Genomic DNA, 115,343 nt, shown 5'->3' with positions numbered 1-115,343 from the left:
CCGACCGGGAGGTCCGACCCGCGCCCCCGCCCCTCCGGCGAGAAGCCGGGAAAGCCCGGTCAGCCGGATCCGGGCCCCAACGGGCTGACCCCGCTCCACCTGCGCGGCGACCAGAACCTCGGCAGCCCGCAGACCCCATCGGGCACGGTCCCCCTGTCCTCCCCCGAGGGCGCCAACTACGACGGGACACCGCACGAACAGCTCACCTTCGTCGCCAACGGCATCAACGGCTCGTACGACGGGGGCTCGACCCAGTTCGACCTGTTCGTGGACGCGGACGAGTACATCGCCAACGGACCGCAGATGCGCATCTCCTACGACCTGACCGGGAACGGCACGTGGGACCGGGTGGAGACCTACCGCTACTACGAGACCGACGACGCCCCCGGGTTCGAGCACTACACCGACATCCGCGGGCTGAAGTCCTCGTCCGGGTCGCTCGGCGACATGGTGCAGGGGAAGATCAAGGTCGAGGTCTGGAGCGCGATCGGCCCGGGGCCCAACACCCTCGGGGTGGGCGACACGTCCCTCATCTGGATCCCGTTCGACTGACGTGCCGTGCCGTCCTGCGGCAGGGCCGCCGGTCCGCCGCCCTGACGCGAACACCCCCGCGGGTGCGCCCTTTCAGCGCGCCCGCGGGGGTTTGTCGTACGGAGTTCCCTACGGACTTCCGCCCGCGGCCGCCTCGTTCACCATCCGTCCCGCGAGGGAAGGCGGGACCAAAGGTAAAGTATTGGCAAAGTAGCGGGATGCGTTTCACGGAAAGCGGTCCTCCCTGTGTCCGTCCGTACTTCACGACACACACCCGGGGGACCGATGACCCGAAGTGTCCACGCGCACCGCCTCATCCAGCGCATTGCCGATGAGGAGTTCGAATTCCAAGGGAACGGTTGTGCGACACAATTTCCCGCCGCGCCCGTAAGCGGCGGGCCCGCCTCTCTCCGCATTTCCGGCGTACTCCCCCGCCCCCGACGCCGGGCCCCGATACGCCGCAGGCGCGACCACACCTGTCCCCCGGGCTCGCACCAGGCCTGAGGGAAAGGTCCCCCGATGCACCTGTCGCCGGGCCCACGCCCCGAACACCGGCCGCTGTCCGACGCCGCGCTCACCAGCGCGGTACGGGAAGGCCGCGTCGAGCTGTTCCGCTACCTCTACCGCCGCCACTACGCGGCCGTGCAGGCGTACTCCTCCCAGTGCATGACGGGCCCCGTACAGGCGCACGAGGTCACGTCGTTCGTCTTCGCCCAGCTCCTGCAGCGCATCCTCTCCGGGGAGTCCTTCGCCGACGGACGCCACCCGGGCTGTCTGCGGCGCCAACTGCTGGACGCCGTCCGCACGACGGCGATCACGCACTCGCAGCGCGAGGAGGAGGCGCTGTCGCAGGACTTCCGGGCCTGGGTCGCGGCCGGAAGCGTGTGGCCGTGGGGCGAGGACGGCCAACTGGGCCTCGCCTTCCAGCGCCTCGCACCGACCACCCAATGCCTGCTGTGGCACTCGTTGGTGGACCGCGACGACGCGTCGCTCACGGCGCGCGTCACCGGGCTGGCCCCCGGCTCCGTGCAGGCGCGGAGCGAGGAGGCGCGCAGCGTTCTGCAGGACGCGCGTACACACCTCTATCTGGAGCGCATGGGGCCCCGCCATTGCGCCGACGCCATCCGGCAGGTGGCGTCGGACGGTGGCCGGGCGTCCGGAAGCGGCCGCGGCGGCGCCCACCGCCCGCACCACTCCCGCGCCTGCCGCCGCTGCCACAGCGCTCTCACCGACCTGGCGCGGCTCGACGCGCAGCTCGACGTGCAGCTGCCCGTACGGCTGCTGGGCTGGTGGCCGGGCGAGGGCTATCTGCGGGCGAAGGCGGCCATCCCGGTACCGCTGAGCGATCCCCCGTTCCTGGCCCGGCTGTTGCGGCACACCGAGTCGCCGGCAGCGGGCGGACGTACCGCGCGACGGGCCACGGCGAGAGCGGTGTCCGCCCGCCGGGGGCAGCGCGAGCCGGTCGAGCCGGCGGCCTCCCGCCCGGCCTCGCACCGGACACCGCACCGGACGTCGCAGGGGATCCTCCCCCGCGCGGTGGCCGGATCGGTCGAGGGGGCTCACCGCTCCCCCACCACCGTCGCGGTCGTGGGCTTCCTGGCCGGGATCGCGGTGGGGATCGCCGCCCTGGCCGCCTGCGGACACCAGGAGAGGCCGCACCAGCTGTTACCCGACGGCACCGGAGACGCCTCGTCAGTCTCCGAGCCGCCGGGGACGGGCGCGGCCGGGCCCGGTACGGAGGCGTCCGGCCCCGATGCGGCGACACCCGGCGGCTACGCGCTCCGGTCCGGGCCGTACGACGCGGGCACCGGACCGTACGACGCGGGCACCGGACCGTACGCACGGCCGCTCGGCGGGAACGCGGTGGAACCCGACGGGCACGAACGGCAGCTCTCCGGGGGCAACGACGCGGCGCCCCACGGCGACATGACGCCCCTGGCCGACCTGCCCTCCGCCCCTGGCACCGCCGCCACCGTCCCCCGGCCCGCCCGCCACCGGCCCGTCCGGCGCGGTCGCGGTGACGGCTCGTACCTGCCGCGCCCGGACGACGCGCCAGGTTTGAGTGCCGATGACTCAAGCACGGAGCGCCCGGAGGGCGCAGGGTGGGGGACGCGGGCGCGGTATCCCTCCCCGTACGTGCAGAGCTCCGCGCCGTCCCCCTTGCCGAAGCGCAGCGGTATCCCGGATGTGATCGCCATGTACGCCAGCACCGTCGACAACCTCACGTTCCGGGAGCCCGGGGCGGCCCGGGACCGCCGCGACACCGCATCCCTCATACCCGCCGGCCCGGGGTACCCCGTGGACGACAGGACCTGGACCCTGGCGCACGAGCCGCAGTCCGTCGGGGCCGCGCGCCGTCTCACCCGCTCGGTGCTGGACATCTGGCGGGTGGGCGGCGACGACGCCGAGACGGTGGTGCTGGTGGTCTCCGAGCTGGTGACCAATGCCGTCGAGCACGCCCATCCGCCCGTCGTCCTCCATCTCCACCGCGACGCGGGCAGCCGGCTGTGGGTGGGCATAACGGACGGCGGGCCGGCGGCCGACCAGGGCCCCTGGACGTCGAGTTGCGCACCGGACGAGCACGGGCGCGGCATGGGCATCGTCGACTCCGTCGCCGCGGCGCACGGCTTCGCGATCCACCGCGACGGGGGCGTGACGCACTGGGCGCGCCTCCCCAGGCCGACCTGACGCTCACCCGCCCCCTGGCACGGCCACCCCCACGGTCACGCACGTGCCGGGGGGGGCCTCCGTGCGGCAAGCCCCGGGCCGCCCACGTCCGTACGCACCCTTGGCGCCACCGCGGGCGGTCCTCGCACCCGCCCCCGTCGAACGCCACCGCCCGGCCCGCACGGGGCGGTGGCGTTCTCCTTGCCCCCTGGCCGGCACCTGTTCGCGTCTTGACCGCCCACACGTTCCGCCACGGTCCCGCCGCCCTGTCCGTCGCGTTGCCGCCACGGTCCCGCCGCCCTGTCGTCGCGCTGCCGTCGGGTTCCAGCCGTCAGCTACGCGCGTCCGGCACGGCCGATTCGCTTCCCGCACGCACGCATGAGGAAATCCCCGAGCGGTTCCGGCACTTGGCCGCGCGACAATGGCCGCGCCCCTGGGCGCCCGGAAAAGCGAGAATCTTCAACCAATGCATGCGGCACCGTTACCGCGTCAACTCCGCCGACCGCGGTCGCGCACTTCCGCGCAATAGCCGAACTCCCTGAATGCGGAAGCAGATATTCGCGCTTACCCGTGTCGATGCGACTTCATGATGAGTAGGGTAAGGCCCGCCGCGGGTCGATCTCCGGAGGGATGCGGCGGCATTCGGCGTACGGGAATCCGAGGGTGGTCGTGCCCGAGGTACGGGAGGGCATCGTGACTGCTGGCACGTTCGAGGGACAGTACGTGTGGCACCCGGCGGCCGACGATCGCCGGCTCGCCCGTGCCTGCATGGACGTACGGGCCGGGCGCTACTTCAGCGCGCACGAGATCCTGAAGGAGAGCCGCGCGGATTACGAGGTACGGGCCCACCGTTCACTGGTCCTGGCATCCGAAGCGGCCGACTCCGACCTCGCGGAGCGCTGGCTGGCCGAGGAACCGGGCCCCGAGGCGGCCCTGTTGTGGGCCCGCGTGGCGATGCTCCGGGCGTTACGGATGGCCGCCGCGGGCGATCCGCGGGAAGGCACGCTGGTGCGCATGGCGCAGGTGGCGTGCGAACGGGCCGCCGAGCAGCTGCCCGACGACCCCACTCCGTGGGTGGCCCTCCTGGCCCTGGCCCGCGTCCTGGACTACCGCGATCCCGCGCCGGAGGGACTGCTGACCTCGCCGCCCGGACCGTGGCGCCTGCTGGCACACATCCTGCGTCTGGCCCCCTGGCACCGAGAGGCCCACCACCGGTTCCTGGCGTACTTCTTCACCCGCAACGGCGGTTCGGTGAGCGCCCGTTGGGATGTCGCCACGTTCCTCAGCCAGCGCGCCCCCACCTCCTCGCCGCTGCGCCTTCTGCCGCTGGTGGCCCTGGTCGAGGACTACGACCCGTCGGCACTGCTCGCGGACCGCACGTGGGAGCAGCCGCAGTGGCGCTCCACGGCCCTGGGCATCTCGCGCAACTGGCTGCCGTCCGTGGACGGTTACCGCTTCACCCCGGTGCTCGACCTGGCCTATCTGGCGCACGCCCTCTTCATGGCGAAGTGCGAACTCGAGGCGCGGGAAGCCTTCACGGCCATGGGGCCGTTCGCCTCGCGGATGCCCTGGAGCGTCTTCGGCGAGCCCGAACAGCAGCTGACCCGGGCAAGGCGCATGTGCGGGCTTCCGATCCCCAGCGGTTGAGCGGCGCGACGGCCCTCTGCGCCGGGGCCGTGGCATGCCGACCGACCCGGCAGGTACTCCCGGGACCGCCGCCTCCCGCGGGGGTCCCGGAACCGCGGCCTCCCGCGGGGCCGCCCGGCCCCCTCGCGCCCACCGAGGACCGGACCCGTTCCCACCCACCCCCACAGAAAGGTCGCCGTTGTGCCGGAGCGCACGTCCGAAAGGCACCCGCAATCCGGGCGCCATGCGTCGCCCATCACTCTCGACGATGACGCGACGCTTCACGCGATGGGTTATCCGCGGAAACTCACCCGCCGATTCCGTGCGTTCGACAATTTCGCCATCTCGTTCACCATCATCAACATCATCTCCGGGATCTTCTCCTCCTTCGGCTTCGGAATGGGAGCGGGCGGTCCGCTCATTCTCGTCTTCGGGTGGATCTTCGTCTCGATCATGGTGCTGTTCGTCGGCGCCTCGATGGCGGAAATCGCGTCCGCCTATCCCACCAGCGGGGCCCTGTACTTCTCCGCGGGAAAACTCGCCAAGCGTCACCGCGGCGCCTGGTCCTGGTACACGGGCTGGCTGAACTTCGTCGGACAGGTGGGCGGTACGGCGGCCACGGGCTACGCGGCCGCCACCTTCATCCAGGCGTACGTCTCGCTGCAGTGGCCCTCGTACGAGGCGACGGGACAGCGGACGGTCCTCATCACGGCCGCCATCCTGCTGCTCCAGGCTCTGGCCAACACCTACACCGTGCACCTGGTCGCGGTGCTCAACCGGATTTCGGTGTGGTGGCTCCTGATCGGCCTGGTGATCATCGTGATGAGCCTGGTCGCGATTCCCACGCACCATCAACCGGCCTCGTTCGCCACGCATTTCGTCAACAACACCGGTTTCACGAACAACTTCTACGCGGCGATGCTCGGCCTGCTGGTCACGAGCTGGACCTTCACAGGATTCGACGGAAGTTTCCATATGTCCGAGGAAACGGTGCGCGCGACCGTCAACGCCCCCAAAGGCATCATGCGGGCCATCGGCTACTCGGCCCTCGCCGGACTGGTCCTCATGCTGGCGCTCGTCTACGCGATCCGCGACTACGACAAGGCGGCGGGCGCGTCCGCACCACCGGTCCAGGTCCTCATCGAGGCACTCGGCACCGGAACCGCGAAACTGCTGCTGCTGATCGTCATCGGCGCCATGCTCTTCTGCGGACTGGCGAACATGACCAGCAACACCCGCCAGATCTTCGCCTTCTCCCGCGACGGCGCCATGCCCGGATCCCGCTGGTGGCATTCGGTGTCCCCCCGCACGCGCACGCCCGTCAACGCCGTGTGGCTCGCCGCCGCCTGCCCCCTGCTGCTGGTCCTTCCCGGCTGGTGGTCGCACACCGCGTTCACCGCCGTCGTCAGCGTCAACGTCGTCGGGCTCTTCCTCGCCTACGGCGTGCCCATCCTCCTGCGCCTGGGCCTGGACGACTTCCAGCCCGGCCCCTGGAACCTCGGCCGCCACGGCAAGCTCGTCGCGGGCATCGCCGTCACCTGGATCGTCATCAGCAACGTGCTGTTCATGCTGCCCCAGGCCTCTCCCGTCACCGCGACCTCGTTCAACTACGCGCCGATCGCGCTCGGGGTGGTCCTGCTGATCGCCACGGTGTGGTGGTTCGCCACCGCCCGACGGCGCTTCCAGGGTCCGGTGAGCTACGGGCGCCCCGACGAAGTCGCCGCGATGGACCTGATCTGACGGCACGCGCCTGATCGGACGGGCGCATCGCGCCACCATGGACCGACCGGGGCGCAGCCGGCCGCACCGGCTGCGCCCGCTCCACCCCAGAAGGGACCGACCGCACGTATGAACCCCCTCGGCGACGCCCCGCTCACGAGCCCGACCGTGCAGGACCCCACCGGCAGTGCCGCCGCGCCCGGCGGTGAACTTCTCGTCACCGCCGCCACGTCGGCGGACTGGCACCACATCGCCGAGTGGGCCGCCGCCGAGGGCTGGAACCCGGGCGACGGGGACGTGGACTGCTTCCACCCCACCGATCCCGGCGGCTTCTTCATCGGCCGCCTCGACGGCCGGCCGGTCTCGGCGGTCTCGGTCGTCACCTACTCCGAGGAGTACGCGTTCCTCGGCTACTACCTGGTGCACCCGGAACTGCGCCGCCAGGGGCTGGGCCTGGCCACCTGGCGCGCCGCCGTCCCGCACGCCGGGAGGCGCACGATCGGGCTGGACGCGGTGCCCGCGCAGCAGGCCACGTACGAGCGCTCCGGGTTCACCCCCGCGTACGAGACGGCCCGTTACGCGGGCCGGCCGACGCGTCCCGGGCGGTCCGGGGAGGCGGGTGCGGACGGTGTCGTGCCCGTCTCCGCGGCTCATCTGGACGCCCTCGCCGCCTACGACCGCGCGTGCTTCCCCGCCGACCGCCGGGCCTTCGTCACCCGCTGGCTGACCGCGCCGGGCCGCACCGCGCTGGCCTGTGTGCGCGACGGCGAGATCGCCGGCTACGGCGTGATCCGCCCGGCGCGCAACGGCCGCCGCATCGGCCCGCTCTTCGCCGACGGACCGGAGGTGGCCGAGGCGCTCTTCGATGCGCTCACCGCCGGTCTGGGGCCGCGGGAGGAGGTCGGGATCGACGTGCCGGAGACACAGAAGGCGGCCCAGGACCTCGCGGCGGCGCGTGGCCTGACGCCACAGTTCCGGACCGTGCGGATGTACACGGGCCCGGTTCCCGCGTACCGGGCGGAGCGCACGTACGGGGTCACCAGTCTGGAACTCGGCTAGAAACCTCCCGGTGCCTGCCGGATCCCGCGGCCTCCCCGTGAACCGTACGAGACCGCGTCTTGGGCAACTCTTGGGCAACCGGGAGTGCGTCCACGCGATCTCCCCTCTCGCGTCGCACACGAGAGGGGAGAAGGCCATGAGTGCACCCGTACGCGGTGCGGGCCGGGCGTGGCATCGGCGGGCGGCCGCGGCCCGACGGGCGCCTGTCGGGCTGCTCCTGCTCGCCGCCGTCGCCGCGGGCGTCCCCGGCACGCCTCACGGCGGGAGCGCGGTTCCGGCGGGGAGCCCCGGAGGGGCCGGGACCGGTGACCCCCTCTTCCCCTCGCTCGGCAACGGCGGCTACGACGTGACGCATTACGGTCTGGCGCTGCACTACGTCCCCGACAGCAATCACCTCAAGGGCACGGCAAGGGTCACCGCACGGGCCACGCAGCATCTGAGCCGCTTCAACCTGGACCTGACCGGACTGACCGTACGGTCGGCCATGGTCGACGGCTCGCGCGCCGGATTCACCCGCAGGAAGGACGAGTTGACGGTGACGCCTGCGCGCACGATCGAGAAGGGCGCCACGTTCACGGTCTCCGTCCGTTACGACGGCACGCCCCGGGAGATCCGTGCCGGCGGAGATGTGGAGGGCTGGGTCGAGACCGACGACGGCTCCACCGCCCTGGGTCAGCCGACCGGTTCCACGGCGTGGTTCCCCGGCAACCACCATCCCTCGGACAAGGCGGCCTACGACATCTCGGTCACCGTGCCCAAGGACGACGAAGGCGATCCCTACGACGCCCTCGCCAACGGGGAGTTGGTGGAGGTGAGGGACCAGGATGACCGCGTCACCAGCCACTGGCGCGTGAAGCAACCCATGGCCGGCTACCTCGCGAACGTCTCCGTCGGATACTTCGAGATCACCAGGGACCGCACCGCCGCCGGCGTTCCGGTCCTCGTCGCCGTCGATCCGGACCAGTCGGCGAAGGCGGAGCGTGTGAAGGACCTGGTGCCCCGGATCACCGAGTGGGCGTCCCGGCGCTTCGGCCCGTACCCGTTCGCCTCCACGGGCGCCGTGGTCGACCACGTCCCCCGTCTCGACTACGCACTGGAGACCCAGACCAGGCCCTACTTCGACGAGGCACCCGGTGAACAGCTGCTGGTGCACGAACTGGCCCACCAGTGGTTCGGCAACTCCGTCACCCCCCGCCGCTGGAAGGACATGTGGCTGAACGAGGGCTTCGCCACGTACGCCGAATGGCTGTGGGAGGAGGAGCACGGCGGGAGGACGGCCCAGGAGATCTTCGCGTCGTTCTACGACGGCACTCATGAAGACAGCGGCGGCATCTGGGACTTCGCGCCGGCCGACCCGCCCAGCGCCGCCCGCGTCTCCGACGCTCCCGTCTACGGCCGCGGCGCCATGGTGGTGCACAAGCTGCGCGAGGCCGTCGGCGACGCCACGTTCTTCCACATCCTGCGGGCGTGGACCCGCGAGCACCGGTACGGCAACGCCAGTACCCGGCAGCTCATCGCGCTGTCCGAGGAGACATCGGGGAAGGACCTCTCCGCCCTCTTCGACACCTGGCTCTTCGCGGAGAAGAAGCCCTCGACGGCCTGACGCGGGGGTGCCGGCGCAGCACCGCACGGGCCGTCTCCTCACCGCACCACCGCTGAGTACTCAGTCACTACTCAGTTGTCCAGCACCCGTCAACTCGGGTCCATGGCCGCTGAGTCCTGTCTCTCCGGTGGGCCGAGCGTGGCCCGGCATGAGCGGCCGTTCCGCGACGGCGGCGACGCCGTCCACACACGCGCCCGCCGCACACGACCGTTGCCGATTCACGGAGAGTTCCAGTGACCGCACAACGCCCCCCACACTCCCGCTCGTTCATGAGGCGGGCCGCACGCGTCGGGCCGCTGGCGGCAGCCGCCCTCGTGCTCACGACGGGTCTGACCGCCTGCGAGGACCCCGCCGACGATGCGTCCGGCGGAGGCAAGAAGGGCGGCAAGGAGAAGACCGTCACGGCGTCCGCGACGTTCACCGAGCAGAAGCTGAGCTGGAAGGACTGCCCGGCCGCCACCCCGATGCAGGGCACGGCGCCCAAGCCCAAGCCCTTGTCCGACGGCACCCGTTTCGAGTGCGCCGACATGAAGGCGCCTCTGGACTGGTCGAAGCAGGACGGGAAGACGATCGACATCGCGCTCATCCGCGCCAAGGCCAAGGACTCCAAGCGCCGTTTGGGGTCTCTCGTCTACAACTTCGGCGGCCCCGGCGCGTCCGGTGTGGCCATGCTGCCCAACCATGCCCCGCAGAGCTACATGAAGCTGCACAGCCGCTACGACCTGGTCAGTTTCGACCCGCGTGGCATCGGTGAGAGCGACGGGGTGCGCTGTCTGGACGACAAGGCCGTGGATGCGAGCGGCGATGTCGACGCCACCCCGGAGACCCCCGCCGAGGAGAAGCGGGCCACGGCGCTCATGCACGAGACGACCGAGGCGTGCCGCAAGAACTCCGGGGACGTCCTGCCCCATGTGGACACCCGGAGCACCGCACGGGACATGGATCTGATGCGGCAGGTCCTCGGGGACAAGAAGCTCAACTACTTCGGCATCTCGTACGGCACGCAGCTCGGCGGTGTCTACGCGCACCTGTACCCGAAGAACGTCGGCAAGGCCGTCTTCGACGCCGTCGTCGACCCGACCATGGGCATGGAGCAGGATGCCAAGGCCCAGGCCGCCGGCTTCCATCTCGCCCTGAGCAACTTCCTCAAGGCCTGTGCCGATGTCGGTGAGGAGTGCCCGACCGGCACCGATCCGAAGCAGGGCATGAAGAAGGTCGAGGCGCTGCTGAAGAAGCTGGACCGGAAGCCGCTGCCCACGCAGGACGGCCGCAAGCTCAACGAGACCCGCGCCACCAACGGCATCGTCTCGGCGCTGTACTCGGAAGCGAGCTGGGGCGAACTCGTGGCGGGGCTCCAGGAAGCCCTGTCCGGGACCTCCGGGGACACACTGCTGATGCTCGGAGACCGGATGGCCGGCCGTGACGACAAGGGCCGCTACGCCAACACGAACAACGCGAACGCCGCGGTGAACTGCGCCGACCAGAAGCAGCGATTCACCCGCGACGACGTCCACGCGAAGCTCCCGGAGATGCGCAAGGCATCGCCGATCTTCGGTCCCTTCACCGCCTGGGGCCTGCTCGGGTGCAGTGAGTGGCCCGTGGACGGCGCGTCCGACGAGACCGAGGTCTCGGCGCCCGGCGCCGCGCCCATCCTCGTGATCGGGACGACCGGTGACCCGGCCACCCCCTTCGAGGGCGCCAAGCGGATGGCCCAGGGCCTGGGCAAGGGCGTGGGCATCCACATCACCAACCAGGGCGAGGGCCACGGCGCGTACGGGGCCGGCAAGTGCGCGACCAAGGCGGTCGACGGCTACCTGCTCGGCGACAAGGTCCCCTCCGACGGCCTGGTCTGCAAGTCCTGACCCACCGTCCCCCACGCACGAACGAGGGCCTTCCGTGCTCCGGTGGTCGCCAGTGCGCCACCGGGCCGGAAGGCCCTCCGTCCGTCCTCACATGTGCGCGGCGCGCGTCAGCCCCCGCCGTTCGCCGCTCACCCGGGGTTCTCCGTGGCGAGCAGCTCCTGCAGTTCGGCCACGGCCTCCCGGAGCTTGTCCGCGAAGAGGTGCATCTCCCGGGCCACCGGGCGCGGAGTGCTCAGGTAGAGGTTGAAGCGGTCCGGCAGCAGGACGTACGCGACACCGATGCACCGGCTGCTGGTGGAACCGAAGCCGAAGTACTGGATGTTGACGGACGGGGCGGAGCTGGTGCTCAGGTAGTCGTCCCGCATCTTCAGCCAGCCCGGTGTGTCGTACAGGCCGAGGTGCTCGGTCACCCCCAGCTCGGCGCCGTGCCGCTTCTGGACGAGCTGCAGCTCCCACAGGTGCTGCTCGGGCGCCTGCCCGGCCTGGCACTCCTTCGCGCGCCGCACGTGCGCGTCGGCCGCCGCCCGCAGCGCGGCGAGGCGCGCGTCGGTGCCGGCCTGCGGGTCCTCCATCGCGGCCACGAACCGCTGCACCTCGGGGGTGACGACGCGCATGGCTTCCGTGCGGCCGTTCTTGTACTGCCGGGTGGCGATGGCCTCGTAGGTGGCTCCGACGTGGCCCTTGGCGCGCTGGTGGGCGAGCTGGTACGCCATCTGCACGAAGGCGTCCGGCGAGATGCGGAGCTGCTTGGCCCGCCCGGTGCCGAAGTCCCCGAAGGACACGGTGGTGGTGGCGGTGGCCGCCGCGTACTCGGTGAACGCGTCGGCCGCCGCGATCACCTTGCCCTTCAGCTCGGCGCTGGTGACGAAATCGACGGTCTCGATGGGCGGCAGGCCCTGCGGGCGGGCGCCCGACGCGTGGGACTGCTCGTCGGCCGGCGCACCGAGGACGGCGTCGACGAAGCTGAGGATCGTGGTCCCGTCCAGGCCGCAGTGCTCGACGTTGATGCCGGCGGTGCCGTCCTCGAAGACGATGAACGACACGGCCTTGTCGAACCAGCGGTTGGTGCTGTCACCATGCAGCATCTGGTCGCCCGCCGCCAGGTTGTCGTCGGGCGCGAAGTCCTCCAGGCACACGCAGAACAGCGCGGTCTCGACGGCGTCGAGCATGGCCGCGTTGCCGGGGTGACAGGCCAGCAGGGCCTCACGGTCGGCGGCCCATTCCGCACGGGCCTTGGTGGTCAGCGGCCCGACGGACGTACCCGGCGCGGCCTCCTGCGCCCCGGCCTTCTTGACGGCGCACAGCCCCGAGGTGAGGTCGTCCAGCGTGTACGGACGGCCGTCGGCACCAGCTACGTCCATGCGGAACATGTTGCCGCGGTGGAAGACCACGATGTGCCGCGCCTGCGACGGACCGGGCTCGTCAGGGGAGTACGGGGTGCGGACGGTGTCCTGCGGATCACCCGGGATACGGGTCGAGGAGAAGAGGAACTTGTTCTGCTCCATCGACTGCGGCACCCCGCGCGTGACGATGGGCGGAACGGTCTCCGTGTCCAGCTTCGCCTTGTAGTTCAGGGCCCCGGCGATGAGCCCCGCCGCCCGGTCGACCTGCCGCGCGCCCGGGTCGTCCTGGAAGAGGAAGAAGAAGTTGGCGTTCAGGGCGATGCGGTCGCGACGGCCCAGGTAGCGGGAGGGCCAGAAGTCGTCGAGCCAGCTCCGTACGCCCTCGGTGGCGTCGTACCGCTCCAGCGCCGCGTGGAGCGCGCGGCCGGGCCCGTCCGGCCGCAGGAACGCGGTGACCTCCGCCTCCGTCGCCGCCAGTTCCTCCGCCGTCAGCAGCGGTGAGCACCAGGCGATGAACCTCTCGCAGGTCTCCTCCAGCGTGGGCAGGGGGACGCGCGGCAGGCGGTCCTCGTTGCCGAACGTGGAGGTGGCGGATGGTTCCTGACTACTGTTCAATTCGGGCCTCGATCCGGGCGGTTGTGGGGTGGTTCCGATCGTGCTGGGTCGTGCTCGTCGGTGCTGCGTGCCGCGGTTCCGTCTACTCACCGGTCCTGCCGTGCGGCGGCTTCCGTGACCGGGTGGTCCGTGGCGCCCCGCGGCCGGGAGATGAACAGGCGGGCGTAGAGCCAGCCGTCGCTCTCCAGGCCGTGCGGATCCACTCCGGCCGAGGACAGCGTGTCGAGGACGAGTGTCTGCTCCTCGGCGGAGGCGAACCGCCGCTGCTTGAATACTCCCGCGACCTCGGCCGTCTCGTAGCCCGACGCGGCCAGGGTCTCCGTGATGGGATCGAAGGGAAACATTCTCAGCACGAAATGGGCCATCCACGGCTTGCGTTCACCGGCGGCGCCGACGATGCGTGCGATGGTCTTCTCGGTGACGTAGCCGAGGCAGCCCGTCGAGAAGACGAGATCGGTCCGCGCGAACAGGGCCCGCTGTTCCTCGGTCGGGTCGTTGTGCTCCAGGTCGGCGTGGACCGCGCGGTCGAGCAGTCCGGCCGAGAGGGCGTAGGACAGGGCTTCCTCTGAGGCGTCCAGCCCCACGACCCGGATGCCGTCCGGGCGGGTGCGGGAGCGGACGAACGTGACGTCGCGGTCCAGCAGCGCCTCGCGCGTCAGGCCGGCGGCGTCCTCGTCGCCGTAGCGCTCGTACAGCTCGTCCATGGTGGCGTCGCACTTGAGCAGGGCCGCGTTGATGCCGTACGAGCAGCCGATGTCGAGGACGGTCGGGGCGGGGACGGCCTGTGTCGCGGTGTACTCCCGGATCAGCTTGGCGAAGTAGGGCTTGGCGAGCTGGGGGATGAGGTAGTCGAGCCGGCGCAGGGTGGTGAAGTAGGCGCGGGGGTCGGGCTGCGTGTAGATGTGATCCAGTGAAACCTTGCCAGTCGTGTCGAAACGCACGTCGGCGTACTCCTCGGTGGATTGGCGGAAGGTCGGGCGATGTGCCCGTGGGCGGATCCGGTTCGCTCGGCGGACCGACATCTCTAGTCGAGCAGCTGGTCGACCCGTACGGCGCATCCCTCTGCGGCGAGGTGCTGGGGCAGGACACGCCCGAAGAGCTGCTTCGTCCGGGCCACACTGCCGATGACCCCGGGGCGCTCGCTGTAGGCGAAGATCGCCGAATGGCGTGCGGTCTCCCCTTCGACGGGGCTCACGCGGTGCAGCGAGTAGCGGCCCTTGAACAGCTGCAGATCACCCGGGCGGAGCGTGAGGCGCCGGACCAGGCGCTCACCGCGGCCCCGCACCACGTCCCGGACGTCGTCGAAGTTCTCCGCCTGCGCGGACCGGATGTTCGGGCAGTACTCGAAGACGCCGCCCGCGTCCGCCTCCTGGGTCAGCAGGCTCACGGTGAACTCGTTGGTGTCGAAGTGCCAGGGGTGCTCCATGCCGGGGTTGACGACGTTCAGCACCAGCCCTGACAGGGGGTCACCGAGCGGATGGAGGCGGGGCAGTTCGAAGCAGCTGGCGACGAAGTGCTGGAACAGCTCGCTGACGTACAACTGGTGGATCAGGAAGTCCTCGGGGATGCGGTCGCGCGCCACGAACGCGTTCCCCCGCTGAATGGGGATGCGGCCCGGGTGGTCCTCGGGCAGTGACGCGTCGACGGCGATGTTGTACGCGTTGACCGTCTCGACGTCGTAGTGCGCCTCGGGGGCGATCGTCGCGCATTCCCGGCGCAGCGTCTCGCACAGGGACGGCCGGAGGAAGTCCGGCAGGACGCTGCAGCCGTCGGTGTCCAGCTCCTTCCGGGTGCGGGTGACGACCTCCTTCCACTCCGGGCCCTCCGGATCCGGCAGGGGATAGCGTCCGGTGTCGACCACCCGTGCCACGAGCTGCGCTTCCGATGTGCTCACGAAGATCCTCTCCACGTCTCAGCTCACCGTCCCGGGCCCGGGGCATCAGGCCGTGCCGGCAGCGGCAGCCGCCGGTACGCGCGCAGGACCGGCAGCGCGCCCGGCGCGCGCTGTCACGCAACTGGCCCCCCGCGGACGGTCCCGTCCGCGGCATCCCGCCCCATCTCGCCCTCCCCCAAGGGGGTTTAGCACATTCACTGCCCCCCGCTCGCCGGGACGAAGCGCGCTGTGACACGCAACACTGAGGCGGGCCCGCATGATCCGCCCGGAACCGGTGCCGGGGACGCCGAACCTCTCCCGTGGTTCGGCGTCCGGCCTCCTCGCGAGTGGAGCCCTGCACCGCGGCCCTGGTCCAAGTACCAGTTCCAGAAGGGGACTTGAGCCGGGGGGACTCGAACGTCTGCGCGCTCTCAGCTACGATTCCACTACCCCGAGCCACCGGCGGGAGCAGTCGGCGACGCTCGTCGGGCTGCCCGGTCCGGCAGCCGCTCGCGCTCGTGCGCTGCCCCCGGATTCCCCCGGGTTCGACGGGAACTCCCGTACGGATTCGCCCGACCTCTGTACGGACGCGCCTGCCATCAGCGCATCCGGACGGAGGAAGGAAGAAACAGTCATGCCACGGAGTACGGGGAGGGCCCCTCAGGACCGGTGGAGCCTGGTCGCGGTCGCCGGGCTGCTCTCCTTCGTCGCGATGCTCGACATGAGCATCGTGAATGTGGCGCTGGCGGACATCGGGACGGACCTCGGGGCCCCGCCCCGCGCCGCCCAGTGGGCCGTCCTCGGCTACCAGCTCCCGGTGGTCGCCCTGCTGCTGCCGGTGGGGCGGTGGCTGGACCGTACGGCGATCCGGCCCGTCCTGCTGTCCGCGCTCGCCGGATTCGCCGTCTGCAGCGCCGCCGCCGCGCTGGCACCGGGGATGGTGTGGCTGGTCGCCGCGCGCCTGGCCCAAGGGGCTTTCGGCGCCGCGCTGTTCGTTCTCATGCCGGTCCTCGCGACCCGGGCCGTACGTCCCGAGGTCCGCGGCCGCGCCATGAGCGTCCCGGCGACCCTCGGCCCGCTCGGCGCGGTCAGCGGTCCCGCGCTGGGCGGGCTGCTCACCGACCAGTTCGGCTGGCGGGCCGTGCTGCTGGTCAAGCTGCCCCTCTGCCTGGTGGCCTGGCTGGTCGCCCGCGCCGCGCTCCCCCGCGAGGGAGCGGTGCGCGCGCCCGGCCGGCGTGAGGCGGCCGACACGGCGCTGGTCGCGGTCGCCGTCGCCGTGGTGCTGCTCGCCCTGACCCTGGCGCCCGGCTCCCCGTGGTGGGCGGCGGCCGCGCTGCTCGCCGTCGTACCGGCCGTGCTGTGGGCCCGCGGGCCGGGCGGCCGGCCCGTCGTCGCCGTCCTGCGCGGCGCCGGGACAACACCCGTGCACGGGGCGGTCCTTGCCGTGGGTGCGGCGTTCGCCGCCATGCACTATGTGACGGCGCTTCACCTCCAGCGGGACAGCGGACTCAGCGCCTCGGCCACCGGCCTCACCCTGCTCGCCTTTCCCGCGGGGATGGCGCTGGCCGGTCCGCTGGGCGGGCGCCTCGCGGACCGGTTCGGCCCGCGCCCCGTCGCGGTCACCGGCAGCGCCTTGGTCGCGGCCGGCTTCGTCCTGCTCGCCGCGGGGTCCGACGGGGCGCCGCCGGACCTGGCGTGGCGGCTCGCCCTGGCGGGGACCGGCATGGGCCTCTACGGCGGACCGTCCCAGTTCCTCGTCATGAAGGCCGTCGCTCCGGAGCACCTGGCGACGGCCGGGTCCACCGTTCAGCTCGCCCGGTCGCTCGGGTTCACCCTCGGGCCCGCGCTGGCGACGGCGGCCTGGGGCGTCGCCGGATCCGCCGACACCGGCGCGCGGGCGGCCCTCGTGGTCGCGGCCGTCGCCGCCTGCTCCGCCGTGCCCCTGCTGGCGTACCGGCCCGGCCGCAAGGCCCCGGAGCCCGTCGCGGAACAGCAGCACTGACCTGGCGTCAGCGGGCTCCGCAGCCCTCGTACGACGCCGACGACTGGAAGGATTCGCCATGTGCGGCATCACGGGCTGGGTCTCGTTCCGCGACACCCCCCGCCACCACCCCGAGGTCATCGAGCGGATGACCTCCACGCTCGCCCGGCGCGGCCCTGACGCGTACGGCGTCTGGACCGGGACGCACGCCGCCATCGGGCACCGGCGGCTCGCCGTGATCGACCTCGACGGCGGGGTCCAGCCGATGACCGCGGGTCCGGCGGAGCGCGAGACCGTCCTCAGTTACAGCGGCGAGATCTACAACCACCACGCCCTCCGCGCCGAACTCCGCGGCGCCGGGCACGATTTCCGCACGCGCAGCGACACCGAGGTGGTCCTGCGCGCGTACCAGGAGTGGGGCGACGCGCTGACCGAGCGGCTGGAGGGCATGTACGCCTTCGCCGTCTGGGACGAGCGCGCCCGGCGGCTGCTCCTCGTACGGGACCGGCTCGGCGTGAAGCCGCTGTACTACGCGGCGATGCCCGGCGGGCTCGTCTTCGGCTCGGAGCCCAAGGCCCTGTTCGCCCATCCGTCCGTGCGCCCGAGGGTGGACGCGGACGGGCTGCGCGAGGCGTACAGCCTGCTCTTCTCCACGGGGCCGACCCTGTGGGCCGGGGTCAGGGAGGTGCGGCCCGGCGGCACCGTCGCCTTCGACCGCGACGGCCTGACCGAGCGCCTCTACTGGCAGTTGGAGGCACGTCCGCACCCCGACTCCCTCGATGCGACCGTCGAGGAGGTGCGGCAGCGCCTGGACCGGGCGGCCCGCTCCCAGCTGGAGGCGGACGTGCCCCGCTGCACGCTGCTCTCCGGCGGCCTCGACTCCACGGTCCTCACCGCCCTGCTCGCCGACGAACTCCGCCTCCAGGACGGGCCGGAGGCGCGGATCCGCTCGTACGCCGTCGACTACAGCGACCAGGCCGAGCAGTTCACCGGCGACGTCCTGCGCACCGGCCACGACACCCCGTACGCGGAGGAGGCCGGGGCGTTCATCGGCACCGAGCACGCGACCGTGGTGCTCGATCCGGTGGAGCTGCTGGACCCCGGGCACCGCAGGGCGGTCGTCGCCGCCCGCGACTCCCCCATCGGCGTCGGCGACATGGACACCTCGCTCTACCTGCTCTTCGGGGAGATCGCCCGGCACTCGACGGTGGCGCTCTCCGGGGAGGCGGCCGACGAACTCTTCGGCGGCTACCCCTGGTTCCACAGCCCGAAAGCCCTCACCGCCCGCACCTTCCCGTGGCTTCTGGTCACCGGCGACGATGCCGCGATGCCCCTCCACCCGGACCTGGCCGCGACCCTGCGCATCGGCGAGTTCCAGCGGGACACCTACCGGGACGCGCTCGCGGCCGTACCGCACCTCGACGGCGAACCGGCCGTACACAGGCGGCAGCGCGAGATGCAGCACCTGTCCCTGACGCGCTGGCTGCGCCAGCTCCTGCACCGCAAGGACCGGCTCAGCATGGCGCAGGGACTGGAGGTGCGGGTGCCGTACTGCGACCACCGCCTCGTCGAGTACGCCTTCAACGTCCCGTGGGATCTGCAGAGTCACGACGGCCGCGAGAAGAGCCTGCTGCGTGACGTGGGCACCGGGCTCGCGCCGGACTCCGTACTCCACCGGCCCAAGAACCACTACCCGGCCACGCACCACCCCGCATACAACCGCGGTCTGCAGGACATGGCGCGCGACGCGCTCGGCGCGCACGGCGGCCGGGTCCGCGACCTGGTCGACGAGACGGCGATCAAGCCCTGCCTCGATGTGCTGCCCGAACAACTGGAGTGGGGGATGCGGCTACGGCTGGAACGGGTCGTCGACCTCGCTCTGTGGCTCGACGTCCACCGGCCCGAACTGGCCCTGTGAACAGCCGAGTCCGCACCCCATAAAACCCCCCGCCCCGTACGAGGAGCCGCCCCCATGCCCGAGCCACGTCCGGTCCCCGAGCCGAGCCCTCTTCCCGAGCCGGTCCCTCTCCCCGAACCCGTCCCCCTCCTCGGCACCGACTACAAGCGCGACCCGTATCCCCTCTACGCGAAGCTGCGCGAGGAGGGTCCCGTCCACCGGGTCCGCTTCCCCAGCGGGGTGTGCGCCTGGCTGGTGACCGGCTACGACGCCGCGCACCGCGCCCTCAACGACGAGCGGCTGGGCAAGCACCACTCCCGCGGCAACGCGGCCTGGCGGGCCCGCGCCTCGATCATGCCGGAGCCGCAGCACTCCCAGCTCCAGGTGCATCTGCTGCACCAGGACCCTCCGCGCCACACCGCGATGCGCCGGCTCGTGCTCGACGCCTTCGCGCCGCGGCGGGTGGATGACCTGCGCCCGGTGTTCCAGGAGATGGCCGACGCCCTCCTGGACGAGGTTCCGCACGGCGGCAGTCTGGATCTCGTCGCCGCCTTCGCCGCCCGCTTCCCCTTCCGCGTGCTCGCCCATGTCATCCGTCTGGCACCGGAGTTGGCCGCCCGCTTCGACCGCGACTGGGGCAAGGTCGTCCAGCCCGTCGGCCCGGACGATCCCGGTCGCCCCGCCTACGAGGCCCGGCTGCGCGCGCTCCAGACCTACATCGCCGATGTGGTGGCCCACCAGCGGGACCACCCGGGCGAGGGATTGCTGTGCCGGCTCGTCGACGCCAGGGACGCCGGCGAACTCACCGCCGAGGAGCTGGACTCGATGATCTTCCAGCTTCTGGTCGCGGGCCAGGAGCCGGTCACCAACCAGATCACCACGGCTCTCGTCGCCCTCCTGCGCCACCCCGGGGAGCTGGACCGGCTGCGCGACGAGCCGGAACTGCTGCCGCGTGCCGTGGAGGAACTCCTGCGCTTCGACGGCGCCTTCGAGCTGACGACCTGGCGGTTCTTCGCCGAGGACTCCGACCTGTACGGGACCCGGGTGCCGGCGGGCGACTCGGTGATCATCTCGCTCGACGCCGCCAACCGCGACCCGAGGCGCTTCCCCGAACCCGACCGCCTGGACTTCGACCGTTCCCCCAACTCCCATCTGTCCTTCGGGCACGGCATCCACTTCTGCCCCGGGGCGGCGCTGGCGCGCATCGAACTCCAGGTCGCTCTCGGAACGCTGATCCGGCGGCTCCCGGGGCTGCGCCTCGCCGTACCGGACGACTCCCTGCGCTGGATCCCGGCCGTTCTCGCCCGGGGCGTCGACGCGCTGCCCGTCGACCACGAGGCGCCGCAGGGCCGTTGCCCCGTTGCGCACCGTGCGGTTCAGGCCAACGCCCCCCGCGATCCGGCGGAATGACGCACAACCCTTCCCCCACCGCGTCCGTCCCCCCTCCAGGGCCTTCGCGCCGTCCCCCTACGCGCGTCACCGCCCCGCCGCCCTCGACCCAGGAGCCCCGCCGATGACACCCGCCGGCACCGTCCTCACCGCACCGGGCACCCCCGCGCCCTCCCACGCCCCCCGACCGGAGAACCCCTGGCCCCAGGGGAACCCCGAGTCCCGAGGACACCCCGACGCCCTGACCGCTGCCGAGCGGGCCACCTGCGCGGCGATCCTGGCCCTGCTGCTGCCGCACCGGCGCACCGTGGACACCGATCCGCCACCGGACACACCCGCCGCGGTCCTGGACTCCTTTCCCGACCAGGTCCGGCAGCTCACCCCGTTCGTGACGGCCGGTCAGCCCGTCCTCTTCACCCTGCCCGGCTTCCCGTGCAAGTCCCCCAACCCGGCCAAGGTCCTCGGCCATCTCCCCGACGAGGGCGAGCGCCTGTCCCTGCGCTTCCTCGACCGCCTCTGCGCCCGGATCGCCACGGTCTACGCACCGGGCGCGCGCGTCCTCATCTGCTCCGACGGGCATCTCTTCGGCGATCTGATCCATGTGCCGGACGCCCACATCGACGCGTACTCCGACGGCCTCCGGACCATGATCCGTGCCGAAGGGCTGGAGCATCTGGACATCTTCGACCTGCGGACGGTCTACGGCGACGTGCCGTACGACGCCAAACGGGCGCGGGTCCACGACACGTACGCGCCGACCGTGGACGAACTGCGGGACCGGACGCGCAACGACGAGCAGATGCTCCGGCTGTACCGCGGGATCACCCGGTTCCTCGTCGAGGACACCGCCGAGTTCGAGGGGACCCGGTCGGCGCTCCAGCGCGAGTGCCGCAGGCGGGCGTACGGCGTCATCCAGCGCAGCCGCGCCTGGGGGGCGCTCATCGCCGACCAGCGCCCGCGCTCGTTCCGTCTGTCGATCCATCCGCAGCCGAGGCGGACGGACAAGTTCGGCATCCGGCTGCTGGACGCGCGGGACGTCTGGACCACGCCCTGGCATTCGTGCGTGCTCCACCACTCCGACGGGCGCTGGGAGTTGATGCACCGGCGGAAGGCGGAGAAGGTCGGCCGCCTCGTGCTGCGCGGCGGCCGGCCCTCCCACTTCGAGGCCGAGGCGGCTCGGATCGCAGCCGAAGCGGCTCGGACCGAAGAAGCCCCCGAGGTGGCTCAGGCCCAGGTGGCTCGGGCCGAGGTGGCCCAGGCCTAGGTGGCTCAGGCCTAGGTGGCCGGAACCTCCTGAGCCGCGGGCGCGGCGTCCCCGGCCGGTGCCCGGTGATCGATGGCGATCAACGGGTCGCCGGTCAGGGGGTGTTCGGTGACGGCGGCCCGTACGCCGAAGACGTCGGCCAGCAGCGCGGGGGTCAGGACCTCGCGCGGTGTCCCCGAGGCGACCACGACGCCGTCGCGCAGCACATGCAGCCGGTCGCACAGGGACGCCGCGGCGTTCAGGTCGTGCAGCGCGATGAGGGTCGTACGGCGCTCGGCCCGCAGCAGGGCGAGCAGCTCGACCTGGTGCAGGATGTCGAGGTGGTTGGTCGGCTCGTCCAGCACCAGGACATCCGGCTCCTGCGCGAACGCCCTGGCGAGCAGGACGCGTTGCCGCTCGCCGCCGGAGAGCGCGGAGAACCGGCGGTCCGCCTGCGCGGCCATACCGACCCGTTCCAGGGAGCGCCGGACGATCTCGCGGTCCGTACCGCTTTCCCCGGCGAAGGCCCGCTTGTACGGGGTGCGGCCCATCGCCACCACCTCGTGCACGCTCAACTCGAAGTCGCTGCCGCGCTCCTGCGGGAGGGCAGCGATGTGGCGCGCCGCCCTGGCCGGGGTGAGCTCCCGGATGTCGGCCCCGGCGAGCAGGACGCGCCCGGCGCAGGGCCGCAGGTGGCGGTAGACCGTGCGCAGCACACTGGACTTGCCGCTGCCGTTGGGGCCGATGAGCCCGGCGATCTCCCCTTCCGCCGCGACGAGATGAACCCCGGCGACGACAGTGGTACCGGAGTAGCTGACGCGCAGGTTCTCGATGCCGATGTTCACCGGTTGCGCTCCAGGCGTCGGTCCAGCAGGTACAGCAGCGTGGGCGCGCCGATGAGCGAGGTGACCACGCCGACGGGGAGTTCCTGGGTGTCCATGGCCGTACGGCAGACGATGTCGACCACGACCAGCAGCAGCGCCCCGGTGAGTGCGGAGAGCGGCAGCAGCCTGCGGTGGTCGCCACCGACGAGCAGCCGGCAGACGTGCGGGACCATCAGGCCGACGAAGGCGATGGCCCCGGAGACGGCCACCAGACATCCCGTCAGGAGGCTGGTCACGACCAGGAGTTCACGCCGCAGCCGGGTCACGTCCACCCCGACGCCGGCCGCGGTCTCGTCCCCCATGGTCAGGGCGTTCAGGCCACGTGCCCGGGCCTGGAGGGCGAGCCCCGCGGCGAGAACGGCCGCGGTGGGCAGGGCGAGCAGGCTCCAACTCGCCCCGCTCAGACTGCCCATGAGCCAGAACAGCACGGTGTGGGTCTGCTGTTCGTCCTCGGTCTGGAGCACCAGGAAGCTGGTGAAGCCGGAGAGGAACTGCCCGATGGCGACGCCCGCCAGCACCAGGCGCAGCGGGGAGAACGTCCCTCCGCGCCGGGCCATGCCCCACACCAGGACGAACGCGCCGAGGGCGCCGAGAAAGGCGGCGGCGGACAGGCCGAGCCCGAGCAGGCCGCCCGTGCTCGCCCCGAGCACGATCGCGGCGACGGCTCCGAGCGAGGCACCGCCTGAGATCCCGAGCAGATACGGGTCGGCGAGCGGGTTGCGGACGAGCGACTGGGTCGCCGTTCCGACCAGGCCCAGCCCCGCGCCCACGACTGCGGCCAACAGGGCGCGCGGGACGCGCAGTTGCCACACGATCAGATCGTCCGTGCCGGGCCGCGGGGGCTCGCCGGACAGCCGCCGGAACACCACGGACCACACATGGCCGGGTGCGATGTCGGTGGAGCCCCAGGCGACGGCGGCGGTGAGCGCGGCGAGCAGCGCCGCGCCGAGGGCGGCGGCGAGGACGCCGGTCCGCAGGGCGGCACGCGCGGACGCGGCGGAGCGGGCGGGCGCGGACGGGCCGCCGGCAGGCGCGGACGGGCTGTCAATGCTTGCGGACGGCTCGCCCGTGTGCGACCCGGCGGCCCCGCCCGTACCGCTCTTCCGGAACGCGGAAGGCGAACGCATCTACCGTGCCGCCTTCACCTGGCCGGGGTGCAGTACGGTCGCGATCTCCTCGACGGTATCGGCGTTGGAGACTCCGGCGATGGTCGTGCGCTCGGAGCCGATGCGCAGGAAGTTGCCGTCCTTGACGGCCTTCATGCCCTGGGTGGCGGCGTTCTCCTTCAAGAAGGTCTCGGCTTCGTCGAACGCCTTGTCGTTCGCGGCCTTGCTGCCCCGGTCGCGGACCGCGAGCTGGATCCAGTCGGGGTTCTTGCTCACCACGTCCTCCCAGGAGACGGGCTTGAAGTCGCCTTCGCAGGAGCCGAAGACGTTGCGGGCGCCCGCCTGAGTGATGACCGCGTTGCCGACCTGCCGGTTGCAGAGCGCCATCGGCTGCTTGGTCCCGGCGTCGTAGTCGAAGAAGAAGTAGCTCGGCAGCTTGTCCGCGGGCACGTCGCCCACGGCCTTGCGGACCGCGGAGACCTTCTTGTCCATGGACTTGACGAGCGTGCGTGCCCGGTCGGCGGTTCCGGTGACGGTGCCCAGACGCTCGATGTCCTGCATGACGGCGGAGAGGTCCTTCTGGGGTTCATCGGCCGTCGGGGCACAGGCGGTCGAGCCGAGGTAGATGTGCTTGATGCCGGCCGCCGTGAACTCCTTGTCGGTCGGCGCGTCACCCATGCCGCCCATGTTCCCCATGTGGGCGAAGGTGTCGATGTAGAGGTCGGCGCCCGAGCCGAGGAGCTTCTCCTTGGCGATGATCTTCTTCCCGAGGACCGGTACCTTCTGCGCCTGCGCGTCGAGCCGGCCGGGCAACGTGCCCTTGCCGGGCGGGAAGCCGGTGCCGATCACCTTGTCGCCGGCGCCGAGGCGCAGCAGGATCTCCAGAGCGGCGGCATTGCTGGTGACGATCTTCTCCGGGGGCCGGGTGAACGTCGTCCGCTTCCCCTCGCAGTCCGCGACCGACGCCGGGAATCCCTCGGTCCCTGCCCCGTCCGCCGCCCGCCCCTGGTCGCTCCCGCTCTCCTCCCAGTTCCCGCCGCATCCGGTGGCCAGTACCGACACCGCCGCGACCAGCACCGCGACACCGTACATCGCGCGAGAGCGCATGAATTCTCCTCGTGGTCCGCTTTCTCGACCGGACCGCCGGTGCCGGTCCGGTCGAGATAGTCGGACGGACGGCGCGGCCGGTTCCCGGGAGATGTGCGGAATGCCGCGCGGACCCGCGGAGGACCCGCACCGCCTCCCGACCGCCGGACGCGCCGGGGTTCAGGTCATCGCGGAGCGGGCGTGCTCGGCGATCTGCGCATGGGTGGCGAACCACACGCCGTCGTGGCCCGCGATGTGCTCGACCAGTTCGGTGAGGACGGCCATACGGGAGCGGTGGCCGATGATGTGCGGGTGCAGGGTGAGCTGGAACAGCCCGCCCTCGGCGTACGCCATGTCGAACTCGTCGCGCCAGATGGTCAGGACACCACGCGGAGGCGTGTAGGGGCGCAGGGCGGCGAAGCGCTCCATCGAGAAGTACGGGGCGTCGTCGCGGATCCACTCGACCGGCAGCTCGACCACTCCGGTCGGCTCCCCGTCGGCGAGCAGTTCGTAGCAGGCGTCGTCGGCCATGAGTGAGGAGTCGTAGAGCAGGCCGAGTTCACGGATGACGGCGAGGGTGTGGTCGGAGAAGTCCCAGGAGGGCGTGCGCAGCCCGACGGGACGGACACCGGTCAGGGACTCGAGGGTGTCCGCGCTGCGGAAGGCGAGGTCGCGTTCGTCGGACGGGGCGAGCTCCACGTTCCGCTCGTGGATCCAGCCGTGCAGGCCGACTTCGTGCCCGGCGTCGACGTAGCCGCGGACCTCCTGCGGGTGGAGCAGCGCGGAGACGGCGGGCATGAAGAACGTCGCGGGGATCGCGTGCCGCTCCAGCAGCCGCAGGATGCGCCGCACGCCGACGCGTGCACCGAACTCGCCCTGGGACAGCTTGCCCGGCCGGGTCTCGCCGTCCCGGAGCGGGAGGGTCTCGTGGTCGGAGTCGAAGGACAGCGCGACCGCGGCTCTGCGCCCGCCGGGCCAGGCGGGGGTCAACGCCCGTCCCGCGCGCACCCGGTGGACGTGACCGCGCCAGGTCGTCTCGTCCCAGCGCCAGGGCTCGCGTTCGGATGCCGCCATGATCGAGGGGTCTCCCCGGGGTGAGATCCGGTCCTACCGGTCCGCCGGACCGGTCCGCCTCGGCGGACCCGCGCGGCCCCACGGACCGAGGGCAACTTGGTACGGATGTCGCGGCGGTCAGTGTCGCACAGGTATCTGCGCAGCAGCCCTCCCCGCTCCAGTCGTGGCGGGTGCGCCGGGGCACCACTCGGTGCCTGTGACCGGACAGTCCGGCATCTGAGGCGGGAAACTACTTGCCCATTAGGAAAGGATCACGCATACTTTCCGCACAGGAAAGTAGTTTTCCGACGGAGGCATCGAGGAGGCGGGCATGGAGGGCAAGCGGACCTCACCGCCCCACAACGCGACCACCGGGACACCCAGGACCGGCGACGCGCGGGGAGCACCCGTGACGTTCCCGGCCGACCGTGCCACGTCTCCGCGGACGCGTGCGCGCAGGCGGCGGCTGCTCTTGAGGGGACGGGGCGGGGCGGCGCGGATGCTGCTCTGCGTCGTCGTCCTGGCGGGCGCGGCGACCTGCGCCACCGCGGGACAAGGTCTCGCCACCCAGGCGATGCGGGCCCGGCACGTCCTGCTCACCCCGTGCCGCGGCGCAGCGGCCGAACCGGCCTGCGCGGTCCTCAAAGCCGGGATCCGCATCTTCTTCCGCGGCTCCCCGACCCTCCCCTGACAGCCACCCGACCGCGACCATCCACCCCCACACGAGGAGCACGCCATGGCCGAACACCCCACACCCGAGGACGCGTCGCGCGCGCTCAGCGCCGTGGAACGCGGGCGGGACCAGGCCCGTGAGGCCCTGCGTGAGCCACGGTGGCTCTCGGTCTTCTGGGCCGTCCTGGCCTTTCTCTTCCTCGCCTCGTTCGACGTCCTCGACGAGGACCACCGGATCTGGTCCTATGCCGCTCTCAACGCCGTCCTCTTCCTCCACCTCGGGCTGCTCCACTCGCGCCGCGGCTCCGCACTGATCGGCCGCACCTCCGCCGGCATGCCGCTGCGCGACGTCCCGCCGGCGTACCTCCTCGTGCTCACGGCTGTCCTGATCGGCGTGGGTGCTGCCGGGGTCGCGGCGGTCGCGCTGATACCCTTCCGGCTGGACGACGTTCCGTACTGGCACACACTTCTCGGGCTGGTCCTCGCGATTCTGATGATGCTGTTCGCCCGCAAGATTCAAGATCTTCAGCTACGGCTCCTGAGGCACACCCGCCGGACGAGCCCTACGGATGCCCATGGCTGCTCCTGACGTCGACCCCCTGTTGCTGGACCCCACGAGGCTGTCGATCGTTTCGCTGCTCTCGGCCACGCGCTGGGCCGAGTTCGGATTCGTACGCGACTCGGTGGGCATGTCCGACTCGGCGCTCTCCAAGCAGGTCACCACGCTGAGCAAGCAGGACTACATCGAGGTCAAGAAGGGCTACGTCGGCAAACGCCCCCGGACCTGGCTGAACTTGAGCGACACCGGCCGGGCGGCGCTGGAGACGCACATCGAGGCGCTGCAGCAGATCGCCGCGCGCTCCCGCGAGGCGGGCGACGCGCACGGGAGCGGGCCGGACGCGGGAGTGGGCTGACGCGGGAGTGGGCGTGGGCTCCGGGGGCCGAACCGGGCGCGGGCGCGAACTGACCCGGGCGCGGGCGCGAACTGACCCGGGCGCGAACTGACGCCCCCGCGTCCGAACCGACCCCGACGGCCTCTGTCCGTCAGCGGCTGTCCGCGGACCCGGCGTCCGCCGTACTCGGCTGTTCCCCCGTCCCCTGCCGCCCGGACGCCACCGCGCCTCCCGCCCGGTCGTTCGCCGGACTCCCCACCGGCCGCCCGACGGCGTAGTGGACGTACTCGTCCGCCAGGCGGAACCCCGCCGACCAGGCGAGCCGGCGGCTGGGGCCGTTGTCCCGGGAGCAGTTCCAGGTGGCCGTCCGTCCGCGCACGGCGATGTCGCCGCACAGCGCGCCCACACAGGCCAGGGCCAGACCGCGGCGCCGCTCGGTGGGCCTGGTCGCCACGGCCAGGTCCTCGTACCGGCCGCCCACGAAGTAGGTGCAGGCCAGGGAGAGCAGCCGGTCGCCGTCGAAGGCTCCCCAGCAGCGTCCGGAGGCCGCGAGCTGCGCGGGGCCTCCCCAACTCGCCCCGATCCAGGCCATGTCGGCGCCGAGGTCCGCCACCGCGGCCCTGTCCGCCGCGGTCAGCCGGCGGACGACGACCCCGGCGGGCGGGCGTACGGCCGGGGCGGGTTCGGTGTGCACGGACACCATCCGCTCCCAGGGGACGAGGTGGTCGAACGCGGCCCGGAGCACCGGCAGGAAGCGCGCCGGCGCGTCGACGTACGTACGGGCGAGGGGCGCGAGTGCCTGCGGTCCCGTGGCCCGCGGGTCTCCGCGGAGGACCGTGTGCCCGGCGCACGAGACGGCCACGACCCGCGGCTGGAGGAGCCGGTCGACCCACCAACAGCCCGTTCCCGCGAGGCGGGTGTGCTCGGCCATGACCATCGGGCCGGGCCCCCGGGCCGGAAAACGTTCCGCGGAGCAGCAGGGGTGACGGGGCGTCAGTGCGATCACGGGCCCATTGGAGCGCCGACAGGGGACAGAACGGCGTTGCGACGGCACGCCATGACACGAGTGGCCCACACCTCGACTGCCCGGAGACGCGCTCGGAGGGGGCTCGGGTCTCGTCATCGTGCGTCGTCACGGACAGGCGCGCTGGGGCACCTGGCGCGCGGCACCGCGGCCGGAGGGGGGGCCGGGCCGATCAGGTAGGGCCCGTCCGCTGGTCCTCTGCGCCCGCCGAGCCGTCGGGGGGGGGACCGAGGGAGCCCGCTGGGGCACGTCGTGACAGTCTTCCCCTGCGGACGAAAGCAGGTGGCGCCGGTGACGCGCGAAGCGGTACCGGACCGGCACCACCGCCCCCGCGTCCGCGTCGGCTGAACGGCAGCCGCGCCCTCGCACCCATCCGTACACGCACCACGGGACCTGACGATGAACGACCGGACCACCCCTCGAACGGCTCCCCTGACCGCCGGATTCCGGAACGGCGGCGTCTCGTACTGGTACCGGGAGACCGGCTTCCCCGAGCGCCGGGCCGCCCTCCCCGGGGACCGCGACTACGACGTCGCGATCGTCGGCGGCGGCTACACCGGACTGTGGACCGCCTACTACCTCAAGAAGGAGCAGCCGGACCTGCGGATCGCCGTCCTGGAGCGGGAGTTCGCGGGCTTCGGCGCCTCGGGCCGCAACGGCGGCTGGCTCTACCACGGCTTCGCCGGGGCGCGTGACCGTTACGCCGCCCAGCACGGCCGGCAGTCCGTGGTGGACATGCAGCACGCCATGTTCCGTGGCATCGACGAGGTCATCGCCGTCGCCGAGCGCGAAGGCATCGACGCGGACCTCCACAAGGGCGGCATGCTGCGCGTGGCCACCGGCCCCGCCCAGCGCGGCCGGCTCCTGGCCGACCTGGAGGACCGGCGCGACTGGGGGTTCGGGGAGGCGGACCTGCGGCTGCTCGACCGTACGGAACGCGAGGAGCGGATCCGCGTGGCGGGCGCGCTGGAGGCCCTGTGGACGCCACACGCCGCGGCCGTCCAGCCCGCGAAGCTCGCCGCGGGCCTGGCGCGCGTCGTCTCCGGCCTGGGCGTCGACGTCTTCGAGGACACGACGGTGACCGAGCTGCGGCCGCGCGCGGGCGAACGGCGGCCCGCCGCGGTGACCGTACGGGGCACCGTCACCGCCGACTGCGTGATCCGGGCGACCGAGGGCTTCACCGCGAGCCTCGCGGGCCAGCGCCGCCAGTGGCTGCCCATGAACAGCTCGATGATCGTCACCGAGCCGCTGCCCGCCGAGGTGTGGGAGCGCATCGGGTGGCGGGGCCGGGAGGTGCTGGGCGACGGGGCCCACGCGTACATCTACGCCCAGCGGACCACGGACGGCCGGATCGCCATCGGAGGCCGCGGCGTCCCGTACCGCTACGGCTCGGGCACCGATGTCGGGGGCGCCACCCAGCCGCGGACCGTGGACGCGCTCCGGCACACGCTCGACGCCCTCTTCCCGGACGCGGCGGGCGCCGGGATCGACCACGCGTGGTGCGGTGTGCTCGGCGTGCCGCGGGACTGGTGCTCCACGGTCCACGTGGACCACGCGACGGGACTGGGCTGGGCCGGCGGCTACGTGGGCAGCGGTCTGACGACGGCCAACCTGGCGGGCCGTACGCTCCGGGACCTCGTCCTGCGGCGGGACACCGACCTGACCGCCCTGCCCTGGGTGGGCCGCCAGGTGCGCAGCTGGGAGCCGGAACCTCTGCGCTGGGCGGGAGTTCAGCTCATCTACACGCTCTTCCGCGCCGCCGACCGCCGGGAGGCGGCGGGCACGGCACGCACCTCGGCGTTCGCGCGGCTGGCGGAGGCGATCTCGGGGCGGTGAGGCGGCGCTTCGGGTGCCGTACAGAGCCGCGGGCGCGGGCGCTGCGCGCTCGTCTGCCGGAGTGGGGCGAACCCCCGTTCCGCCCCCACTCCGGCAGCACAAGGAGCCCTGATCATCGCTTGACGGATGGGGTGTGTCAACTACTGTTAACAGCTGCACGGTTCGCGTGGCGGGCTTCCGTCCGGGACGGTGGGCCGGCAGCGGCAGGAGCATCAACACTTGTTGCACGAGGTGGCGTGGATCGCGTCCGCTGGGCATACTGGCGCCGACTGCGATCCACAAGCGCATAACGGCCGGGGGTTTCTGCCACATGGGCGACAGCAGCGCGGGCGCAGGCGATTTTGCATCCGAGCGGTTCGCTGAGCGCTTGGAGCATCTCTTCGCGCAGATGTATCCCGCGTCGCAGGGCCGCCCGTACACCAACGGCGAGGTCGCGCGCGCGACCGGCCTGAGCACGACCGCGATCGGGTATCTGCGCACGGGGCGCAACCGGCCGTCACTGGAGACCGCAGCGCGGCTGGCGGGGTTCTTCGGCGTCCCTCTCGACTTCTTCCGCAACGACGAGATCGCCGCTCAAGTCCAGGCGGAACTCGCCGACTTGGCCGCGATCCGGGACCACCGCGCGCGGCGTATCCTGCGCCGGTCGGCCGGACTGCCCGCGGCGATGCAAGCCGCCGTCGAGCAGATCATCGAGGAGTACCGCAAGGCCGCGGGGATGCCGGCGGATCCGGACGACGGCGAGCAAAGGACAGCATGAGCGGAACTGCCACGGGGGGTGCCATACCCGTCCAGGAGATGCCTCCGGAACGGCGCATGGCATGGCAGATACCTCCAGGGGACGGTGACGAGGGCGTGTGGTTCACGAGCGGCAGCCACACCAAGGCGGTGCGCAAGCGGTGCGAACGGCGCCTCGCCGAGCTGGAGCTGCCTCCGACGAGCGACATCCATGTCCTCGTCGCGCACATCGCCGAGCGCCTGGGGCAGCCCGTCAAGCTGGTGCCGCGGGATCTCGACCCGCGCGAGGTGTCCGGGCAGTGCGTGCTGCGGAACGGCACCTACTGGATCATCTACCAGCGCAACACCAGCCATTGGCACCAGATGCACATCATCTGCCACGAGCTGGGTCATCTGGTGGGCGGTCACGAGTGCATCGACATCGGGGACGAGGCCGAGAGCCGGCCCGAACCCACGACGCGGATCCTCGGTCAGAGCGCGGTGGCCCGGATGCTGGGGCGTTCGCACTACGACAGTCCGCCCGAGCGCGAGGCCGAGGTCCACGGCACGCTCCTGCGCCAGCATCTGGCGGCCCACGCCGCGGCTTCGGCCGGGGCGGCGACCTGGGTCGCGCCGGCGCTGGAGCACACCTGGGGCGGGCGTGTTTGACGCCGTCTACTACGGCGCCGCTCTCGTCATCGGCGCCGCTCTCGCGTTCAAGCTGCGCGGCTGGCGTGCCGCGCCGTCAGCGCAGCTGGCGTTCTCCTGCGCCTGCCATGCGTTCGTCGCGCTGGCGTTCCTCTGCGCGACGCCGTCGGCGTACCGTTTCATCGGCTCGGTGACCGGGGTTCCCGATCTGGCCACGCTCCTCGTCTACGGCTTCATCACCTGCTTCGGCGCCTCGGCTCAGGGCCTGGCGTTGCTGTGGACGACGATGTCCTCCGACCCGGCCGAGACCTGGTCCATCGCCGGGCCGCGCGCCATCCGCCGTATCGCCGTCTACGCCCTGCTGCTGTCCGCGATGATCGGCCTCTTCTGCTACGCCGCAGCGAGCGGGCACCTGCCCGGCGGTCCCCGTCCGCTGGACTTCGACACCGTCTACGGGGACCGACCGCCCGTCGCCGTCTTCCTCTTCGTCTACCAGGGCGGCTTCGCCTACGCGCTGCTCGGGATCGCCCAGGCCTGCTGGCGTCACGCGGACGAACTGGCCCGCCGCGACCCCGACCGCGTGGCCGTACGCACCGGGGTGCGGCTGATCGCGAGCGGCTGCCAGGTCGCGCTGGGCTATGTGCTGTGCAAGGTGGTCGCCATCGGCGCGGCGGTCCGCGGCCGGGGCGGTCTCGATGTGCTGTCCACGGTCGCCGGACCGATGTTCGCCACGATCGGCGCGCTGCTGATGTGCACGGGCTTCATCCTCCCGGCGGTGCGCGCCTGGCAGGAGCGCCGCGGCGCGTTCGTCGCGCTGCGGCCGCTGTGGCTGGTGGCCGCCGAGGCGGACGACCACATCCTGCTCGACCCCGTGCCGTCCAGGCTGGGGTACGTGTTCGCGGCCCGCGACCTGAAGTGGCGGCTCGGCCGCTGCATGGCCGAGATCCGCGACGCCCAGCTCGCGATGCGCATCTGGGAGGACCCGCGCGTGGCCGGGACCGCGGCGGACCTGGCCCGGGAGCAGGGACGGACGGAGGAGGAGGCCGAGGCGGCGGGCGCCGCGGCGGCACTGCTCGGCGCCATCAGGGCGCGGCAGGCGGAACTGCGGCGGATCACCCGGGACGTCGTGGCGGGCGGCGTGCCGGTGGAGGCGGTGGGGGACGCCGTGGCCGACGCGCTCGCGCACGGGCTGACGGATCGTCATGACGCCCTGCCCGCCCAGCGCGAGCCGGGAGACGGGCCGCAACTCCCGGCCGCACGTGGGACGTCCGCGGACTCCGGTCGTACGCAGGGAAGTACGGAGGGCCCCGGCGACGCTGCGTCCGGTCCCGAGCAGCCTGTATCCGCGTACGAGCCGGAGCAGGCGCCTGCAACCGCGGACCAGCCTCCGCAGGAGACCGCGGATCAGCCCGCCGACCAGCGCGCCGAGCGCGACCGGCTGGTCCGGATCTCCCGAGCGCTGACCAGCCGGGCGGTCACCGAGGCACTGCGGCGCACCGAGCGCGCGGAGGCCCCGTGAACGACCCCGCGCCCGACGGCGGCCCCCACCGCGAGGGCGGAAGCGGACCGACTCCCGAGGAGGAGCGGCGCGCCCACGCCGCGTACCGGCGCATGGCGCTCGTCGACTTCCCCGACGACCTGCGGCTCGGGCTGAACCTCGGCTTCTACCGGACCTTCGCCGTCCCGAGCATCGCCCGCGTCCTTCACGGCACCGGGCGGATGACCGGCCGCCCCAAGGCGCGGGCCAAGGCGACGGGCGAGGTGATGTACGCCCTGATCGAACACGGGCCGGACCACCCCACCGGGCTCGAGACCGTCGCCCTGCTGAACCGGATCCACGCCCGACTGCCCGTCGGGGACGAGGAGTTCGTCTACGTCCTGGCCGCCTTCTGCGTCGCTCCCCTGCGCTGGATCGACGCCCACGGCCCGCGTCCGACGACCACAGCGGAGAAGGACGCGGCGTACGGCTTCTACGCGTGCCTGGCGCGGCGCATGGCCATCAAGCCGGTGCCGGGTTCGTACGCGGAACTGGCTTCCTGGATGGACGGCTTCGAGGACCGCACGTTCGCCGTCACGCCGGAGGGGCGAGCGCTGCTGGAGGCCACCCGGGGGCTGCTGGCCGACCGTTTCCCCGCTCCGCTGGCCGGAGTTGTGCGGGCGGCGTCCGACACCCTGCTCGACGAACGGTTGCGGAGGGCGTTCGGCGTCGCCGCTCCGCCGCGCGCCCTTCGCGTGCTCGTGGCGGCGGGCCTGCGGTTGCGGGCGCGTCGCATGCGGCGACGGCACGGACACCTGCGCCGCCGCGTCTGACGCGCCCATGCGGCCTTCCTGACATGGCACTTGCGCCGTACTGGCGCGGTACTTGCGCCCGCCTGACGCGGCGGGGTATGCCACTGCCGCCACCCGCGCGCGGAATCAGAGGGTCCGGACAGCCCGTACGGGGCCTGACGGACCGCTTGATCCGCTTCCACCTGCGGCGGTTCCACGTCAGGTCGGATCGAACCTCAATCTAGGGATTTCCGTGTTCAGTTGCCCTGGCCTGCGCCTTTGACGCCCCAAACCGAAACAGGATCGTATAAGTTCGAAGACACTGCGTCACAGGTGATCGATTCCGGCTATCCTTCGTGAGGCCCAGCGTGTCGGCGCATCCTCCCAGGTCAGCCCTGCCCTGACACCGACTGAGGGTTGCCCGAGGCAACCCCTGACGACCCTGTCGCGCCTCCGTGGGCCCTCTGTTTGTGTCACCTTTCGATCGATTTGAGGACCTGATGATTCGTGCCGAATCGTCACCCGGAGGACAACGATCCGGCCCCGTAGTCGCGTGGTTACTACCCGCCATCGCGATGGCGGGTGTGGCGGCCGTCGCAACGGCGGTGGTTTCGGCCGACGCACGGGGAGCCGTGGCGATCTGCGGCGCTGTCGCGACCGTCGCCGTCGCCGCTCTCGCGGCCGAAGTCGCCCGCCGCGGACAGGCATTGGCCTCCCTGCGCGCCCAAGCCGCCGACCACACCGCGGCTCTTCAGCAGCGTCTCCTGCAACAAGAAGCGGTCACGGTGCAGTTGGCCAGGGAGCGGCTGCCCGAAGCGGTGGCCCGCCTCCAGGAGGGCGAGTTCGCCGAGGACGTACTGGCGTCCATGGTCGGGGAGGGTACGGGGCTCAGCCCCGAGTTCCACGCCGCCCAGCAGGCGTTGATGCGCTCGGTCGTCGAGGCCGTCCAGGCCGAGGAGACCCTGCGTGACTCCGCACAGCGCGGTGTCGTCAACGTCGCCCGCCGCGTCCAGGCCATCGTCTACCGGCAGGCCACCGACCTGCGCGCCATGGAGGACCGGCACGGCCAGAAGCCGGAGTTCTTCGCCGATCTGCTGCGCCTCGACCACGGCACGGCACTGATCGGGCGCCTGGCGGACAGCATCGCCGTCCTCGGCGGCGCCCGGCCCGGCCGCCAGTGGAGCAAGGCCGTTCCGGTCTACAGCGTGCTGCGTGGCGCGATGTCCCGCATTCTCGACTACCAGCGCGTCGAGCTGCACTCGGTCGCGAACGTGGCCGTCATCGGCCCCGCGGTCGAGCCCCTCATCCACGCCCTGGCCGAGCTGCTGGACAACGCCACCCGCTACTCGCCGCCGAAGGCGCGGGTCCACCTCACCGCGAGTGAGGTCCACGCCGGTATCGCCATCGAGATCGAGGACGGCGGCGTCGGCCTGAGCGAGGAGGCCCGCGCCCGCGCCGAGCAGATGCTCAAGGAGGCGCAGGCCGGCATCGACCTGAACGACCTCGGTGAGGCACCGCGCCTCGGACTGGCCGTGGTCGGCCGCCTGGCGCAGGCGTACGACTTCCAGGTCTCGCTGCCCCCGTCCGCGTACGGCGGTGTGCGTGCCGTCCTGGTCGTCCCCCAGAAGCTGATCACCACGGCCCCCGCCGACGGACGTGCGCACGGCATCGGTGCCAGCTCCGGCCAGCGTGCCGTCGGCGGAAGCGCCGCCCCGCGGACGGACGACGACGCCCTGAACGTCCCGCTGACCCGCAGGCCCCAGCTTCCGGCCACCGGGCCCACGTTGAGGGAGGAGGACGACGAGACGCCGGCCGTGGTCGAGCGGACCGCCAACGGGCTGCCGCAGCGCCGCCGCCGTCGCCCGGGCCCTGCCGCGCGCCCCGCTCCGGTACCGGCCCCGCCTCCGGCGGCCGAGTACCCGGCCGCCCACGCCCAGGGCGGCGCTCACCCGGCGGCTCCCGCCCCGGCTCCCGCTCCCGCCCCCGCGGCGCAGGACGCGCCCCGGCCGGCGGCCGACGAGCCGGCACCCGGCATGTGGATGGTCGACCTGCAGAGCGGCCTGTCCGGCGGACCGCGGACGGCCGCCGGCCGCGACACCAATGACAAGTCGTTAGATGAGGGTGAATAAGCAATGGATCGCCGGGCCGACATGGACTGGATGCTCAAGGACTTGGCGGAGAGCGTTCCGCAGGTCCGCTATGTCGTGCTGCTGTCATCGGACGGCTTGTGCATGGCGCAGTACCTCACGGAACGCGATACGGCCGACCGCATCGCCGCGATCGGCTCGGGCCTGCAGAGTCTCTCCGTCGCGGTGGCCCAGGAGTTCCCGCACAGCGACGGCCGGATGCGGATGGTCGTGATCGAGGTGAACGGCGGCTTCATGTACCTGCTGGCGGCCGGATCGGGAGCGCACCTGGCCGTCCTGGCCGACGAGGGCGTGGACGCCGGCCTGGTCGGGCAGCACATGCGCGACCTGGTCGCGCGGATCGGTGCGCACCTGACCAGCCCCCCGCGCGACAGCGGTCCGGCCACGTGAGCGAAGAGACACAGGACTGGGAGAGGGACAGCCCGGAGCGGCTCTATGTGATCACCGGAGGACGCAGCGACGCGTCGGAGGGTGCCGGGTCCGAACTGGACCTGGTGACCCTGATCGTGGCGCGTACGGAGCCGAAGGTCGGCATGCAGCCCGAGCACACCTCGATACTGCGGGTCACCAACTCCCCGTTGTCGGTGGCCGAGATATCGGCGTATCTCGGGCTGCCCGTGAGCGTGGTCACCGTGCTGGTCGCGGATCTGCTGTCCGAAGAACAGGTCGAAGCACGAGAGCCCCACTCGGCGCTTCCCGACGTGAAACTGATTGAGGCGGTGATCCATGGATTACGGAAGCTCTGACGCGACGGTGGGCCCGCGGAGCGAAGACGCCCTGCCGTCGTCGGCCAGCACCGCGGTCAAGGTGGTCATCGTCGGCGGTTTCGGCGTCGGCAAGACGACGCTGGTCCGCTCCGTGAGCGAGATCCGGCCTCTGACGACCGAAGAGACGATGACCCAGGCCGGCGAGAGCGTGGACGACACCTCCGGGGTGGAGCAGAAGGTCCACACCACCGTCGCCATGGACTTCGGCCGGATCAGTCTGAACGAGGAGCTGGTGCTCTATCTGTTCGGGACGCCGGGCCAGCAGCGCTTCTGGTTCCTCTGGAACGGCCTGTTCGAGGGGGCCCTGGGTGCCGTCGTCCTCGTCGACACTCGCCGCCTCGAGGTCAGCTTCGATGTGATCGGCCGTCTGGAGGAGGCCGGGGTCCCGTTCGTGGTCGCGGTCAACGCGTTCCCCGCCTCGCCCGACCACCCCGTCCAGGACCTGCGCGACGCGCTCGACCTTCCCGATTCGGTCCCGATCCTCGTATGCGATGTGCGTCAACGGAACTCCAGCCGTGAGGTCCTGATGGCGCTGATGCAGTATCTGCGTTCTCTCGTCCTGTCCTCGGAGGCGACGACGTGACCCTTCCGTTCCCCGACCCGTCGGCGCCCGCCGACGGCACCGCCCCTGTCCCACCCCCGGGCTGCCCCGCCCACGGGATGAGCGCCGGCGGACTGCGGCGGCTCTACGGCCCCGAGGCCGACGCCGACCCCATGAAGCTGTACGAGACACTGCGTGCCGAACACGGCGCGCTCGCCCCGGTGTTGCTGCCGGGCGACCTGCCGGCCTGGCTCGTGCTCGGCCACCGGGAGAACCTGGAGGTGGCGCGCACCCCGTCGCTCTTCTCCCGGGACTCCCGTCACTGGCACGACATGCAGCAGGGCAAGGTGCCGCCGGAGCACCCGATGGCTCCGCTGACGATGTGGCAGCCGCTGTGCGTGTTCGCCGACGGCCAGGAGCACGAGCGGCTGCGCCGGGCGGTCACGGAGAGCCTGTCGCGCTTCGAGGCCCGCGGGATCCGCCGGTACGTGACGCGCTTCGCGCAGCAGCTCATCGACGAGTTCGCCTCGACCGGACGAGCCGATCTGGTCGAGCAGTTCGCGGACCAGTTGCCGATGCGCGTGATCACCCAGCTCTTCGGGATGCCCGAGGGCTACGGTCCCCATCTCGTCGACGCCGCCAAGGACATGATCCGCGGTACCGAGACGGCGGCGGCCAGCAACGACTACATCACCGAGACGCTGGAGCGTCTGGTGCAGCGCAAGCGGCTCTCTCCCGGGCACGACGTGGCGTCCAAGCTGCTGGAGCACCCCGCCGGGCTGACCGACGACGAGGTGCGCGAGCATTTGCGCGTCCTGCTGGTCTCGGCGAACGAGCCGACAGTCAACCTGATCGCCAACACGCTGCGGCTGGTCCTCACCGACCAGCGTTTCCGCGCGACGCTCACCGGCGGTCACATGACGCTGCCGGACGCGCTGGAGCAGGTGCTCTGGGACGAGCCGCCGATGACGACGAACATCGGCCGCTGGGCCACCGGGGACGCCGAACTCGCCGGAAAGACCATCAGGGCCGGGGACATGCTGGTGCTCGGCCTGGCCGCGGGCAACACCGACCCGGAGATCCGCCCGGACACCTCGGCCCCGATGCACGGCAACCGCTCGCACCTGGCGTTCAGCGGTGGCCCGCACGAGTGCCCGGGCCAGGACCTCGGCCGGGCGATCGTGGACACCGGGATCGACGCGCTGCTGACCCTGCTGCCGGATCTGCAACTCGCCGTCGGCGAGGACGAACTGCGGTGGGACACGGCCCTGATGTCCCGTCGGCTGGTGGCGCTGCCGGTGACGTTCACCCCGCGCCGCCCGGACTCCTCGCGGAGGACCGGCAGCCATCCGCTGCCCTCGGCGGAGCTGCCCCCGATGCAGCCGCCTCAGCATGAGCCCGTCCCGGCGGGTGCGGTGCCCGCATCGGCTCAGGGGCGTACGCCGTGGTGGTCCTCGCTGAAGCAGAAGCTCCAGGGGCGCCGGTAGGCGCACCGGGCGAGGGAGGACGGACACGGCAGGCCCCGGGAGGGTTTCTCCCGGGGCCTGTCGTCGCGCCCACCTATGACCGAAACTGCCCGCTTACGCCCGTGACGTGCTCCAACTCGGCGCTATACGTAACCTGTTGTGGCAAAAAACGACCTCTTAGTGAGATGCTGGAGCGCGCCAGCGGGTTGCGCGCTTTCGCCGTACCTGGTGTCACGGTATGCCCGCCGGGCGCTCGCAGATGCGGCGAGCGACGGCATCGGCCCCTTCGGCCTCGGGCCCACGGCGGGGACGCCGGCTGGTTGAGCAATGGAGGAGGCCACATCCCGTGCCTCCTCACGACGGTTGTGTGGAAGCGGCCCGTCCGCTGGATACATTGAGGTGATCGGCAGTGGAACACGGGTTGACGGTGCCGCCTGTCTACTCCCCCATACCGCCCGCGATCCATCCGCGTCACAAAGTGATCGACGACCGGACGGCCGCGTGGGCGGTGCGGTTCGGCATCGGCTCGGAGGAGCTCCGCAGAAAGCTCGTCCGCCACGACATCGGGACCTTCGCGGCCCGCATCCTGCCCGAGGGCCAGGAGGAAGTGATCTCCCTCCTGGCCGACTTCGTCCTCTGGCTCTTCGGGGTCGACGACGGGCACTGCGAGGAGGGCGACCTCGGCAACGACCCCAGCCGTCTCGTCGCCGAACTCTCGCGGCTGGTGCGCGTCGCGCAGAACCCCGAGGTGCCGATGCTCGAGGGCGACCCGCTCGCGGCGGGCCTGAGGGACCTCAGCCGCCGCATGTCGCGCCACGGCACCCCGGCGCAGGTGGCCCGCTGGGTCGACGCGCTGCGCGAGTACTTCATGTCGGTCGTGTGGGAGGCCTCCCACCGCAGCAGCGGCACGGTCCCCGACCTCAACGACTACACCCTGATGCGCCTCTACGACGGCGCGACCTCGGTCGTCATGCCCCTGCTGGAGATGGGCCACGGCTACGAACTCCAGCCGCACGAGCGCGACGACCGCACCGTGCGCGCGGTGGCGGAGGCGGCCTACTTCATCATCACCTGGGACAACGACATCTTCTCCTACCACAAGGAGAGCAGGGCCGATCAGTACTACCTCAACGTGCTCCGCGTCCTCGAACACCACGAGGACATGAGCCCCGAGGAGGCACTGATGACGGCGGTGGCCCAACGCGACCGTGTCATGTGCCTGTACCTGCGCCTGTGCGCGCAGCTCGAAGCCACCGGCAGCCCGCAGCTGCGCCGCTACCTGCACAGCATCGGCTCGTTCATCCGCGGCGCGCAGGACTGGGGCATCAGTTCGCGCCGCTACACCACGCCCGAGGATCCGGCCGGCCTGCCGTCCACGTTCAGCGACACCCCCACCGACGACAGCACCGAGGCGCTGGACATCCCCGCCGTGGCCTGGTGGTGGAGCCTGCTTCCCCGGGAGATCATCGAGGAAACGCTTCCCCATCGCCGGAAGAACAGCAGGAAGAGCCCGTCCGTGCCGCGACGCAGGAGCAGTGTGCGCACGGCGTAGACGATCGCCCCGTCGCACCGGCCCGCAGGACGCGATCCCCAGGGATCACCGCCGTGGTTCGCGGACGAACACAGCCCGTACGACGACACGGCCCGCCCGCAGGACACGGCGCGGGCGTCGCTCGGTCCCCCTCCCCCCACCGCCACCGGCGCACCGGTCCGCCTTCCGGCCGGTCCCGACGACGAAAGGACTGCGAGAGTGAGTGCTGCACTACGGGAGGTCCCGCGCGCCCCGGGGCGTCTGCCGCTGGTCGGCCACGCCGTCCCGCTGCTGCGCAATCCCCTGACGTTCCTTCAGGAACTGCGGAAGACCGGCGACTTCGTGCGGGTCGATGTCGGCACGCTGCCCATCTACTTCGTCACCAGCGCCGAACTGACCCACGAGCTGCTGGTCTCCAAGGCGCGCCACTTCGACAAGGGCCGCTTCTTCGTCAGGGCCCGCATCCTGGTCGGGGACGCGCTGCCCACCGCGCCGTCGCACATCCACCGCCCGCACCGCCGGCTGATGCAGCCGATGTTCCACCACGCCCGCATCGCGGAGTACGCGAAGGTGATGGCCAGGCGGGCGAAGGCGATGTCGGACGCATGGACGGACGGTCAGACCGTCGCCGTGGACCAGGAGTTGGCCGAGTTCTCGGTGGCCACGCTCGGCGAGACCATGTTCTCCACGGAGATCAGCCGCCCGGCCGCCGAAGCGGTCCGTACCGATGTGCCGATCCTCCTGAAGAACGCGCTCGTGCGGACCGTCACGCCGCGGCTCTTCGACCACGTGCCGATCCCCGCCAACCGGCAGTTCGACGCGGCGTCGTCCCGGCTGCGGCGGGTCATCGACGACGTGATCGCCGCATCGCACGCCCAGGGCGACACCGAGTGCAACGATCTGCTGCACCTGCTCCTCGCGGCGCGCGACGCGGACACGGGTGAGGCCCTGACCGACAAGGAGGTGCGGGACGAACTCGTCGCGATCATGTTCGCGGGGACGGAGACCACGGCCTCGACCCTCGCCTGGACCTTCCACGAACTCGCCTCCCGCCCCGACATCGAGGAGCGGCTCCTCGAGGAGATCGCGACGGTGGTCGGGGACCGGCCCGTCACCTTCGAGGACGTGCCCCGGCTCCAGTACGCCGACCGCGTGCTGAAGGAGATCTCCCGGATGCACTCGGTGCCGCTGCTCATGCGGCAGGCGACCGCGCCGGTCGAACTGGGCGGCGTCCACCTCCCGGTGGGCACGGAGGTCGCGTTCAGCCTCTACGCCCTGCACCGCGACCCGCGCCTCTACACCGAGCCCGGGCGCTTCGACCCCGACCGCTGGCTGCCGGAGCGGCGCGAGAAGCTGCCCCGCGAGGGCTTCGTCCCGTTCGGGTCGGGCAACCGCAAGTGCATCGGCGACGGCTTCGCATGGGCCGAGATCGTGATCACCCTGGCCACGGTGCTTCCCCGTTGGCGCTTCGAGCCGCTGCCGGACCACGAGGTCCGTGAGGTCGCCTCCGCGGTGGCCCACCCGGACAAGCTGCCGATGCGGGTCGTCGCCCGACAGGGCTGACACGAGGCCGCGGCGCCGGGGGCGCACCGGGTCACGCCACCGGTGCGCCGACCTGGCGCGCACCCGACCAGCCCTGCTGGGGCGGGAGTTCCCTCCCCGCCCGGGGGCCGGCGGCGGCCGATCCCTTGCGTCACTCGTCCTGTTCGCCGATCCGGCCCTCGTAGGCCTCCACCAACTCCTCGCGCGAGTCGTGGAGATAGGCGACGAGCAGCTCCTCCGCCCCTGCCGCGTCTCCGGCGCGCAGCGCGGCGAGGATCTGGCCGTTCCGCGCGAGATACGGCGTGTGGAGGCGGCCCGGGTCGTCCACCACATGGAAGACCAGGCGCAGTTCGGCCAGCACACTGCGCATCAGCTCGTCGGTGCGCGGGCTCCCGCCCAGGGCGACGAGTTCACCGTGGAAGTGGATGTTGGCCGTCGAGACGCCCTTCCACTCCCCCGCGGCCGCGGACCGCTCGCCGGCGGCGACCGCCGCCTCCAGTCCGGCGAGCGGGAAGGGCGGCTCCCCCAGGCCGCGCAGCACACCGCATTCGACCAGCCGCCGTACGCGGTAGATGTCGGCGACGTCCTCGACGGCCAGCATCCGGACGAACACACCGCGGTTGAGCCGGTGGACGAGCAGCCGCTCGTGGGTGAGCAGCCGGAACGCCTCGCGCAGGGTGTTGCGCGAGACGCCGAGAGCTCCGCCGATGCTGTCCTCCGACAGCCGTGTGCCGGGCGGGAAGTAGCCGTCCGCGATACGGGTGCGCAGAATGTCCGCGACCCGCTCCGCCGTACTCGTACGTCCCAGCAGGGCGCGGTCGTCCGCGAGTGCGCTCAGCTCGGTCCCAGTCGTCATCACGTCGTGCGGCTCCCGGTCTCGCTCCACATCTGATCCACCACGCCCGGTGAGCAAGTCAATCGCAGAACCTGGAAACAAGACAACACACCCCTTGAAGGATCGTTCAACGATCCTCTAGCTTTGGCCCACGCAGCCGGAAGAGTCCCCCTTCGGCGCGTCCGCCCTTCTCAGAGCACCACATATCTCACCCGCGAGGTGCAAATGAGCAGCAAGTCCCCATCACCGGCCGATTCGTCCCCTCCGTCGGAGTCCCCCATGACCGACGGCACGACCGGCGAGAGTGTCTCCGCAGGAGCCGCAGGAGCCGCGTCCGGCCAACTCCGTGACGACAGCGGCGCGTTCGTGTGGTTCCGTGCGCTCGGGCCGCGCGGACGCCGCGCGTTCGGCGGCGCATTCGGTGGCTATGCCCTGGATTCATACGATTTCTTCACCTTGCCGCTGAGCATGGTGGCGATCGCCGCCTACTTCGGGCTCGACAACGGCCAGACCGGTCTGCTGACCACCGTCACCCTGGTCGTCTCCGCGATCGGCGGCGCCGCCGCGGGCGTCCTGGCCGACCGCATCGGCCGGGTCAAGGCGCTGATGATCACGGTCATCACCTATGCGGTGTTCACCGTTCTGTGTGGATTTGCCCCGAACTACGAGATGCTGCTCGTCTTCCGCGGACTCCAGGGTCTCGGCTTCGGCGGTGAGTGGGCGGTCGGCGCGATCCTGGTGGCCGAGTACGCCTCCGCCAAGCACCGCGGCCGCACCCTGGGCGTCATCCAGAGTTCCTGGGCGGTCGGCTGGGCGCTCGCCGTCATCGTCTACACCCTGGTCTTCCAGACCTTCGACGAGGGCACGGCCTGGCGCGTCATGTTCTTCACCGGCGCCCTGCCCGCGCTGCTGGTCGTCTACGTCCGGCGCAACGTCAAGGACGCCCCGGCGGCCACCGAGCAGCGCAAGAGCGCCAACAAGGGCTCGCTCGACTCGTTCGCCACCATCTTCAAACCGGAACTGCTGCGCACCACGCTCTTCGCCGTACTGCTCTCCACCGGCGTCCAGGGCGGCTACTACACCCTCGCCACCTGGGTGCCGACCTATCTGAAGGCCGAGCGCGAACTCACGGTCGTCGGCACCGGCGGCTATCTGGCGTTCCTCATCTCCGGCGCCTTCATCGGCTACCTCACCGGCGGCTACCTCACCGACAAGCTCGGCCGGAAGCGGAACATCACCCTCTTCGCGTTCCTCTCCGCCGCCTGCATCGTCCTCTACACCAACATCCCCGAGGGCGCGAACACCCTCGTCCTCATCCTGGGATTCCCGCTCGGCTTCTGCATGTCGGCCATCTTCAGCGGCTTCGGCTCCTTCCTCAGCGAGCTGTACCCGACGGCCGTACGCGGCAGCGGACAGGGCTTCACGTACAACACCGGCCGCGCGGTGGGCGCCTTCTTCCCCACGCTGGTCGGATTCCTCTCCGAGAGCTGGGGCGTCGGCGGCGCCCTGATCTTCGGCGCCATCGCCTACGGCATCGCCGTCGTGGCCCTGTTCGGCCTGCCCGAGACGCGCGGTCGCGAGCTGCTGTGAGTGAGAGCGGTTCGAGCGCCGGGGCGGCCCTCAGCCCCGGCGCGGCGCGGGCGCACTTCAGGACGGGTGCGAGCGGTACGACGGCCGGCTGGGCCCCCGGGCACACCCAGGCCAACCTGATCGCCGTCCCCGCCGACTGGGCCTACGACGTGCTGCTCTTCTGCCAGCGCAACCCGAAGCCCTGCCCGGTCCTCGACGTCACCGACGCCGGGTCCTGGGCCACCCCGCTCGCGCCGGGCGCGGACCTGCGTACGGACGTCCCCCGCTACCGGGTGTGGAAGCACGGCGAACTGGTCGACGAGCCGACCGACGCGACCGTCCACTGGCGCCCCGATCTGGTGACGTTCCTCATCGGCTGCAGCTTCACCTTCGAGTCGGCGCTGTCCGGCGCGGGGGTGCCGATGCGCTACGTCGAGCAGGGACGGAACGTCGCCATGTATGTGACGAACCGTCAATGCCGCCCGGCCGGGCGGCTGCACGGCCCTCTGGTGGTGTCGATGCGGCCGGTACCCGAGGCACTGGTGGACACGGCGGTCCGCGAGACCGCCCTCATGCCGGCGGTGCACGGCAGCCCGGTGCACCACGGCGACCCCGCCGCCCTCGGCATCGCGGCCCTGGACCTCCCGGACTTCGGCGATCCGGTGGAGGCCGAGCCGGGGGACGTCCCGGTGTTCTGGGCGTGCGGCGTGACCCCGCAGGCGGCGGTGATGGCCTCGCGCCCTCCGTTCGCCCTCACGCACGCGCCGGGGCAGATGTTCATCACGGACGCCCGGGACGAGGACTACCGGGTGGCCTGAGGACGCCCCCGCCTCACGTCGTACGAAGTCTGTCCCGCCTCACTGCCCCGCCTCACGCCGTACGAGCCACCTCGCCTCGCACCGTACGAGCCCACGCGGTACGCGCCCCCTCCCTCAACGCGCCTCGTCCGCCGCCCCGTTGACGGCGGCGGACGGGCCGGGCGGTTCCGTCCGCAGGTCCGGCCAGTCCTCCACGAGATCGGCGGGAGGCGCGAGCGGCCGGACGTCCCGCACCCAGGCACGGCGGACCAGAGGAAGAACGGCCTGGATCCGGAACTCCTCCTCGCGCTCGTCGTCGGGTCCGGTCGAGAAGTCCGTCGGGGGCAGAGGTTCCCCGGACAGGACGGCGGCGAGGACGTCGTTCCACCAGCCGTACGAGCTGGTCACCACCAGCGCGTCGGGCACCTCGAGGTCGAGCACGACGACGCCCCGCTCCCACTCCACCTGGCTGAGCAGGGACCGGGCCGTCTGCAGCACCCGTCCGTCGCGCGAGTCGGGCCCGGCCCAGGCCCATACGGGCGGGCAGCCACCGTCGTCGATACCGCGCCGGCGCATCTCCGCCACCATCAGGTCGTATCCCGGCCGAAGGGACGGGGCGACGCGGCTCCAGTCCCCCGTCAGCAGTCCCGACTCATGAAGGACCGGGACCGCCCCGTGGTGCTGCACCGTCCACAACCGCATGGGGTCACGATCGCACCCGGCGTCCCGGCCGGCACCCGGTTTTCCCGCTGCCGGACGGGACGCCGCGCCTCACTCCTCGCCGGGCACGCAGAGGACGGGGATCGGGGAGAGGTGCAGCAGCTTGTGCGGAGTCGAGCCGAGCAGCGCGCCGCGCATCGGGCTCTCGCCCCACGTCCCGACGACGATGACGCGCGCGTCATGGCGCGCGGCCGCGTCCATCAGGGCCTGCGGCGGCTTCTGGTCGATGACCTCGACGGTCGTCGAGACCCCGGCCGCGTCCGCCGACATGACGGCGTGGTCCAGCCCGATGCGGCCCGCCTGGCGGATCGCCTCGTGGTGCGTCCGGTACTCCTCGCCCGTACCGCCCGGTGCCGCGGCGCCGAAGACGAGGACCAGCGGGTCGCCGAACGCGGCCGCCACCTCGATCGCGACGCGCAGGGCACGGGCCGAGCCCGGCGACTCGTCGTAGCCGAGGACAACCGACATCTCAGGACTCCTTGCCGTTGACGAGCGCGGGGTCGACCACGCTGCGGCGCTCCGACCAGAACGCGGGGGACCTCAGCCGCCACACCACCATGATCAGCACGCCGACGAGGGCGATGCCGATCCCGATGACGAGCGGGGGGCCGAGCCCGAACCACGAGACGCCGCTGTAGGAGTTCTCGGGGTCGGCCATGTCCTGCACCGACTCCACGAGCAGCCACGCCAGCAGCCCGGCGCCGATCACCGGCCCCAGGCCGATGAAGAGGAAGTGGTGGACGCTCCTGGTCAGCTGGTGCCGGTAGAAGACGGCGCAGGCGAGGCCGGTGAGGGCGTAGTAGAACGCGATGAGCAGGGACAGCGCGGTGAGCGAGTCGAAGAGCGCGTTGCTGCTGATCTGGTAGACGACGATGTACCAGGCGATGGCGATGCCGGCGACCCACCAGGTGGACACGTCGGGCGTCCGGAAGCGCGGATGGATGTGGCCGAAGTGCGCGGGCAGGGCGCGGCGGCGGGCCATGGACAGGGCCGTTCGCGACGCCGGGATGATCGTCGTCTGGGTGGAGGCGATCGCCGACGTCGCGACCGCGAGCAGCACCACCCAGTCCCAGTCGCCCATCACCTCACCGGCGAGCAGGGCGAAGATGAACTCCTCCTCACCGGCGTTCTCGGCGAGGTAGTCCGGGCCCGCGTAGGCGACGACCGCGAACGCGACCGACACGTACGTCACCAGCAGGATGACCGTGGACCAGACGGCGGCCTTGCCGGGAGCGGTGGCGGGGTCCTCGGTCTCCTCGGTGAGGTTCACCGCGGACTCCCAGCCCCAGTAGATGAACACGCCCAGCAGCAGACCCGAGGTGAGCGCGGCGCCGCCTTCGGCGAAGGGACTCAGCCAGTCGATGTCCGGGGTGATGGAGTCGAAGTCGCTCGTGCCCGCGTAGACGCGGTAGAGCGCCACCACGACGAAGGCGAGCAGAAAGGCGACCTGGGCGAGGATGAGGGCGTTCTGCACGCGGGCCGACAGTTCGGTGCCGATGACGCACAGACCGGTCATCACGACGACGAGCAGCACGGTGAGCAGTTGGCGCACCAGGTCGTTCTCGACCCAGCTGTCGAGCCCGAAGGCCAGGAGCGTGAAGCTCACGGCGACGTCCGCGAGGGATCCGACCACCAGGACGCCGGTCATCGCGATGGCCCAGCCGCCGAGCCAGCCCGCCCACGGGCCCATGGCCCGGGTCACCCACGAGAAGGTCGTTCCGCAGTCCTGGTCGGCCTTGTTGAGGTAGTAGAACGCCGAAGCGATGAGCAGCATCGGCACGAACGACGCGAGCATCACGCCGGGTGCGTAGATGCCGACGAGCGCCACGACCGGCCCGATGACGGCCGCCACCGAGTACGCCGGGGAGGTGGCGTTGAGTCCGATGACGAGCGCGTCGACGAAGCCGATCGCGTTGGCTTTCAGTTCGCCGGGTGGCTTGGCGCCCGTCGCGGTGTCGTCGGTCATGTTCCCCTCGCTCCGGATGTGGTGAATCCATAGAACAGCGCAATACGTCCGTTATTTACCATTGGAGCATTCTCGGGGACGCGTGTCCGGCAAGGAAACGGCGTTCCGCTTTCATCGGAACACCTGCGCGGAAGGAATACGCGGAGGCGGAAACGGGCGGCGGCACCGGCCAACGCGCTGACGGCTCGGGCGCGTCGGCACTCCCCCGCGCCCCACGGCCGCGGCGGGTCCGGACCGTGGCGGCGGCCGCCGCCACGGCTCCCCACCTCGCGATGCGCCCGCGGCGATCCAATATCGCAATCCCACCGATCCTGGAAAGACTTTCGAGTTGTTGATCGACAGCCGGGCGACATGCATGGACGCCTGCCAGGGTTGTCACTACATTCGGCCTGGCCTCCGCTTGCCTCGGCCACCGGACAGTCGGGCGGATGTGTCAACACGCAGGGTTTTGGAGGGAATTCACTGGTGTCGCACCACGGGCAGAACCACCACGTCGCAGGCGCGGACGGAACCCCGGAAGCCACCGGGGCGCCCGGCCTGACGGGCTTCCGCGATCACGCGGTCCTGAGCGACATGGAGTTGGTGCGGCTGGTCCGCCGGGATTCCGGCGCCGCGGGCGAAGCGGCCGACGAACTGTGGTCCCGCCACCAGGACGCCCTGCGCGCGTACGCGTCCCTCTGCGTCTCCGCGCCCCGCAAGGCCGACGTCCTGGCGGAGGAGTCGTGCCGCCGCGCCGCGACCTCCATCGGTGACGCCCATGTGCCCCAGGAAGCGTGGCGCCCGCACCTGCTGACGCGCGTGCTGCGCACGGCGGTCGACTGGTCGGGCTCCGACCGCGTGAGCGATCTCAGCCCCGACCTCCGTGACTGGCTGGGGAGCGGCGCCGCCGAGGTGCCCGGCACGGCGCTCGGCGGCGCCGACGCCCGGCAGGGTCCCGTGTTGTCACTGGCCTTCCGCCAACTCCCCGTACGCACCCAGACCGTGCTCTGGCACGACCTCGTCGAGCGCGAGGACGCGGGCCGGATCGGACGGCTGCTGGGCGTCCCGGCGAGCACGGTCCGCACCTGGTGCCTCAACGCCCGCGAACGCTTCCGCAGCCGCTACATCCAGGTGTACGAGGAGCGGGTCGACGGACCGTGCCGGGGCTTCAACCGCCTCGTCGTCGCGGCCACCCGCCTCAGGGACGCGCAGGTGGCGTACGGCCTCGACAGCCACATCGCGGAATGCCCCCGCTGCAACCGGGCCTTCGACGACCTGCTGCGGATGCAGGACCACTGCGACACCCTGCTGGCCGAGGGCCTGCTGCCCTGGGGCGGCGCCCGCTATCTCGCCGGGCGGGTGTCGGCCGCCGGCCTGCGGACGCCCGTACCGGCGCCTCCCGCTCCTGAACCGGCGCCCGTGGGGCCACCGGCGTCGGACCGGATGGCCGTCGTGCTGCGGCACGTCCGCGACACGGCGCGCCGGGCGGCGGTGTCCTGGGCGCGAGCGGTGCGTGACGCGGCCCGAGCCGCCGTACGGCGGCTCGCTCCCCTGCGGGAGTCCGCGGTGCGGAGGTCGGCCCTGATACGGGCGTCCGCCGCAGCCCGTACGGCGCCGCTCGTCCGCAAGCCGCTGCCCGCGGGGGCGGCCTGGCCGGCCCGTAGGACGTCGCCGGCGCGGAGGGCCGCGCCCGCGCGGTCCGCCATGTCCTCGGGACGGCACTCGCGGGCCGTACCGGAGCCGACGCCCTGGGCGAAGCCGCGTCATCTGGCCGTCGCGGCGGCCCTGGCGGCGGTGACCATCGCCGTACCGGCCACGATCATCGCCCTGACCGACACCTCCGAGCGGTCCGGCGGCCAGACCGTTCCGCGCCTGCCCCGGCCGACCTACGATCCGGCCCTCCCCGCACCCACGCTGGCCACGCCCACGCAGACCGAGGCGAAGAAGCCCAAGCCGAAGCCGACTCCCACGAAGAAGCCGTCGCCGACGCACTCCTCCCCCGGCCGTACGCCCGCGGCCCCCGCGGTGCCCGGCGCCTCCGTCCACTGGGACTTCGACGAGATCGGCGGCGGGACGACCGCCGACGACTCCGGCAACGGCAACTCCGGCATCCTGGTGGGCGCCCCGCGCAGGAGCAGCGCCCGCGGCGGTTCCCTGACCTTCAACGGGCGCGACCAGTACGTCGAGGGCCGCACGAAGGCGGTGTCCACCGACCGGAGCTTCACCGTGGCCGCATGGGTCAAGCTGGACTCCAAGGGCGAGTTCTTCACGGCGGTCGGGCAGGACGGCGAGGACGTCAGCCGCTTCTTCCTGCAGTACGACGCCAGCATCGACCGGTGGCGGCTGGCCCTGGAGGACATCGACTCCTCCGACGCCGACGAGGACGAGGCCGTCTCCGAGACCAGCCCCTCCGTCGGCAGCTGGGTGCATCTCACGGGGATCTACGACGCCCCCGACAACGAACTGCGCCTCTACGTCAACGGCAGGCTGGAGGACACCTCCCGGCACACCAAGAACTGGTCGGCCAACGGGGCCTTCACGGTGGGGCGCGGCAAGTGGGAGGGGCGTCCCTCGGACACCTTCCACGGCTCGATCGACGACGTACGGGCCTTCCCGCGCGCGATCGCGGCGGCGGAGGCGGCGAAGCTGGCGTCCTGACGGGACCGGGGCCGGTGTGCGGGCGGTACGGCCCGGCGTTCCGCCTGCCCGGAGCCCGGGAACCCCGCGGGGCCCTGTACGACCCCGGGGTGCCGCACTAGGGAGTTTCACCAGTACCGGTGGACCGGAGTGCCGAGATCATGGACGCATTCCGTCCACCGGTCCCTCCCGAAAGAGTGCGAAGATGCCCGTCCCCAGGGACACATGCGCGTTCGACGGCACGGGCTCCCCCTGTGCCTCCGTCCGTCTCCGCTTCCCGGCGTCGGACGCGCTGCTGTTCTGCGCCGCCCCCGAGGACGACGGTTCCCTGGCCCCGCACCTGGTCCTCGCCGTCGCCGCCGACGGCACCGTCCACACCTGGCGCCCCGGGCTCCCGGAGGACGCGATGGCTGAAGTCCTGGGCGGCGTACGGGAGTTCCTGGCCGAGCTCGGCACCGGCGCGCCGCTGCCGGAGGGCGCGCTCCGGTGCGGGAACCCGGAACACGACGTGACGGTGATCCTGCGGCGGCTGCCGGACGGTCTCGTCCTGGGCACCGCCGTCGCCTCCGGCGGGCGGACGGAGCGGCCGGGCACCACCGGCGGCGTCCTGGAGGGCCTGCCCGCGCCGAGCCGCCGGCTCGTCCAGGCCCTGGCCGTGCTCGGCGGGCCGGTCGCCGTTCCGCGGCTGGGCACCCTGGTGGACGAGCCGGACGCCCTGGCCGGGGCCCTGCAGAGCGCGCTCGACGCCGGTTTCCTGCGCTGGCACGCGCGGAGCGGGGAGGCCGAGGTCCCGGAGGACTTGAGGGGCCGCCTGCTGGGCGGGATGACGCCGCCGGAGCGCCAGGCCGCGCACGCCTGGGCCGAGCGCTGGTCGGACGGGCCGGACGCGCTGCTCCACCGGGCCGCCGCGGCACAGGCCCCGTCCCCGTCGCTCGCGGACGCGCTGGAGAAGGAGGCCGAGGCGCTGAGTGCGGAGGGGTACTCGGCGCAGGCCGCCACACTGCTGCGCTACGCGGCCGACCTCTCCTCCGACCCCGCCACCGGGACGCAGCGGCTGCTCCACTCCATCGAGCACGACCTGCGGCTGCACCGCTGCTCCACGGCCGGGGCCGCGCTGCGGGCGCTGCGCGGACACCGGCCTTCGGTGCACGAACGGGTCCTGGCCGGGCGGTTGAGCGTACTGGAGGGCGATCTGCGCACGGGGCTCGCGCTGCTGACGGAGGCGCACGAACGTCTGGCCGCCGAGGCGCAGAGCGCCCCGGGGCCGGCGTCGGTCCCGTCGGGCCCCTCCGGCACGGACGGGCGGCATGGCTCCCCGTACGACGGCGCGACACAGCAGACCTCTGCCCGCAGCGGCAGCTCACCGGCCGCCGCGCAGAACGGCGCGATACGACCGGCCGCCCCGCGCAACGGCGTGACACGGCAGATCGCTCCGCACCACCTCGGCGTACGGCAGTCCCCGCACGCCGACGTACGGCAGGCATCGCTGCTCTGGCTCGCGGAGGCGCGATGGCTGGCCGGGCGCCCCACCTCCGTGATCCGTCCCCTGCTGGAGGCGTCCCGGCGGACGGCCACCCACGACCCGTACTGGCACGGCATGCGCGCATGGCTCGACATGCTGCTCGCCGCGGCGGACCAGGGACCCGCCGAGGCACTGAGCGCCATCCGCTCGGCGTCGCTCCCGGCCCATCCCCGCTCCGCGTCCGCCTCCCGCAAGACCCTGCTGATCGAGGCGTGGCTGCATCTGGAGGCCGGGGACCTCGACCGGTGCGAGAGCGCCGTCCACCGCGCGCTGGACGTGTCGGCCATCAGCGAGGCGTCGTCGGCGGACGGCCTCCCTCTGGTCCTGCTCGGCCATCTGCACTGGATGCGCGGGAACTGGGCACAGGCCGATCTCCACGCCTCCATGGCCGTCAACTCGGCGACCCCGCTGTGGCGTCCGCTGGGGGAATCGCTCGGCCTGCTGATCGCCTCCTCGCGCGGGGAGGCGGCGGAGGACGACGAGCGGTGCCGGTCCGTCGGCGCCGAGGAACAGCCGGTGCTGTGCGCGTGGTCGGGACTGTTCGCGCGGCTCGTCGGTGCCGTGGAGGCCGACGACGCCGCGCGGGTGGCGGCCGTCCTCGGTGCGGACCGCCCCCGTTCCGGCACGAGCGGACTCCCCACGGCCCTGATGCCGTGGCGGGAGCTGGAGTTGCTGCGGGCCGCGGTGCTGGTCGGCGACACGACCCTGCTGGAGCGTTCGCTGCGGTCGATGCGGCGGCTGCGGCGGCGGTCGGCCTCCGCCTGGATCAGGATGTTCGGCGCATGGGGCGAGGCCCTGGCCGCCGCTCACGCCGGGCGGCGGGAGAACGCGCTGGAGCACTACGCCGAGGCCGAGCGCCAGGCGGCCGCGGCGGGGGCCCGTACGCCCTGGTACCGGGCGCGGCTCCAGGCCGACCACGCGGACGTGCTCGCGAACGTGGGCAAGCGCCGCGCGGCCCTGGACCGCTATCGGGCGGCGCAGGAGACCGCGGCCGAGCTCGGCGCGCGGCCCCTGCACCACCGTTGCGCCGCGGGCCTGACCCGGCTGCGCCTTCCTCGGTCCGCGAACGGCTACGGGCTCACCGACCGGGAGGCCGATGTCGTCGCCCTGGTCGCCTCGGGGCTGACGAACAAGGAGACCGCGGCCCGGCTCTTCGTCACACCGGCGTCCATCGCCTTCCACCTCAGCAACATCTACGCGAAGACGGGTGTGTCCAACCGGTACGAGCTGCGGGCCTGGTGGCAGTCGCTGGGCGAGGCGGCGGACTGATCATGGCCCGGGAGGACCGGCCCTCCGCACCGCCCGGCCGCCGTGGCGCGCTCCGTCGGGCACGCGGACGGGGCCGGTGCCTGCTCCCCTGCTGTGCCGGGCGACCTCGGGCGGTGTGCGGTTCACCGGGCGGGGCCCGCGCCCCTCACGGAGCGAGCCCGCGCGGACCCGCTCCGTGGCGGACCGGGGGCGGAACTGGGAGAACCTTCGAGTTACTTCGGTGTAACCGCAACGGGAACCGGCCCCTCGCGGGCGGGAGCGACGGCCGCGCACGGGCCGCAACTAGCCACTCTCACCAGTGCGTTCGGAGGATGGGGCGGCAAACATGAGGCGAGCCGGAAGCAACGGATGTTGCCGATGAGACTTCCCGCAACGCGGAGCGGGAGGGGCCGGGCCCCGGCGCCTGCCCCCGGGATCCCCCGTCCTCGGGAAGGCGCCGGCGCCCCGCCGGACGGGCGCCGACCCCCGCGGCGGTGAACAGCCGCGGCCACAGGGGCCTTTGACGCGCCCGACCGGTCCCGGAACCACCACAGGCCGAACGGAGCACAGGATGACCGTCCACCCGGAGAACGGTCCGTGTGGTGGCGGACACCCATGGGGCACCGGGGTGTGCCCGTCGTTCCCGGGGATGGACGCGCTGCTGTTCCGGGCTGGCCCGGGTGAGGGAGGGCGTCCTGAACTGCAGTTCGCGATCGGGGTGACCACGTCGGCCGATGTGCTGAGCTGGCAACCGGGGACGGACGAGGGGGAACTCGCCGATGTCCTGGAGGCGTTGCGGGATCTTCTGCGGTGCGCGGACCCGTTCCGTCCGCCGGGCTCCGACGGCTCGCTCCCCTGCGGGCGGCTGAGCGACGAAGTCACCCTCGTCCTGCAGAGACTGCCCGGCGACGCCCTGCTGGGCGCCGCGCTCCGGGGTACCGCGCCCGCGGCACGGGCGGCGGCACGGACGACCGGCGGCCGGCCTCCGGAGCTGCAGGGCGGCCCGCCGCTCGCCGAGGCCGCGGAGCGGTTGCGCGGGCTGCCGCGCGACAGCCGCCGGCTCGTCCAGGCCCTGGCCGTCCTCGGCGGCCGGGTGTCGTACGCCCGGGTGGGCACCGTTCTTCCGCACTCGGACGACCTGGCGACGGCGCTTCAGCCCGCCCTGGACGCCGGGTTGGTGTCCTGGGACGCGCGCACCGGCACGGCCGGGGTGGAGGACCGCCTCCGGCCCGTGGTCAGGGCCGGCATGTCACCGGCGGAACGGCATGCGGCGCACGCCTGGGCCCAGCACTGGTCCGCCGGGGCGGACCGGCTGCTGCACCGGGCCGCCGCCGCCCGCTCCCCGCTGCCCGCGCTCGCCGACGAACTGGAGAAGGAGGCGTACGTCCTGGGCCAGGGCGGTCATGCGGCGCAGGCGGCGCGGCTGCTGCGGCACGCGGCCGACCTGTCGCTGGACGCGGGGCGGATCACCCAACGGCAGCTCGCCTCCGTGGAGTTCCGGCTGCGCGCCCATCACACGATGGCCGCCAGGAACGAACTCGGGTCCGTACGGCGCCACCCGCCCTCCCCGCGTCACCTCCTGCTGTCCGGGCGGCTGCACGCCCTCGAAGGCGATCTGCGCAAGGCGCTGGCGGAGCTGACGGAGGCTCATGAGCATCTGACAGCAGGGGACCGGCAGACCGGCCCGGAAGGCCCCGACCACGAGGTACCCGGCCCTGAGGAGTCGGGTGCGAACGTGTCGGGTGCGGAGGTGCCCGGTCCGGAAGGCACCGCCGGGCGGGGCAGGTCCGCGGCGGAGAGGGGGTCCGCCGAGGAGAAGGCGGCCGCCATCCTGTGGCTCGCCCAGGCCCGCTGGCTTGCCGGTTACCCGTCGGCCCGGATCCGGCCGCTGCTGAAGGACTACGCTTCGGCGCCCTCGGAGGACCCCTACTGGACCAGTCTGTACGAATGGCTGGAGACGGTCGTGACAGCTCGGGAGGAGGGTGCCACGGCCGCGCTGCGGACCATCGCTTCCCCCACCACGGAACCGGGGATCCCCACGGGCCGCAGGCCCGCCCCGGTCCGCCGTCGCATGCTGCTGACCGAGGCGTGGCTGCGGCTGGAGGCGGGTGAGCTGGAGCGGTGCGAGCGAGCCGTACACGCGGTCCTGGACCTGGAGTTCGTCACACCCGACACGGCACCGACCGGGATCCCCGACATCCTGCTGGGCCATCTGTCCTGGCTCCGCGGGGACTGGACGCTCGCCCGGCTCTACGCGCGCATGGCGACCCGGTCGGCCACCGGGCTGTGGCAGCCGCTGGCCGGGCCGCTGGACGACCTGATCGCGGCCGCGCGCGGCCGGACGGTGCCCGACGACGAGAGGGGATCCGGCGCGTCGCCGCCACCCACGCTCAGCGGGTGGGCGGCACGGTTCGCGCGGCTCGTCGCCGCGGTGGAATCGGGAGACGCCCAGCGGGCCCGGCGTCTGCTCGCCGTACCGCCGTGTCCGGGCGAACTCCCCGTGCCGTTCGCGCCGTTGCCGACCTGGCGCGAACTGGAAGTGCTCAAGGCGGCGTCCCTCGCGGAGGACGAGGCGCTGCTCGACCGCGCCCTGGCGTCGCTCACCATCCTGCGCGAGCGGGGCGGAACCGCCTGGGACCGCATGTTCGCGTCCTGGGGCGAGGGGCTGGCGGCGGTGTACGCGGGCGAACGGGAGGCGGCGCTCGACCGGTTCGGCGAGGCCGAGAGCCAGGCGGCGCGGATCCCGGGGCCGCTGCTCTGGTACCGCGCCCGTCTGCAGGCCGACCACGCCGGTCTGCTCGCGAGCACGGGCAAGCGCAGGGAGGCGCTGGACCGGTACCGCGCCGCCCATGAGACCGCGTCGCTGCTCGAGGCCCGGCCCCTGCTGGACCGGTGCGCCGAGGGACTGGCCGGGCTGCGCCTGCCGCGGTCCGCGCGCGGCTACCGGCTGACGCAACGGGAGAGCGACGTGGCGCGCCTGGTCGCCTCGGGCCTGACGAACAAGGAGACGGCCGCCCGGCTCTACATCACCCCGGCCGCGATCGCCTTCCACCTCAGCAACATCTACGCGAAGGCCGGTGTGCACAATCGCTACGAACTGCGGGCCTGGTGGCAGTCGTTGGAGGACACGGACTGACGGCGCCCCTTCCGGTACGGAACGGGTTCGTCCCCGGGGTCCTGCTCCGTGCATGCGGCATTCCCGGGGGCGTACGGACCGGGAATGCCGCATGCACCGACCCGGGCTGCCCGGAGTTCCCGGAAATTCCGGCGGGCCCGACGCGCTCGGCCCGGAGAACCGGAAACCCAGTGCACCGGAAGTCCCCGGAGCGATCGGAGGCTCGATCCGAGCTGTCAGGAGACCCCGGGCAGGGCGAATTCGGCCCACACCGTCTTTCCCAGCGGCGGATACGACCGGACTCCCCAGTCCGCGCTGAGCGCGTGCACCAGGAGAAGTCCGCGGCCCCCCTCGTCGGACGCACCGGAGAACTGCATCTCGGGCTCGTGCCGGAAATCGGCGTCGGTGACCTCGGCACGTAATCTCGTGCCCAGGCTCAGCGCCACCAGGACGTGGTTGCCCTCTCCGGACGCGTGCAGGACGGCATTCGCGGTGAGTTCGGACATCACCAGCGTCACGTTGTCGCGCAATCCGCCGTCGAGACCCCAGCGTTGCATGATGCGGGCCACCCGGTCCCGTGCCAGGAACGGCGCCGTGGGTTTCGAGGCGAGCCGGAATCCGGTGTCGTAGACGGCCGTGAGTCCCGGCTCGCCGGCGTACTCGCAGCGGCGGTGGTCGTCGAGGAGACTCACGGACTTGCCCTCCGGGAATGTCGGCCGGTCGTGCGGAGCGGGTCCGACCGGCAGGCGGTCCGCGCCGGTTCGGCGCCGTGGCCCCGGCGCACCCCCGGGGCGCGCGTACCGGTGTCGCAACCCCATGGCTGGAATACTGCCGTCCGCACGTTCGCGCGAGACTGCAAAGACCTTCTAGCTCACCCTGCTCCGCCGGGTGATTCCGAGACCCGCTGGATCAGATCGCGTACGCCGCGGCGGTCACGGACGGCGAGCTTGGCGAAAGTTCGCGCCAAGTGATACTCGACGGTCTTGACGCTGATGACGAGATGCTCCGCGATCTCCCGGTTCGTGCGCCCGAGCGCGACCTGGCGCGCCACATCGCGCTCGCGCGGGCTCAGCGTGGCCAGCACGGCCAGGTCGGCGGATCCGGACCCGTGGGCCGAGGCGAGGTCGTCGCGGCTGAGCCGTTCGAACGCGACCGCGCCCATGGCGCCGAAGGTCGCGGCGGAGGTGAGCAATTCCCGTTCGGCCGCCGCGTGTTGGCCCAGGTCGCGCAGGAACCGGCCGTGGCCCTGCTCCATCAGTCCCCGGAACAGCGGGATGTCCCCGCCCTCCTCAGCGATCTCGGCCGCGAGCGCGTACGCCCGGGCGGCGGCCTTGACCGCCCCCTCGCCCTCGTGGACCCGCGCGGTGAGCCACAGCCGTACGAGTTCGGGACCGCGGGCGGCGCAGCCGGGGGTGGGTTCGGGGAGGAACTCCCGCAGCACGGCGCGGGCCCGCCCGACCCGGCCCGCTGACACGGCCGCGTCGATGTAGAAGGGCGTCCACCACAGGGCGTAGAGGCGGTAGCAGTCGTTGAGGCGTGCGGCGTCGGCGATCGTGCCCAGGGCCGCGAGGACCGCCTGGGCGTCGTCGCGCGAGCGGGCGGCCAGCGCCTGGGCGAGCGCCGAGTAGAACTCCGGGCCGCGGTAGTCGAGCAGCACCGAGCGGGCGCGGGCCGCCTCCATGTGCGTCTGCGCCTGGGCGGTGTCCCCGCGGCCGGCGGCCAGCGCGGCGGCCAGGGAGTGGAGGACGGCGTGGTCGATGGCGTGGCCGTGCGCGTCGATGGCGCTGAGCGCGGTCCTGGTCTCGCACTCCGCCTTGTCCCACGACCCGTCCATCATGTGGCAGACGATGAGGTGCACGTATCCGGCGAGGCCGAGGACCTGGAAGGTGCCGGGGCGTGAACGGCGTACGACGGTGGCCAGTTCGGAGGCGGCGAGGGACACCTTGCCGGACAGGCAGTGCAGCATGCCGCGGATGGTCAGCCCGAACACATCAGCCTCTTCGACCAGGTTCGGGTCGTCGGGAAGGTAGTCGAGCGTCCGCAGACCGGCCTCCGCGCCGGCCACGAGCCCCTGCCCGTAGGCGCCCAGCGACCGGGCGGCGGCCCGGGTGTCGCGCACGAGCGCGCCCAAGTGGCCCCCGTCGGCGCCTTCCAGGGCCGCGACGGCATCGCCCGCGATGCGGACGGTCTCCCGCCCGAGTCCCAGGACGGCCGTCACCCAGCCCAGCTCGACGCCCGTACGAGCGGTCGCCAGCGGTCCCGTGCCGTCCTCGGCCGCGGTGGCCAGGGCCTGCGTCAGATGCCGGCGGGCCTGCACCAGGCGGCCCTGCGCGAACGCCAGCAGCCCCAGCACCTCCTGGCGCCTGGCGGTGGGCTTCGCCGCGGCGACGAGGTCGCGGTAGCGGCGGACGAGATTGCCCTCCCCCGCCCAGAACTTGAGGCGGACGACGCCGATGAGGTGGCGCTCGCGGTCCTCACGGTCCTCGGCGACGTCGGCCGCCCAGGACAGGTACTCGGCGGCCGTGCCGAGCCGGCCCAGCGCGCTCTCCTCGCGGGCGGCGGCGGCCAGTTCGGCCGCGAGCCGGGCATCGGGGCCGGTGGCCGCGGCGACGCGGTGCGCCCAGGCGGCACCCGCGTCGACCAGGCCGACCGCGCGCGCGTGCACCTGCCGCCTGCGTTCCGGCGTGAGGGCCTCGTACACCGCGTCGCGCAGCATCCGGTGCCCCGGGGCGACCGCCGTGGACGGCTCGTCGGGCCACCACCGCACCAGTCCGGCGCGCAGCAGGGGTTCGAGGGCGCCGGCGGCGTCGGGTACGCCCACGAGCCTGCTGAGCCGGGGCAGGGAGACCTGGGCGTCGAGGACGGCCAGCCCTTCGAGCAGCAGGCGTGAGGGTTCGGGGAGCAGGGCGAGCCGGGCCCGTACGGTGTCGGCGAACCCGGCCGGTGTCTCTTCGGCCGGTCCGTCGATCGCCGCCTCCGGCGGCCACAGCAGCAGGGTCGCGTGCAGGGCGTTGCCACCGGTGATCCGGTGGAGGCGCTGCCCGGCCTCCTCGGGCGGCTCGTCCGAACCGGCCACGGCGGCCAGCTCCCCCAGTTCGTCCGGGCCGAGACCGGTCAGGGGGACGCGCAGGTCGACGCCGAAGCCGAGACCGTGCGATCCCGCGGGGCGGGTCGCCGAGGTGGTGGCCACGACGATCGTCAGGACGGGCCGGTCGGTGAGGCCGCGCGTCATGGAGGCGGCCGCGTCCAGCGAGGCGGCGTCGGCGGCCTGAGCCTCCTCCAGGACCAGGACGACGGGCGAGGTGTCCGCCAACACGCCCAGCGCCGTGCTGAGTTCGGCGCTCACAGCGATGGGAGAGACGGGCGAGAAGACGCCGGTGCTCAGCAGGGGCAGGCGCCGGACGACACCGGGCGGCACCTGCCCGAGGAGCTGGCCGAGCATCGCGTACGGCCGGTCCTGCGCGGTGTCCGAGCCGTGGGCCACCAGGACCCGGAATCCCCGCAGCCCCTCGGTGAAGTGCTGGATCAGCCGCCGCTTCCCGACGCCAGGCGGTCCCTCGACGAGGATCACGCGCGGCTGCCCGGCGGCGGCCGCGCGGGCCTCGGCGGCCATGAGGCCGAGCGTGGCGCGGCGGCCCACGAAGGGGGGCGTGCCGGGCCCCGGGCCGCTCCCGGGCGGGACGTTCACGCAGCCTCCGGCGCGTGCTCCGCGCTCCATCGGATCCTCGGCCCGCCGGCCCGGACCACGGTGCCGTCCGAACGCGCTGTCACACGGGGCTCCCTTGGCTCGAGGCTGCCGAATGGCCGGTCGGGGGGAAGTAGCTTAGACGGGTTGCGGAGTCTCCGACCGCCGATGCCGGATCCGGCAGTCGGACGGCGGCCGCGCCGCGCGAACCGTTGAATCCGAAGCCCCGGACGTGCGGGTTCGTGGGCGGCGACGGTCGTGGGCCGCCCCGTCACGCCTCGCGCGCCCCGGGGAGCCAGGCGGTGAGGCGGAAGCCGCCGTCCGGCCGCGGAGCGGCCTCGACGCGTCCGCCCGCGAGCGCCGCACGCTCGCCGAGCCCGCCGATCCCGTGTCCGCTGCTGGGCAGGCGGGGCGGTGGGGGCCCGGTCGGCCGGTCGTTCTCCACGGTGATGTGCAGCCCGTCGGGGCGGTAGTCCAGGGTGACCCGGGTGTCGGCGCGCCCCGCGTGCTTGCGGACGTTGGTCAGCGCCTCCTGGACCGCGCGGTACGCGGTGAGCTCCAGGGCACCGGGCAGCGTACGCCGCTCGCCGGTGACCTCCAGCGTGACCTGCGCGCCCGTGCTCCGGCTGTCCTGCAGGAGGGCGTCGAGGCCGTCGAGGGACGGCTGGACGGGAGGTGGTTCCTCGTCGCAGTCACCGCGCAGGACGCTGAGGACCTGCCGCAGTTCGTCCAGCGCCTGCCGCCCGACCTGCCCGATGAGCTGTCCCGCCTCGCGCCCGCGCTCGCTCTGGGCGGGGTCGGCCTCCAGGGCGCCGGCGTGGACGACCATCAGGCTGACGCGGTTGGCGACGACGTCGTGCATCTCCCGGGCGATCCGGGCGCGTTCCTCGACGCGGGCCTGGGCCGCGAGCAGGTGCTGCTCGCGTTCGAGCCGGTCGGCACGCTCGCGGAGGCTGTCCAGCACCATGCGGCGGGCACCGCGGTAGAGGCCGAACAGCGCCGGCACGACGATGATCAGGCCGAGTTCGATCACGATCTCGGGTGACAGCCCGGGGCCGCCGCCGACCCGGGCATCGGCCAGCCACCCGCCCGCGACCACGGCAGGGCAGGCCGCGGCGCAGAGTCCGGCGAGGGCGGCGCGCGAACACCCGTACTTGGCGGCCGAGTAGAGGGCCACGGGCAGCGCGGCCTCGGGTACGAACGTCGGAAGCGGTACGCACACCAGCGCCGCGGCGCAGACCGCCACGGGATACCGCCGCCGCAGCACCACGGCGGCGCTCAGGCCCGCGACGGCGAGCAGCCCGCCCAGGACGACGGCGGGGTGGGGGTGGTCGTCGAACGCGAACGAGGCGCGGCGCAGGTCGCATCCCGCGACGACGACCGCGACGGCGACGTCGAGCAGGAGTCCCCCGGGGACCGCCCACCACCAGAGGCCGTCCTGGTCTCGGGGCTCCTTGGGCCGGAGGGCCGGGGGTGGGAAGGCGAGCAGGGCGGCCGCGGTCAGGACGAGCAGCCCGCACAGCTCCAGGGGTACGGCGAAGTGCGTCAGCGACCGGTCCAGCCGGGCGAACTCCGCGGCGAAGGCGATGGCCAGGGTCAGCGTCACCGCGTACACGACCGGCAGGCGCACCCGTGCCCGTCCCAGCGCGTACACCGCGACCGGGGCGGTCACGGCGAGCACACCGCCCAGGAGCAGTCCCGCGGCCGCGGCGAACATGACGAGCACCGGGCGGCGGTGGCGCATGGGGAGCGTGAGAGCGGCGGCGACGGCGAGGACGGCGACGCACCACGGGGCGGGCAGCAGGCCGCCTGCGGACTCGGTCGCGACCTCGTAGGACCAGACACCGTCCACGCAGACGGCAGCTGCGGTGAGGAGCACCTGCCGGACCCGGGACGAGCCCCGCCCCGGTGGCCGCGCGGCCCCTGCCCCGGCACCCTTCGTCGGCGCCGCGGGACCGGCCGTCACGGCCGTGGTCAGGAGTCGTGCGGTCACGCGCGGATCCTAAGCCGTGATGCCGCTCCCCGGGGAGGCCCGGGTACGGCTCGGTGGAACGGCGCACTCCGCGGTACGGGCGTCTCGGTCCGACCTGCCCGGGGCCAGGTGCGAACCGGAAGCGCCGGATCGGTATCGGCAGCACTCTTGTTGGCGACCTTACTCTGCGGTAAGGATGTCCTGCCGACCGACGCCGTGACCGAAACGGAGTCCCGCATGGCCGACCGATCCCGGCGCACCTTCCTCACGTTCCTGGTCGCAGCACCCACCCTGGCCATCGCCACCGGAGTCGGCGCGGACGCCCTGGCCCCGTCGAGCGCGGAGGGGGCGGTCCCGACGCCGCCGGCGCCGGCCGACATCCTCGACCTCGGCGACGTCCTGATCCTGGCGGGCAAGCCGACCTCCGGCATGCTCGTCCTGGAGATGGACGAGGAGGGCACGGCGCACTTCCGGCTGCCGCGCGCCGAGGTCGGCCAGGGCCTGACCACCGCCGTGGCGATGCTGGTCGCCGAGGAGCTCGACGTCCCCCTGCACTCCGTGAAGGTGCGCCTCGACGACGCCCGCCCCGAGCTGCTGTTCAACCAGCTCACCGGGAGTTCGAACTCGATCCGCTCGCTCTACGACCCGATCCGCAGGACCGCGGCCGCCGCCCGCTCCCGGATGGTCGCCACCGCCGCCCGCGACTGGGGCGTCGACCCGGACCGGCTGTCCGTCAGCAAGGGCACGGTCACGGCGCCGGACGGACGCGAGACCTCGTACGCCCGGCTCGCCGTCGCCGCGGCGGGGAGGACGACGGAGCGGCTGAGCCCGGCCCAGTCCGAACCGAAGGCGGAGTCGGAGCACACGCTCGTCGGGACGCCGACCTCGCGCATCGACGCGCGCGCCATCGTGACCGGCCGGCAGAAGTACACCCTCGATCTCGACGTTCCGGGTGCGAAGCCGGCGATGGTGCGGCGGCCGCCGACGCTGGGCGGCACGGTGGAGTCGGTCGCCAACGAGGCCGCCGTCCGCGCGATGCCCGGAGTCCTGGACGTCGTCGTGATCCCGACCGGGGTGGCGGTCGTGGCCGAGACGTTCGGCCAGGCGCTGGAGGCGAAGGACGCCCTCGACGTCCGGTGGAGGAAGGGGACCGTCGACGCCCTCTCCGACGACGACATCCGCGGGAAGCTCCGGGCCGCGGCCCTGCCCTTCGTCGTCCCGCCCCTGCTCACCAAGCACCTCGACGCCGATTTCGACTTCGCCTTCGCGAGCCACGCGCCGCTGGAGACCAACTCGGCGGTCGCGGACGTACGGGAGGGCGGTGCCACCATCTGGTCCGGGCTGAAGTCGCCGATCGTCGCGCTGCAGACCATCGCCCGGGAACTGGGGCTGCCGCAGGACAAGGTGACCGTCCATGTCGTGCAGGCGGGCGGGTCGTTCGGCCGCAGGCTGTTCTTCGACGGGGCACTGGAGGCGGCCCGCATCTCGCAGAAGAGCGGACGCCCGGTGCGCCTGATGTGGTCCCGGATCGACGACATGCGGCACGGCCGGATGCGGCCCGCCACCCACCACAAGATCCGGGCGACCTACGCCCTGAACAACGTGCTCACCTTTGAACACCGGGTGGCCGCCGTCGAGACCGACCTCCGGCACGGGCTCGGCGAGATCATCACGGCGAACGCCGCGCATCTGCCGGTCGCCGGGAACGCGAGCATCGCGCAGTCGCTGTTCCTGACCACGGTGAAGTCGCCGTACAACTTCGGTGTCACCACGCAGTTGCTGAACGAGGTGCCGCTGCGGATGCCCACCGCGTCCTGGCGGTCGGTGTACTCGGCGAACACCCGGGGCGCCGAGGAGATCGTCGTCGACGAGCTGGCGCGGCGGATGGGCCGGGACCCGGTCGCCTTCCGCCGGTCGTTCCTCAAGACCGCACGGCAGCGTGCGGTCCTGGACAAGGCGGCTTCCGCGGGCGACTGGGGGCGGGAGATGCCGGAAGGCCACGCCCAGGGCATCGCGTTCCACGACGAGTACAAGTCCTGCACGGCCTGTCTGGTCGAGATCGACGCCCGCGACCCGAAGAAGCCCCGGGTCACCAAGGCCGTCATCGCGGTCGACGTCGGCCGGCCGGTCAATCCGCGCGGCCTGGAGGCCCAGATGCTGGGCGGGCTGACGGACGCGATCTCGACGACCCTCCGGGCGGGGCTCCACATCGACAAGGGCCTTCCGCTGGAGGGCAGTTACTCGCAGTTCCACTACGCGCGGCAGAAGGACACCCCGCCCGACGTGGAGATCCATGTGATGCCCGCCGACGGGGAGCCGGGCGGTGCCGGGGAGCTGGGCGTACCGGCCGCGGTCGGCGCGATCGCCAACGCGTACGCCCGCGCGACCGGCACCAGGCCCCGCAGCTTCCCGGTCAACTTCGACGTCGACTTCACGCCCTTCCCCCGTTGAGGAGCCCGCGTTGCCTTCCCACACCTTCTCCGTCAACGGCGAGTCCGTCACGGTCGACGCACCCGGCGACATGCCGCTCCTGTGGGTGCTCCGCGATCTGCTGGGCATCACCGGGCCCAAGTACGGCTGCGGCATCGACGTCTGCAAGGCGTGCACCAGCCATCTCGACGGGAAGGCGGTGAACCCCTGCGTCGTCCCGGTCGCGGACGCCGAGGGCCGCGAGGTCACCACGATCGAGGGCCTGGCGGACGGCGACCGGCTGCACCCCGTCCAGCAGGCGTGGCTGGAGGAGGACGTGGCGCAGTGCGGCTACTGCCAGCCGGGGCAGATCATGGCCGCGGTGGCCCTGCTGCGGGAGAAGCGCGACCCCACGGACGCGGACATCGACGCCATCGCGAACGTCTGCCGCTGCGGCACGTACTTCCGCATCCGCGAGGCGATCAAGAGGGCCGCGGCGAACCTGTAGTCCGGCGCGGCCGTTCTCGATTCCCCTCTCACGCGGGCCGGTTCGGGCCGGCGTCAGTCGCGGCGCGCGATCACCCGGTAGGCGTTGGCCAGTCCGGCGCGCCCCGCCAGCGGTTTGACGAGGACGCGGTCCAGCACCGTCGCCAGCACCAGCAGCGGGAGGCCCGCGAGCAGGAGCAGACGGCGCAGCAGCAGCGCCGGGCGGCCTGGCGGCTCGGGATGCCAGGGGGCGTCCTCGGCCGGGGCGTACCGGTTGAGCGGCAGCCAGACGGCGCCCAGAAGGTCGACCGGGTCGTGGGGTTCCGCACGTTGCTCGGCGACGACCGTGAACCCGAGGGCGGTCAGTTCCCGTCGCAGATTGGCCAGCGGGACGAAGTTGAGGTGCTGCGGCTGGAGCCACGGCAGCCACCAGCGGCCGAGCCACCGCGCGAGGCGGGACTCCGCGTCGGGCACCTCGATCATCAGATACCCGCCGGGCCGTACGGTCTTCCACGCGGCGCGCAGTTCCTCGCGCGGGTTCGTGCTGTGCTCCAGGTAGTGGTACATGCTGACCACGTCGTAGCCGCCGGCCAGGTCCTCACCGGCCAATTCGGTGAAGCTGCCGCGGAATCCGCGGGTGACCCGGCCCTCGCGCTCCGCGACCTCGATGCCGTCGGTGAAGTCGAGGCCGTCGAAGGTGGTGCCGGGGAAGACGGTCCGGGCGGTCTCGCAGAAGTGGCCGTGGCCGGTGCCGACGTCGAGCCACATCGCCGGTGACCCGGTGAAGCGCTTCATCGGCTCGGCCCGGCCCACGTACGTCTTGGTGCGGCGCGCGAACGCCCCGCCGAGCTGCTTCTCCCCCAGCCCGTCGTAGAAGTCCCGGTAGTAGAACTCCAGTCCCTCGTCGCTGAGCCGGGGGTTCTGGAAGACGTGGTGGCACTCCTCGCACGCCTCCAGGACGAAGCGGCCCGGCTTGTGCTGGAAGAGGTCGATCGTGCGCAGGCGCACCCGCAGGCTGGACGAGCCGCACCAGGGGCACTCCGTACGGCGCGGCTCGAAGAAGCGGTCGGTGCCGGCCGCCAGATCGGCCTGGTAGCGCGGGCGGAGCCCGGCGACCTCCTCGGCCCGGGACGGCTCGGCGGGGCGCTGCGGTGCCGGTGTGCTGCTGCTCAAGGCTACGCCTCCGGGACGGTGGTGGCTTCTCCGGTGAGGGACGTCAACTGGGCGAGGTGGCCCGCCGCGGCGGCGGCTCCGCCCGCGGCGCGGAACGACGCGCCGATGCGCTCGGCCGCGGCCCGGTAGCCGGGCTCGTGGAGTACCGCGTCGAGCGCATCGCCGAGCTTCGGTGCGGTGACGCGGCCGAACCGGACGCGCACGCCCGCGCCGGCGTCGGCGACCTGGGCCGCGACGACCGGCTGGTCGTCGCGGATCGGCGCGACGACGAGGGGGACGCCGTTCCACAGCGCCTCGCAGACGGTGTTGTGGCCGGCGTGGCAGACGACGGCGTCGACCCGCCTCAGCAGCGGGAGTTGGGGCACGAACGGGAGGGTCAGTACGTCCTTGTCGTCCGGGACGGACGGTGAACCGCCGCTCGCGCCCGGCGGGCCGAGGGAGCCCGCGGGGTCCACGATCACCGTCTGGAGCCGGTCCGCCCTGCCGCGCGCCGCCTCCTGACACACCGCCAGGAAACGGTCGCCCGCGTCGACGTTGGCCGTGCCCAGCGTGACGAGCGCGGTGGGCCGCGCCGGGTCGATCCACTCCCAGGGGAAGTCGTGTCCGGCCGGCCGCCCGGCGACGGACGGGCCCACGAAGCGGATGCGGTCCCCCGCCACCACCGGCCGCCCCGAAAGCTCCTCGGTGGTGAACGCCAGCACCAGGTACGGCGAGAAGCGCGGGTCCGCCGTGGACGCAGGGTCGCCGATCCGCCCACGCAGCTCGGCGATGAGACCGTCGAGCCAGACGTCGACCTTGGGCATGCTGTCGAGCGCGCCGGTGAACTCGGCCGAGGTGGTGGCCGACGTGGCCCACCGCACGCCGAGGCGTTCGGCGATCAGCCCGCCGGCGACGGTCTGCTGGTCGGACACGATCACGTCGGGACGGAACGCCCCGACGGCGTCCTCCACGCCCGGCGCCATCTCCTCGGCCAGCGGGCCGAAGAACTGCTCCCAGAGGAACTTCAGCGCACGCGGTCCCCGTACGTCGGGCATGCGGACGGGCGTGCTCAGCCAGTGCCCACCGCTGGGGAAGATCTCGGCGTCCTCCCCCGCGAGCGGCCGGACGACCGCGGGGTCGCCGACCCACGCCACCGAGTGCCCCCGGGCGGCCAGTTCGGCCCCGACCCCGATGGTGGGGTTGATGTGCCCGACCAGCGGCGGCACGACGAACAGGAAGCGGCTCACCGGTCGGCCGCCTGCGCCAGTTCCCCGGGTGCGGCGTCCCCCGGTATCAGCGCCCCCTGAGCCGCGACGGGCCCGACGATCGCCGACAGGACATGGGGCAGGACGAGCGCCGGCGCATCGGCGAGCACCTCGTGGTTGTGGCCGGGGGCCAGGATGGTCCGCGTCTGCGGCAGCCGCGACTCCAGCCACTCCCGCTGCGTGGCGAGGGTGGACTCGGAGCCGTAGAGCGCGGACACCGGGCAGCGCACGGACCCGATCATCTCGTCGGTGAGCACACGGCTCTCGACGATGTCGGTGGCGAGGCTGGTGTTCTGGACCAGCCGGGCCCCCATCCTGGCCAGCCGGGCCTTCTGCGGGCCCAGGGTCTCGGTCACCCAGGCCAGCGTCTCGTCCTCGTGATCGCTGAGCGCGGGTACGGCCTGGTCCAGGAGCCAGGCGATCTCCGTCGACCAGGACGTCGTGGCCGGCTTCGACTCGATCAGGAAGACGCTCGCCGTCCGCTCGGGGTGGCGGAGCGCGTACTCGAAGGCCACGGTGCCGCCGAAGCAGTTGCCCACGAGGTGGAGCGGGCCGGTGATCTCCAGCCGGTCGATCAGGAGTTCCATGTCGTCGGCGAAGTTCTCCAGCCGGTAGCCGGTCGGCGGACGCTCGCTGCGGCCGTGGCCCCGGTGGTCGAACATCACCACGTCGACGCCCGCGGCGGCGAGAGGGGGAGCGATGGTGAAGTAGAAGTTCGCCAGACTGTCGTTGAGCAGTCCGTGCGTCAGGACCGCCGTGGCGACCGGTGGCCGGTCCTCCGGCGTCATCCGCTGCACGTGCAGCCGGACGCCCTCCCCGTCACCGGCCGTGTGGATCATCGCCATGCTCAGCATCCCTCCGCGGCGGCGAGGCGCTGGACGACGTACTCGACGAGGCGTCCGATGGTCAGGTCGATGAGCTCGTCGAGCTCCATACTGGCCACGAACACGGCGAAGTTGACCTGCCGCCCGTACCGTTCCTCGAGCTTGCCCGCCAGCGTGACGAGGTCGATGCTCTCCAGGTCCAGGTCCTCGGTGAAGCGGCTGTCCATGGTGATCTCGACGTCGTCGAGGCCCACATCGTCGAGGATGGCGCGGAGCATGCCGGCGATTTCGGCGAAGACGGTCCGCTCGTCGGCGACGGGGACCGCGGCCTGCTCACTGGTGGTCACGGTGGTTCTCCTTCTGTTCTTCCGTCGGGCCATGGGTCCAGGCCACGGCGTAGTCCCTGGCGGGCAGTCCCGGGGGGTTGGACGCCCTGGTGCTGTGCACCCGGTAGCTGCGCTGCCGGCCGGCGGGTGCGGGTGCCTCGACCGTGAGGCGTACGGGGGCCTGCGTGGCGCCCGCGATGGCCTTCGCCCCGGTCACGGCGAAGTCGCGGGGCCGTCCTCGCAGTCCGGTGCCCTCCGCCTTCGCGACGGCTTCCTTGGCCGCCCAGAAGGTGGTGGCCCACCGGGCCTGCGACTCCCCCGTCGTGGCGCTGAGTTCGGTGATGAGCCGCAGCTCTTCGGCGCCGAAGGCGACGGCGAGGGTGTGCTCGTCGCGGTCGACGACCTCCTCGATGTCGATGCCGACTCCGGTGCCGCCGTGCGCGGTGGCCGCCGGGTTCCGGCGTGTCACCAGGGCCACACCGCTCTCGGCCCGGTGGGCCAGGGAGAGTTCGAGGTCGGGGATGATCCGGCCGTTGACGCCGGTGACGTACGGCCGGCCGCTGTCGTCGTTGTGGATGCGGATCTCGGCGGGGAAGACGGGTCCTTCGCCGTGGTCCCACAGCCATTGCCGTACCGCGTCCTTGGCGGCGATCCGTCCCAGCAGCCACTGGCGGCGGCCGCGCGGCGCGTGGCTGTCGTAGCCGGTGCGCTCGGCACCGCCCAGGTGATTGCGCATGATCAGGTCGCGGGACGCGAGGTCCGACCAGGGTTCGTGGACGAGGACCCAGCCGCCCGGCTGCGGGCGGGAGAGCGTGTTGCGCTCGGGGAAGCGCTCCACGGGACGGGTCTCCACGTTGTTGTCGAACCGGCGGTCCTGCCAGCCTTTCAGCTCGGCCCACACCGTGCCGTCGGCGACGAGCTGGACATCGGCCTCCAGGACGGTGTCGGTCAGCGAGACGATCCGCACCAGGCACTCCAGCTCCGTGCCGGCCCGCGGATGCGGTCCGAAGAAGCGCATCGTGCGGACGCCGACCGGGAAGACCACGGTCCGCTCCGTACGCGTGGCCATGATCCAGTAGCCGAGGAGCTGGCCGACGTTGTCGAGGAGGGCGCCGGGCGCGGGCGGGGTGGTGATCCTGCCTCGTACGTGCGACTCGCCGATCGCGGTGATGTCCGTGACGCCCTGGAACGCCGGTCCGTGGAACATCCAGCGCTCGGCGTAGAGCTGGGCCGCCGCGTGGGCGGGGGCGCGCTCGACGGCCGCGTCGGTGACCCACGGCTCGGGTCCCGCCGGGTACCGGTCCGCGACCTGGACGGTGGCGCGGGCGCTGCGGCCGAAGCCGACGGCGAACCGGCCGGTGCCGTCCGCGGACGGCGTCGTGGTGACCACGACGTCCGTCGGCGGCACGGCGGCCACCCACTGCTCGAAGCGGGCGCCGGACACGGCGACGGCGCGCTGCCCGGGAGCGGCGTTCTCGGCCGCGTCCATGAGGTGCTGGACGATCGTGGTGGCGGGGACCACCGGCCAGCGGTCCTCCTCGTCGGGCCAGTCGGGGCGTTGCGGGTAGAAGCAGTGGTCCCGCAGGTACGGCATGGCCTCGGTGGAGACGTGCAGTACGGTCCGCCTCTCGCCCGCGGGCGCCGTCTCCGGGCCGGGGGACGCCGGCCCCTGGGCCGCCCGTGCGGGCGCGGAGGCGCGCGCGGACGGGAACGGCAGCACGTTCGGACGGGGCTGCGCCGGCGGCTGCGGGGGGCGGCCCGCGGCACGGGCCCCTGCGTGGAGGAGTTCGGCCGCGGTGTCGGCCGTCTCCCGCAGCAGCGCGCCCAGTTCGGCCGCGAGCGGGGACTGCGCGGCCACCGCGTCGAGCTTCGCCGTGACACGGTCCGGGGACTCCGCGGAGGCACCGCCGCTCGGTGCCAGCTCGCGGCGGAGTTCCGCGGCGGTCCCCGCGTCCAGGGAGACCAGGGCCCCTCCGAGGTCGAGCTTGACGGGCTTCACCTGCGGGCGCGCGACCGACGCCGCGGCCCGTACGGCGGGCCGCAGCAGGACCGGGTCCACCGGCAGGCCCTCGGCCCACAACGCCGTTGCGGTGCGCCGCAGTTGGGCCAGGCCGTCGCGGTGCGGGGCGTTGGCGGCGACCACGAGGTGGTCCCGGTCGTGGAGGGTGTCGCCGATCAGTGAGGCGAGCTGGCCGGTGCCGACCTGAACGAACGCGCGGAATCCGTCCGCGTACATCGCCTCGGTCAACTGCCGGAAGCGTACGGGCTCCAGCAGGTGACGGACGAACAGCTCGCGCACCCCCGCCTCGTCCGGCGGATACGGCGAGGCCGTCGTCCCGGACCAGACGGGGACGACCGGAGCGTGGATCTCGAATCCGGCCGCTCCCGCCTCCAGCGGCCCGAGGTAGGGGGCGAGCATCGGGGTGTGGAACCCGGACTGGAACGGGAGCACCTGGGCGATCACGCCCTCGTCGCGCATGGACCGCACGAACTCCTCGATGTCGGCCTCCGGTCCGCAGACCATCGACTGGCGCGGGGCGTTGTCGTGCGAGAGCACGATCCGGCCGTCCCCGCGCTCCGTGAGGGCGGCCAGGACGCGTTCCGCGGAGGTGCCGAGGACGGCGAAGGCGACACCCGGCACGCGCAGCGAGTCCGGGTCGAAGTCGTCGAGGAAGGCGTCGACCGCGGCCCCGGAGTGGATGCCGCCCGCGGCCATCGCCGTCCACTCGCCCACGCTGTGCCCGGCGACCGCGTCGGGGACGATCCCCATACGCCGCAGGGCGGCGTCGAGGAGGCGTCCGACGGCGAAGACCCCGGTGCCGTGACGGCCGATGTCACCGACCTCGGCCTCGGCATGGGAGGGCCGGAGCGCCGTGGCGTCGAGGCCGAAGTGCTCGGCCACGCCCTCGATCCTCGGATCGAACTCGCCCTCCAGGCCCGGGAAGACGAAGGCCAGCTTCCCGTGGCGGCCCCCGTCACGACGCGAGCCGTCACCGAGCAACGGCTCGGGCGCGAACCAGACGTCGTTGCGGCCGCGCCACGGGCGGCCCTTGGCGACGGCGCGCCGGGCGAGCGCGAGGCGCTTGGCCGTGGGGTCGACGATGCCGAGCCTGCTGCGGCCGGGCCCGGCGGGCCTGGTGGAGGCCGCGCCGAGGACGGCGGATTCCTCCGCCGCGAGCAACGCGCTAAGTTCCTCCGGCGATCCGGCCGAGAGGGTCAGGACCCGCTCGGGCTCGGTCACCGCCGCGCGCGGCGCGGGCGCGCCCGCCGGGCGACGGGATGCCGCGGTGGGCGCTTCCTCCAGCACGACATGGGCGTTGATGCCGCCGAACCCGAACGCGTTGACACCGGCCCGGCGTACGGGCGCTCCGGGGCCGGTCTCCCACGGCGCGGCGGTGTCCAGCGTACGGAAACGGGTCCGCGCCAGTTCCGGGTGCGGGTCGTCGCAGTGCAGGGTCGGCAGCAGCGTGCCGTGGTGGACGGCGAGGGCGGCCTTGACCAGGGACGCCACTCCGGCGGCGGGCATGGTGTGGCCGATCATCGACTTCACCGAGCCGATGACCGCGCGGCCGCGCCCGCCGTCGCCGTCCAGGACGTCACCGGCAACGCCGCCGGGGCCGAACACCTCGGCCAGCGTGGCGAGTTCGGCCGCGTCGCCGGCCGGGGTCGCGGTGCCGTGCGCCTCGAGGAGTCCGATCGCCCCGGCTTCGCGCGGGTCGAGCCCGGCCCGGCGCCACGCCTCCCGTACGGCCCGGGTCTGGCCGGCGGGGTCCGGGTTGGCCAGGCCCGCGGTACGGCCGTCGCTGGCGACTCCGGTGCCGCGGATCACGGCGTAGACGCGGTCGCCGTCGCGCTGCGCGTCGGCCAGCCGCTTGAGCACCACGACCCCGGTGCCCTCGCCGATCAGGATGCCGTCGGCGTCCCGGTGGAAGGGCCGGATGCGCTGGCTCGGGGAGAGCGCGCCGAGCTGGGAGAAGACGCTCCACAGCGTGATGTCGTGGCAGTGGTGCACGCCGCCGGTGAGCATCACGTCGCACCGGCCCGAGGACAGCTCCGCGACCGCGTGGTCGACGGCCACGAGCGAGGACGCGCACGCGGCGTCCACCGTGTAGGCAGGGCCGCGGAGATCGAGCCGGTTGGCCACCCGTGACGCGGCGAGGTTGGGCACCAGACCGATGGCGGCCTCGGGGTGGTGCGGGCCGAGCCGGTCGATGAACGCGGCGTGCACGCGCTCCAGTTGCTCGTCCCCCAGGTTCGGCATCAACTCGCCCAGGGTACGGACCAGTTGGCGCGCGGTCCGGACTCGCTGGTCGAGCCGTACGAGCCCGGGCGTGAGATAGCCGCCACGCCCGAGCACCACGCCCACCCGCTGCCGGTCGGGCAGCCGGTCCTCGCCGCCCGCGTCCTCGATGGCCGCGGCGGCCACCTTCAGCGCGAGCAGCTGGTCGGGCTCGGCGCCCGACACCGAGGCGGGCATGATCCCGAACCGGGTGACCTCCGCCTCGGCGAACTCGTCGACGAATCCGCCCCGCCGGCAGTAGACCCGGTCGGGCGCTCCCGCCGCTCCCGTGCTCTCCGGGTGGTAGTACTCGCTGTCCCACCGCCCGTCGGGGACGTCGGTGATCGCGTCCGTGCGGTTGTGCAGATTGCGCCAGTAGGTGTCGAGGTCCGGGGCCCCGGGCAGCAGGACCGCCATCCCCACGATGGCGACCGGGGCCATCGGGCCCGCTGGTCCGTCCGGCGCGGCGTCGTCGCGTGCCACGGTCACCAGCCCGACGCGGTGTAGACGACGGACCCGGACGGCTCGTCGCCCCAGGCGAGTTCACGGAGCAGCGCGAGGGTGCCTTCCTCGGGGTCGATGAGGTCGATGCCGCGCCGCGCGTACTCGCGCCCGAGCTCGGGGCTGACCATGCCGCCGTGGGTGGCGGAGGGGGCCCAGGGTCCCCAGTGCACGGTCAGGGCCCGGCGGCCCGTACGGCTCGCCCAGTGCGCGCCGAGGTCGTCCAGCGCGTCGTTGGCGGCGGCGTAGTCGGCCTGGCCGCGGTTGCCGAGGACGGCGGATATGGATCCGAAGAGGACGACGAAGGAGGGTCCCGCGGGCAGTTCGCCGAGCGCGTCCAGCAGGGCGCTCGCGCCGTCGACCTTCGTTGCGAAGACCCGCTGGAAGGACTCGGGGGTCTTCTCCTCGATGAGCCGGTCCTCGATGACCCCGGCCGCGTAGACGACGCCGTCGAGCCGTCCGTGGTGGGCGTGGATCTCCTTGACGGTCTGGAGTACGGCGTCGGTCTCCCGGAAGTCGACCGAGCGGTACCGCACCTCGCTGCCGAGCTTCCTCAACTCCGCGATCGTCTCGGCCACTTCGCGCTGCGCCAGGATCCGGGAGGTCTCGCGCTGGATCTCTGCCGGGGTGCTGCCGCCGCGGGCGGCGAGGGCCGCGCGCAGGGCGGCGGGGTCGCGGGCCTCGGCGATCGCCGGGTCCTCGGGGCCGGCGGGCTCCGGGGTACGGCCCAGCAGTTCGATCCGGCACCGGGAGGCGGCCGCGAGCGTGGACGCGAACCGCGCGGTGATGCCGCGCGCGCCGCCGACGAGGACGACCACGGACTCGCGGTCGAGCCCCATCGCGGCGGCCTCGGCCGCACCGTCGCCGGCGGGGCCGGCACCGGAGACGGCGAGGGAGCCGAGCGGGGTCTCCACCAGTTCAAGTCCCGAGCGTCCTTCGGCGGTTCGCAGAACGACCGGGGCGTCCCCGGCGGCGAGCAGTTCGCCGATGAGAGCGTCGGCGACCGCGGCGGGATCCGCATCGGAGCCGCCGTCCGCGGCGTCACCCGGGGCGACGTCCACCAGGCGCGCCACGGTCAGCGGGTACTCCCGGGCGACCGTACGGAACAGCCCGGCAAGTCCCGCGCCGCGCACGCCGTCAGCGTCGGCGCGGCGGGCGGCCAGCAGCCACTGCGGGGACCGCCGCAGCGCGGCACGGATCGCCGGAAAGGCCTCCGGGAGCACGGGAGTTCCGCTGCCGGTCAGCGGGTCGAGCAGGATGACGCCGTCGACGCGACCGTCGTCGAAGGTGAGGAGATGCCCGGCGTCGAAGGTGACCGCGTCCGCGCCGTGCTCGGCGAGGCGGGCGGTGACGGCCTCGGCGGTGCCGCCGCCCTGGCCCAGGAGCGCGAAGCGGGTGCCGGACAGCGCGTTGGCGGTGCCGGGTCCCGGCGCGGGGAGGGGTACGGGGGTCATGCGGAGCCGCTTCGGGGCCACGCCGCGTACGGCGGGGTCCGGCGGATCGTTCGCGTCCGGCCGGCCGGAGGGGCTCGGCGCCCGCTCCTCGGCGGCCCGCGCCGGCGCCTCCTCGGGGGTCGGCTGCGGGGACGGGGACTCCGGCGCGGCTGATGTGTCCGCGTCCCCCGCGTCCCCCACGTCCTCCGACGCGGCGAGGCGCGCGGTCAGCCAGGCGGTGACGGCCGCGGTGGTACGCGCCCTGGCGAGGTCCTCCAGCTCGTCGTCGCCCAGGGCCGCCGCGCCTCCGCCGCCCACGCCCAGCCGCTTGGCCAGTTCGCCCGCGATCTCGGCGCGCTTGATGGAGTCGATGCTGAGGTCGGCCTCCAGATCGAGATCGGGCTCGATCATGTCGAGGGGATAGCCGGTGCGTTCACTGATGATCTCGGAGACCACGCGCAGCACGTCGTCCGCGGTGACGGTCTCGGACGCGGGTGCCGCGGCGGGGACCGGCTCCGGCGCGGCGGGTACCTCGGGCAACGGCGCGAGGACGTCGGCCGCGCCCGGGATCGCCGGGGCCGTCGCGACGGACTCCCCGGCCAGGACGGGCCCGGCGGGCGACGCCGGTGAGACCGGTGAGGCGAACTGCACGCCCGGCGCGACCCCGAGGTGCGCCAGCAGCACGTCGCGCTGCGCGGCGATCATCTCCCTGCTGCTGCGCAGGAATTCGGCGATCAGGGCCTCTCTGTCGGAGGGGGTGGTGCCCCCTGCCTGGCCGTTGCCGGTCATCGTCATGTCCCCGATCGGTCGGGCCGGTGCCAGGGCACCGGGCAGGAGTTCGCCGGCCGCGGTGCGGACGAGCTGGCCGTCCACCGTCCAACCGGGTCGTTTCGGTGGTGCGGTGCGGCCGGCCTCCACGGCGTCGCGACCGCGGAACATCCAGCCGGTGCGGACCGGCAGTCCGGCGACGGCCAGTCGGGCCAGCGCGTCGAGGAAGGAGCACACCCCGCCGTCGCGCCGGCGCCCCTCGAAGGCGACCGTGCGGTGCGGCCGGTCGCCGAGGATCGAGCCGACCAGCTTCGTCAGCACGGTGCCCGGCCCGGCCTCGACGAAGACTCGCGCCCCCGCCGCGTACATGGCCTCGATCTGCTCCACGAAGCGGACGGGCGCCTCGATCTGGGCGGCGAGTTCGGCGCGTACGGCCTCCGGCTCCGCACCGTGGACGTCCGCGGTGCGGTTGGCCCAGACGGGGAACTCGGGGGCCCGTACGGGCCGTCCGGCCAGCGCGTCGGCGAACCGGTCCCCCGCACCCGCGAGCAGCGGGCTGTGGAAGGCGCAGGCGACGGGGATGCGCTTGGCTCCGTATCCGGCGTCGCGCAGGAGCCGTACGGCCTCGTCGACCGCGTCCGCGTGCCCGGAGAGCACGGTCTGGCGGGGGGCGTTGTGGTTGGCGACGACGGCCCGCTCCGCGAGCCCGTGCCGGCGCAGTATCTCCTCGACGGCGTCGGATCCGGTGGTCACGGCGGCCATGGCGCCGCGCTCGTCTCCGTTGGCCTCGAGGATCGCGTTCGCGCGCTCGGCGCTCAGCTCCAGCAGGGCGCGCGGGGTGAGGGAGCCGGCCGCGCAGAGCGCGACCAGTTCGCCGTAGCTGTGCCCGGCGGCCATGTCGGGCCGTACGCCGGCGGCGGTCAGCAGGGCGTACGCGGAGAGGCCCGCGATGCCGAGCGCCGGCTGCGCGACGCGGGTGTCGGTGATCCGGTCCCGCTGCTCGGCCCGGCCGGCTTCGTCGAAGGCGGTGGGCGGGTGGAGCACGTCGGCGTAGGAGCGGCCGAGTTCGAGGTAGCGGTGGAGCTCGGGGAAGGCGACGAAGAGGTCCGCGAACATGCCGGGCCGCTGGCTGCCCTGGCCCGGGAAGAGGAACGCCACCTGCCCCGGGTCCGGGGACGGCTCCTCCTCGTGCACATGGATGCCGGACGCGGCGTCGTGCTCGCCCGCGAGCACCCGGCGGAGCTGCCCGGCGAGGCCGTCCAGGTCCTCGGCGACGATCGCCACCCGTACGGGATCGTGACCGGCGTCGGCGCGGCGGGCGGAGGCGAGGGCGAGGTCGCGCAGGCGCCAGGGGCGTCCCGCGGTGTCGTTCGTCTCCGTGAGCCGCAGCGTCTCCTCGACGCGGCGCAGGGCCGCCGCGTGGTCGGTGCCGCGGAAGGTGAACAGTTCGGCGGGCCAGGCGTCGAGCGCGGTGGCGGGCGGCGGGCCGCTGTCGTGGGCCGCCAGCACCACATGGAAGTTGGTGCCGCCGAAGCCGAACGCGCTGACGCCGGCGACGCGTTGCTCGGCCGGTGCCGCCCAGGGTCGGGCCTCGCTGTGGAAGACGAACGGGCTGCTGGTGGCCTTCCATGCGTCGTTGGGCTGCTTCATGTGCAGGGTCGGCGGCTTCACGCCGGTGTGCAGGGCCAGGACGCTCTTGATCATGCCGGCCAGTCCTGCGGCGCACTTGGTGTGCCCGATCTGGGACTTGACGGATCCGAGGGCACAGCTGCCCTGTTCGGCCCCGGCGCGCGTGAACAGCTCGCTGAGCACGGTCAGTTCGGTGCGGTCGCCGACGACCGTACCGGTCCCGTGCGCCTCGACCAGGCCGACGCCGGAGGGCGAGATCCGGGCGTTGCGGTAGGCGCGTTCGAGCGCGGCCCGCTGGCCCTCGGGGCGGGGTGCGGTCAGGCCCAGGGAGCGGCCGTCGCTGGAGCTGCCCAGGCCCTTGATCACGCCGTAGACGCGGTCCCCGTCCCGTTCGGCGTCCTCCAGGCGCTTGAGGACGAGGCAGGCGACGCCCTCGCCGAGCGCGATGCCATCGGCCGAGCTGTCGAAGGCGCGGGACCGGCCGGTCGGGGAGAGGGCGTGCACCGAGGAGAACAGCACGTAGTCGTTGATGCCGTTGTGCAGGTCCGCGCCGCCGCACAGGACGATGTCGCTGGTCCCGGCGGTGAGTTCCTTGCACGCGACGTCGACGGCGGCGAGCGAGGAGGCGCAGGCCGCGTCGACCGTGTAGTTGGCGCCGCCGAGGTCGAGCCGGTTGGCGATCCGGCCGGAGATGACGTTGGCGAGCATGCCGGGGAAGGAGTCCTCGGTCAGCCGCGGCAGCTGGCCGGCCAGCTCCTCCGGGACGGTGCTCATGTAGGCGGGCAGGACCGCGCGCAGCGTCTGGGCGTTGGAGAGGTCGCTGCCGGCCTCGGCGCCGAAGACGACGGAGGTGCGGGACCGGTCGAAGGCGCGTCCGGCGCCGTCGCCGTACCCGGCGTCCTCCAGGGCGCGGCGGGCCGCTTCGAGGGCGAGGAGCTGGACGGGCTCGATGCTGCCGAGGGAGGCCGGCGGGATGCCGTACCGCAGGGCGTCGAACGGGATCGGGGGCAGGAATCCGCCCCACTTGGAGGCCGTGGCGCGCTCGGCCGCCTCGCCGTCGCCGGAGGCGTCCCGCTCGTAGTGGATCGCCGGGTCCCAGCGGTCGGCGGGCACCTCGGTCACGGCGTCGGCGCCGGAGAGGACATTGGCCCAGAACGAGGCGAGGTCGGGGGCCTGAGGGAACATGCAGGACATGCCGACGACGGCGATGTCCAGCGGCTCGGGCGCCTCGGGCCCGGCGTATCGTTCCGCCTCGCTCTCCCCCAGGCGGCGCAGGACATCGGCGCGGCGCCCGTCCAGGAAGTCCGCGGCGTCGGAGGAGACCGAGCGGTGGAGGTCGGCGATCGTGGTGGTGGCCGAGCGGAGCACGGCGACCTCCCCGGCCATGAACATGCCGTCGGTGAGCTGGCGTTCCTCCCCGACGGGCAGCAGCGCGCCGCCCTCGCCGCGCTCGATCCCCTTACTCGCGATCCGCAGGCGGCCGACGTTGAGGCGCTCCAGCTCCTCCCACATCTGCCGGTTGGGGACGCCCTGACCTTCCAGGGTCCGCTTGAGGCCGGCGAAGTTCTCCGCGAAGGGGCTGGCCACGGCGCGCGTGGCATGGCCCGGGGCGGTCTCCAGGAGGACGGTCCGCCGCGAGGCCACGACCTGCCGCTGGAAGAGCGGCTGCACCGCGCCGCGCCCGACCGCCTCCTCGGTGAAGAGGTACGCGGTGCCCATCAGGACACCGACGGAACCGCCCCGCCGGGTCAGCGGGGCGGCGAGCGCGGCGACGACCGCGGAGGAGCGTTCGTCGTGGACCCCACCGGCGAAGAGGACCTCGACGCGGCCGGTCTCCGTGTCCCCGGTCTCGTCCAGGAAGTCCTCGATCACGGCCAGTTGGGCCTCCCAGAGCGCGAAGCTGCTCCGCGGGCCGACGTGGCCGCCGCACTCGGACCCTTCGAGGACGAACCGGCGGGAGCCCGCCTCCAGGAACTGGCGCAGCAGACCCGGCGAGGGCACGTGCAGGAAGGTGGTAATGCCGTCCTTCTCCAGCGCCTCGGCCTGGGACGGTCGTCCGCCCGCGATGATCGCGTGGGTGGGCCGGAGTTCGCGTACGGCTTCGAGCTGGGCGCCGCGGATCTCCTCGGGCGCGAAGCCGAGGACGCCGACGCCCCACGGCCGTCCTTCCAGCGCCGTACGGGCCTCCTCCAGCATCTCGCGGGCCCGCTCACGGTCGGCCAGTGCCAGCGCGATGAAGGGCAGCCCGCCCTCGCCGGCGACAGCGGAGGCGAAGTCGGCGCGGTCGCTGACGCGGGTCATCGGGCCCTGCGCGACGGGCAGCGGGGTGCCGAGGGTCCGGCTCATCGCCGATCCGGGGCGCAGGGCCCCGGCGGCCTCCTCGTCGCGTACGGCGTCCCGTACGGCATCGGCCACGGCGCGTACGGCTCCGCGGACGTCCCGGTACCGTGCCGCGAAACGCGCGGCCAGGAACCCGTCCTGCCCGACCGGCAGCAGCCGGGTGCGCAGGTCGTGGACGCCGAGGCGGGCGGCGACGGCGGCCGGGTCGGTGCTCGCGTCCGCGGACGACTGGCCGCGGCGGTGCAGCACCCGGTGGCCTCCGACGACGACGGTCTCGGAGCCGTCCATGGAGCGGATCGCGGACGCCGCCTCCTCCGGCAGGCCGGATTCGGCGAGCAGGGCGAGCTGGGTGTCCAGGACGACACCGGCCGCCCCGCCGGCCACGGCACCGGCGGCCGTGTACGGCCCGATGCCGCCGCAGGCCCAGACCGGCACCGAAACGGAGGGCTCGGCGAGCAGTTGCTGGAGCAGCACGAAGGTGCTGAGTTCGCCGACGCGCCCGCCGCTCTCGCTGCCGCGGGCGATCAGGCCGTGCGCCCCGGCGTGGACGGCGGCCAGGGCCTGGCGGAGGTCGATCACCTCGGCCAGCACCCGGTGGTCCGCGGCGACTTGGTCGACCGACCAGGGCGAGTCGGGACCGAGGACGACCGTGTCCGGGCCGGTGCCCTCGGGAACGACCAGGTCGGCGGGGGTGAGGCGGCATCCGGCCGCCACGCGGACGCCGTAGCGTGCGCCTCCTGCCCAGCGATCGGTGTCGGCCAATGCCTCCCGCGCGCGGCGTCCCCCCGTACCGAGATCGAGAACTCCCAGACCTCCGGCTCTGCTGACCGCCGATGCGAGGCGTGGATCCGGTTCTCTGAAGGGGCTGATGCCTATGACGATGTCGTCTACGCGCGCAGCAGCGGACGTCATGTGTGCTCCGGGGGGGCTTTGGTGACGCATTGGGGGGTGTAGGTGGCGCAAGAGCGGAAATTCGTGCAGCACCGGGATCACAGAGTTCTGATCGCTGGATGGGCGTTCGAATTCAGGGCGCCTGCTGAAGCTAGCGAGAGCGATGCGAACAGTCAACCCACGAGTAGCCGTTCACACACGAGAAGGAGTAGGTAAGACTCACGCGCCACCAGGGCCGTCCCGTGTACTCGCACAGAATCCTGCGGAGACGCGGTACGACAGCCACCCGCGGGGAAACTCATGATTGCCCGAACGTTTCACCATGGACGCCTGTGATGACAACTGCGTGAATCCGCTATTCGCTGTCACTTCACTCCAGGTGTTCACAAGCCGAAACCCCGAAAGGATCACGGCAGGCCCGGTAATTCCTCCGCGCAAACCCGCCACCGAGCACCGAATGGCGTTCTGTTGCGATCATGTGTCACCGGCTGAAACAGAAATGCCAGGGCCGCGTCTTCGCGCGGCCGTGAACCGATTCACCGTGGCGGGTTCCTTCCGGGATGCGGCAGTGTGCCCGGAAGTACGGAGCACGTCCGGTCCTCGTTCACCGGCGGTGCGCGCTGCGCTGTCCCGCATGATGCGAGGTCGTGGCCGGTTTGCGTATCCGCCGCATGGCCGAGATCAGGGCCCGGCCGTGGAGATGCACGGCCGGAATCCGCGAGGGGATCCCGGCCGCAAACGGAGGCGTCCTCCGTCAGCCGGTGATGCTCTGCGCGAAGTGGAAGAAGTTCTTCGGGTCGTATCGGCGCTTCACCTCGGCCAGCCGCGGATAGTTGGCGCCGTAGTACGCGCGCCGCCAGTCCCGCAGGCCGGGATCGATGAAGTTCTGGTACGCCTGCCCGTTCCCGTACGCGTCCAGCGCGCGGCTCAGCTCCCGGAGCCAGCGGAGGTTCTCCGCGACGCGTGCGGCGTCGTCCTCCCGCGCCCATGTCGTCTCGGCCGCCAGCAGGAAGCGGGCGGTGCGGTGGACGAACGCGGTCTCGCGCGGCCCGACTTCGCCGATGGCGCCGCCCCACGCGAACAGGGCGATGCCGGCGCCGTCCGGGTTGGAGCTGCCGGGCCACGCGTCGATCGCGTCCATGAACGTGCCGACCCCCTGACCGGGGAGCGGCTGGTCCAGATAGGCCGAGGTCACGGCGTACCGGTCGCTCGGGACACTGTGGTAGAGGAAGTCCTTGGCCTGCCAGAACGTGCGGCCCTGGATCAGCACGCGCTCCGGCCGGGCGGCACTCAGGACCGGTGCGAGCAGATCCCGCAGGTCGTCCTCCGTCCCGAAGAACTGCCCGATGGCCGACACCTTCCGGTTGGCCGCGATCTCCGCACGGGTCCGGCCGGCGCTGCCGCCGCCGATGCGGCAGGAGAGCGCGTTCGGGGCCCGCAGCACCAGGGCCTGGACGGCCGCGAACGCCGCGGGCACGTCCTGCCAGGCCCAGTCGAGCTGGTAGACCGCCACCCGGTCCACCGGCGTCGTGCGGAAGGTGAACGCGGTGTTGACCCCGAAGTTCCCTCCGCCGCCGCCCCGGCAGGCCCAGAACAGATCGGCGTGCTGCTTCTCGTCGCACACCAGGGCGTTGCCCGCCGCCGTGACCACGGTGGTCCGCTCCAGGGCGTCGGCCGTCAGGCCCAGCTCGCGGGAGCTGAAGCCGAAACCGCCGCCCAGCGTCAGCCCGCTGATGCCGACGGTCGGGCAGCGTCCCGCGGAGACGGCCCGGCCGTGCGGCTGGAGAGCGGTGTAGATGCCGCTGTTCCGTGCGCCCGCGCCCACGGTGACCGTGCCGGTCTCGCGGTCGGGCCGCACCGCGTTCAACTGGCCCAGATCCACCAGCAGTCCACGGGTGGCGGAGTAACCGCCGTAGCTGTGCCCGCCCGAGCGGGCGACCAGGTGGGTGCCGGTCCGCTGCGCCCAGAGGATCGCGGTCCGCACGTCGCGGCCGGTGTGGCAGACGACGACTCCCGCGGGGCGCCGGGCGTCGTAGCGGAGGTTCTGCGGGTGGCCCCACTCGCCGTACCCGTCGTCCTCGGGGCGGATCAGCGTCCCGTCGAGCCTGCGGGCCAGGTCCTCCCACGCGACGTCCGGCAGCGTGGCGCCGCGCGGCGCGGCATGGACCAGCCCGCCGAACCCGGCGAAGGGTGGTGCGGCCACCGCCGCCGTGACGGCGGTGGCCGCACCACCCCGGAGAAGCCCTCGTCTGCTGACCGCCGTCATCGCACACCCACTTCATGAGCGCCGTGTTCCCTGGCGGTGTGCAGTCTGGCGGCGGCTCCGGGCGGGCCCGCGGTCCAGCGCACCGAACCGCGGGGCCGTCACCCCTTCGTGGAGACCTTGCCCCTGAGCGGTGCAACGTCCGGCCGATGATCCGATCGCCTCCTCCGCAACAGGACGAGATGGACGCCGAGCATCACCACGCCCGTGACCACGGCGCTGTGCCACAGCAGCGCGTCCAGCCGGTCCGCCGCCAGATACGCACCGGCCGCCACCGCCGCCACGGCGCAGACCGCCCGGTCCACGATGCTCTCGATCGACAGCAGCGTGGCCCTCGGCGCCTCGCGCGGAATCGCGTCGTTGATCAGCTTCCGCTGGATCGGGTACGCGAAGCCGGTGGCCCCGGCGAACACACACAGCAGCACCACGACGGAGACCGCACCGCCGAACGCGATGGCCGCCAGGGCCCCGGCCATCACCACGCTGAGCAACGAGACCAGGTTCACCGCGCCGAGGCGCCGGCCCATCCACTGGGGGCGGGCCGAGGCGATGGCCTCGGCGACCGTCATCGCGGCGAGGATCCCGCCGTGCGAGGTCTCGGGGACGCCCTCGGCCATGAGGATCGGCTGGAAGAGGTTCACCTGGCAGATCCGGGACAGGGTGAAGACCGCCACGCCCTGCACCATGACCAGCGCCAGCCACGGCGTGGTGCACGCCCAGCGCACCGCGGTCCGCGCCTCCTTCCAGATCTCGCCGCCCCCCTTCCCCGGCAGCCGGCCGGGCCGGGAGACCAGGCGCGGCAGCGCCAGGACGCAGCCCAGCGACGCGGCCGCGCTGGCGGCGCTCAGCAGATACGGCGCCGGGTGGGCCAGGGCCATCAACGGGCCGACCAGCGGCCAGCAGACGACCTTCGCCGCGAGACCCAGCGCCCGCGAGGTGCCCTCGGCCCGCAGGTAGTGCTCGCCCGCGCCGTGGACGTGCAGCGCGTCGTAGAGGTACGCGCTGGCCGCTCCCGAGGTGAGCGAGCGCCCCGCCGCGATGAGCAGGAAGTGGACGAGGAAGCCGCCGTAGTCCGGCGAGAACACCGGGGTGAGATTGGCCGCGGTCATCACCACGGCGCCGATCCGCAGGCAGTTGCGGGCCCCGATGCGGTCGGCCACGAGACCGGTGGGGATCTCGAAGAGGCAGAACGCCACGTAGTAGATGGACTGGATGCCGAAGATCTCGGCGTCCGACAGCCCCGCCTCGCGCTGGTAGGCGTAGAAGACCGGCATCCACCACAACAGGTTGAACAGCAGCTGGAACCCGTTGTTGAGCGCGATGATCCGCCGCGCCGGTGCCGGGACGTCGCTCCGTGCCGACGTCCCGCCGCGTCCCGGAAGCCGCCCGCTCACAGCGCGTACGGGCGGATCTGGACGAGGCGGAAGCCGCCCTCGTCCGTCATCAGCCACTCGATGTCCAGCGGCCCGCCGTCGGCCCCGCTGAAGTGGGACTGCAACAGCCGCCCGGTCAGGGCGAGATCGGCCAGCCGGTCACGGGCTTCCGCGGGAAGGTCCTCGGAGGCGGAGCCGAGTCCGACCGTACGGCCGCCGCCCTCCACCGTGTTGTAGAGGTACTGCAGCGGCAGGACCGCGCCCTCGACCACCTTCTCCGGGGAATCCGGCGCGCAGTTGAGGTAGACGTTGCGGAAGTCTTCGCGCTGGGTGGGGTTGCAGGTCACCAGCACGCCGCCGAGGGCGGCGGGCGTGTACCGCTGGATGATGACGCCCATGTAGGTGTCGTCCACGGAGATCCCGGCCTGGCGGCGCAGATGGACGCTGCGCGGGGTGAGCAGCGAGGCCCACACCTGGCGTACGGCGTCCAGGAGTTCGTCCGTACCGGAGACGGACGTGACCGAGTCGTACACGCCGGCCGCGGAGAAGCCGGGCAGGTCCTCGGCGTTGGAGGAGGACCGCACCACCAGGCGTCCGCCCGGGTTCAGATGGCTGGGGAAGGCCTGGACGATCTGGCGCGTGACCTCCTCGGGCATGGGGGTGTTGCGGATCAGGTTCTGCAGGTGCAGGCAGAGCGGGTCCACGATGTCGGTGGCCTCCAGCTCCAGGGCCATCTTCAGCTTGCCGATGGCCTGCTGGATGGGCGGCGAGGAGGTGAGGAAGCGGTGCTGGAGGGAGAACGGCAGCGCCACGCCCTCGGGTGCCGTGACGGTCCCGGCCACGAAGTCCGCCGCGGCCCTGCGGAGGGTGTCCGCGTCCTGGTCCGGGACGCCGAGGCGGGCGGCGAGATGACCGTAGAGATCCTGCCGGGGCGGGCGGGGACGGCCGTAGAAGGCGGTGAGGTCGGCGCTGCGGCTGTCGAGGACGTGGTGGAGCTCGCCGAGGTTCGCGGCCTTGGTGCCGTACCGGTCGTGATCGGTGCGGCGCAGCCGGTCCAGGGCCAGGGCCGGCGCGTCCTCCAGCAGGGGCGGTTCGAGGAGGACGCGCTGCTGGTGCCAGGAGGGGGCCTCCAGCGGGGGCGGGCTGCTGAGCCGGGTCAGCGATATGCCGTCCTCGCGCACCCGGTAGCGGACCCAGGCGCCGTCGAGGTCCTCGGGCTCCACGAGTCCGGCGAGGTCACGGACGATCGCGTTGGGTATGCCCCATCCCGAGGCCAGCACGTTGGTGTGCGAAAGCGGCGTGATCGGGGCGGCGTTGATGAAGCCGGCGACGCGCGGCACGTCGTCGGGGACGCAGTCCATGGCGACGATGTCGGACCAGCCGAGCGCCGCCGCTGCCTCCCGGTACTCCTCCGCGGAGCGGAAGTAGCGCAGCCGGCCCACGGCCTCGCCCGGGTTGAGCGGCGTCCGCGTGCGGTTGCCGAAGAGCTGGTGGCTGAGGATCCGCGGCACCCGGACGTCGCTGACGGCCGTCAGCTCCTGTTCCTGGCGGTGGTTGGCGGGCTTGAGGAGCAACGGCAGCCGCCCGTCGAGCCGTTCGCGGACGAAGGTGTAGAACTCCTCCAGCAGCGCACCGTGCATGGTGTCGGCCTCGGTCGTCTCCAGGACGAGGAAGGGCCGGTCGTCGTTCTCGGGGTCGGTGTGCAGCGAGAGGATGCCCAGCAGGAACCGGCGCTCGGGGGCGGTGTAGACGGAGGCGTTGAACGCGTCCAGCCGGGCGTCGAGTTCGCCCAGGTCCATGCCGAGGATCGTCACGGCGATGTAGTTGACGTGGAACGGGTGGACGGCGGTGTCCAGCAGGTGCCAGGTCGACTGCTCGCGGTCCACGACGACCTTGAGGTACGGGTGCCCGGCCAGGACGCCGGAGAGCCGCCGGAACATGGGCAGCGACAGGTTCTCGCCGATGACCGTGGAGTCGACCCCGGCGTCGGCGGGCCCTGTGTGTGCGCGCAGCGCCGTCATCGCCGGACCCCCTCGGTGCACTCGGCGGCCGGGAGGACCCGGGGCATGGCGTCGACCAGCGACTCGAAGTCCCGTACGACAGTGACCGGGTCGACCGCGTTCAGCAGGCAGAGGGCGGCCATGGTGTTGGCACCGGCGGCCGGGTCGTAGACGGGCACGGGCGTGCCGTCGGTCAGGGAGTGCTCGCTCACGACCGACAGCCGGCTGCCGTCGCTGACCAGGGAGGGCCAGTCCACCGCGGGGAAGTCCCACAACCTGCGGTCGGGCCATGGCTCGCCGTGGGAGTCGACGGCGAGCACCACGAGCGAACCGGCGGCGCCGCGGGAGTCCTCGCGGGTGAGGATGGAGTCCGGCCAGTCGACCGTACGGCCCAGCAGATGCTCGACGAGCATGCCGACGAGGTCGAGGCCGAAGACCTCCTCGATCTGCGGCACCGTCATGGCCCCGCCGAACCGGGCGGCGGTCTCGATGACCCACATCTCGCCGTCCTGGCCGAGCTTGATCTCGGTGTGCGTACCGCAGTTCTCCAGTCCGAGGGTGTCCACCGCGGCGCGGGACAGCTCGACGATCCGGTCCTCCACGGCACGCGGCAGCGCGACGGGGGTGATGCTCGCGCGCTCGGTGAACGGGGCGACGGTCGGGAGCCGTCCGCTCAGGCATATCGGATGGTAGACGCCGTCGGCCACGATGCCTTCGACGCTGACGTAGTCGCCCCAGCCCTGCTCGGTGAACCAGCCCTCGGGCGTGCCCACGACGATCTCCTCGACGAGGAAGTCCTCGCCCGCGTCGGGCACATGGAGTTCGGCGTACCCGAGTTGCTGGGACTCCGCCATGACCCGTCGCGCCCGCTGCCAGGCGGCGTCCATCTCCTCCGGCGCCGAAATGATCTGATGGGCCGTCGAACCGGCGCTCCAGGCCGCCTTGAGGAGCATCGGGAAGGGTATGGTGCGCGCCGCCTCCTCCAGGTCGTCGGCCGTGACGACATGGCGGAAGCGCGGCTGCGGCACCCCGCGCAGTTCCCAGGTCCTGCGCATCAGCCGCTTGTCGCGGGCGAGGACGGAGTTCTCGCCCGCCCCGGGGAGACCCAGCTCCCGGCAGGCGGCGGCGACCGCGACGACGGCGTACTCCGACAGCGTCGTCACGGCGTCGGCGGACACGGCCCGGGCGCGTTCCACGATGAGTTCGACGAGGTCCTGTTTCCCTTGCGGGGAGGGAAAGGTGACGGATGCGCACAGCCGCGCGCAGGCGTCCTTGGAGGAGGGCGGGGGTTCGCTCAGGGCGAGGAGGTGCACCTCTGCCTGTGCGGCGGCCTTGGACAGGGCGTACTCCAACGGCGGCCCGCCTTTGGCGTAGACGAACAGCACGATGCTCATGGGAATCCGACTCCTTGGTCCGGTGGACGACAGGTCGGCGGTCCGGAGGACGTCCGGACCACTGCGCATCGCCGGGAACGACGTCCGCGAAGGGCGTATCCGGGACACGCATCCGCGAAGCCCGTCCGCTCCGCCGACTACTCAAGAGAATCAGTCGGCAACAGCCTGTGGTTGCAGGGAACATGACGGACACTCAGGCAAATGCCTGAATGGGGGCGAGCTGGAGCGTTCGGTTCCGGTCCGCTGCCATGGTGACGCGGCAGGCGCCGGCGGCCGCCCCTGCGAGGTGATTCGGCCCGCCTTCGGCCCGCCTGACGTGGCGTGATGTGGCCAGGCCCCGGTGACCGGAGCGCTTGGACAGGAATAGTTTGGAAACCATGGAGATGACATGCCTCGGCACCGGCGACGACCCGCATCACAAGGAGGCGCTCCCGTGGACGAGATGAGCCTCGGCACGCTGCTGGCGGAGATGCCCGTGGCCTGGTGGGAAGCGGGCCCGGACATGCGGCTCATCGACAGCGGGGGCGGTGCGCTCGAGGACGCGGAGGCCGCCCAGCAGCTCCTGGACAGCCTGCGGAGCGAATGCGCAACGCTTCGCGGGAGCGAAGTCGGGCGCTGGCAGACCCAGTTCCGCGGTCGGGTCTTCGACGTGACGGCGAGCCCGCAGCGGCGCGCCGACGGCAGCCTCGCGGGACTGCGGGGCCTGGCCATCGACGTCACCGGGCACGCCACCGACCACCGGCGCTACGACGCGTTCGCCGCCTTCGCCCCCGCGGCGGCCTTCATCCGGGACCGGAACGGCCGCTATCTGTGGGTCAACCACGCGTACGCACACCTCTACGACACCACGCCGGACGCCATCGTCGGCCGCACCGTCTCCGACCTCGACTCGCCGGAGGACGCCGCGCTGTTCCTCGCGATGGACCGCGAAGTGCTGTCCGCGGGCAAGCCCGTCCGGCACAGCCTCACCTATCACCACCCCGACGGCAGTCCCGGCCAGGCCGTCGGCCACCGCTTCCCCGTCAAGGAGGAGTCCGGTGCCTGCGTGGCGGGCATCTATGCCGACATCACGGACTACACCCGCACGTTGAGCGAGCGCATCGCCGTCGAAGCGGACCTCCAGGCCCTCCGGGACCAGAGCGGGCTGCCCTGCGTCCTGCTGTCCGCGGGCGGCCGGATACGGCAGGCCAGCACGGCGGCCGCCGACCTCCTGCACGTCACCGTTCCCGACCTCATCGGGCGGCCCGCCCACACCTTCCTCGCCGCCGAGGGCGATCTCGGCTCGCTGCACAGCCGCTGGAACGACCTCATCGCGCGTCGCAGACGCCGTATCCGCACCAGCGCGGCGTTCATCGACGCGCGTGGATTCCAGTGGCGCGGCAAGCTGCTCCTCACGCCGGTCGGCCGCACCCCGTCACGCGCCCGCAGGGTCTGGGCCGTGCTCACCCACCAGAGCCTGCCGCACCAGCCGCTGCCCCCGCTCACCCCGGCGCAGATACGTATCCTCTCGCTGTTGGCGGCCGGGCAGAGCAACGCGGAGATCGCCGCGTCCCTCCATCTGTCCCGGCAGACCGTGGACTACCACCTCAGCCGTCTCCGGGACCTGCTGGGCGCACCGACACGGCCTGCGCTCATCAGCCGCGCCTACGTACTGGGCATCCTCGACCCGCAGGCGTGGCCGCCGCGTTCGGCCACCGCGCACCACCGCCTCAGCCCGGCCTGAGGGCGCCGCTCGTGCGGCCTGAGGGCGCCGCTCGTGCGGCGGGAGTTCGGCGCCGGGGCGGGTACGGGGGCGCCGGTGGAGGGGCGCCGGTGGGGGCGCTTCGCAGTGAGGTGGCGCGGCGCTCAGGGCATGCGAGCGGCCGGGGCGAAGATCCCCTCGGGGTCGTAGGTCGCGCGTGTGTGGTCCACCCGCTTCTCGTGCGGCCCGTAGACGGCGTCGACCAGTTCCTCGGCGTCCTCGCCGAGCCCGGCGAAGTTGATGTACGCGCCTCCGCTGGCGTACGGCCTCATCGCCTCCCATGCGGAGCGCGCCCAGCCGATGGCGGTGGCGTCGACGGCCGGGTCGCTCCAGCCGGCGTCGAAGCTGACGTTGAAGCGGGCCGACCGGTGGGCGAACGCCGTGTCGTCCTCCGGGACCCGGGCCACGGCGCCGCCGAGCGTCCTGAAGACGATCAGGGACTGCGGGGTCGGCCGCCGCGCGTCGCTCTCCAGCACGGCCCTGATGGCGTCGTCGGACAGCTCCTCAGCGAAGTGGGACTTCATGAAGTACCGCTCGCCGTCCGGGAACATGGGGTCCTGCGCGCTCTGCACCATGACGTACGGCATCGGCCCGCTCAGGTCGGCCAGCGGCGGGGCGAGCTGCCGCAGCGGCGCCAGGGCCGCGTCCGCCTCGGGACCCTGGGGTCCGGCGTGGACGCCGACGACGAAGACGACCTTCCGGCCGTGCAGTTCCGCAGGGAGGGCCGGGTCCGGCGGGACGCTCCAGAGAGCGAGTTCCGGGGAGACCGACTCCGGGGACGCCAGGGCGGCGTCGCGCCAGTTCTTCACGACGGTCTCGGCGTTCTCGTACGGGTAGATGACCTGCGCCGTGGCGACCTCGGGGCCCAGCGGGTGCAGATCGAACTCGAAGGACGTGACCACACCGAGGCCGCGGCCCCCGCCGCGGGCCGCCCAGAACAGGTCCGGCTCCCGGTCGTGACTCGCCGTACGCACCATGCCGTCGGCGGTGACGATCTCGAGGGACCGGAGGTTGTCGCAGCTCAGACCGTAGGCACGCATCAGCACGCCCATACCGCCGCCGAGGGTGAGCCCGGCGACGCCGGTGATCGACACCTCACCGCCTGGTGTGGCGAGCCCGAAGAGCTGTGCCTCGCGGTCGAGTTCGCCCCAGGTCACCCCGGCCTGCACGCGGGCGGTCCGGGCGAAGGGGTCGATGTGCACGCCCTTCATCCGCGACAGATCGATGACCAGCCCGTCGTCGCACACGCCGCTGCCCGCCACCTGGTGCCCGCCTCCGCGAACGGCGACGACGGGGCGCTGCTCGCGTGCGACGGTCACCGCCTCCACGACATCGGCGGTGCCCGCGCACCTTGCGATCACCGCGGGGTGCCGGTCGATCACGCCGTTCCACACACGACGGGCCCCGTCGTACGCGGGGTGCTCGCGATCGATGGTCTCGCCGCGCAGCGCCGAGCGGAGGCGTTCCGCCAGCGCCCGCTCGTCGATGACCGGCGGTGTTGCGGGGGATGTGTCCGGCATGGCGTCACCTCGTGCGCAGGTCGGGCGGCGGCGCGACTCGCCGCCACCGGCCCCCTTCTCTCCACGCTAGGCGGGCGGGGTGGGGCCCGCATGCGGGAGGCGCACCGCGGGGAACGGAGCCGGGGCGCGACCCGTGGCTCAGAACATCCCGTGGGGGTTGGTGGAGTCGGCGGGGATCGGCTGCAGCACGTCCCAGTGCTCGACGATCTTGCCGTGGTCGTCGAAGCGGAAGATGTCGATACCGGCGTACTCCTGGTCCGGCCAGATCTGGTGGCAGTGGAGGACGACGTACCGGCCCTCGGCGACGGCGCGCTTGAACTCCACGCGTTTTCCGGGGAATTCGGCGGCCATGCGCTCGAAGTAGTCGACGAAATCCCCTCGGCCGTCCTTACCGAGCGGATTGTGCTGAACATAGGTGTCGCCGACGTAGGTGTCATAGGCTTGCGCGGGCTTGCACGCATTGAACAACAGGTCGTAGAAGGCCTGCGCCGAGGCTTTGTTCCGTTCGAGATCGTTGTCGCTCATGACAACCACCGTACGCATTCCCTTTCTGCGACTGAAGTGTCCGGGAGACTCCTGCGCACCCTCCGGGCCGTGTCGGTTCGTGACCATGCACCCACGGACCGGAGCCGTCAGGACCGGCCCGTCCTCGGCGGGACGGGCCGACCGCGGGCGACGTCGCGGAAGGCGGCCGGGGTCCGCCCGGTGTGCTTGTGGAAGTACTTGCTGAAGTTGGTGGCGCTGGAGAAGCCGAGCTGCGCCGCGATCCGGGCCGCGGACAGCTCGCTGTGGGCGAGCATGCGCTTGGCCTCCAGGACCACCCTGCGGTCGATGAACTCCTTCGCCCCGACGCCGGCGGCGGCGAGCGTGGCCCGGGAGAGCGTGCGGGAGGAGTACCCGAGCGCCTGCGCGTAGTCCTCCAGGCGGCGGCTGCCGGCGAAGCCCCGCTCCACCGCGTCGCGGAACCGCGCGTACGCCGTGCCGGGTTCGGGCGCCGCACCTCCGGACGGCCCGGTGAGGTGCGCGAGGCGCAGGACGACCGCGGCCAGGAGGTGGCGCATCACCGCCACGTGGACGTCGACCGGCATCCGCAGGGCCGCGTGGAACTCGCGGTCCAGGAGGCCGGCCGCGGCGCGCAGCGCGTCCTCCTCGTCGCCGTGCGGTGTCCGTACGACCGGGGCGTACGGCTCGTCGAGGCGCGCGGCTGCCGCGGTGGCGGGGTCGGGGAAGTCCCGCTCGAAGAGGATGAGCGTGCCCTCGGCGCGCGAGGGGTCCCCCCACTGGTGGACCTGCCCGGGCCGCACCCAGAGCCACGATCCGGGTTCGAGTGTGTACCCGGTGAAGTCGACGGTGTGCCCGAGGGATCCGCCGGTGAGCGTGACCAGGACGTGGAAGTCGTGCCGGCTGGGCCCGGCGAGCTGTTCGGGCCGGGCGCGGTCACGGAGATCGGCGAGTGAGAGGACCTCGACCCCGGCGGGGGTGCCGACGGGAGGGGTGAACGCCAACTCGGGGATCATCGCTCCCCCTCCTGTCGGATTTTGACCATCACATGTCCCCAGCGTATCCGGTCCGGCGAGGGCGTCGCGGCTAGCCTGGACGCGGGAGCGAGGGACCGGAGAAAGGCCCGGGCAAGGAGCCGGAAAGCGCCGTCACGGCGGATACGGAAATGCCGTGCGCACGACCGGAATTCCGTACCGTACGGGAATCGCGGGCGGCTCCGCACACCGTCTCGCGCGTCTCTCCGCCCCTACCACCGACATGCCCGCCGGACGACTCGCTCAGGGACATCGACATCTCATGACAGCCAAACTCGACAGCGCACTGGGTCTGTACCTCGAAGGAATTCGCGACGGCCACATCGAGCGGGCCCTCGACCGGTACACCGGCGATCGCTACATCCAGCACAGCACGGGCGTCGCGGACGGCAAGGAAGGATTCCGCGCGTTCTTCGCGTCCTTCCTTGCCCGCAATCCGCAGCGGGAGATCGAGGTGGTGCGGGCCATCGAGGACGGCCCGTACGTCTTTCTGCACGTGACCCAGACACTCGGCGGATCCACGCGGTGGGTGACGGCCGACCTGTTCGACACCGATGAGAACGACCGCATCGTCGAGCACTGGGACACCATCGTGCAGGGCGGGCTCACCACGCCGTCAGGGCACACGCAGACCGACGGGGAGACGCGGGTCACGGATCTGGAGCGGACCGAGGAGAACAAGGCCAGGGTCGCGGAGTTCGTCGCGGTCGTCCTGCAGGGCGGAGAGACCGGGCGGATCGGTGAATTCGTCTCCGCGGACTCCTATGTGCAGCACAGCCCCCATGTCGCCGACGGCATCGAGGGGTTCACCGCGTTCACGGCCGGCCTCGCCGCGGAGGGGAAAGCGCTCACGTACGGAAAGGTGCACCGCCTCATCGGGCAGGGGAACTTCGTCGTGACACTCAGCGAAGCCGACTGGGGCGGAACCCCGATGGCCGTCTTCGACATCTTCCGGCTGGAGAACGGACTCGTCGTGGAGCACTGGGACAATGCGGAGCCCATCCCCACGGCAGCCGAGGCCAGCAACAGCGGCAAGTTCTGAACCTCGGCAGAACAGGGGCCCGTTCCGGTGCGGAGCGGGCCTTTCCGCGTTCGCGCGCGACGGCCGTCGCGGGTTTCCGTACGGCCGTCGCGGGTTCCCGTACGGCCGTCGCGCGCGCTCACCGCGGCCGTTACGCGCTCCCGCAAGGGCCGCCGCGCGTCCGCGTACGCCCGCCGGCAGCCCTCGTCCGGGCCGTGACGAGGGCGCGTACGCCGCGTCTCCCCGGGTCGGCGAGGAGCGCGCCCTGCCTACTCAGCGCGCCACCAGCCGTCATGCCGCTTTCCCCTGACCACTACTCAAAAGTCATCACAACCCATCCCATACACGGGCAGTGCCCATGACAATTGCGACCGCTGCACTCAGGCCTCGGCCCGGAGCCTCGGACAGAGGCGAACCCACCATTTGATCCAGAGAGGACCAGGATGGGCGAGCACATGAAGCGGCGGTCGTTCCTCGCGGGAGCGGGCGCGGCCGCGGGGGCACTGGCCGCCGGCACACTGGCCGCGGGACCGGCCACCGGCGAGACGCGCAGCCGCTACGCCCCCGCGGCGGCACTGCCCGCCCCCGGGGACTCCGGCATCGACCACATCGTCGTGGTGATGATGGAGAACCGTTCCTTCGACCACTACCTCGGCTGGCTGCCCGGAGCGGACGGCAAGCAGGCCGGACTCCGCTACACGGACACGGCCGGCGTGGAGCACGAGACCCACCACCTCACCGCCTTCAACGGCTGCGGCTTCGCCGACCCCGACCACTCGTACGAGGGCGGCCGGGTGGAGCTCAACAACGGTGCGTGCGACGGCTGGCTGCGCGCCGGCGGGAACGACGAACTCGCCATCGGCTACTACGAAGCGGCCGATCTGGGCTTCTACGGCAAGGCGGCCCGTGACTGGACCGTCTGCGACCGCTACTTCTCCGCCGTGATGGCCGAGACCTACCCCAACCGGATCTTCCAGCACGCCGCGCAGACGGACCGGATCCACAACAGCTTCGACCTGGTGAAAGTCCCGACCATCTGGGACCGGCTCGCCGCGAAGGGCCTCAGCCGCCGCTACTACTTCAGCGACGTCCCGTTCACCGCCCTCTGGGGGACCAAGTACCTCGGCATCACACGCCAGTACAGCTCGTTCAAGTCCGACGCGGCCGCGGGCAAGCTCCCGGCGGTGTCCTTCGTCGACCCGCGCTTCCTGGGCGCCGGCATCGGGATGAGCGGGGACGAGCACCCGCTCTCCGACATCCGTGTCGGCCAGAACTTCCTCAACGGCGTGTACGAGGCCGTGACGTCGAGCCCCAACTGGGAACGCACCGTCCTCGTCGTCAACTACGACGAGTGGGGCGGCTTCTTCGACCACGTCGTCCCCCCGGAGGGCCCCGACCCGCGCCCCGACCTGGGCACCGGGCTGCGCGGCTTCCGCGTGCCCTGCCTGGTCATCTCGCCGCGGGCGAGAAGCCGGGTGGCGCACGACGTGTACGACCACGCGTCGGTGCTGAAGATGATCGAGTGGCGCCACGGCCTGGAACCGCTCACCGTCCGCGACGCCGATGCCCGCAACCTGGCCGAGGTGCTGGACTTCTCCACCCCGCCGGTCACCACGCCCCCTCCGCGCTACGACGTTCCGTCCGTGCAGGCCACGCCATGCCTGGACGCAGCCCGCGACAACGACGCCCACGAGGACGAATGGGCGAAACTCCAGGAGCACGCCCGGGAGCAGGGCTTCGACGTCGACTGACCGCGCGTCGGGCGGTCCGTCACCGGACCGCCCGACGCGGCGACCCTAGGGAGAAGTCATGAGCCAACGGCAGTCGGCCCGGCCGGAACAACGGGCCCGAACGAAGGCCACCGAAGCCACCGAAGCCACCGAAGCCACCGAAGCCACCGTCGACGCGGAGGCCCGGGCCCGCGTACGGGCGGACGAGGCCGCGATCACCGGCTCTCGCCGGACCGCGATGACGCTGAGGGGCGCCGCCAGGGAGTTCTGGCGCCACCCGTCGCCGTGGATGATCGGTGCCACCCTCCTCCTCCTGTCCGGGGCGCGGATCTCCGTCGGTGACTGGCGCGTTGAGGACGTGTACGCGCCCGTGGTCCTGATCGCGCTCTTCCCGGTCCTGGAGTGGATGATCCATGTCGTCGTGCTCCACTGGCGGCCGCGCCGGCTGGCGGGCATCACGGTCGACACTCCGCTGGCCAGGAAGCACCGCGCCCACCACGCGGACCCGCGGAACATCCCGCTGCTCTTCATCCCCTGGAAATCGCTGATCTACGTGATCATCGGCTACAACGCGATCTCCCTGCTCGCCTTCCCGCGGACGGGCCAGGCGCTCAGCTTCATGCTGACGGTCGCCGCGATCGGGCTGCTCTACGAGTGGACGCACTATCTGGTCCACAGCGACTACCGGCCGCGCAGCCGGGTCTACAAAGCGGTCTGGCGCAACCACCGGCTGCACCACTACAAGAACGAGCACTACTGGTTCACCGTGACCACCGCGGCCACCGCCGACCGGCTCTTCGGCACCTACCCCGCCCCGGCCGGGGTGACGACATCGCCCACCGCCAAGAACCTGCACGGGATCTAGCTCACAGGCGACGCCGCATGCTGCTCGCCGGAGCGGGATGACCCCCCGTTCGGTCCTGCTCCGGCGAGCTCCGGACGTACGCAGGGCGGTTGGGCTCCGGACGGAGCGACGCCGCCCTCCCCGCGTGGTGCGGGAAGGGCGGCGTCAGGTCACGCCGTACGACTCAAGCCGTACGGGCCGTCGTACGGGTCAAGCCGTACGGGCCGTCGTAGCGTCAGGCCGTGGGGACGGACATCTCCAGCTCGCGCTCGAGCTCCTGCTCCCGCGCGGCGCGGGCGGCGAAGGGGCACTGCCACTCCGCGGGCTTGGGGCGCCCGGAGTAGCGACGAGCCTCGGACAGCTCCTCGTACTCGTACAGATTCGGGTTGATGTCGCCCTGCAGCTTGATGTCCTGCTTGCGTATCTTGTCCGCGAGCCGGTCCCACATCCCGGCGCCCTTGATCCGGTCGAACTGCTCGTGGGAGTTGAAGGCCAGCATCGGGAAGGGAGGACGGCGGCCCCACCGGCGGTGGGTCTCGTGCAGGCCGATCACGAAGAACGGATGGCCGGCGACGCTGAAGGCGAATTCCTGCGAATCCGGATCGGACGAGTAGCCCTCGGCCCAGTGGTGATCTTCGGCGTCCTCCTCGTGGAGCAGCTGAAGCTGCTGCCAGAGGAGCTCTTCGAACCGGAGCTCGTCCACACCGCGCGGACCCTCGAAGGTCGCGACGAAGCTGGTGAACGTCCGGGCGCTCCAGTCCGCCGAGGCGACGAACTCCGCCAGATCGGCTGCCATCAGCCGCGCGGACGACTCACTCCCCAGCAGGTCGTAGTGCCGATGTGTGATGCCACCACGTCGCCAGGCGGAGCGGCCCGCCAAGCAGGAGAACTTCTCCCCCAGAATGAACTCCTCGACCTCACCACGCGCCATCGCAGACATGGCCAGCCTTCCTTCCACCTACGTGCCTCCTCGAAGGGAGATCATCTCCTTCTCGCATCCATGACCACCCGCCCCACCAGCAGCGACCCGGGCGCCCGAGGGCAGCGTCGACACACGCGCCGTACGCAGGAAGGGGTCCCGTCCGCTGAAGACTGGGGAAGGTCCGTGGGTGATTGTGACGGCCCGAGGCCGATCAACGAAATTCCCAGGTGAGCCCCATGATGACAGCACGACCGCGCAGGGGGGAAGGCACCCCCTGACGGCGATTTCGTACGGGGCCGATCGCCCTCGGCGCGAGGGGCTGCGGCGCAGGCCGGCGGAGGTCGGAGCGGCTTCGCACGACGACCTGCGCCCCCCCTGGAACGGGGGGTGCGACGGTTCCGGGGCAGCGGCCGCCCCGTTGCGGGCAGCGCCGTGGTGGGTGCGGAGGTCGCGCTCGCGCGCGGCGGCTACTTCCCTCGCGCGTCGGTGGCGACGTTGGCGGCCCAGCGCACGAGCGGCAGTTGCAGGGGCAGCCGCGCATACGCCGCCGCCTTCTGCGGCGCGGGCTTGTCGCGCCAGTCGTAAGCCATGCGGACGTTGGCCGGGAACACGGCGACGAAGAAGCCCGCCGCCGCGAGACCGCTCACCCGGCGGGTCCGGCGCGACGCGATGCCTGCGGCGAGGGCGAGTTCGACGGCCCCGCTGATGTGGGTCCAGGTCCGGGCGCGCCCGGGGAGCGACCTCGGCACGATCGCGTCGAACTGCCGGGGCGCCACGAAGTGGGCGACACCGGCGGTGGCGAGCAGGCCGGCGAGCATCGACGCGGACCGGGGTGCAGTGGGCAACGGAGACCTCCGTGTCGGTGGGGCCGGACGTGACCACCGCATTATTACCGTCGGGTAGCAACGAGAGCCAGGGGCGGATCGCCGTGACGGGACCGCATACGGCCCCGGAGACTCGTACGACCACGCTGCGGACCGGTACGGATGCGCACTGTCACGGGAGCGCCCAGGAGTGGAAGACCCGATCGGTTCCTGATGTTCTGGGAACGAGAGGGCTCACCCTCGATCACTCCGCGGTCCGACACACCTCCGCTTCGACCAGGAATGTTCATGGCACGTTCCCGCGCGGCACTGATCGCACTCGCCGGCGCGCTCGTCCTCGTACTGGCCGGCTGCTTCTCCGGCGGTGGCGACGGGGCGGCCGGCACCATGACCCCCCGGAGCGAGTCCCGCACGGCGACGGCACCCGGCGAGACGCCGACGTCCCGGCCGTCGGAGAGCCCGTCGACGAGCCCGTCGGAGAGCCCTTCGCAGGCCCCGGGGACGCCCTCGACCGAGCCGCCCCCGCGCGAGAACGACACCCGGGACCGGCCGGCCTCGCTGACGATCCCGGCGATCGGCCTGGAGGACCTGCGCGTCGTCCCGTACGAGGGCACGACCGACGACTGGCCGGGCACGCGGATCCAGAACCGCGGCGTCGCCGCCAGCCCGTACGGGGAGAAGGGCGGCGTCGGCCCCGGCCAGGTCGGCAACTACCTCGTGACGGCCCACCGCCTCTCCGCCGGCGGGCCCCTGCGCGATCTCCCGTCCCTGGGCGAGGGCGATTCGGTGATCGTCACGTCGGGAGGCACGATCTACGAGTACAGGATCACCGACAGCCGGAAGACCTCCTTCCGCTCCGAACGGTCGCTCGCCGAGCAGCGGGCGGCGGTCCCGGGCTCCCCCGGTGAGCGCCCCCGGGAGGCCGTGATCACCCTCTCGACGTGCGCGACGCCGGAGGACGACGCGGCCGGGAACTTCTGGCGCGACGACCGGGGCAACCCCGAGCACCGCATCGACAAGGTCGGCGTCCTGGCTTCGACGCGGAAGGCATCCGGCGCCCCGGCCTCGCCGTGACGGGCCCGTCCATCACCGGCACCTCCCGGATCCACCCCTGACGGCACCTCACACCCTCGCCTCCGCCCGACATCTGACACACCATCGGATGGCCCGTTTCGACCAGTGTGAGGTGAGGGAGCGTCAAGATGCGGACATACGGGCGTACTTGGACGCGCGCCGACGCGCCGGAGCCCTTCAACCCGTCGGCCCTGGTGACAGGCTGTGCCTTCGGTGGCACGCTCGATCCGGACATGCAGCGCGCGTGTTCGACACCGGCCGGCGGGATTCGACGGCATCGTGCGGACCTCGACGGGAGGACCGCCGCGTGAAGGAGGCGCCGAGACGTGAGCTTCTGGGAGTACCTGGGCACCCGCTACCAGCAGTTGCTCGTGGACGCCTATCAGCACGCCAGCGCCGTCTTCCAGTGCATGGTCGTCGCGACCCTCATCGGGGTCCTCGTCGGCGTCCTCACCTACCGCACCGAGTGGGCGGGCAACCTCGCGATCACCACGACCGCGACCATCCTCACCGTCCCCTCCCTTGCCCTCATCGGCCTGCTCGTCCCGCTCGTCGGTCTCGGCGTCGCCCCGACCGTCGTCGCGCTGACGCTGTACGGGCTGCTGCCCGTGGTCCGCAACGCGGTCGTCGGGCTGCGCGGGGTCGATCCGGCGCTCGTCGAGGCCGCGAAGGGCATGGGGATGTCGCGGGTCGCCCGGCTGATCCGGGTCGAACTGCCGCTCGCCTGGCCGCCGATCCTCACCGGCATCCGTATCTCGACCCAGATGCTGATGGGCATCGCGGCGATCGCCGCCTTCGCCTCGGGGCCCGGGCTCGGCAACCAGATCTTCCGCGGGATCTCCAGCCTGGGCAGTGCCAACGCGCTCAACGACGTGCTGTCGGGGACGCTCGGAATCGTCGTCCTGGCCCTGCTGTTCGACGCCGCGTACGTGCTGCTCGGACGGCTCACCATCTCACGGGGGATCCGTGGCTGAATCTGCCGAAACCGCCGAACCCACCGCCGCGCCGCTGGGAGCGGCCGAGCCCTCCGGCCCCGCACGGCCGAACGGCTCCGGACCCGGGACCGGGACCGGGACCGGGACCGGAGCCGGGGCGAGCATCCGGCTCGACGCCCTCACCAAGCGCTATCCGGACAGCCCCGCTCCGGCCGTCGAGGACGTCACCCTGGACATCGCGGCCGGCGAGACCGTGATCCTCGTGGGGCCCTCGGGCTGCGGCAAGAGCACCACCCTCAAGATGATCAACCGGCTCATCGAGCCGACGTCGGGGCGCATCACGATCGGCGGCGAGGACGTCACCGGCATCGATCCCGTGGGGCTCCGCCGCACCATCGGCTACGCCATCCAGGCCGCGGGGCTCTTCCCGCACATGACCGTCGCCGAGAACATCGCCCTCGTACCGAAGATGGCGGGCTGGCCCCGGGCGAAGGTGCGCGACCGGGTCGAGGAGATGCTCCATCTGGTCGGGCTGGACCCCGGGGAGTTCCGCGGCCGCTATCCGCGTCGGCTCTCCGGCGGCCAGCAGCAGCGCGTCGGGGTGGCGCGGGCCCTGGCGGCCGACCCTCCCGTCCTCCTGATGGACGAGCCGTTCGGGGCCGTCGACCCGATCACCCGTGAGCGCCTCCAGGACCAACTCATCCGTCTCCAGAGGGAGTTGCGGAAGACCATCGTCTTCGTCACCCACGACTTCGACGAGGCCGTCAAGGTCGGCGACCGGATCGCGGTACTGCGCGACCGGTCGCAGATCGCGCAGTTCGACACCCCGGAGGCGATCCTGGCCCGTCCGGCGGACGACTTCGTCGCCGGGTTCGTGGGCGCGGGCGCGGGAGTGAAGCGGCTGAACCTCAAGCTCGTACGGGAGGTGGAACTCGCCCGCGTCCCCACCGCCGGCGTCGGCGACCCGCTGGAGACCCTACTGGCACTCCTGGAGGCGGGCCCGGCCTCGCCTTCGTCCCCGACCTCCCCCGAGCATGTGCTCCTGCTCGACCGGGACCGGCGCCCGCACGCGTGGCTGCGGCGCGAGGACCTGACCCGCGCCCGGAGCGCGCAACCCGTGACGGACCCGCTGCCGTTGACGGCGGGCGTGCCGGTGCGCGGCCGGATCGGGGTGGGCGGGACGCTGCGGGACGCACTGGAGGCACTGCTGGCCGACGGTGCGCGCCCGGTCGCGGTCACCCGGGAGGACGGCACGTATCTCGGCGCTGTCGACATGGCGACACTGCTGAACGCGGTGAACGCGACACCGGACGGGGCGGCGGACGGGGCGGCGGAGGGGTCGACGGGAGACCCTGCCCCGGAGGACCGGCCGGCGGTCCCGGAGGAGCGGTCCGCGGCCCGAGGTGAGCCGTCGTGAGCCGGACCGAGGTCCAGGCCGGGGCCGGTGACGGAACCGCCTCCGAGGCCGGTCACCCCGCTCCTGACCCGGGCGCACCAGGAGCCCGGACGGCCGCACCCGACCGGCTCCCGCCCCGGATCACCTGGCAGAAGCTGGTGACGATCCCGGTGTTCGTCGCGTCCGTCCTCGGCGTCACGGCGCTGTACCTCAAGTCCACCGAGCTGGACTCGATCGCCAGGAACGCCCTCGCCGGCGACGCCGTGCGCACGGCACTCGTCCAGCAGACCGAACTCGTCGCGATCTCCACCTTTTTCGTTCTCATCATCGCGATCCCGCTGGGCGTGGCGCTGACGCGCCGCAGCCTGCGCCGGGCCGCCCCGCCGATCATCGCGGCCGCCAACATCGGCCAGGCGACACCGGCGCTCGGCCTGCTGGCGCTGCTGGTGATCTGGCTCGGCATCGGCCGGCGGGCGGCGCTCGTCGGCATCGTGGCGTTCGCCGTCCTGCCGGTGCTCAGCAACACCGTGGCCGGGATCCGGGCGATCGACCCGACGCTCGTGGAAGCGGCGCGCGGCATCGGGATGTCACCGCTCCGCGTGCTGTCCCGGGTCGAACTGCCGCTGGCCGTACCGCTGATCCTTGCGGGCGTCAGGACCGCGCTGGTGCTGAACGTCGGCACCGCGACCCTGGCCACGTTCGGCGGCGGCGGAGGGCTGGGCGACCTGATCTCCTCGGGCATCACCAATCAGCGCATGCCGGTGCTGGTGCTCGGCTCCGTCCTGACCGTCTCGATGGCGCTGATCGTGGACTGGCTGGGGATGCTCGTCGAGATGCGCCTGCGTCCGCGCGGCCTGGAGGGGGACTGATGGGCCTGTCACGCGTACGGACGGCAGCCGCGGGCGCGAGCCTCCTGCTGCTCGCCGCCACGGGGCTGAGCGGCTGCGGGCTGACGAGCGGCAGCCCGCTGGCCGACTCGGTGCGGCCCGGCTCGATCGGGAAGGGGCAGCCGCTGAAGGGCGCCCAACTGACCGTCACCTCCAAGGAGTTCACCGAGCAGATCATCCTCGGCAAGATCATGGGGCTGGTCTTCAAGGCGGCCGGCGCGGAAGTGCTGGACCGGACGAGCATCCAGGGCTCCATCGGCGCCCGCGAGGCGGTCAAGTCCGGTGCGGCGGACGGGATGTACGAGTACACGGGCACTGCGTGGATCACCTATCTCGGGAACACCAAGCCGGTCATCGATCCGTACGAGCAGTGGGAGGCCGTACGCGACGACGACCGCCGCAACGGCATCACCTGGCTGCCCGCGGCCCCGCTCGACAACACGTACGCGCTGGTCGCGAATCAGGCCAACGCGAAGAAGTACGGCCTGCGCACGCTGTCCGACGTGGCGCGGCTGTCGAAGAAGGACCCGGGCGCGGCCACGATCTGCGGCGGGAGCGAGTTCGCGGTGCGCGACGACGGCCTGCCGGGTGTGGCGAAGACGTACGGCTTCCGTCTGCGGCCGGGGAACTTCAAGAAGATGGACGACGGCGTCGTCTACACCCAGGTCGCCAAGGGCGCCGCCTGCACGCTCGGGGTGGCCGCCACGACCGACGGCCGTATTCCGGAGCTGAAGCTGAAGGTGCTGGACGACGACCGGCACTTCTTCCCGAACTACAACGCGGCGCCGGAGATGAACAGCGCCACGATGAAGAAGTATCCCGCCATCGCCGGGCTTCTCGCCCCGATCACGAAGCGGCTGACGGCGGCGGAGGCCCAGCGGCTGAACGCACGGGTGGACGTCGGGGGCGAGGACCCGCACGAGGTGGCCAAGGACTGGCTCGTGCGGGAGGGCTTCATCCGGGAGGGCTGAGGGACGGGCCGTGTGTGCGACGGCGGCCGGGCCCGCGGGGACGTGCGGGCCCGGCCGTTCGCGTCACTGTTCCCGAGGACCCGGGTCCCGTGGGGTGGTCCCGTGGGGTGGACCCCGTGGGGTGGGTGATCCTGTGGGGGTGCCGGGTCTCGGTCGGTGGGCGTCCTAGTCGTCCCGTCCGCCGGACCGGACGACCTCGACGTCGGCGGAGTCCAGCAGGACGACCCGGTGGTTGTACTGGACGGTGTAGTAGCTCTTGCTGCCCTTCACGACCTTGCTCTCGGGCCGCTGCGGCGTGACCTTGAAGAAGTCGTCCGCGGAATCCGGGGCGTCGTCGGCCACGTAGGCCTGACCGGTCGGCACCGTGTACATGCTCAGCGGCTCGAAGGTGCTCGGCGACAGACCGTCGGGGTACTCGGACGGCTGCGGGAACGCCATTCCGTACACCGGGGCCGGGTCGTCGCCGTCCTTCGCGGAGACGATGGAAACGCCCTGCGCCGGCCGGGTGTTCACACCGTCAGGATTGTGGAACCAGACCTTGGAGCCGCTGAACCAGATCGCCGTCCAGTCCCCGCTGACATCGGCGACGACGAACTGCTGGCCCGTCACCACGGTGCTGCCCCAGTCGTCGATCCGGTTCGTCCCGGAGTCGCCGTCGTTCAGAGCGGGATCACCGAAGAGCGGGGCATCGGATTCCGGAGCCGTGCGCACGAAGAGGAAATTGGACGGCCCGGTCTGAGTGGTACAGGGCTTGGGGTCACCCGAGGGCGTATTGCAGACCTGGACGGTCTGCTCGTTCGTCTCGAACTCCGGCGAGATGGTGACCGCCGAGCCGACGGCTGGTGTCCCGCTTTCGCCCTGCGGGTCCTCGGGCGCACCGACCATCCGCATGAAGCGATTCCAGTCCCAGTACGGTCCGGGGTCCCAGTGCATGGCCTTCACGGACTTGCTCGCCGGGCCGGGCACGTTGTCGTGGCCGATGATGCTCCGGCGGTCCAGCGGAATGTCGTACTTCTCCGCGAGGTGCTTCACCAGCTCGGCCGTGGCCCGGTACTGCTTCTCCGTGTACCACTCGGCCCCTTCGGCGGCGAACCCTTCGTGCTCGACGCCGACGGAATGCATGTTGAACCAGTAGTTCCCGGCGTGGAAGGCGACGTTCTTCGTCGGCACCATCTGGGTCACATCGCCGGTCGAGGACTGCAGCACGTAATGCGCCGCGGTCGTCGCCTCCGGCTTCTTGAATTCGTCGATCCCGCCCTCGTACGAGCCTTCGAGGTCATGGATGACGATGTAGCGCACTCCGCCCCTGCCGTCGGCGCCATTCGCGACCTGGTGGTTGGCGGCCCTGCTGTCGACCGGCTCGAAGGTGCACGTCACATCGGGCGGGCATTCGGTCTCCGCCGCGGCGGCCTTCTTGAGTCCGAGTTCTGCGAGCTGGGCGGTGTCCGGCTTCACCGCGGTCTGCGCGGTGAGCTTGAGCTGCTGCCCGGATGTCGTGAGACGACGGACGCCGTCGGTGAGGGTGGAGAACACGCGGTCGGCGTATTTCCTCGCGGCCGACGGGTCCGCGTACTGGCTGTACTTGGCCACCGCCCCGTACCAGTCAGCCGGATCCGGCGGCGTACTGCCCGTCACCTTCTTCTGGTACGAGGCGAGCAGCGCCGCGCCGCCCCGGATGTTGTGCCGTGCGTCGTCACGCAACTGCGCGGCGGGCGTGCCGGTCAGTCCGGCCGCCGTGGTCAGGGTGTGCAGTGCGGGATTGGCGGCACTGTCGGTCAGATCGTCCCGCCCGGCCGCTCCGGCACTTCCCTTCGCAATCATCGACGGGGTGACGTGGGTGAGGTTCATCGGGCCGTAGCCGCCCTCGGTGTTGTATTCGCCCTTGTGGGCTTCCCACCGCGACTCCTGATAGGAGACGGCCATCAGTACGGGCAGCGGCACCTGGAACTCCTTGGCCGCATCGGCGAAGGCCCGCTGCAGGTCGGGCGAAGCCGGTGCATCCGTCCGGGAGGAAGGGACGGTGGCTGCCGCGCCGGCCACTCCCAGGGCGGACAGCATCAGTGCGCCCAGCATCATGGCGGGAGGCAATCGGCGAATCTTCACGGTGGGTGGCCTTTCTGGGGCATGGGGGGATTCCGCGGCGCGTAAGCCGACCACCGTAGAGGTCGGCACTTGCGCCGAACATGCGCGCGGGATTGTCGTCTGCGTGCTCCAGGGGGCGGCGTTCCAGGGGCAGAATGCGTCCTGCGTACTGCCCCTGTGCCGACGCCCACCGTGAGACTCGTGCACCGTGAACGGTGTCCGTGGTCCGGCGCATCGGTCTCGGAGATTTCTCAGGGAAAACCTCACTCCCACGGGTGAGAGGGGAGAGGGCGCGCGGGCCACGAGCGGTTCGCGAGTGCTACGAGCGGTTCGCGAGTGCTACGAGCGGTGCTGCGCGACCGGACGCATTCCCCGCCGGGGAGCACATGGGGTGTCCGATCGGTCACCATGAGCCACCGACCGGTGAGGTATTCCTCCTAAAAACAGCCCTCAGAACGGCCCCGACCGGCGCCGGTTCGCACGGCGCGCGGGTTCCGCCCGCCCGTGATGCACTGGAAATGCCAATGGATGTGGGAGGTGCGTCGTGTTCGGTCGCGTCGGCAAGTACCGCAACATCTTTCTGGTGTGGCTCATCTGGCCATTGATCACCCTGGGCATCTATCACCTGGTCTGGTACTACAAGGTCAATCGCGAAGCCCGGGACTTCGACCAACGGATCGAAGTGGAACCGGCGGTGTCGGTCATTGCCATCACCCTCGGCTGGTTCCTGATCATTCCGCCGTTCATCTCGGTCTACAACACGGGCCAACGCATTGCCCGGATGCAGCGCGCGGCGGGGATGGAGTCCTCCTGCAACCCCTGGATCGGCCTCATCCTCATGATCGTCGCCGGTCTGCACCCGCTGTACTACCAGTACGAGCTGAACCGGATCTGGGAGCACTACCAGAACCCGGCGGAGGGCGAGCAGGTGGCACTGGCGGCCTGAGGGGAGACAGGGCCTCGGAGGCACTCGTCCGGCCGCGGTTCTCCCTGCCCCTACAGCCGGTCCCGCATACGGGCGCGCGGTGTCACCAGGACCAGGTGGTCGGGCTGCGGCGACGTCCACCGCCCCGGCCCCGATTCAGGGCGCAGCACCCACAGGGCACCGCCGCGGACGTCCGTGACGATGCCGCGCCGCCCGGCGTCCCTGTCGTGGATCAGATCCCCCACCCATGGCGTTCTCCGGCCGGTCATCCGCGTCCCTCCCCGCGCAGCTCCGCCCACACCCGCTTGCCCCAGGGCAAGGGGTCGCTGCCCCACACCGCCGCCAGGTCCTCAACGAGCACCAGGCCACGCCCGCTCTCGTCCTCGTCTTCCGGCATGCCCGGCCGAGGCGGCATCGTCGACTTGTCCACGACGCCGATACGCACGCGCGCCGCCCCGGGCCGGGTGACGGTGACGCGGAGGGAACGGCTCCCTGAGTGCCGTACGGCGTTGCCCACCAACTCGGAGACGACCACCACGGCGTCCTCCACGTACCCGTCCAAACCCCAGGCCAGGAGTGCGGCGCGAACCAATCTCCGGGCGGTCGCCGCGCTCTCGGGTTCACAGGGCAGGGTCTCGCTGTACCCGGGGCAACCGGTGGGTCGTGCCCGCGTCGAAGGGTGCGGCATGTCGGTCTGCTCTCTCGCATCGGCCTGGCACGGAGCCGTTGGCACGGTCTCCGAGGTGTTGTCCGATCATGAAAGCGACCCGCCGGACACGTCTCCAGGGACGCAACATCCCACTTTCACGACGCTATGCGCCGACCCCCAGGAACTCGGCCAGCGCGCTCAGCCCCGGCGGATGGTTGGGGAGCGCCCACAGGTCGCGCACGATGGCCACGGCCAAGGTGTGGTGCTGCATCCAGGTGGGCGCCACGCGGCGCAGGGACTCCAGCGTCTTCACGGCTCCGGCGGCGTCGCCGATGTCCGTGTGGGCGCGGGCCACATCGAGCAGCAGCCACGTCCTCCAGGACGGTGGGGTGTCCTTGCTCAGCCGCATCCCCTTGGCCAGCGCCAAAGCGTCCTGCGGGTGCCCGTACTGGACGGCGAGACGGACGCGTTCGATGCGCACGGACGACGGACTGAAGACGCTGACCATGCGGTTGTCGCCCCCGTCGGGCAGCTTGGAGACTCGGGCGGCTTCCTTCTCCGCCGTCTCCATCATCGTCGCCGCACGCTCGTAGTCACCGCTCCGCGCGGCCGACGTCGCGGCGCTCATGGTCAGCGCGCCCCACACCTTCAGAGCGTCGGCGGTCTCGGTACGGCCCGAGGGCGCCATGTCGTCGGCGACACGAAGGGCGATGCTCAACGCGTCCTCCAGCCGTCCCTGCCGTTGGTACGTCCATGCCATGGAGTTGACGATCATCGGCACGAGCAGGGGATCGGAGGACTGGCCCGCAGCCTCTATCGCACGCTCCAGGCTCGTCAGGGCGAGGTCCGTCTTGCCCATCCGCACGGCGACGTGCCCGGCGAGCTGAAGTGCCTTGCCCAGGGCCGCGAAACCGGCCCTGCGGTCGTCGTCGACGACCGAGGCCGTCGCGGTACGTGCATCCGCGATCAGATCCGGCAGCGCCTTCATCACCGTGTCGAACTCGGCGGCGTGGTACTGCGTCCAGCCGTCCGCGATCTGCTCGCGCAGCCGGTCCAGCGAGAAGCCGGGCCCGGGCGGCGTGGGCTCCGGCCCCCAGAGCGGGGGCATGATGGCACGGCGCACGGCCACGAAGCGGGGCCCGTCGTTCTCGCCGGTCGAGGAGACCGCGGGAGGATCACCGAGCAGCGTGGTCAGCTCCACGCCGAGCCCGTTCGCCAACGCGTGCAGCGTGGGGAGGCGTGCCGAGTGTTTCCGGCCTTGTTCGAGCTGACGGATCACATCGACGGACACACCGGAGCGCTCGGCCAGCTCTTCCTGGGTCAGGGCGGCCAGACGGCGCAGGCGGCGCAGGGCCCGCCCCAGGTCTTCGTTTGCCACGCTGCCACCGTACGCTGCCACGCTCCGTAGGCAGCGGGGAGCAGCTGATGGAATCGCCCACCGCGACGGTGCTCGCTACGGCTGCCGGTGAGTGCGAAGGGCAGCGTCATCGGATGGTGATCGTCTCTGGCGGTGCCACGGAGGACGGAGTCTTCGTGAGGACCAACCAGTCATCCGGCTAAACGCCTGCCACACTCGACCACTTGGCGAGCAGAGGGATTTCACCGGTCGCCTGAGCTTGGCAGTCGCAGGTCTGACCGGCAGAGAACAGGCTCTGACGCGGAGTCACTGTCTCGGCGTGCCCTTCTGCATCGTCCCAGCCAACAGCAGACCGGCTCCCGCCACCGCCGCCAGCGCTCCGGCGGACAGGAAGCCGCGCGAGGAACGCCAGGACAGCACCGACCACCGCGACTGGGCGGACAGCAGCGATCCCGTGCTCAGCCATGATCCGGCCGAGATCAGCGACAGCGCGGAACCGATCGAGCCCGCCGACAGGGTGCTCCCGACCGAGCCGACGGACAGGGCCGAGCCGACGGACCCGATGGACAGGACCGACCCCACCGAGCCGATCGACAGCACCGAGTCCTGCGACCACAGGGACAACACCGAGCCCGAGGGGCCATGACGCTTCGACAGCGGAGACGACTTGGTCATGGCGCCATCCTGCCCCTGGAACTCGCGAGTCCGCGCACCGGTGAGAGGGTCGATCGATCGGTCACGCTGATGCGGGCACGACGGATCCTCTTCGAACCCGCGAACCCGTACAGGTCAATGGAGGGTGGGTCGGTAGATGAGCTCTTGGATGTGGCCGTCGAGCGTCCGGCTCTCGAGCAACTCCAGGTCGAAATCGACCGCACCCCGGAAGATCGGGTCCAGCCCGGTCCGACCGGTGATGGCAGGGAAGACCGTCACCTGCACGCGGTCGACCAGACCGGCGGCCATCAGCGCCCGGTTCATCGACAGGCTGCCGTGCGAGCGCAACGGCACATCGGACTCCTCCTTGAGGCGGGCGACGACGTCGACCGCGTCACCGCTCACGACGGTCGCGTCCGGCCAGTCGAGGGGTTCCTCCAGCGTCGTCGACACCACCGTTGTCGGCAGGCTCCTCATCCGCGTGACCCACGGGTCACGCACGTCGGACTCCTCCGTGCTCGAAGCCAGCATCTGCGCGAAGGCCCGATACGTGGTGGCCCCGAAGACCATCCGCTGCTCCGGGCCGTACAGAGCCAGGCGGTGTTCGAGCAACTCGGGGCCCTGCTTGCCCCAGTAGCCGGTCCAGTTGGCGCTGGCGGCGCCGTAGCCGTCGAGGCTGGAAAAGACGTCGAAGGTGTAGGTGGCGGTCATGTCGCTCTCCTCAGGTGCGGTCGATCTGTGGGTACAGACGGGGAACCGCTGCGAAACTCATCGCCATCGGACCGGCCACAGCGTTGTGCAGGCGCTTCTCCTCATCAGGCCCTCACGATCCAGGTCCTGGAGCTTCCGCCGTTGTCACGACGCGGCCCAGCTCCACTTCCGAGTGACCGGGCGGGGCGGGCGTGCGGGCTGCTCGCCGTACGGGAAGCCGTTGGCACCGACCGCCGACGGCACGAGGCTCATGGCAGTCATCCGACGGGCGCGACCCGCGGATACGTCACCGGTCAGCTGCCACCGACGGTCTCGTTCGGGACGAAACCGAGGTCGATGGGCACGGTCGGCGCACCGGCCGACCGCACGTCGGCGAGCAGTTCGGGCAGCTGCGGAGGCCACAGCGGCTCGGAACCACCGGACAGGTCACCCGGCGACCACCACCGCCACCGCAGGATCCCGTCCGCGGCATGCGACGCCGCGAGGTCGCCCAGCGGATCCCGGCGGGGGCCCTGCGCGAGGAAGATGTGCTCGTGCTGCCGGACGGGCACTCCTGCCCGGGTGAAGTCATGTTCCCAGAAGCACAGCAGGGCGCCGCCGACATGGACATCGGTCCACCCGGTCTCCTCGCGCAGTTCGCGCTCGGCCGCCTGCAGCGGCGACTCGCCGGGCTCCAGCCCGCCGCCGGGCATCGCCCAGTGGACGCCGACTTCCTCGTTGTCGTACCGGAACAAGAAGACCGAACCGGCCGGGTCCAGGACCGCGACTCTGGCTGCCTGCCTGGGGATCCGCATCCCAGCAGCCTGCCAGGGGCGGATGGCACTGTCGATCAAGTGAACTCGGGTCGGTCGGGCCGAAGGCATCGAGCACCCCTTCGCCTCGGGCCCCTGACGATCCGTCATGGATTACGGGTAGGCGGTGCCGCTACGGGGACGGTCCGGAGACCGCCATGAGCACGTGACCTGCAAGCGGCGAAAGGCAGATCAAGCCCCTTGGCTCGAGCCGTCTCGGTAGTCTCCCAAGACAGATGGCTTCGCGACAGCGGTGCGCGACGGAGGGGGCGACTGTGGCCAAGGTCAACATCAGTCTCGATGCCGAGCTCGTGGTGGAAGTGATGGTCCTGGCCGGCGTCGGTTCACCCCAGGACGCCGTCGAACTGGTCGTACGCGACTACATCGCCCGCGGCCATCACACCGAGGCGCGCACCGGGCGCAAGGACCAGACGCTGCGCGAGGTCGAGGTCAAGCCTCAGGACCCGCAGGGCTGAGCGTCACCAGCCCGCCCCGCCCCAGACCACCCGGCTGCCCTTCACAGCGCGACCTGCCCCCGGACCGGCGGTCCCTCGACCTGACCGGTGCGGCTCTCGGCGCCCACCTCGCGGCGGCCCGTCACAGCGCATGCACACACGCACGCGCACACGAAGAAGCCCGTCGACCTGGAGCTTCGCTCCAACTCGACGGGCTCTGTGCACCGTCGGGACGACAGGATTTGAACCTGCGACCCCTTGACCCCCAGTCAAGTGCGCTACCAAGCTGCGCCACGTCCCGGTGCCCGTGCGGCTCGGGGTTTCCCCCTGCCGACCGCGCACGAGAACAATACCGCACCTCACGGGGTGGTCGGCCACCCCATTCCCCGGGCGGGGGTACGTACGAGATCCCACGACGGGTGAGTACGGCGACTCATGCGGTCGTCCCGCCCGGTGGAGAGGCTACGGCCATGAGCGCATCGAGACATCAGCAGAACACCACCGCATTCTTCGCCCAGGCCGCGATCTCCTTCGGCATCTCGCTCGCGGCCGTGGCGTACGGCATCGCGAAGCTGTCCGTGGGGGCTTGGGAGCGGGGGTTCCTGGCCCTGGGCCTGATCTTCGTCGTGACGTCGAGCTTCACGCTCGCCAAGTGCATCCGGGACCGGCAGGAGGAAGAGGGGACCACGGGCCACGGCGACAAGGCCGCCGGCTGGGGAGGCTGACCCCGCAGGGCACGGGTCGGGGCGTTACCTCACGGGGTACGGGCCGGGGCCGGCACCCCGCGGGGCACGGGCCGGGGTCGGGGCGGCGGCGACCGGATCCCGGCCCGGGGAGGCGCTTGGCCGGCGGACGTGCCCTGCCACGACATACCGCCGGCCGGCACCCGGTGCGACGCCGGTCCGGCGCTGCACGGCTACGCACCGTGGTCCCGCGAAGCCCACGTTTGACCTCAAGCTAACTTGAGGTTGCACGCTCGCCTCATGACCACCACAGCGCAGCCTCCCGCCCACCCCTACGCCGACCTGACCCGCCTGATGGCGCTGATGACCGGCGACGAGAAACACGGGCCCACGGCGACCTCGACCCTCGACGCGCTCTGGGTGCTGTACGACCGCGTGCTCCAGGTCTCCCCCGGCACCGTCGACGCCCCCGAGCGCGATCGGTTCCTGCTCTCCAAGGGGCACGGACCGATGGCCTACTACGCCGTCATCACCGCCAAAGGCTTCCTTCCCGAGTCGCTGCTGCCGGGGTTCGGGGCGTACGACTCGCCGCTCGGCCACCATCCGGACGGAACGCTCGTCCCCGGCGTCGAGATCGGCAGCGGCTCCCTGGGGCACGGCCTTCCCCTCGCCGTCGGGACGGCGCTCGGACTGCGGGCGCAGGGGCTGACCGGCCCCGCCGTCTGGGTGCTGATCGGGGACGCCGAGCTGGACGAGGGCAGCAACCACGAGGCCATCGCCTTCGCGCCGTCCGCCGGGCTCGACCGGCTCCACACCCTCGTGATCGACAACTCCTCCGCCACCCATGGCTGGCCCGGCGGCATCGCCTCGCGCTTCGCGACCGCCGGGTGGTCGGCGATCACCGTCGACGGGCGCGACCACGACGCGCTGTACCAGGCGTTCACCGCGCCCCACCCCGGACGTCCGCACGCCGTCGTCGCCCGCGTCGAACCCAAGGGCGCCTGAGCGTCCGACGCCGCCGCGTGCGCCGGTACGCCGGTGCTGCCGGCACAGCCCCCACCCCCGTACGAAAGAAAGAGGCCCCCATGGACACCATGCGCGAGCGGTTCGCCGCCACCCTCACCCGCCTCCTCGACGAGGACCCGCGCGTCGCGGTCGTCCTCGCAGAGATCGGCAGGGACGGCTTCGTCGAGGCCGGGCGCCGGCACCCCGACCGCGTGATCAACGTCGGCATCCGGGAGCAGCTCCTCATCGGCACCGCCGCCGGGCTCGCGATGACCGGGCTGCGGCCCGTCGCGCACACCTTCGCGAGCTTCCTCGTGGAGCGGCCGTTCGAGCAGGTCAAGCTGGACTTCGGGCATCAGGACGCGGGCGGGGTGCTGGTGAGCGCCGGAGGCTCGTACGACTGGCCCGCGGGCGGCTACTCCCACATGGCGCCCGGCGACGTTGCCCTCCTCGACACGCTCGACGGCTGGACCGTGCACGTGCCCGGCCACCCCGACGAGGCCGAGCGCCTTCTGCGCCATGCCGTGGCCGCCGGCGACGACAAGGTGTACGTGCGGCTGTCCGTGCAGCAGAACTCCGCGCCGCGGCCCGTCACCGGGGACGGCTTCGTGACCCTGCGGCACGGGCGTGAAGGAGCGGTCGTCGCCGTCGGGCCCATGCTCGACAACGTCCTGGCGGCCGTGGAGGGCCTGGACGTGAGCGTGCTGTACGCGCCCACCGTGCGGCCCTTCGACGCCTCCTCCCTCCGCGCGGCCCTGGGCGGGCGCGCCGACGTCGTGCTCGTCGAGCCCTACCTCGCCGGGACCTCCACCCCCGCCGCGAGCGACGCGCTCGCCGACATCCCGCACCGCGTCCTCGGACTCGGTACGGCACGGCGCGAGCTGCGCCGCTACGGCACCATCGAGGAACACCTGGCGGCCCAGGGCCTCGACCCGCGCGCCCTGCGCCAACGCATCAGCGGCTTCCTCGGCCTGGCCGTCGCCGCGGCCTGATCAAGCGCCCGCGGACGGGCAAACACTGTTCCCAGCACGCCGCCCGCGTTCCCCCGCACGTCGCCGCTGTTCCCCGCACGTCGCGCCGTGCGGGGGACCCGAGTCCATCCCCGGCCTCTACGGTGTCGGCGTCTCCTCGCCCTCCGCCGCGTACGCCTCGGCCAGCTTGCGCGGAGCCGTCAGCCGCCACGCGTCCAGGAGGATCGCCGCCAGTTCGTCCGTGTCGTCCAGCGCGGAGAGCCGCACGCGCAGCCACGCGAAGTTCTCGTCGTGGCCGGGGCGGAGGAAGAACTTCTCCGGCTCGGACGCGATCAGCTCCTCCCGGTCCTCGATCGGGCACTTCACGCCGATGGACGCGTCGTCGTCCCCCAGCGAGGCGAAGATCTTTCCCTTGACCCGGAAGGTCGGCATGCCCCAGGCGAGTTTCTCCGCCGTCTCCGGCAGGGCGAGCGCGATTCTTCGGACGTCCTCGGCAGTGGTGCCCATCCCCCGGTCTCCGTTCTCGGCTGTGGCTCCGTGGTCCCCTCAGTGGGGGCGGCACCGGTCCCCGGTCCCCGTCCCGGTGACGGATCTGGCGTCCTGCCCCCACTGCCACCGACCGTAGCCCCCGCCACTGACAACCGCGCGGGGTGCGCGCGAAGCCCTGCACCCGGACCCGTGCGCGAGCCGAAGCCGCGGCTCCCCGGCCCGGCCTCAGACGTGCTTGTCCATCCACCCCAGCAGGTCGTGCTGCACCTCGTCGCGGTTCGTCTCGTTGAGGATCTCGTGGCGGGCGTTCTCGTAGCCCCGCCAGGTCAGGTCCTCGGAGCCGAGGTGGCGGAAGTCCTCCAGCAGCTCGTACACCAGCGTCATCCGCTGGTTGCACGGGTCCTCGGTACCGACCGCGATGTGGACCGGGAGCCCGGCCGGGATGCGGGCGAGGTTGCGCGGGTCGTTGATCTTGCGGGTGGCGCGGACCCAGTCCAGGGCGAGGCCCGCGCTGAACGCGAAGCCGCACCGCTCGTCCGCGGCGTACGCGTCCACCTCCCGCTCGTCCCGCGACAGCCACTCGAATCCGGTCCGGTGCGGGTACGGGTCGTTGAAGGAGGCGAACAGGTCCGGGATGAACGAGGAGAGCGCCGCCCTGCCGCGCTCCGCGATCTCACGCTCCAGCGCGGCGATGGCGGTCTCCGTCTCGGCACCCGGCAGGGAACGGAAGGTGCCGGACAGGATGAGCCCGGCGAGCTGGTCGCCGTACTCCTGCGCACAGTCGCGGGCGAGCATCGAGCCGAGGCTGTGGCCCAGCAGGATCAGCGGCGCGCCGGAGTGCTTCGCGCGGGCCCGCTCCCCGATGGCCCTGAGGTCGGCGACGATCGCGCGCCATCCGTCGCTCCCCGCCACGCCGTAGCCGCCGGTCGCGGCGGCGGTGGCGCCGTGGCCGCGGTGGTCGGAGGCCACGACCGCGTAGCCGTGCCCGGCCAGGAAGCGGGCGAACCGGTCGTAGCGCAGCCCGTGTTCGGCGGCGCCATGGGCGATCTGGACGAGTGCACGCGGCCTGGCCCCGCCCGTGGGGAGCCAGGTGTACGTGGCGACGCGTACGCCGTCGGGTGCTTCCACGTAGCTGGCGCGGTACGCCGTGCCCGTTCCGGTCGCGCCATCGGTCCGCTGCGTCATACGGCTCGCCTCCAGGTCGGGAATCCGCCGGCTCTCCCGGTCTACGGGCGCTCCGGGCGGGAGCCGTCCGGCGCGCTCGTGGGCTGAAGCTATGCACCGGCCGTTCCAGCGTCAACAGGCCCTTTCCGTACGGGGAGACAGCTTGTTGACGGAGCGTCACCTCAACGGATCGGCCTGCGCCCGCCAGGAGTTCAGTGGTGATCAGGAGCGCCGCTGTGGCCCTGGTGGCCGGTGATCTCCCGGTGCGCCGCGGCGTACTCCTCGGCGGTCGGCTTGGCGATCCGGCTGTCCTGGCCGTAGAGGGCCTCGGACAAGCGTGCGCGCAGCTTCTGCGTGCGCTTGATCTTCCGCCGTACGCCGACCTCGTCGACCTCGTCGACCTCGGGGCCGAGCTCGAGCGGCCTGTACTGATCATGCTGCGTGAGCGAGTGCAGCTGCTGCTGCGACAGCGGCTCGTGCACCTCGATGAACTCACCGTGCGGCAGCCGCTTGACGATGCCGGTCTCACGACCGTGCAGCACCTTGTCCCGGTCACGCCGCTGCAGACCCAGACAGATCCGCTTGGTGACGACGAACGCCGCAACGGGCCCCGCGAAGAAGGCGATACGCACGAACCAGGTGATCGCATTGATGGACAGATGGAAATGCGTGGCCAGCATGTCATTGCCACCGCCGATCAGCAGAACGCCGTACGCCGTCAGCCAGGCGACACCGAAGGCGGTACGGGTGGGGGCGTTGCGCGGGCGGTCCAGGATGTGGTGCTCGCGTTTGTCCCCGGTGACCCACGATTCGATGAACGGCCACACCGCGAGGGCGAGCATCACGACCGGAAACAGCATCAGGGGAAGGAACACACCCAGGGCCAGGGTGTGCCCGGCCACCTCGATCTCCCAGCCGGGCATGGCCCTGATGAGCCCTTCCGGCATTCCCATGTACCAGTCGGGCTGGGCGCCGGTGGAGACCTGGTCCGGAATGTAGGGCCCCAGAGCCCAGATCGGGTTGATGCTCGCGATCGCCGCGAT

Annotated in this window: 86 protein-coding genes, 1 tRNA gene and 1 pseudogene (1 of these 88 running past the window's edge); 47 read left to right on the top strand and 41 right to left on the bottom strand. The window is 72.2% G+C overall.

The features are described from left to right. The 7 genes from ABZ822_RS25545 to ABZ822_RS25515 all read left to right on the top strand — a co-directional run. On the top strand, positions 1–552 hold the 3' portion of the coding sequence (locus ABZ822_RS25545) for a sigma-70 family RNA polymerase sigma factor (RefSeq protein ID WP_360858704.1). It extends 1,104 nt beyond the left edge of the window; 552 of the gene's 1,656 nt are visible here — the last part of the coding sequence; its start codon lies beyond the left edge, outside the window; the stop codon is at positions 550–552. A 498-nt stretch (positions 553–1,050) separates the two neighbouring features. Next, positions 1,051–3,219, top strand: coding sequence for an ATP-binding protein (locus tag ABZ822_RS25540; protein ID WP_360858701.1), 2,169 nt, complete (start codon positions 1,051–1,053; stop codon positions 3,217–3,219). Between the two features lie 672 nt (positions 3,220–3,891). After that, positions 3,892–4,845 (top strand): hypothetical protein, encoded by a 954-nt coding sequence (locus tag ABZ822_RS25535; RefSeq protein WP_360858698.1) that lies wholly within the window; start codon positions 3,892–3,894, stop codon positions 4,843–4,845. A 267-nt stretch (positions 4,846–5,112) separates the two neighbouring features. Then, the gene (locus tag ABZ822_RS25530; RefSeq protein WP_360858695.1) at positions 5,113–6,564 is read left to right on the top strand and encodes an amino acid permease; all 1,452 of its coding nucleotides are present in this window, start codon (positions 5,113–5,115) and stop codon (positions 6,562–6,564) included. Positions 6,565–6,672: 108 nt separating this feature from the next. Further along, the gene (locus ABZ822_RS25525) at positions 6,673–7,602 is read left to right on the top strand and encodes a GNAT family N-acetyltransferase (protein WP_360858692.1); all 930 of its coding nucleotides are present in this window, start codon (positions 6,673–6,675) and stop codon (positions 7,600–7,602) included. A 136-nt stretch (positions 7,603–7,738) separates the two neighbouring features. Next, positions 7,739–9,205 (top strand): M1 family metallopeptidase, encoded by a 1,467-nt coding sequence (locus tag ABZ822_RS25520; RefSeq protein WP_360858689.1) that lies wholly within the window; start codon positions 7,739–7,741, stop codon positions 9,203–9,205. A 269-nt stretch (positions 9,206–9,474) separates the two neighbouring features. Further along, positions 9,475–11,067: an alpha/beta hydrolase gene (locus ABZ822_RS25515; RefSeq protein ID WP_360858686.1), complete on the top strand. Its 1,593-nt coding sequence runs from the start codon at positions 9,475–9,477 to the stop codon at positions 11,065–11,067. Positions 11,068–11,195: 128 nt separating this feature from the next. Here ABZ822_RS25515 and ABZ822_RS25510 read toward each other — a convergent pair whose 3' ends face one another. The 3 genes from ABZ822_RS25510 to ABZ822_RS25500 all read right to left on the bottom strand — a co-directional run bounded on the left by ABZ822_RS25510 (position 11,196) and on the right by ABZ822_RS25500 (position 14,919). Next, a complete protein-coding gene (locus tag ABZ822_RS25510) occupies positions 11,196–13,025 on the bottom strand; it encodes a choline/carnitine O-acyltransferase (RefSeq protein WP_360858683.1) in 1,830 nt (609 codons plus the stop codon). A gap of 86 nt (positions 13,026–13,111) precedes the next feature. Continuing rightward, entirely contained in the window at positions 13,112–13,966 is an 855-nt protein-coding gene (locus ABZ822_RS25505; protein ID WP_360858680.1) for a class I SAM-dependent methyltransferase, read from the bottom strand. Positions 13,967–14,049: 83 nt separating this feature from the next. Next, positions 14,050–14,919: an arpA protein gene (locus ABZ822_RS25500; protein ID WP_360858677.1), complete on the bottom strand. Its 870-nt coding sequence runs from the start codon at positions 14,917–14,919 to the stop codon at positions 14,050–14,052. 613 nt (positions 14,920–15,532) lie between these two features. On the opposite strand from ABZ822_RS25500, the gene ABZ822_RS25495 reads away from it, so the two are divergent. The 4 genes from ABZ822_RS25495 (at position 15,533) to ABZ822_RS25480 (ending at position 21,429) form a co-directional block, all read left to right on the top strand. After that, on the top strand, positions 15,533–16,900 hold the full coding sequence (locus ABZ822_RS25495; RefSeq protein WP_360858674.1) for an MFS transporter: 1,368 nt from the start codon (positions 15,533–15,535) through the stop codon (positions 16,898–16,900). A 58-nt stretch (positions 16,901–16,958) separates the two neighbouring features. Then, positions 16,959–18,797: an asparagine synthase (glutamine-hydrolyzing) gene (gene asnB / locus ABZ822_RS25490; protein WP_360858671.1), complete on the top strand. Its 1,839-nt coding sequence runs from the start codon at positions 16,959–16,961 to the stop codon at positions 18,795–18,797. A gap of 54 nt (positions 18,798–18,851) precedes the next feature. Continuing rightward, entirely contained in the window at positions 18,852–20,186 is a 1,335-nt protein-coding gene (locus ABZ822_RS25485; RefSeq protein ID WP_360858667.1) for a cytochrome P450, read from the top strand. Between the two features lie 103 nt (positions 20,187–20,289). Further along, positions 20,290–21,429, top strand: coding sequence for an isocyanide synthase family protein (locus ABZ822_RS25480; RefSeq protein ID WP_360858664.1), 1,140 nt, complete (start codon positions 20,290–20,292; stop codon positions 21,427–21,429). 11 nt (positions 21,430–21,440) lie between these two features. On the opposite strand, the gene ABZ822_RS25475 is transcribed toward ABZ822_RS25480, so the two are convergent. The 4 genes from ABZ822_RS25475 to ABZ822_RS25460 form a co-directional block, all read right to left on the bottom strand. Beyond that, positions 21,441–22,253, bottom strand: a complete 813-nt coding sequence (locus ABZ822_RS25475; RefSeq protein ID WP_360858661.1) for an ABC transporter ATP-binding protein — start codon at positions 22,251–22,253, stop codon at positions 21,441–21,443. Next, positions 22,250–23,419, bottom strand: coding sequence for an iron ABC transporter permease (locus ABZ822_RS25470; RefSeq protein WP_360858658.1), 1,170 nt, complete (start codon positions 23,417–23,419; stop codon positions 22,250–22,252). The genes ABZ822_RS25475 and ABZ822_RS25470 overlap by 4 nt, the downstream gene beginning before the upstream one ends. After that, positions 23,420–24,505 (bottom strand): ABC transporter substrate-binding protein, encoded by a 1,086-nt coding sequence (locus tag ABZ822_RS25465; protein WP_360858655.1) that lies wholly within the window; start codon positions 24,503–24,505, stop codon positions 23,420–23,422. 159 nt (positions 24,506–24,664) lie between these two features. Further along, positions 24,665–25,558, bottom strand: coding sequence for a polysaccharide deacetylase (locus tag ABZ822_RS25460; RefSeq protein WP_360858652.1), 894 nt, complete (start codon positions 25,556–25,558; stop codon positions 24,665–24,667). 310 nt (positions 25,559–25,868) lie between these two features. On the opposite strand from ABZ822_RS25460, the gene ABZ822_RS25455 reads away from it, so the two are divergent. The 3 genes from ABZ822_RS25455 to ABZ822_RS25445 are packed head-to-tail and all read left to right on the top strand — an operon-like array spanning position 25,869 to position 27,123. Beyond that, the gene (locus ABZ822_RS25455) at positions 25,869–26,228 is read left to right on the top strand and encodes a hypothetical protein (protein ID WP_360858649.1); all 360 of its coding nucleotides are present in this window, start codon (positions 25,869–25,871) and stop codon (positions 26,226–26,228) included. Positions 26,229–26,273: 45 nt separating this feature from the next. Next, positions 26,274–26,798, top strand: coding sequence for a hypothetical protein (locus ABZ822_RS25450; RefSeq protein ID WP_360858646.1), 525 nt, complete (start codon positions 26,274–26,276; stop codon positions 26,796–26,798). Continuing rightward, positions 26,785–27,123, top strand: coding sequence for a transcriptional regulator (locus ABZ822_RS25445; protein ID WP_360858643.1), 339 nt, complete (start codon positions 26,785–26,787; stop codon positions 27,121–27,123). Before ABZ822_RS25450 ends, ABZ822_RS25445 begins: the two co-directional genes overlap by 14 nt. 130 nt (positions 27,124–27,253) lie before the next feature. Here the strand turns inward: ABZ822_RS25445 and ABZ822_RS25440 are convergent, their stop codons facing one another. Next, complete coding sequence (locus ABZ822_RS25440; protein WP_360858640.1) at positions 27,254–28,033, bottom strand: GNAT family N-acetyltransferase; 780 nt, start codon at positions 28,031–28,033, stop codon at positions 27,254–27,256. 492 nt (positions 28,034–28,525) lie between these two features. Between ABZ822_RS25440 and ABZ822_RS25435 the strand changes: the two genes are divergently transcribed. The 12 genes from ABZ822_RS25435 (at position 28,526) to ABZ822_RS25380 (ending at position 41,607) form a co-directional block, all read left to right on the top strand. Next, on the top strand, positions 28,526–29,962 hold the full coding sequence (locus ABZ822_RS25435) for an FAD-dependent oxidoreductase (protein ID WP_360858637.1): 1,437 nt from the start codon (positions 28,526–28,528) through the stop codon (positions 29,960–29,962). Between the two features lie 367 nt (positions 29,963–30,329). Then, on the top strand, positions 30,330–30,719 hold the full coding sequence (locus ABZ822_RS25430) for a helix-turn-helix transcriptional regulator (protein ID WP_360858634.1): 390 nt from the start codon (positions 30,330–30,332) through the stop codon (positions 30,717–30,719). Between the two features lie 56 nt (positions 30,720–30,775). Continuing rightward, positions 30,776–31,345, top strand: coding sequence for a hypothetical protein (locus ABZ822_RS25425; protein ID WP_360858631.1), 570 nt, complete (start codon positions 30,776–30,778; stop codon positions 31,343–31,345). Next, complete coding sequence (locus ABZ822_RS25420; protein ID WP_360858628.1) at positions 31,338–32,843, top strand: MAB_1171c family putative transporter; 1,506 nt, start codon at positions 31,338–31,340, stop codon at positions 32,841–32,843. The genes ABZ822_RS25425 and ABZ822_RS25420 overlap by 8 nt, the downstream gene beginning before the upstream one ends. Next, complete coding sequence (locus ABZ822_RS25415) at positions 32,840–33,634, top strand: oxygenase MpaB family protein (protein WP_360858625.1); 795 nt, start codon at positions 32,840–32,842, stop codon at positions 33,632–33,634. The genes ABZ822_RS25420 and ABZ822_RS25415 overlap by 4 nt, the downstream gene beginning before the upstream one ends. 458 nt (positions 33,635–34,092) lie before the next feature. Then, positions 34,093–35,721: an ATP-binding protein gene (locus ABZ822_RS25410; protein ID WP_360858622.1), complete on the top strand. Its 1,629-nt coding sequence runs from the start codon at positions 34,093–34,095 to the stop codon at positions 35,719–35,721. A 3-nt stretch (positions 35,722–35,724) separates the two neighbouring features. Then, positions 35,725–36,129: a roadblock/LC7 domain-containing protein gene (locus ABZ822_RS25405; RefSeq protein WP_360858619.1), complete on the top strand. Its 405-nt coding sequence runs from the start codon at positions 35,725–35,727 to the stop codon at positions 36,127–36,129. Then, positions 36,126–36,485: a DUF742 domain-containing protein gene (locus ABZ822_RS25400; protein ID WP_360858616.1), complete on the top strand. Its 360-nt coding sequence runs from the start codon at positions 36,126–36,128 to the stop codon at positions 36,483–36,485. Before ABZ822_RS25405 ends, ABZ822_RS25400 begins: the two co-directional genes overlap by 4 nt. Then, a complete protein-coding gene (locus ABZ822_RS25395) occupies positions 36,466–37,089 on the top strand; it encodes an ATP/GTP-binding protein (RefSeq protein WP_360858613.1) in 624 nt (207 codons plus the stop codon). The genes ABZ822_RS25400 and ABZ822_RS25395 overlap by 20 nt, the downstream gene beginning before the upstream one ends. 77 nt (positions 37,090–37,166) lie before the next feature. Then, the gene (locus ABZ822_RS25390) at positions 37,167–38,534 is read left to right on the top strand and encodes a cytochrome P450 (RefSeq protein ID WP_360858777.1); all 1,368 of its coding nucleotides are present in this window, start codon (positions 37,167–37,169) and stop codon (positions 38,532–38,534) included. A 388-nt stretch (positions 38,535–38,922) separates the two neighbouring features. After that, positions 38,923–40,065, top strand: a complete 1,143-nt coding sequence (locus ABZ822_RS25385; RefSeq protein ID WP_360858610.1) for a selina-4(15),7(11)-diene synthase — start codon at positions 38,923–38,925, stop codon at positions 40,063–40,065. A gap of 198 nt (positions 40,066–40,263) precedes the next feature. Then, positions 40,264–41,607: a cytochrome P450 gene (locus tag ABZ822_RS25380; RefSeq protein WP_360858607.1), complete on the top strand. Its 1,344-nt coding sequence runs from the start codon at positions 40,264–40,266 to the stop codon at positions 41,605–41,607. 130 nt (positions 41,608–41,737) lie between these two features. On the opposite strand, the gene ABZ822_RS25375 is transcribed toward ABZ822_RS25380, so the two are convergent. Further along, positions 41,738–42,442 (bottom strand): GntR family transcriptional regulator, encoded by a 705-nt coding sequence (locus tag ABZ822_RS25375; protein WP_360858604.1) that lies wholly within the window; start codon positions 42,440–42,442, stop codon positions 41,738–41,740. A gap of 258 nt (positions 42,443–42,700) precedes the next feature. On the opposite strand from ABZ822_RS25375, the gene ABZ822_RS25370 reads away from it, so the two are divergent. Next, entirely contained in the window at positions 42,701–44,011 is a 1,311-nt protein-coding gene (locus tag ABZ822_RS25370; protein ID WP_360858601.1) for an MFS transporter, read from the top strand. After that, positions 44,008–44,808: a putative hydro-lyase gene (locus tag ABZ822_RS25365; RefSeq protein WP_360858598.1), complete on the top strand. Its 801-nt coding sequence runs from the start codon at positions 44,008–44,010 to the stop codon at positions 44,806–44,808. Before ABZ822_RS25370 ends, ABZ822_RS25365 begins: the two co-directional genes overlap by 4 nt. Positions 44,809–44,922: 114 nt before the next feature. Here the strand turns inward: ABZ822_RS25365 and ABZ822_RS25360 are convergent, their stop codons facing one another. The 3 genes from ABZ822_RS25360 to ABZ822_RS25350 form a co-directional block, all read right to left on the bottom strand. Next, on the bottom strand, positions 44,923–45,489 hold the full coding sequence (locus ABZ822_RS25360; RefSeq protein WP_360858595.1) for a DUF3841 domain-containing protein: 567 nt from the start codon (positions 45,487–45,489) through the stop codon (positions 44,923–44,925). 69 nt (positions 45,490–45,558) lie between these two features. Beyond that, positions 45,559–45,975, bottom strand: coding sequence for a universal stress protein (locus ABZ822_RS25355; protein ID WP_360858592.1), 417 nt, complete (start codon positions 45,973–45,975; stop codon positions 45,559–45,561). 1 nt (position 45,976) lies between these two features. Continuing rightward, positions 45,977–47,473 (bottom strand): APC family permease, encoded by a 1,497-nt coding sequence (locus tag ABZ822_RS25350; protein WP_360858589.1) that lies wholly within the window; start codon positions 47,471–47,473, stop codon positions 45,977–45,979. Positions 47,474–47,938: 465 nt separating this feature from the next. Between ABZ822_RS25350 and ABZ822_RS25345 the strand changes: the two genes are divergently transcribed. The 3 genes from ABZ822_RS25345 to ABZ822_RS25335 all read left to right on the top strand — a co-directional run bounded on the left by ABZ822_RS25345 (position 47,939) and on the right by ABZ822_RS25335 (position 55,995). Next, entirely contained in the window at positions 47,939–50,110 is a 2,172-nt protein-coding gene (locus ABZ822_RS25345; protein ID WP_360858586.1) for a LamG-like jellyroll fold domain-containing protein, read from the top strand. Positions 50,111–50,294: 184 nt separating this feature from the next. After that, positions 50,295–52,880, top strand: a complete 2,586-nt coding sequence (locus ABZ822_RS25340; RefSeq protein WP_360858582.1) for a helix-turn-helix transcriptional regulator — start codon at positions 50,295–50,297, stop codon at positions 52,878–52,880. Between the two features lie 550 nt (positions 52,881–53,430). Continuing rightward, entirely contained in the window at positions 53,431–55,995 is a 2,565-nt protein-coding gene (locus ABZ822_RS25335) for a LuxR C-terminal-related transcriptional regulator (RefSeq protein WP_360858579.1), read from the top strand. A 215-nt stretch (positions 55,996–56,210) separates the two neighbouring features. On the opposite strand, the gene ABZ822_RS25330 is transcribed toward ABZ822_RS25335, so the two are convergent. From ABZ822_RS25330 to ABZ822_RS25320, 3 genes are all read right to left on the bottom strand, one after another. Further along, positions 56,211–56,666, bottom strand: a complete 456-nt coding sequence (locus ABZ822_RS25330) for an ATP-binding protein (protein WP_360858576.1) — start codon at positions 56,664–56,666, stop codon at positions 56,211–56,213. Between the two features lie 179 nt (positions 56,667–56,845). Beyond that, positions 56,846–59,692: an AAA family ATPase gene (locus ABZ822_RS25325; protein ID WP_360858573.1), complete on the bottom strand. Its 2,847-nt coding sequence runs from the start codon at positions 59,690–59,692 to the stop codon at positions 56,846–56,848. A 238-nt stretch (positions 59,693–59,930) separates the two neighbouring features. Then, a complete protein-coding gene (locus tag ABZ822_RS25320) occupies positions 59,931–61,652 on the bottom strand; it encodes a histidine kinase (RefSeq protein WP_360858570.1) in 1,722 nt (573 codons plus the stop codon). A 216-nt stretch (positions 61,653–61,868) separates the two neighbouring features. Between ABZ822_RS25320 and ABZ822_RS25315 the strand changes: the two genes are divergently transcribed. Together ABZ822_RS25315 and ABZ822_RS25310 are read left to right on the top strand one after the other, a co-directional pair. Continuing rightward, positions 61,869–64,082 carry a molybdopterin cofactor-binding domain-containing protein gene (locus tag ABZ822_RS25315; RefSeq protein ID WP_360858567.1) on the top strand — a complete coding sequence of 738 codons (2,214 nt, stop codon included), beginning with the start codon at positions 61,869–61,871 and terminating at the stop codon, positions 64,080–64,082. A 10-nt stretch (positions 64,083–64,092) separates the two neighbouring features. Beyond that, a complete protein-coding gene (locus tag ABZ822_RS25310) occupies positions 64,093–64,548 on the top strand; it encodes a (2Fe-2S)-binding protein (protein WP_360858564.1) in 456 nt (151 codons plus the stop codon). A gap of 53 nt (positions 64,549–64,601) precedes the next feature. Here ABZ822_RS25310 and ABZ822_RS25305 read toward each other — a convergent pair whose 3' ends face one another. The 10 genes from ABZ822_RS25305 to ABZ822_RS25260 form a co-directional block, all read right to left on the bottom strand. Then, positions 64,602–65,699 carry a class I SAM-dependent methyltransferase gene (locus tag ABZ822_RS25305; protein ID WP_360858561.1) on the bottom strand — a complete coding sequence of 366 codons (1,098 nt, stop codon included), beginning with the start codon at positions 65,697–65,699 and terminating at the stop codon, positions 64,602–64,604. Positions 65,700–65,701: 2 nt separating this feature from the next. Next, the gene (locus ABZ822_RS25300; protein WP_360858557.1) at positions 65,702–66,925 is read right to left on the bottom strand and encodes a glycosyltransferase; all 1,224 of its coding nucleotides are present in this window, start codon (positions 66,923–66,925) and stop codon (positions 65,702–65,704) included. Further along, positions 66,922–67,788 carry an alpha/beta hydrolase gene (locus ABZ822_RS25295; protein ID WP_360858554.1) on the bottom strand — a complete coding sequence of 289 codons (867 nt, stop codon included), beginning with the start codon at positions 67,786–67,788 and terminating at the stop codon, positions 66,922–66,924. The genes ABZ822_RS25300 and ABZ822_RS25295 overlap by 4 nt, the downstream gene beginning before the upstream one ends. 2 nt (positions 67,789–67,790) lie before the next feature. Then, complete coding sequence (locus ABZ822_RS25290; RefSeq protein ID WP_360858773.1) at positions 67,791–68,045, bottom strand: phosphopantetheine-binding protein; 255 nt, start codon at positions 68,043–68,045, stop codon at positions 67,791–67,793. A gap of 55 nt (positions 68,046–68,100) precedes the next feature. Beyond that, positions 68,101–72,813 carry a beta-ketoacyl synthase N-terminal-like domain-containing protein gene (locus ABZ822_RS25285; RefSeq protein WP_360858770.1) on the bottom strand — a complete coding sequence of 1,571 codons (4,713 nt, stop codon included), beginning with the start codon at positions 72,811–72,813 and terminating at the stop codon, positions 68,101–68,103. Between the two features lie 44 nt (positions 72,814–72,857). Next, positions 72,858–79,955: an SDR family NAD(P)-dependent oxidoreductase gene (locus tag ABZ822_RS25280; protein WP_360858551.1), complete on the bottom strand. Its 7,098-nt coding sequence runs from the start codon at positions 79,953–79,955 to the stop codon at positions 72,858–72,860. A 733-nt stretch (positions 79,956–80,688) separates the two neighbouring features. Continuing rightward, positions 80,689–82,137, bottom strand: coding sequence for an FAD-binding oxidoreductase (locus ABZ822_RS25275; RefSeq protein ID WP_360858548.1), 1,449 nt, complete (start codon positions 82,135–82,137; stop codon positions 80,689–80,691). A gap of 161 nt (positions 82,138–82,298) precedes the next feature. After that, positions 82,299–83,591, bottom strand: a complete 1,293-nt coding sequence (locus ABZ822_RS25270) for an MFS transporter (protein WP_360858545.1) — start codon at positions 83,589–83,591, stop codon at positions 82,299–82,301. Then, positions 83,588–85,591 carry a PEP/pyruvate-binding domain-containing protein gene (locus tag ABZ822_RS25265; RefSeq protein ID WP_360858542.1) on the bottom strand — a complete coding sequence of 668 codons (2,004 nt, stop codon included), beginning with the start codon at positions 85,589–85,591 and terminating at the stop codon, positions 83,588–83,590. The genes ABZ822_RS25270 and ABZ822_RS25265 overlap by 4 nt, the downstream gene beginning before the upstream one ends. Then, complete coding sequence (locus ABZ822_RS25260) at positions 85,588–86,964, bottom strand: ATP-grasp domain-containing protein (protein ID WP_360858539.1); 1,377 nt, start codon at positions 86,962–86,964, stop codon at positions 85,588–85,590. Before ABZ822_RS25260 ends, ABZ822_RS25265 begins: the two co-directional genes overlap by 4 nt. 442 nt (positions 86,965–87,406) lie before the next feature. Between ABZ822_RS25260 and ABZ822_RS25255 the strand changes: the two genes are divergently transcribed. Continuing rightward, on the top strand, positions 87,407–88,687 hold the full coding sequence (locus ABZ822_RS25255; RefSeq protein ID WP_360858767.1) for a helix-turn-helix transcriptional regulator: 1,281 nt from the start codon (positions 87,407–87,409) through the stop codon (positions 88,685–88,687). 122 nt (positions 88,688–88,809) lie between these two features. Here the strand turns inward: ABZ822_RS25255 and ABZ822_RS25250 are convergent, their stop codons facing one another. The 3 genes from ABZ822_RS25250 to ABZ822_RS25240 form a co-directional block, all read right to left on the bottom strand. Next, on the bottom strand, positions 88,810–90,225 hold the full coding sequence (locus ABZ822_RS25250; protein ID WP_360858536.1) for an FAD-binding oxidoreductase: 1,416 nt from the start codon (positions 90,223–90,225) through the stop codon (positions 88,810–88,812). A gap of 138 nt (positions 90,226–90,363) precedes the next feature. Next, on the bottom strand, positions 90,364–90,750 hold the full coding sequence (locus ABZ822_RS25245) for a nuclear transport factor 2 family protein (RefSeq protein WP_360858533.1): 387 nt from the start codon (positions 90,748–90,750) through the stop codon (positions 90,364–90,366). 107 nt (positions 90,751–90,857) lie between these two features. Next, positions 90,858–91,742, bottom strand: a complete 885-nt coding sequence (locus tag ABZ822_RS25240; RefSeq protein ID WP_360858530.1) for an AraC family transcriptional regulator — start codon at positions 91,740–91,742, stop codon at positions 90,858–90,860. Between the two features lie 280 nt (positions 91,743–92,022). On the opposite strand from ABZ822_RS25240, the gene ABZ822_RS25235 reads away from it, so the two are divergent. The 3 genes from ABZ822_RS25235 to ABZ822_RS25225 all read left to right on the top strand — a co-directional run bounded on the left by ABZ822_RS25235 (position 92,023) and on the right by ABZ822_RS25225 (position 95,376). Then, positions 92,023–92,802, top strand: a complete 780-nt coding sequence (locus ABZ822_RS25235; RefSeq protein ID WP_360858526.1) for a nuclear transport factor 2 family protein — start codon at positions 92,023–92,025, stop codon at positions 92,800–92,802. Positions 92,803–93,224: 422 nt separating this feature from the next. Beyond that, positions 93,225–94,532 carry an alkaline phosphatase family protein gene (locus ABZ822_RS25230; RefSeq protein ID WP_360858523.1) on the top strand — a complete coding sequence of 436 codons (1,308 nt, stop codon included), beginning with the start codon at positions 93,225–93,227 and terminating at the stop codon, positions 94,530–94,532. Between the two features lie 58 nt (positions 94,533–94,590). Then, positions 94,591–95,376 (top strand): sterol desaturase family protein, encoded by a 786-nt coding sequence (locus tag ABZ822_RS25225; protein ID WP_360858520.1) that lies wholly within the window; start codon positions 94,591–94,593, stop codon positions 95,374–95,376. Positions 95,377–95,590: 214 nt separating this feature from the next. Here ABZ822_RS25225 and gntA read toward each other — a convergent pair whose 3' ends face one another. Both gntA and ABZ822_RS25215 read right to left on the bottom strand, forming a co-directional pair. After that, positions 95,591–96,295: a guanitoxin biosynthesis heme-dependent pre-guanitoxin N-hydroxylase GntA gene (gntA, locus tag ABZ822_RS25220; protein ID WP_360858517.1), complete on the bottom strand. Its 705-nt coding sequence runs from the start codon at positions 96,293–96,295 to the stop codon at positions 95,591–95,593. A gap of 449 nt (positions 96,296–96,744) precedes the next feature. Next, positions 96,745–97,122 (bottom strand): hypothetical protein, encoded by a 378-nt coding sequence (locus tag ABZ822_RS25215; RefSeq protein WP_360858514.1) that lies wholly within the window; start codon positions 97,120–97,122, stop codon positions 96,745–96,747. 267 nt (positions 97,123–97,389) lie between these two features. On the opposite strand from ABZ822_RS25215, the gene ABZ822_RS25210 reads away from it, so the two are divergent. The 5 genes from ABZ822_RS25210 (at position 97,390) to ABZ822_RS25190 (ending at position 102,364) form a co-directional block, all read left to right on the top strand. After that, entirely contained in the window at positions 97,390–98,175 is a 786-nt protein-coding gene (locus ABZ822_RS25210; protein ID WP_360858511.1) for a class E sortase, read from the top strand. Positions 98,176–98,501: 326 nt separating this feature from the next. Further along, complete coding sequence (locus ABZ822_RS25205; protein WP_360858508.1) at positions 98,502–99,149, top strand: ABC transporter permease; 648 nt, start codon at positions 98,502–98,504, stop codon at positions 99,147–99,149. Positions 99,150–99,273: 124 nt separating this feature from the next. Next, positions 99,274–100,527: an ATP-binding cassette domain-containing protein gene (locus ABZ822_RS25200; protein ID WP_360858764.1), complete on the top strand. Its 1,254-nt coding sequence runs from the start codon at positions 99,274–99,276 to the stop codon at positions 100,525–100,527. Further along, complete coding sequence (locus tag ABZ822_RS25195; RefSeq protein ID WP_360858505.1) at positions 100,524–101,375, top strand: ABC transporter permease; 852 nt, start codon at positions 100,524–100,526, stop codon at positions 101,373–101,375. Before ABZ822_RS25200 ends, ABZ822_RS25195 begins: the two co-directional genes overlap by 4 nt. Beyond that, entirely contained in the window at positions 101,375–102,364 is a 990-nt protein-coding gene (locus ABZ822_RS25190) for a glycine betaine ABC transporter substrate-binding protein (RefSeq protein WP_360858502.1), read from the top strand. Before ABZ822_RS25195 ends, ABZ822_RS25190 begins: the two co-directional genes overlap by 1 nt. Positions 102,365–102,529: 165 nt before the next feature. On the opposite strand, the gene ABZ822_RS25185 is transcribed toward ABZ822_RS25190, so the two are convergent. Continuing rightward, the gene (locus ABZ822_RS25185; RefSeq protein WP_360858499.1) at positions 102,530–104,440 is read right to left on the bottom strand and encodes an N-acetylmuramoyl-L-alanine amidase; all 1,911 of its coding nucleotides are present in this window, start codon (positions 104,438–104,440) and stop codon (positions 102,530–102,532) included. Positions 104,441–104,990: 550 nt separating this feature from the next. On the opposite strand from ABZ822_RS25185, the gene ABZ822_RS25180 reads away from it, so the two are divergent. Beyond that, positions 104,991–105,392 (top strand): DUF4234 domain-containing protein, encoded by a 402-nt coding sequence (locus ABZ822_RS25180; protein ID WP_360858496.1) that lies wholly within the window; start codon positions 104,991–104,993, stop codon positions 105,390–105,392. Between the two features lie 50 nt (positions 105,393–105,442). On the opposite strand, the gene ABZ822_RS25175 is transcribed toward ABZ822_RS25180, so the two are convergent. From ABZ822_RS25175 to ABZ822_RS25150, 6 genes are all read right to left on the bottom strand, one after another. Further along, the gene (locus ABZ822_RS25175; RefSeq protein WP_360858493.1) at positions 105,443–105,640 is read right to left on the bottom strand and encodes a hypothetical protein; all 198 of its coding nucleotides are present in this window, start codon (positions 105,638–105,640) and stop codon (positions 105,443–105,445) included. Next, positions 105,637–106,059 carry an ATP-binding protein gene (locus tag ABZ822_RS25170; RefSeq protein ID WP_360858490.1) on the bottom strand — a complete coding sequence of 141 codons (423 nt, stop codon included), beginning with the start codon at positions 106,057–106,059 and terminating at the stop codon, positions 105,637–105,639. The genes ABZ822_RS25175 and ABZ822_RS25170 overlap by 4 nt, the downstream gene beginning before the upstream one ends. Before the next feature lie 124 nt (positions 106,060–106,183). Beyond that, on the bottom strand, positions 106,184–107,398 hold the full coding sequence (locus ABZ822_RS25165) for a helix-turn-helix transcriptional regulator (protein WP_360858487.1): 1,215 nt from the start codon (positions 107,396–107,398) through the stop codon (positions 106,184–106,186). 285 nt (positions 107,399–107,683) lie between these two features. Beyond that, a complete protein-coding gene (locus tag ABZ822_RS25160; protein ID WP_360858484.1) occupies positions 107,684–108,052 on the bottom strand; it encodes a hypothetical protein in 369 nt (122 codons plus the stop codon). 114 nt (positions 108,053–108,166) lie between these two features. After that, positions 108,167–108,742: a dihydrofolate reductase family protein gene (locus ABZ822_RS25155; protein WP_360858481.1), complete on the bottom strand. Its 576-nt coding sequence runs from the start codon at positions 108,740–108,742 to the stop codon at positions 108,167–108,169. Between the two features lie 293 nt (positions 108,743–109,035). Then, positions 109,036–109,536: an NUDIX domain-containing protein gene (locus tag ABZ822_RS25150; RefSeq protein ID WP_360858478.1), complete on the bottom strand. Its 501-nt coding sequence runs from the start codon at positions 109,534–109,536 to the stop codon at positions 109,036–109,038. 272 nt (positions 109,537–109,808) lie between these two features. On the opposite strand from ABZ822_RS25150, the gene ABZ822_RS25145 reads away from it, so the two are divergent. After that, positions 109,809–110,009: a type II toxin-antitoxin system VapB family antitoxin gene (locus ABZ822_RS25145; RefSeq protein ID WP_360858475.1), complete on the top strand. Its 201-nt coding sequence runs from the start codon at positions 109,809–109,811 to the stop codon at positions 110,007–110,009. Between the two features lie 206 nt (positions 110,010–110,215). Here the strand turns inward: ABZ822_RS25145 and ABZ822_RS25140 are convergent. Then, positions 110,216–110,289 (bottom strand) — tRNA-Pro (locus ABZ822_RS25140). 169 nt (positions 110,290–110,458) lie between these two features. Between ABZ822_RS25140 and ABZ822_RS25135 the strand changes: the two genes are divergently transcribed. The 3 genes from ABZ822_RS25135 to ABZ822_RS25125 all read left to right on the top strand — a co-directional run bounded on the left by ABZ822_RS25135 (position 110,459) and on the right by ABZ822_RS25125 (position 112,668). Then, entirely contained in the window at positions 110,459–110,713 is a 255-nt protein-coding gene (locus ABZ822_RS25135; protein WP_360858472.1) for a YiaA/YiaB family inner membrane protein, read from the top strand. A 258-nt stretch (positions 110,714–110,971) separates the two neighbouring features. Continuing rightward, on the top strand, positions 110,972–111,676 hold the full coding sequence (locus ABZ822_RS25130) for a transketolase (protein ID WP_360858469.1): 705 nt from the start codon (positions 110,972–110,974) through the stop codon (positions 111,674–111,676). Between the two features lie 80 nt (positions 111,677–111,756). Next, positions 111,757–112,668: a transketolase gene (locus ABZ822_RS25125; protein ID WP_360858466.1), complete on the top strand. Its 912-nt coding sequence runs from the start codon at positions 111,757–111,759 to the stop codon at positions 112,666–112,668. Positions 112,669–112,785: 117 nt separating this feature from the next. Here ABZ822_RS25125 and ABZ822_RS25120 read toward each other — a convergent pair whose 3' ends face one another. From ABZ822_RS25120 to ABZ822_RS25110, 3 genes and pseudogenes are all read right to left on the bottom strand, one after another. Next, positions 112,786–113,154 (bottom strand): MmcQ/YjbR family DNA-binding protein, encoded by a 369-nt coding sequence (locus ABZ822_RS25120; RefSeq protein ID WP_360858463.1) that lies wholly within the window; start codon positions 113,152–113,154, stop codon positions 112,786–112,788. 207 nt (positions 113,155–113,361) lie between these two features. Then, positions 113,362–114,321 (bottom strand): alpha/beta hydrolase, encoded by a 960-nt coding sequence (locus ABZ822_RS25115; RefSeq protein WP_360858460.1) that lies wholly within the window; start codon positions 114,319–114,321, stop codon positions 113,362–113,364. 191 nt (positions 114,322–114,512) lie between these two features. Further along, a pseudogene (locus ABZ822_RS25110) lies at positions 114,513–115,343 on the bottom strand (ubiquinol-cytochrome c reductase cytochrome b subunit); the annotation flags it as partial.

Source organism: Streptomyces sp. NPDC047108, assembly GCF_040643575.1.
In the GTDB taxonomy this organism is placed as follows: Bacteria; Actinomycetota; Actinomycetes; order Streptomycetales; family Streptomycetaceae; genus Streptomyces.
The sequence above is the reverse complement of the archived record's forward strand: the minus strand, read 5'-3'. Positions and strand labels throughout refer to the sequence as shown.

Bases quoted from the DNA above. Each gene is read 5' to 3' on its own strand.
- ABZ822_RS25540 (WP_360858701.1), top strand. From the start codon at position 1,051: ATGCACCTGTCGCCGGGCCCACGCCCCGAACACCGGCCGCTGTCCGAC.
- ABZ822_RS25530 (WP_360858695.1), top strand. From the start codon at position 5,113: ATGGGTTATCCGCGGAAACTCACCCGCCGATTCCGTGCGTTCGACAAT.
- ABZ822_RS25525 (WP_360858692.1), top strand. From the start codon at position 6,673: ATGAACCCCCTCGGCGACGCCCCGCTCACGAGCCCGACCGTGCAGGAC.
- ABZ822_RS25520 (WP_360858689.1), top strand. From the start codon at position 7,739: ATGAGTGCACCCGTACGCGGTGCGGGCCGGGCGTGGCATCGGCGGGCG.
- ABZ822_RS25515 (WP_360858686.1), top strand. From the start codon at position 9,475: ATGAGGCGGGCCGCACGCGTCGGGCCGCTGGCGGCAGCCGCCCTCGTG.
- ABZ822_RS25495 (WP_360858674.1), top strand. From the start codon at position 15,533: ATGCCACGGAGTACGGGGAGGGCCCCTCAGGACCGGTGGAGCCTGGTC.
- asnB (WP_360858671.1), top strand. From the start codon at position 16,959: ATGTGCGGCATCACGGGCTGGGTCTCGTTCCGCGACACCCCCCGCCAC.
- ABZ822_RS25485 (WP_360858667.1), top strand. From the start codon at position 18,852: ATGCCCGAGCCACGTCCGGTCCCCGAGCCGAGCCCTCTTCCCGAGCCG.
- ABZ822_RS25480 (WP_360858664.1), top strand. From the start codon at position 20,290: ATGACACCCGCCGGCACCGTCCTCACCGCACCGGGCACCCCCGCGCCC.
- ABZ822_RS25470 (WP_360858658.1), bottom strand. From the start codon at position 23,419: ATGCGTTCGCCTTCCGCGTTCCGGAAGAGCGGTACGGGCGGGGCCGCC.
- ABZ822_RS25465 (WP_360858655.1), bottom strand. From the start codon at position 24,505: ATGCGCTCTCGCGCGATGTACGGTGTCGCGGTGCTGGTCGCGGCGGTG.
- ABZ822_RS25460 (WP_360858652.1), bottom strand. From the start codon at position 25,558: ATGGCGGCATCCGAACGCGAGCCCTGGCGCTGGGACGAGACGACCTGG.
- ABZ822_RS25455 (WP_360858649.1), top strand. From the start codon at position 25,869: ATGGAGGGCAAGCGGACCTCACCGCCCCACAACGCGACCACCGGGACA.
- ABZ822_RS25450 (WP_360858646.1), top strand. From the start codon at position 26,274: ATGGCCGAACACCCCACACCCGAGGACGCGTCGCGCGCGCTCAGCGCC.
- ABZ822_RS25445 (WP_360858643.1), top strand. From the start codon at position 26,785: ATGGCTGCTCCTGACGTCGACCCCCTGTTGCTGGACCCCACGAGGCTG.
- ABZ822_RS25440 (WP_360858640.1), bottom strand. From the start codon at position 28,033: ATGGCCGAGCACACCCGCCTCGCGGGAACGGGCTGTTGGTGGGTCGAC.
- ABZ822_RS25435 (WP_360858637.1), top strand. From the start codon at position 28,526: ATGAACGACCGGACCACCCCTCGAACGGCTCCCCTGACCGCCGGATTC.
- ABZ822_RS25425 (WP_360858631.1), top strand. From the start codon at position 30,776: ATGGCATGGCAGATACCTCCAGGGGACGGTGACGAGGGCGTGTGGTTC.
- ABZ822_RS25410 (WP_360858622.1), top strand. From the start codon at position 34,093: ATGATTCGTGCCGAATCGTCACCCGGAGGACAACGATCCGGCCCCGTA.
- ABZ822_RS25405 (WP_360858619.1), top strand. From the start codon at position 35,725: ATGGATCGCCGGGCCGACATGGACTGGATGCTCAAGGACTTGGCGGAG.
- ABZ822_RS25395 (WP_360858613.1), top strand. From the start codon at position 36,466: ATGGATTACGGAAGCTCTGACGCGACGGTGGGCCCGCGGAGCGAAGAC.
- ABZ822_RS25390 (WP_360858777.1), top strand. From the start codon at position 37,167: ATGAGCGCCGGCGGACTGCGGCGGCTCTACGGCCCCGAGGCCGACGCC.
- ABZ822_RS25375 (WP_360858604.1), bottom strand. From the start codon at position 42,442: ATGACGACTGGGACCGAGCTGAGCGCACTCGCGGACGACCGCGCCCTG.
- ABZ822_RS25370 (WP_360858601.1), top strand. From the start codon at position 42,701: ATGACCGACGGCACGACCGGCGAGAGTGTCTCCGCAGGAGCCGCAGGA.
- ABZ822_RS25360 (WP_360858595.1), bottom strand. From the start codon at position 45,489: ATGCGGTTGTGGACGGTGCAGCACCACGGGGCGGTCCCGGTCCTTCAT.
- ABZ822_RS25355 (WP_360858592.1), bottom strand. From the start codon at position 45,975: ATGTCGGTTGTCCTCGGCTACGACGAGTCGCCGGGCTCGGCCCGTGCC.
- ABZ822_RS25350 (WP_360858589.1), bottom strand. From the start codon at position 47,473: ATGACCGACGACACCGCGACGGGCGCCAAGCCACCCGGCGAACTGAAA.
- ABZ822_RS25340 (WP_360858582.1), top strand. From the start codon at position 50,295: ATGCCCGTCCCCAGGGACACATGCGCGTTCGACGGCACGGGCTCCCCC.
- ABZ822_RS25335 (WP_360858579.1), top strand. From the start codon at position 53,431: ATGACCGTCCACCCGGAGAACGGTCCGTGTGGTGGCGGACACCCATGG.
- ABZ822_RS25325 (WP_360858573.1), bottom strand. From the start codon at position 59,692: ATGGAGCGCGGAGCACGCGCCGGAGGCTGCGTGAACGTCCCGCCCGGG.
- ABZ822_RS25315 (WP_360858567.1), top strand. From the start codon at position 61,869: ATGGCCGACCGATCCCGGCGCACCTTCCTCACGTTCCTGGTCGCAGCA.
- ABZ822_RS25295 (WP_360858554.1), bottom strand. From the start codon at position 67,788: ATGGCGATGATCCACACGGCCGGTGACGGGGAGGGCGTCCGGCTGCAC.
- ABZ822_RS25290 (WP_360858773.1), bottom strand. From the start codon at position 68,045: ATGCTCCGCGCCATCCTCGACGATGTGGGCCTCGACGACGTCGAGATC.
- ABZ822_RS25285 (WP_360858770.1), bottom strand. From the start codon at position 72,813: ATGGCCCCGGTCGCCATCGTGGGGATGGCGGTCCTGCTGCCCGGGGCC.
- ABZ822_RS25280 (WP_360858551.1), bottom strand. From the start codon at position 79,955: ATGACGTCCGCTGCTGCGCGCGTAGACGACATCGTCATAGGCATCAGC.
- ABZ822_RS25265 (WP_360858542.1), bottom strand. From the start codon at position 85,591: ATGACGGCGCTGCGCGCACACACAGGGCCCGCCGACGCCGGGGTCGAC.
- ABZ822_RS25260 (WP_360858539.1), bottom strand. From the start codon at position 86,964: ATGAGCATCGTGCTGTTCGTCTACGCCAAAGGCGGGCCGCCGTTGGAG.
- ABZ822_RS25255 (WP_360858767.1), top strand. From the start codon at position 87,407: ATGAGCCTCGGCACGCTGCTGGCGGAGATGCCCGTGGCCTGGTGGGAA.
- ABZ822_RS25250 (WP_360858536.1), bottom strand. From the start codon at position 90,225: ATGCCGGACACATCCCCCGCAACACCGCCGGTCATCGACGAGCGGGCG.
- ABZ822_RS25245 (WP_360858533.1), bottom strand. From the start codon at position 90,750: ATGAGCGACAACGATCTCGAACGGAACAAAGCCTCGGCGCAGGCCTTC.
- ABZ822_RS25240 (WP_360858530.1), bottom strand. From the start codon at position 91,742: ATGATCCCCGAGTTGGCGTTCACCCCTCCCGTCGGCACCCCCGCCGGG.
- ABZ822_RS25235 (WP_360858526.1), top strand. From the start codon at position 92,023: ATGACAGCCAAACTCGACAGCGCACTGGGTCTGTACCTCGAAGGAATT.
- ABZ822_RS25230 (WP_360858523.1), top strand. From the start codon at position 93,225: ATGGGCGAGCACATGAAGCGGCGGTCGTTCCTCGCGGGAGCGGGCGCG.
- ABZ822_RS25225 (WP_360858520.1), top strand. From the start codon at position 94,591: ATGAGCCAACGGCAGTCGGCCCGGCCGGAACAACGGGCCCGAACGAAG.
- gntA (WP_360858517.1), bottom strand. From the start codon at position 96,295: ATGTCTGCGATGGCGCGTGGTGAGGTCGAGGAGTTCATTCTGGGGGAG.
- ABZ822_RS25210 (WP_360858511.1), top strand. From the start codon at position 97,390: ATGGCACGTTCCCGCGCGGCACTGATCGCACTCGCCGGCGCGCTCGTC.
- ABZ822_RS25190 (WP_360858502.1), top strand. From the start codon at position 101,375: ATGGGCCTGTCACGCGTACGGACGGCAGCCGCGGGCGCGAGCCTCCTG.
- ABZ822_RS25185 (WP_360858499.1), bottom strand. From the start codon at position 104,440: ATGATGCTGGGCGCACTGATGCTGTCCGCCCTGGGAGTGGCCGGCGCG.
- ABZ822_RS25175 (WP_360858493.1), bottom strand. From the start codon at position 105,640: ATGACCGGCCGGAGAACGCCATGGGTGGGGGATCTGATCCACGACAGG.
- ABZ822_RS25170 (WP_360858490.1), bottom strand. From the start codon at position 106,059: ATGCCGCACCCTTCGACGCGGGCACGACCCACCGGTTGCCCCGGGTAC.
- ABZ822_RS25160 (WP_360858484.1), bottom strand. From the start codon at position 108,052: ATGACCAAGTCGTCTCCGCTGTCGAAGCGTCATGGCCCCTCGGGCTCG.
- ABZ822_RS25155 (WP_360858481.1), bottom strand. From the start codon at position 108,742: ATGACCGCCACCTACACCTTCGACGTCTTTTCCAGCCTCGACGGCTAC.
- ABZ822_RS25150 (WP_360858478.1), bottom strand. From the start codon at position 109,536: ATGCGGATCCCCAGGCAGGCAGCCAGAGTCGCGGTCCTGGACCCGGCC.
- ABZ822_RS25135 (WP_360858472.1), top strand. From the start codon at position 110,459: ATGAGCGCATCGAGACATCAGCAGAACACCACCGCATTCTTCGCCCAG.
- ABZ822_RS25130 (WP_360858469.1), top strand. From the start codon at position 110,972: ATGACCACCACAGCGCAGCCTCCCGCCCACCCCTACGCCGACCTGACC.
- ABZ822_RS25125 (WP_360858466.1), top strand. From the start codon at position 111,757: ATGGACACCATGCGCGAGCGGTTCGCCGCCACCCTCACCCGCCTCCTC.
- ABZ822_RS25120 (WP_360858463.1), bottom strand. From the start codon at position 113,154: ATGGGCACCACTGCCGAGGACGTCCGAAGAATCGCGCTCGCCCTGCCG.
- ABZ822_RS25115 (WP_360858460.1), bottom strand. From the start codon at position 114,321: ATGACGCAGCGGACCGATGGCGCGACCGGAACGGGCACGGCGTACCGC.